The organism is Nibrella viscosa (assembly GCF_039541875.1).
Classification (GTDB): Bacteria; Bacteroidota; Bacteroidia; order Cytophagales; family Spirosomataceae; genus Nibrella; species Nibrella viscosa.
This window is the reverse complement of record NZ_BAABHB010000013.1, coordinates 128,054-211,802: the sequence shown is the minus strand read 5'-3', so window position 1 is coordinate 211,802 and position 83,749 is coordinate 128,054. Positions and strand designations below refer to the sequence as shown.

Genomic DNA, 83,749 nt, shown 5'->3' with positions numbered 1-83,749 from the left:
AAGCTTTTTTTGACATAGGGAAGGCAGCCTGTGGGGCTGCCCGGTTTGTCTTGCTCCGATAGAAGTATAACGATAGACATGGGCGTTTTCTTCCCTGAAAGTATGGAAAAATCAGTAGTTTTGGGGAGGCAGGCTCCAAAGCTGTTTCTTTGCACTTTTCTAAGTCTATACTTATGCCTTCATAGGAGGAAGCAAGCTTTTTGGGTCCTAATCAGATATAAATTTGTTTGACTAGCCAATAGTCTCTGAATAGATACGTAGTAGTCAAGCAGAGTATCCCTTATATACAGTTCAAATTATACTTCATCTTCTATTTTGACTGTACTTTATACTTAAAAAGACAGCTTTACTTTATAAGATGTCAAAATAGTATCAACATTAGCCATCATAGGCTAAGCAGCAGATAAATAGAATCCCTAGCTTTGTTCAACTTCTTTGAGATAAAATATGAATAAACTAGGCATTAACCTGTTTCTGTGGACAACAACCATGAACGAAGACCTGCTGGATACGCTGGCGTTTGTGAAACAGACAGGTTATGATTTTGTGGAAGTACCCATAGCCGACACTGATGTTTCTAAGTGGTCACGGATTGGTGAGCAACTTGATGCCCTGGGGCTGGACCGGGTAGCCTGTTCGATTTGCGGACCAGAGTTTAGTCTCATCAGCCCTGAACCGGCCGTGCGAAAGGCTGCGGTAGAGCGGCTGAAAAGCGTAATTGATTGCGCCCAGGCTCTGGGTGCCCGGTTGCTGACGGGCCCGTATCACTCCGGCTTTAAGACGTTCACAGGACAGCCGGCGACGCTGCAGGAATGGAACTGGTCGGTAGAAGGGATGCGGGAAGTGGCGGAGTATGCCCAGAGCCGGGATATTGTACTCAGTCTGGAATACCTGAATCGCTTTGAAAGTTACCTGATTACCTGCGCCGACGAACTGATTCGGTATGTGGAGGACGTGAATCATTCCCATTGCCGGCTGATGTACGATACCTTCCACGCTCATATTGAGGAGAAAAACTCTGCCGAAGCCTTACGGAAATGTGCGCCATACCTGACGCATGTGCAGATTTCGGAAAACGACCGCTCTACCCCCGGACAGGGCCAGGTTGATTTTGACGCCATATTCAGTGTATTAAACGACATCGATTATACCGGAACAATCAGCATTGAAGCCTTTGGCCTGACGCCTACGGATCTGGCATCGGCCGCTCATATTGTACGGAAGATGTTTAGCTCACCGGAGCAACTCGCCGTGGATGGCCTGGCCATGCTACAGGCGAAACTGACGGAGCCGTCGCCCCTGGCAGAGACCATTGCCCTGAATGGTCATGCCGGCAACGGCAAAGCGATATGAGGCTTTATACTGACTATTGACTCCCTTTACCCTTAAAGAAAATTTAGCTACCAACCCATTATGAAACCTGTCAACATTGCTATCGTCGGCCTGGGCTTCGGTGCCGAATTCATCCCCATCTACCAGCGCCATCCGAATGCCAACATGTACGCCATCTGTCAGCGTAACCCTGAAAAGCTGAACGCCATTGGTGACGCCTTTAACGTGGAGACACGCTACTCCAACTACGAGGAGTTGCTGGCCGACCCGAACGTGGATGCGGTGCATATTAACTCCCCGATTCACAACCATGCTGAGCAGAGCCTGAAAGCGATCCGGGCGGGTAAGCATGTGGCCTGTACGGTTCCGATGGCAACTACGGTGGAGGAGTGTAAGGAAATTGTACGCGCCTGCCGCGAAACCGGCAAGAAATACATGATGATGGAGACCGTGGTGTATGCCCGCGAGTTTCTGTTTGTAAAGGAATTGTATGAGAAAGGTGAACTGGGCAAAGTGCAGTTTCTGAAAGCCAGTCACCAGCAGGACATGGACGGCTGGCCGGATTACTGGCCCGGCTTGCCGCCGATGCACTACGCGACCCACTGCGTAGGGCCGGTAGCGGGTCTGCTGAAGCTGGAAGCCGAATACGTATCGTGCTTCGGCTCGGGCACCATCCGGGAAGAACTGATCCAGCACTATAACTCGCCGTTTGCGGTAGAGTCGGCACACATCAAGTTTAAGGAAAGCGATTTGTCGGCGTATGTGTACCGCTCACTGTTCGACACGGCGCGGCAGTACCGGGAGAGCTTTGAGGTGTACGGTTCGAAGAAGTCGTTTGAATGGCCGCTCATTGAAGGGGAAGACCCGGTAATCCACACGGCCAAGAAGCCGGAGCATGAGATTCCGGAGCGGGTGAAGGTACCGGATTACGCGCATTACCTGCCGAAAGAGATTCAGAATTTTACCACGCAGGGCGTTTACGACCTGGCCGAGAACTCGCACCTGTCTTTTGTGCAGGGCAGCGGCCACGGCGGCTCACACCCGCACCTGGCGCATGAATTTATTATGGCTATTATCGAAGATCGTGACCCGTTCCCTAATGTGTGGCAGTCGGCCAACTGGACCAGCGTGGGTATTCTGGCGCACGAGTCGGCAATGCAGGGTGGTAAGCTGATGAATGTGCCTGATTTCAAATCTATTTTCGAAACCGCAGCGATTTATGAATAACTGGAAAACCCTACTTTGTTTACTGAGCCTGACCGCGCTGCTGACCCAGTGTGCGCGTCAGGGGGGCTCTCAGCAGGCAAGCCTGTCCGGACGAACGGCCAAAGCAGACCAGCCCAGGCGTGTAGAGATTCTGTTTCTCGGCGACCGGGGGCATCACCGCCCTATCGACTTTATCCCGACTTTAATGGCTGGTTTGGGTAATAAAGGTATCAATTTTACCTATACCGAAAACCTGAACGACCTCAACGCCGAGAACCTCAGCAAGTACGATGGCCTGATGATTTTTGCCAACTGGGACAGCATCCCACCGGCTCCGGAGCGGGCGTTGCTCGACTTCGTGGCATCGGGTAAAGGGCTGATTCCGGTACACTGTGCGTCGTACTGTTTCCGCAACTCCGCCGAATACGTTAAGATGGTGGGCGGACAGTTCTGGCGGCACCGGATGGATACTATTCAGACAACGTTTACGCAGCCGAATCACCCGGCTGTCATGGGTTTGCAGCCATTTAAATCATACGATGAAACGTATCTGCACAGTAAGCTTCAGGCCGACAATAACGTGCTGGCCGTTCGGGAGATCAAAGCCGATCAGGCAAAAGATAAGCCGGGCGAGAAAACGGAGCCGTACACCTGGACACGTACCTACGGCAAAGGCCGGGTATTCTATACGGCCTACGGTCACGACGAACGTACCTGGGAAAAACCAGGTTTTCAGGAGTTGCTGGAGCGGGGAATACTCTGGGCCGTTGGCGACAAGGTAAAGAAGCTGCACGATGACCTGAAGCCGCAGCCGTTTGCGTATAAAGAAGCCAATCTGCCGAACTACGAGAAGCGCCCCGGTCCGCAACTGCAGCAACTGGCCCTCTCTCCCCAAGAGTCGATGAAGCATATTCAGGTGCCGGTGGATTTTACGCTGGACCTGTATGCCTCGGAACCGAACGTGATGCACCCCATTGCCATGACCTGGGACGAACGCGGCCGGTTATATATACTGATCACCAAAGATTACCCGAACGAGCGTAAAGAAAACGGCGGCAGCGATTATATCCTGTTGTGTGAGGATACAAACAAAGACGGCAAGGCCGACAAGTTTACCCGGTACGCCGAAGGGCTGAGTATCCCGACCGGCATGGTTGCCTACAACGGCGGTCTGATCGTGTCGCAGGCTCCGCATATGCTGTACCTGAAGGATACCAACGGCGACGAAAAGGCCGACGAAAAGAAGATTCTGTTTACGGGCTTCGGCACGTTTGATACTCACGCCGGTCCGTCGAACCTCCACTACGGCTTCGACAACTGGATCTGGGGCAGCGTGGGGTACTCCGGGTTCAAAGGGAAGATAGGTGCCGATTCGGTGAAGTTCAGCCAGGGTTTCTTCCGGTTTAAGCCGGACGGTTCGCAACTTGAATACGTAACCAGCACCTCCAACAACACCTGGGGTATGGCCTTCAATGAAATGGGCGATGTGTTCGGCTCAACGGCCAACAACTCGCACGGCTGGTATATGACCATTCCGCACCGCTACTACATTTCGACGCCTGGTTTCGACAACGGTAGCCGCAGCACTGATACGCACAAGGATATGAAGCCAATTACCACCAAAGTTCGTCAGGTCGATGTATTTGGTGGCTTTACGGCGGCAGCGGGTCACAACTTCTATACTGCCCGCGCCTTCCCGAAGGCGTACTGGAACAAAGTTGCTTTTGTGTGTGAGCCGACCGGCCATATTGTTCACCAGAACATCATGGAGAAGCAGGGTACCAACTACGAGGACAAGGACGGCTTTAACCTGCTGGCCGGTGCCGATGAGTGGGTATCGCCGGTATTTGCCGAGGTAGGCCCGGACGGTGCCGTCTGGATTGCCGACTGGTACAGCTTCATTATCCAGCATAACCCAACGCCAAAGGGCGCTCAGAACGGTTCGGGTAACGCATACCAGACGGACCTGCGCGATTATACCCACGGCCGTATCTACCGGGTAGGGTATAAACATGCGCCGGCGTACACGCCACTGTCATTGAGCAAAGATCGTCCGCAGGAGTTGGTGGCTGCGCTGAAGAACAATAACATGTTCTGGCGGCAGGCGGCTCAGCGGTTGCTGGTAGAACGTGGTCAGAAAGATGTGGTTCCGCAGTTGATTGCGCTGGTGAATGATCAGTCGCTGGACGAAATCGGCATTAACCCGGCGGCCATTCATGCGCTGTGGACGCTGGACGGTCTGGGTGTGCTGAAAGAGGGTGGACCAGCCTTGCAGGCAGCCATATCAGCGTTGAAGCATCCGTGTCCGGGCGTACGCAAAACAGCCGTGCAGGTGCTGCCACGCAATGAGGCTACCGTTGCCGCTATTCTGCAGGCAAACACCCTGACCGATCAGGAGCCGGTTGTTGTGCTGAACTCGCTGCTGGCCCTGTCGGAAATGCCTTTGACATCAGCCGCCGAAAAGGCGATTCTGGCCCGTTTTGAAAACGCAAAGGAAGTGACGGACCGCTGGATGCCCGAAGCCTTTGCGGTGGTGCTGAACAGCCACGGTGGCAAGCTGCGCCGGGAGTACCTGGCTCAGACGCTGAAAAAAGCTGGCGCATCGACGGGTAACAACATGGCGTCGCACGATCATTCGGCCATGCAGCACGGCGCCAACGGCGCAGCCACGGCGTCTGCGTCAACGGCGATTACGCCAAAAGGCGACAAGGCCGATCTGGTGATTACCAATGTACGGGTAGAACCGGCAAACCCTGCCCTGCGCGAAACGGTGCGGTTCATCTACGAGGTGCAGAACCAGGGTGGCGTCGCCGTTCCGGCGGGAACCATTATACCGCTGAACATCCGGATTCAGGGCGAGGGCCGCACGATCAACCTGACCAGTCAGGTATTCAACAAGGGCATTGCCCCTGGCGAAACGGTAACGATTGAGCAGGGCAACAACGGTCCCTGGATCGGCAACATCAGCTTCAACTCCGATCAGCCGGGCACCTACAACGTGGTTACGGTCATCGACCGCGACAATACCATTACCGAAACGAACGAGTCCAACAACAGCCGCATGGTGAAGGTAACCTACCAGGCTCCGCAGAACCTGACGGCTTATGCCCTGGAACGCGCCATTCGCAGCTACGTATCGACCATGCCGGTCGACTCAGCCATAGCCATGCTAAAGCTCTCGCAGAAGCTGGACAGAGCCTATAGCCAGGCGTTGGTGAAAGGGGTGATCGACGGCTGGGCTCCGCGCCGGCGGGCAACGGTACAGGATGCCGACAAAGGGTTCCTGGCCAGCCTGACCAACACGGTACCGGACGATACCCGCGAGCGCCTGAGCCGCGTGATGCAGGCCTGGGGCGTGCAGGCCACCGAAGCCGCTGACCCGAATACCGAGGTGGTCCGGATCAAAGCCGTACGCGAAGCCATGCAGTTTGACAGAAAAGAGTTTACGGTAACCGCCGGCAAAACGGTAGAGATCATCTTCGAGAACCCCGACGCCATGCAGCATAACATTGTTATCGGTAAGCCAAAGACGATGGAAATCATTGGGGCAGCCGCCGACAAGATGATTACGGCAAAAGACGGAGCCGAGAAGAACTACGTACCGTCGATTCCGCAGATCATTGCGGCTACTCCGCTGGTAAATCCGGACCAGTCCTACCGGCTGAAGTTTACGGCTCCCGTGCAGCCGGGCGACTACCCGTATGTGTGTACGTTCCCCGGCCACTGGCGCATCATGAACGGGGTTATGAAGGTCACAGCCTCGCCAACGGCAAATAACGCCACGGCTAAGTAAGTAGCTCCTAGTGGAGCAGACGTTCTGCAACTTCCGGGAGGGATAGTGTAACGCACCCATTTAAGGGATCGCTATCCCTCCTTTACCCCTTCTGCCTGCATCCTACATACATCCGAATGCCGATCATTCGAATGTTATCTCTTCAATCCGGCAAAATATCCATTTATCAGGAAATAATTTAACGTCTCACTTAATCTCTGACTGCCTATGAAGCATTAATGCGGAGTAAACAGAAAAGGCCAGCGATGCTGCAACATCACTGACCTTACGTATTCCCCTGGCCAAAATCATCCTTTTTTGAGGATGCAGGGAAGTTTTTGCCTTTCCTTTTCCCAGTCAAAACAAAAACGAAACCAATTTATGAAAAAAAATGGACTACCGACCCATAGTGCCTGGTTCCTGAGGAGAATGTCCTTTGTTCCACTGGCGCTGATGCTGGCGCTGTTCGTTTGTTCCTACACCGTAGGCGCACCACTGAGCGACCCGGCCGAAGTACCTGTTTCCGGTAAAGTAACCGACGAAAAAGGCGATGGCCTGCCCGGCGTAAACGTAGTGATCAAAGGCACCACCCGGGGCGTGTCGACGGATGCCCAGGGACAATTTAAGATTACTGTACCCGATCAGAATGCTGTGCTGGTCTTCAGCTTTGTCGGGTATCTCACGCAGGAGATGCCGGTGGGTAATGCCTCCAATCTGACCATTAAACTGCTCGCCGATAACCAGACGCTCGATGAAGTGGTCGTGGTTGGTTACGGTACGCAGTCGCGGGGAACGGTGACGGGAGCCGTTGGTACTATTCAGGCATCCGACCTGAACCGGACCCCATCGGTAACCACCTCGGGTGCACTCGTTGGAAAGATTCAGGGAATTACGGCCCGGCAGACCGACGCCCGGCCCGGCGGTATCACCAACATCCAGATCCGGAACATGGGAACGCCCCTGTTCATCATCGACGGCGTGCCGGCCGATGCGGGCCAGTTTAACCAATTGGGCCAGAATGACATTGAGAGCATTTCTATCCTGAAAGATGCTTCGGCCGCCATTTATGGTTTGCGGGCCGCCAACGGCGTTATTCTGGTGACCACCAAGAAAGGGAAAGCCGGTCAGAAAACAGCCATTAACCTGACGGGCTACTACGGCTTGCAGAATTTCACCCGCTACCCCAGACCGGCCAATGCCTACCAGCACGTGCGGGCGCTGGCCGAGTCGGACCAGAACCGGGGGATTCAGACCACCATCACACCCGACGAGTTAGCCAAATGGCAGGCCGGTACCGAGAAGGGCTTCCAGAGCTTCAACTATTACGATATGGTGATGCGCCCCAACGTACCGCAATCATTCCTGAACGCCAGCGTATCGGGCGGGGCGGAGAATATCAACTACTACGTGTCGGTCGGTCACCTCAACCAGGAAGCGCTGATCCGGGATTACAACTTTAACCGGACCAACTTCCAGGCTAACATCGATGCGGGTATTGCTAAAGGGCTGCGCGTGGGTACGCAGTTGAGCGGCCGGATCGAAGACCGCTTTCAGGTGGGGGTGCCGGGGCTGGACGATTACTTCAACCCATTCCTGAGTATCTTCTCCATGTGGCCGACCGAGCGGCCGTACGCCAACGATAACCCGGCGTACATCAACCAGACGCATAACGTAAACGTAAACCCGGCCACGTATAAAAAAGACATCACGGGTACCATCAGTGAAATCTGGCGGGCCGTGAAGGGCAACTTCTTCGCCCAGTACGATTTTGGCTTCGGGCTGGTGGCGAAAGGAACGTACTCCTACAACTTTACGAACTTCGATTTCGACGGGTTTGAGTATACATACGACGCCTACACCTACGACGCCAAAACTGACACCTACAACCTGGTACCGGGCGGTGGCAACCAGAACCCCTGGCGCGAACGCCGGAAGCGGAACATAGTCGACCGCTTTGCTCAGTTCCAACTGAGCTACAACAAGCAGATCGGCGACCATGGCCTCTCGGCGGTAGCGGCTTACGAGCGGTACGATACCGATAACAAATACATGGTGGTGCATACCGTGCCGCCCAACAACTACATCCCGCTCATGTACTTCGCCAATCAGGACATCCTGATCGACGAGTGGAACGTGCAGGCGCGGGCGGGCTACATCGGTCGGGTCAACTATAATTACAAGCAGAAGTACCTGCTGGAAGTGCTGGGCCGGTACGACGGATCGTTTCTGTTTGCGCCCGGTCGGCGGTACGGTTTCTTCCCCGGTGTATCGGTCGGCTGGCGGGTGCTGGAAGAGCCGTTCTTTAAAGACAAACTCGGTAATGTGCTCGACGACCTGAAACTGCGGGCCTCCTGGGGTAAAACCGGTAGCGACGTCATCAATGATGCGTTCATTGTGCCCCCGTTCAGCTACCTGTCCGGCTACAACTGGGCCAGCCGCACAGCCGTTTTCAACGGTAATCTGGTGACGGGTCTGCAACCACGCGGATTACCGATTACCACCCTGTCGTGGGTGAACAACATTTCCCGCAATATTGGTATCGACTTCTCTTTGTTCAACAGCCGGTTGTCGGGGCAGTTCGATGTATTCGAGCGCAAGCGCACCGGTCTGCCGGCGGCCCGCTACGACGTCTTGCTGCCGAGCGAGGTAGGTTACACGCTGCCCAACGAAAACCTGAACTCCGACGCCATCCGGGGCATGGAAGGGGTGCTGACCTACCGGGGTAAAGTACGGGACATTGAGTACTCGCTGGGGGTAAACGGAACCATCTCCCGGCTGCGGGATCTCAGCCAGTACAAACCCCGTTTCGGCAACTCCTGGGATGAATACCGGAACTCACGGGTCGACCGCTGGGCCAGCGTCAACTGGGGCTACCAGGTTATTGGCCGTTTCCAGTCGCAGGAAGAGATTGACAACTACAAAATCAACAACGATGGTCAGGGCAACCGCACCCAGCTTCCCGGCGACTTCATCTACAAAGACGTGAACGGCGACGGTATTATCAACAACCTCGATGAGCGACCGATCGGGTATGCCGAGGGCGCCAACCCGTACATGAGCTTTGGGATCAACGGTAGCCTGGGCTGGAAAGGGTTCAGCCTGCTGGTCGACTTCGCCGGGGCAAATTTCCAGTCGTTCCGGCGCGAGGTGGAGATGAAAATCCCATTCCAGAACAACGGTACATCTCCGCACTTTATGTTCGAAGACCGCTGGCACCGAACCGATCCGTTCAATCCGGATAGCCCATGGGTTGCGGGGAGGTATCCGGCCATCCGGAAAGACAACACCAGTCATGTGAACTTCAGCCGCCGAAGTGATTTCTGGACCACCAACGTCCGCTACATCCGTCTGCGCAACCTGGAACTGGGCTATTCGTTGCCGAAAACGCTGCTCAACCGCTTTGGCGTAAATGGTCTGCGCGTGTATGTAAACGGCACCAATCTTTTCTCGATCGACAATGTGGGTGCGCTGGAGATTGACCCCGAAATTTCGTCGAACGGGGCCCTGGTATATCCACAGCAACGGCTGTACAATGCCGGCTTTAGTTTAACCCTTTAACCGAGACCTCAACCATGAAACGAATCTATAAATACCTGCTCATCGCTGCTGCCTTGCTACCCGCATCCGCCTGTAAGGAAGAATGGCTCGAACGGCAACCACCCAATATCATCCTCGAAGAACAGGTCTGGAACGACTCACGCATGATCGTCAGCCTGCTGGCCAATTACTACGACCGGCTGCCGGCACACTCACAGATTGATGCAGGCTGGCAGGAGTTTGCCGCCTACGACGAAGCCATGTGGTCGGGCAACGACGACGCCCGGAACAACATTGTGTCGTACCCGTTTGAACGCTGGCGGCTGTGGGATTACAGCCTGATCCGCGACATTAACCTGGCGCTTGAAAATATCGAAAAATATGGCGTAAAGCTGACACCAGCCCAGAAAACGCAGTTTTCGGCGGAGCTGCGTTTTCTGCGGGCGTACCAGTATTTCGAACTGGTGAAGCGGATGGGAGGTGTACCGCTGGTGACCAAGCAGTTGATCTACGATTTCAGTGGTAACCCGTCTCCGTTGCAACTGCCGCGCAATAAGGAAGAGGAAGTTTACGACTTCATTGCCGCCGAACTGGATGCCATCAAGGACAATCTGGGCAATACCGGCAGCAACACCCGCGCCAACAAGTTTACGGCGCTGGCGCTGAAAAGCCGGGCCATGCTGTACGCGGGGTCAATTGCCAAATACAACAACCTGTTGGGTGCCCCCATTACCACCCCTGGTGGCGAAGTAGGCATCCCGGCAGCCCGGGCAAAGGACTACTATACCAAATCGCTGGAGGCTTCCAGAGAGATTATCAATACCGGCGGGTATTCGCTGTACAGGAGCAACCCAAACCTGGGTGAAAACTTTTACGAGGCCCTTACCAAGAAAGTGAACAACCCGGAAGTGATTCTGGCGAAGGATTTCCTGACGGCCAAAGACAAGCGGCACTCCTTTAGCTACGACAACATTGCCCGCAACGTTCGGGAAGACAACCTGAGTTCATCGAACGTAACGCCGGTGCTGAACCTGGTGGAAGCCTATGAATACCTGGATGGCTCCTCCGGCGAACTGAAGACCCGCACGGCCAACAACAGCGACTTTATCTACTACGATAAACTCAGCGACATCTTCAATAATAAAGATGCCCGGTTGTACGGCACCGTGATTTATCCCGGCACCAGTTTTAAAGGCGTAGAGGTTCAGATTCAGGCTGGCGTGATGGTTTGGAACGGAAACGCCTACCAAACGGTAGAATCCAATACTCTGGCTTCCAACTATACCGACGGCAAGTTGCTGACGGGCGCGTCGGGGCCGCAGCGGTCGCAGACTGAGGTATCCAACACGGGCTTCTACCTCCGCAAATACATTGATCCAGCCCCAATGTCGAGTACGCGGGGTATCCGGAGCGATATGTGGTGGGTGCGCTTCCGGCTGGGCGAAATCCTGCTGAATGCCGCCGAAGCCGCCTTTGAACTAGGTCAGACAGCCGACGCCCTGACATACGTCAACCGGGTGCGGGAGCGGGCCGGCTTCGCCCCGAACAGTCTAAAGGACCTAACCTTGGCTAAGCTTCAGAACGAGCGCCGGGTGGAGCTGGCCTTTGAAGACCACCGCGTCTGGGATCTGATGCGCTGGCGGCAGGCCCACGAGGTCTGGAACGGCAGTCCGAACAACACCAACGCCATGATGTACGCCCTGTATCCGTACCGGGTGGTGCGTCCCGGTGATTCACGCGATGGCAAGTACGTCTTCGTAAAGATGGTAGCGCCCCGGTTCCGGGCACCCCGGCAGTTTCAGCTAGGCAACTACTACTCATCCATTGATCAAAACGTAATCAATAACAACCCGAAAATTGTCCGTAACCCGTTCCACTGATCTGCCATGAAAACACTAGCCATACCTTCTTTTCTGCTGGCCCTGACGATGCTGCTGGCCGGCTGTGAGAAAGATAATTATGAGCCGCCCAAGTCGACACTGACCGGCCGGGTGGTGTACCAGAACCAACCAATCGGAGTGCGTTCCAACGGGGTGCAACTGGAACTGTGGCAGCGGGGTTATCAGCTCTTTACCAAAATTCCGGTGTACGTTGACCAGGACGGTTCTTTCTCGGCCTCGCTGTTCGACGGCGACTATCAGTTGGTCCGCCTGCGTGGTAATGGTCCCTGGGTGGACAATACCGACACGATCAAGGTACAGGTACGCGGTACCGCTACGGTAGAGGTGCCGGTACAACCCTATTATGTGGTAAAGAACGAAATGATCCAGAAGAGCGGTAACGCGGTTACGGCCACCGCCAAGATCGATCCGGTGGTGACCAGCCGGGCTATCGAGCGAGTTACGCTTTACCTGGGCTCGACCACCATCGTGGATGCCAACAACAATGCCGGCACCCACAACCTGACCGGCACCGCCCTGGCCGACCTGAGTAAGACCCTGAGCTTCAGCGTAACGGTTCCGGCCAGCCTGGCGAACAAGGAATATGCCTTTGCCCGGATCGGCGTAAAAACGGTGGGTGTGGCCGAGATGCTGTACTCGCCGGTGCAGAAGGTAGCGTTGAAGTAGGTTACCTCACCATTCCATTGGCTTGCGCCTACAGCGCAGATGGTAGAATCACAACGGCCTCAGCTATAAACCGCTGGCTTCTCCGGCGCAAAAACAAGCCTGAATCAGGCCGATCATTTTTGCGCCGGAGGAGCCAGCGGTTTATAGAAGAAGTCTTTACGTTCGCTTTAACTGCCTCGGATCGGTTTCAAATAATTATGCGAGCCATTTAGGCTTGCCCCTACAGGGCAGCCAGCAGCGCACAAATCGGCAGGTGCTATAAACCGCTGACCCCTCCGGGGTATCAAAAGATATTTAAGTACCCCGGAGGGGTCAGCGGTTTATAGTTATGTCACCGTTCGCGAATATACCACTGCCCTGTAGGGGCAAGCCTACTTTCGCACAATTATATTCTTAAAACCAATGAGAGGCAGCAAGCCTACAACCCAAAACCAACCATGAATCTCCGCACAGCAGATACACCATTGTTGCTCCGGAGGAGCCAGCGGTTTATAGCAAAGCCACCTACCTTCCTGTTTACTGCCTCGGAGAGGCAAGCCTCTTGTCATGTACTTGCCCTGCTCGTCCGCGATTGTATCGCGAGACGGGTGAGGTAAGCGTTTGTAACGCGATGGCAAACTCATCCAGAAGACCCTCCTAAAGTCAATAGCACCAGTCATGAAGCCCTTTCTCCCCTCCCTCCTCACCAGCGCCCTCCTGATCCATGCCGCCACCCAAGCCCAGCCTGCCACCACTCAACCAGTTAACCAATCAACTAATCAACCATCAACGGCCACCTACCCCATTCCCGCCCATGATCCCGTTATGATCCGGCAGGATGGGACCTATTACGTGTTTACCACGGGGCGGGGCATTACCGTATGGTCATCGACCGACAAGGTGAACTGGAAGCGGGAGAAGCCGGTATTTGAGGAGGCCCCGGCCTGGGCGGTGGCTGCCGTGCCGACGTTTAAGAACCATATCTGGGCACCGGATATATCGTACCACAACGGCCAGTACTACCTGTTCTACTCGGTGTCGGCGTTTGGTAAAAATACCTCCTGCATCGGACTGGCCACCAACAAAACGCTGAACGCCGATGCCCCGGCTTACCGCTGGGAAGACCACGGCCTGATTATCCAATCCGTTCCCGGCCGCGACGACTGGAACGCCATCGACCCTAACCTGCAATTTGATGAGCAGGGAAAGCCTTGGCTCAGCTTCGGCTCGTTCTGGAACGGCCTGAAACTGGTACGGCTCCGCGATGACCTGACCGGCGTTGCCCAACCGCAGGAATGGTACCACATTGCCGGACGCAAGCGCAGCGAAGGACCCAACGGACTGGCAAACGATGGAGCCATAGAAGCCCCGTTTATCTTCCGCAAAGGTAACCAGTACTACCTGTTTGCCTCCTTCGACCTCTGCTGCCGGGGTGCCAACAGCACCTACAAAATCGTGGTCGGCCGCGCCGACAAGATCACCGGCCCCTACCTAGACCGCGACGGAAAGAAAATGGTAGCCGGGGGTGGCACGCTGGTGCTGGAAGGCAACAAAGACTGGCATGGCGTTGGTCATAATGCTACCTACACCTTCGACGGCACCGATTACCTGGTCTACCACGGCTACGATGCCGCCGACGGGGGCAAATCCAAACTGCTTATCCGCAAGCTTAACTGGGATAGTGCCGGCTGGCCAATTGTAGATTTCGAATAACAGGTTAAGAAGTAGCAAAACGGCTCCCTGACAAGGAGCCGTTCGCTTTGAGAACTATGCCATTACAACACGTCACCTACGGCTTAATCAGCTTCCGGGTCTGACTCTGCTCCGGTGTGCTTACCCGCAGCAGCAGCATACCCGATGGCGAGTTACTGATGTCCAGTTGCTGAATGTGCTGCTGGTCCTGCACCTCCAGATTATGCTCTGACACCATTCTGCCTTTCAGATCAAGCAGTTGCAGACGCACCGGCTTCTGAGCAGCTCCGCTTATTTGCACCGATACAGTGTTCGTTACCGCCGGGTTGGGATATACCTCCACCTGTAACGGGGCCGGTATCTCAGCTGACACAGCTTCGGCTGCTGCTTCCCGAGCTCCTACCTTTGCGCCTTTGACTACCAGATTACCACCGACCAGGGTTTTCTCCTGTGTTCTAACCCCATCCCAGGTGCTGGCGAACCACAGCCCGCCGGCCTTGTTCCATACCGTAATACCGATAGCATCTGTTGTACCGGATTCGCCATTGTCGGTCATCGTTACCTGAAGCGTCGCGTTGCCGTCGACCGATACTACATTGGCAGGATCGGTGATGTCCTGAATATTGGCTTTACCCTCAAAGGTAGCCTTACCACCAGCTGCAGTTGGTTGGGTAGTCAGTGAGGTCATGGCATTCCCCTTGATCTGGTACACGTGCAGGATGCCGTCAGACTCCATCCGGCGGGTAATCACATTGATATTACCCTGTAGACTGGTGCCGTTCTTATTGTACTTAACGTTAAAGCCAAAGTTGCTGCGGGTACCGGCATCGCCGGCCATCAGACCCGCTGAACTGGTCAGGTTAATGAAGCCTCCACCCGTGATAAAGTCATTCTGGGGAGTAGCCACATTCACGACCACGTTATCTGCACTATTGTTGCGGGTATAATAGCCATCGACAATGATGCCAATGGTGTAGTTGCTGAATCCGGCATTGCTAATGGGCAGTGAAACAGTAGTCGTGGCCGTTCCCGTTTTCAGGTCACCAGGATTAACCAGGCCGACCGTTACGTTAGCGGTACCCAGTACAGCATTACCGGCATCGCGGTTTACAAAGGTAACCGTAGCCTTGCGGATGTCGCCGGAATTTGGGTCGCCGGTGGGATCAACAACGGTAATGTCCTGAATCGTGGCGCTTAAGGTAACTGTGGCCTGGGTGGCATTGAGGCTGCTGCCGGCTGCGTAGAATGTACCGGTATAGGTCGCCCGGGCATCTTCTTTGGTTACCAGGAGTGTATTAGTACCCGACGTGGAAGCCGCAAAAGGACACACACCGGCATAGGTAGCAATCACCTGATAACTAGTTGGTGCCTGATTGATAGCCAGGGTAGTACCGGCCACACCCGAACCGTCGGTCACCGCCGTAACCGACTGGGCACCGGCCGTAAAGCTGATGGTCTGCCCGCCTACGCCCGTTCCGCCTGCTTTCAGGGTAGCCGACAGGGTGATAACATCCGAATACTGCACCGACGGCGTGCTGGTCAGCATAAGGGTAGTGACCTGATTCACTACCGATACCTGCACAGTGCCTGCCGTTGTTTTTCCGTTGACATCGGTAGCCGTTACGCTGATGGGTTTGGTACCTAAATCGGCGCAGGAGAAGCTGCTCTTACTGAGCGAGATGGCCGGCGTACCGCAGTTATCCGTCGCCTTAACATCCGTGGCAGACAGCGTAGCGGTACCGGCGGTATTCAGCGTTAAAGTAACCGCCGTGGTTGTAATCACCGGAGCTTCGTTATCCGTCACCACAACCGTCTGACTCACGGGCAGGGCAGCCTTGCCGTTTGCATCGGTTACGTTCCAGGTGATGATGGTGGTACCAACCGGGAAGTCATCCGTCAACGCTTTGTTGTCACTACGAACACCCGAGGGGTTTCCTACCGAACAGTTGTCGGTAGCGGATGCAGTTACCGTAACGGCAGCTCCGCATTTACCGGGGTCATTGTTAACGCTCTTGTTGCCGTTGGTGCTGATTACCGGTGCCTGATTGTCATTTACCGTGACGGTGAAGGCTTTTTCTTCGGTACCGCAGGTGTTGGTAGCCGTGGCGGTTACCATATTAGAACCCACGGAGAAGAAGTAAGGCGATGTGATGCCGGTCTCCCCAAGTTTATAGGAAACAACAGGTGTGGGTGTTCCTGTAGCCATAGCGGCAAAAGAGACGGCGGCACCGCACTTGTCGGCCTCGTTGTTTACCGCAGCCAGGGTGGGCACCGTTAGACTGGGTTTAGTATTGACCGTAATCGTTGCCGAGCCGGTAAACGTTCCGCTACAGTTGGCGTCCGACACCCCAAGCAATGTATAGGTTCTGGTGGTGGTTGGGCTTACCTGAATCGTATACGGACTGGCATTTGCCTGCACCGTTACGGGTGTAGTTCCGTCGGTATACGTAACGGACCAGGGACCGGTACCGGTCAGGGCTACACTCAGGTTGGTGCTGCTGCCGGAGCAGATGGAAGTGCTTCCACTGAGCGTTGCTGTGGGAAGAGAGTTTACCACTACGGTTTGGGTAAAGCTTTCTTCGCAGGCCCCCTGCTTAATAGTAAGTTTGGCCGTGTAGTTCCCGGCTGCTGCGTACGTATGTGTAATTCCTCCTTTTGTCGTATAATCTACAGTGCCATCATTATTAACATCCCATGCATAGGTAGCATCCGCAGCTACATTGGTGGATGCGTCTGTAAAAGAAGAAGCGGCACCTAAACAAACTGGAGAAACTGCAAATGTTGGAACCGGAGTAGTACAGGCAGGGCCTGAATTATAGAGGTATTTGAAAATGTTGTTTCTTAAGTTTGTGGCATCTGGCTGGGGACTATGAAAATAAGAAAGCGTGATTCCACCAAACAAAACTCGTCCAGCGCCCCAAGTTTTTTCGGCTAATAGTATCTTACCGGAACTGCTGCTCTTTATTAATGTAGTCAAATCTGTTCCTTCTATAATGGCATGGGCGAAAAAATTACCAGTCCAGGTAGACCCTACAGGAACAAAAGGACCGTTAAATATGGGATGAGAGGATGCCACTTCAGCTTTAGGAGTTAGAAGACTATAATTATAAACCGGAAGATAATTATACAAAGTTGTTCCTCCAAAGCCAAAATTAATATCTCCACCCTCGTTTGGAGCAGCATTTAGGAAAAGTCTGCCTCCGTTCGCCACCCAATTTTCAATTACATTTCTATTTGCGATCAAAAAGTTATTCAATGCAATAGTATTTCCATCGCTGCCTTCTAAAAAGATAAATTTATTACTGGCTGTAAAAACCGTTGCCACATTTATAGCCGAGTAACTAAATCTCTGCCAATTTCCTGAACCAAAAACAGCATTCAATGAGGCATCGTTCGTAGCTTGTCCCCAAGGATTATTATTAACAACGTAGACCACGCCCTGTGCCAATATTTTGAAAGAAACACTTGATAATAATACCGCCATCAGTATTAGTATATACTTTTTCATAAATATTAATTTTGAAGACTAGAGATATAAAACTGTTACATTTTTAGCGTTAAAACCTGTGAATATCAAAATTGGGATACTTGCCACTTTGATTATTGGAATAGTGCATTGTTCAGAAGTAAAATTACCGCATTCATTCTGCAAGGCTTGTTTGGCCTTTACAGTCAGCTCTTTAGCCCCTTGGGGGTTAGCGGCTATGTGAAAAGCGTTTGTCCAGAATTCCTCTTCCCACGTAACTTTGACATCCTGTGAATTGGTATTGTTAACCTTTAAGAAAACAGTACTTATGTTTTCACATTTTGCTATTTTGTAGTAAATTTCCACCCCATCCACCGTAGAATGCAACGTCCATTCATCGGCTATATTTCCCCCCAATACAGTAAAGTTGAATGATGTAAGCAAGGTAACTAAAAAGAAGATTGTCGAAACGTGCATCGAATAAGCTGTTTTTTTGAACCTAACTTGCTTGCTCAAAGTAAAAAGTCGTCGTAAAATAATTGTAAGTTTAAAATTGAACTGATCCATAATTATACCGTTTAAAAATGTAAAAATTAAAAAAAGACAATAGTTTCCACCCACACCCGATAGTGTGCACCGTAAAGCAAAAAGTTCGAGCTAAATAATACCTGTATGGCTTAAACGTCTATATCGTTTATAGCTTTTCACAACACAAACTACTCATAATCATTTGCGTGCTATTTACTTACTTTCACAAAGGTACCCAAGTCCTATTTTTATTTCTATACCCCAAAAAGGGTATTTTTCAAAATGCGTATTTCTACGTATTCTACACTTTTGTCATATCATTTTTAAGCCTATTTTTAGCGGAATCGTTTTACAAGTATGTCTATAAAATAATCAGGCATATTTAGGGATCAATACCCTTTTTGTGGTATTTTTCAGCTAAGTCGTCGGGCACTACTTTAATGCCGTCTAAAAAGCCCTTAAACCGCTGAAAGATTATCTTCATAAAACAGGTCTTGTCCGCCGATACCCGTTTCAGGCAGTCAGCCCCTGCTGCGAGGCATTCTTGAGCAGGTAACCGGCTACGCCAATCGGCCGCAGGTCCGGCACAAACCGGGGGGTATTCTTATAGGAAACGACTGGAGAATTAGCAGTTATCCCGGTATCCCTGCCGGCCTTATTTGTGTCGGTAATCCATTGATGCCCAAGTTCGGCCGGTAGCGGTACATAACTAAAGTTAATGGGCTGGACGGTCAGTGGTAATCAGGCCGACAGGAGGCCCAGCATCAAAAGGTCAATTGAGGAACGGAACGGCAGGTACATACGGCTCAGACAGTATACTAAAGTAGCAGGACAGGTAAATTTGCTACTTGCAGTAATCAAAAGGAAGAACCGTGTCTGAGGCCGAAAATACCACTTTTGGGGTATTGTAATGCAGAACATAAGCAGGCATTTTTGTTTTGGAATTCTCCAAATACCTTTAAACCAGTATACGTATGAAAGTTCTCCATTGCCGCGAGGTTGGTTTTGACTGCCCCGGCGTCATCAAAGCCGAAAACGAACAGGAAGTGCTGCAACTGGCCGCTCAACACGCCCAGGATGCCCACCAGGTGCAGGTAACCCCCGAAATGGCCGACCAGATCCGGCCGTTAATCAAAGACGAGTAAGACCCTCTACTTTGTTCAACACGACACATGAAAGCAATTTACCTTTCGTTATGGCTGGTCCTGTCTGTCTTAGGCGGACAGGCTCAGACCGGATTGGCGTCCAATGCAGCGCCGGCAACCAGCATTACTAAACCCAACGCCCCCAACATGAAAATTCTCGTACACGTAACCCACGGCCCGGAAGATCCCACGCGGGCCGCCCTCGCTTTTCTGGTGGCCAAAGCCGCACTGGAAGAAGGCCATTCCGTTTCGTTGTTTCTGGCGGGGAACGCCGTTCTGCTGCTCCGGGACAAAGACATGGGCACAGTCGAAGGCGTAGGAACCGGCAAACTGAAAGAACACTACGAGGCCATTGTGAAAGGGGGCGGGCGATTTTATCTCTCCGGCATGTCGGCCAAAGCCCGAGGCATGACCGAGGACGATATAAAAGGCAAACCGGCCGAGTTTGCTATGCCCAAGGTGCTGGTGCAGCTCTCCGTTGACCACGACCGGATGTTTACGTATTAAGTGTACAACCGAAAGCAAACTATGGTGCAAATTACAAGCCTTATCGGGGATGTTGAGAGCGCCCGAAGTAACTTCTTATCCGAAATAGACATAATTGGTACCCAGATGGAGAGCTGGAAACAGGATACGTCATCCTGGAGCGTAACCGACGTTACGGAACATCTGGTATGGGCCGAGCAGGGCGGTATTCTGATGATGTGGAAGGCGTTTCAGGCTCAGCAGCAGGGGCAGTACTGGGAAGGTGAACGCCTGAACGATGGGCTTACTATCGAGGACATTGTGACCCGGACGTGGCGGCATGAAAACGGACGTCCTAAAGAAGAAGCTCCGGCTAGTGCGGCTCCCAGACTGGGTGGTCCGTTAGCGTACTGGAAAAGTGCTTTACTAGCCTGTCAGACGCAACTCAACGCTCTGGGTGAACAGCTCAGGCAGGTACCGGAGCACGAACTAGACCGCATCATCTACCCGCACGTTATTATGGGGCCGCTAAATGTGGTACAACGACTGGAATTTCTGCGGTTTCATCTCGACCACCACCGCGCACAAATTAAACGAATCAAAGAAAGTATCCTCCAAAAACAGAACTAATCAAATGAAACCTATCTTTTTCGCCCTTTGTCTGCTGGCAACTACGTATAACATAAAAGCCCAATCCTTCAAAGCCGCTGAGGTAGAAGCGGTAGATAAGCAATTTGATGAGGGATTTCTCAAAAAAGACATAAATGCCGTTTTCCGGAATGTAGCCAATAGTGCCGTCTTTTACGGGACTGACCCAACGGATGTATGGCCGGTAGCCGTTTTCCGGAAACGCGTTGAGAAAGACATAAATACCAATAAATACAACTTAACCACTGTCTCGCGAACAATTACCCCTGTAGCCGGCGGCAACGCGGCTGTGGTGATCAAGCAGGTCAACTGGCCGTACTTTACCAAAGTCCCTCTGCGGGAAGTAATCGTTTACGAAAAAGACAATGGCTGGAAGCTCAAATCGTTTTCAATAACCCTCCTGCTTCCCGACAATATCGTTCCTCAACTGAATCAACTGGTCAACTCGCCAACGGCTAAAAAATAGCGCAAACTCCTTTGTCATGAACCAGCACTCAAGACGCTCTTTCTTAAAGAAAGGCACGACGGCCTGTGCCGTTTCACCCCTGCTGACCACTACGCTGCCGTTAAACGTACAAGATACGGATTGCACCATGCAGGAAGTCAGCTTACTGTCCGACATGACGGATTTCCAGTATAAATCACTCTGGGGAAATCTGAAAGGCATCACCGAAAAAGAAGCTGACTGGAAACCTAACGCAGAATCAAATTCAATCCGCTGGGTAGTTGGCCATCTGTGCTGGTTTGAAGAGTGGATGTCAAAACGCATTGTACCCACCTGGCCGGCCACCAGTATCAGGTCCGGTACATTCGGGGTACCTACAGCCGCGTGTTTCACATCACCAGTAAAGCCGATTTTGACCCCTGGTAAGATGAAGGTAAGTACTGACGCCGTCTTTTACGGAACCGACCCAAATGTCGGGGCAATGCCAAAACCCTGACAGTATACATCCGGTTATTCTGATGAAATAACCAGGCTGATGAAACAAGTTTTGCCCTTCCTGAATTTATTCAGACAAGCGTTTACCAACCTGAGGAATAATGATCCAATACGCATGGCAGGGGCTACTGCCTTCTTCGCCTTTTTTGGCCTGCCCCCAATTGTGATCATCCTCAGTCAGGTTTTCAGTACGCTCCTGCAGGATCAGGAACAGCGGATTAGTGGACGGTTATTTAGCCAGTTAGCTGATATTTTCGGACGCCAGCCTGCCCGTCAGCTCAAAGATATTTCCCAACACCTCCAGCAGGACCGCGCCGATCCGCTGTTAACCACGCTGGGCATTTTTATTCTGCTGATTAGCTCCACGTCGATGTTTGCCATTATGAAGCGGTCGCTCAACCAACTCTGGAACGTAAAACCCAAAGACGACCGATCCTCCTTATATATCTTACGGGATCGTCTGCTATTTCTGGGGTTGGTAATCGGCTCCGGTATGTTGTTTATGGCTGCTATTGGCATTCACCAGGTGCTGAACCTGCTGAGTGCCCCGCCTACTGACAGCGATGCCGCTTTTCTGGATATAAGTCATTATGTGGTATCCGTAGCACTGCTGATGCTTTGGTTCGCCATGCTGTTCAAGACGCTGCCCGATGTTCGCATTCACTGGCCGGCCGTCTGGATGGGCTCCCTGGTAACGGCGGTGCTGTTTACCATCGGCGAACTCATCCTGGGCCAACTACTGACGTATGGTCAGCTTCGGCCCCTGTACGGCTCGGCCGGACGCATAATGCTGGTGCTGCTGTTTGTGTATTACTGCTCCCTGATTTATTATTTCGGAGCTGCCTTTACCCGACAATACGCCCGCTGGGCTAATGTGGAGATGACTCCCAAAACAACAGCGGTGGGCTATACGGTTACCGAGGACGAGGACCGGCAACCACAGGATTAGGCAGTTGTACGCTCCGCTGCTCAATACGACGTAAAACAGCCATTATCTTCGCCTTAATCTCCATCGGGTTAAATGGTTTGGTTACATAATCGTCGGCACCAAGTTCCAGGCACTTGATACGGGTATTGCTATCGTCCATCGCCGAAATTATTATGATGGGCAGATGTCGGAATAACGAACCCGCGCGAATATTCTGAATCAACTCCTGCCCGCCTACATAGGGCATCTGCAAATCGGTAAGGATCAGATCAACCGGCTGGCCCTGCTCCAGCCAGAGCATAGCTTCCAGGCCATTAATGTGGGTACTCACCTCAAAATCGTCCTGCAACGTGTAACGCAGCACTTTACGAATGAATGGGTCATCTTCGGCAATCAAAATTTTGTATCTGTTTTTCATATAATTTATTGTTTAAGTTACCGATAGTTGGCATAAATGTATTATAAGTTAAAGATTTTACTACCATTTCGGAAAGAAATTTTTTGTGTGTAGTTTTATAGCCGTCTTTCTCTCCCGTTCACCATGCAATTTTCTGTAAACTGGCAGGGTGTTTACCCCGCTTTACTCACTCCTTTTACTGCCGGCGACGCCGTGGATCTGACTTTGTTTGAAACCAACCTCCGGGCGCAGCTATCCGCCGGTGTCCACGGCCTTATTTTGAGCGGCTCGCTGGGTGAGACCAGTACCCTAACCCGCTCCGAGCGTCTGGAACTGCTGGACAAAGCCATAGCGGTTAGTGCCGGTCAGGTACCCGTGATCATGAACATTGCGGAAGCCTCAACGCGGGACGCCATAGCCGCGGCCCGCGATGCCGAAGCAGGTGGAGCCGACGGCCTGATGCTGTTGCCCCCTATGCGCTACTTCGCCGATTCGCGGGAGACCGTGGCGTTTTTCCGGGCCGTGGCCGAATCGACCCCGCTGCCGATCATGATCTACAATAACCCGGTCGACTATAAGATTCCGGTAACCATTGCCATGTTTGAGGAGCTGGCCACCCTGCCCAACATACAGGCGGTAAAAGAATCAACGCGGGATCTGACCAACCTCACCCGGATGCGCAACGCTTTTGGCGACCGGTATAAATTGCTGTGTGGAGTGGATACGCTGGCGCTGGAAGCCCTGCTGCTGGGTGCCGACGGCTGGGTAGCCGGTCTGGTGGACGCGTTCCCGCAGGAAACGGTTCACTTATACGAACTGGCGCTGGCCGGTAAACTGGACAAAGCCCGTGCCCTGTACCGCTGGTTCATGCCCCTGCTGGAGCTGGATATTCACCCCAAGCTGGTGCAGTATATCAAACTGGCGGCTACGGCTACCGGCATCGGCTCCGAATACGTGCGGGCACCCCGCCTGATGCTGGAAGGCGAAGAGCGCAGCCGCGTCGAAGCCATTATCCAGACTGCCATCGCCAGCCGCCCCGCTCTCCTCCGACCCGAAGACAGTCTCGCCTGATGAATGCCCCCCCATTCATCGTTCATCGTTTATCATTCATCATTCCTAAATGCCTGCTTACCACTTCTTTTGCATTGACGCCCACACCTGCGGCAACCCGGTACGCGTTGTCACCGGAGGCAGTATCCCGCACCTGAACGGGGCATCAATGAGCGAAAAGCGTCAGCACTTTCTGGCCGAATACGACTGGATTCGGAAAGGGCTGATGTTTGAACCCCGCGGCCATGATATGATGTCGGGCAGTATTCTGTACCCACCCACCGACCCGGCCAACGATGCCGGAGTGCTGTTTATCGAGACCTCCGGTTGCCTGCCCATGTGCGGCCACGGCACTATTGGCACCGTTACGGTCGCCATTGAGCAGAACCTGATTCGGCCCAAAACGCCGGGCGTACTGAACCTGGAAGTGCCCGCCGGCCTGGTTCGGGCCGAGTACCGACAGGAAGGCCGCAAAGTGACTTCAGTAAAGATTACCAATATCAAATCGTACCTGGCGGCCGAAGGACTGCATGTAACCTGCCCCGATTTGGGAGAACTAACGGTCGATGTGGCCTACGGTGGTAATTTTTACGCCATTGTAGATCCTCAGTCCAACTTTCCGGGCTTGCAGCACTATAAGGCAGAGCAGTTGATCGGCTGGAGCCGGGAGTTGCGGCTACGCTTAAATGAGAAATATACTTTTGTGCATCCCGAGAACCCAACCATCCGGGGTCTCAGCCACCTGCTCTGGACCGGCGAACCGCTGCAATCCACCTCCACCGCCCGCAACGCCGTGTTTTACGGCGACAAGGCCATCGACCGCTCGCCCTGTGGTACGGGTACATCGGCCCGGATGGCGCAGTGGTACGGGCAGGGACGGCTGAAGCCGGGGCAGGATTTCGTTCACGAAAGCATCATCGGCTCCATCTTCACCGGCCGCATCGAAGCCGAAACCGACCTCGACGGCAAGCCCGCCATCATCCCGAGCATTGAAGGCTGGGCCATGATTCATGGCTACAACCACCTTATTCTGGACGATGACGATCCGTATGTTCATGGTTTTCAAGTAATTTAATGGTTCATTGGTTAACCAGTAAACCAGCTAACTAATGAACCAATGAACCACTCAACCATTCAACTACTTTAACATGCACGTTGGCATCATCGGCGGGGGCATTATTGGCTTATGCTCGGCGTACTACCTGCGGCAAGCCGGCCACCGCGTTACCGTTTTTGATCAGAACCCGATTACCGACGGCTGCTCGTTCGGTAACGCCGGTATGATTGTGCCCAGCCACATTATTCCGCTGGCGCAGCCCGGCATGATTGCCAAAGGCATGCGGATGCTGCTGAAACCGACCAGCCCCTTCTACATCAAACCCCGCCTGAGCGCCGACCTGCTCCGCTGGGGCTGGCTGTTTTACCGCCATTCGACGCCGGAGCATGTCGAACGGGCTATTCCGGCCCTGCGCGACATCAGCCTGCTGAGCAAGCGACTGTATCAGGATATGGCGGCTTCGGGTGAGCTAGACTTTGGCTGGCAGGAGCGCGGACTGCTAATGCTCTACAAAACAGCCGGAGCCGAACACGACATGGCCGAAGAAGCTGAGGTAGCCAACCGGGCCGGCATTGACGCGCACGTCCTGAGTAGCCGACAGGTGCGGGATCTGGAACCGGATACGCGGGTGGACGTACGGGGAGCGGTGTTTTTTCCCGGCGACGCGCATTTAAACCCCGGTCAACTGGTTCGTTCGCTGGTTGGGTATCTGAAACAGCAGGGTGTTGCTATACTGGATGGACAGGCGGTTACCGGTTTCGGTACGTCAGCCGGTCGCGTTACCTCCCTGCGCACGGCGCAGGGCGACCATACCGTGGATGAGGTGGTGGTGGCTGGGGGAGCCTGGTCGCCGGTGATAACCCGGCAGCTTGGGGTATCGCTACCACTACAGGGCGGCAAGGGCTATAGCTTTGTGCTTAAGAACCGGACAAACAACGTGCGGGTGCCGGCCATCATGCTCGAAGCCCGCGCTACAGCCACGCCCATCGGCAACGATCTGCGGTTTGCCGGTACGCTGGAAGTAGCTGGGGTTGATCTGTCGGTCAACATGAACCGGGTGCGGGGCATTGTCCAGTCCATCAACCAGTACTACCCCGATCTTGAGGTCGACATGCCCAAACCCGAAACGGTCTGGCGGGGCCTGCGCCCCTGCTCCCCCGACGGCCTACCCTACATCGGCCGGCTGTCGCGGTACGAGAATGTAACACTGGCGACGGGCCACGGCATGATGGGTATCAGCTTAGGCCCGGCTACGGGCAAGCTGGTTGCGGAGACGCTGTCGGGGCAACCGATAAGCATGGCGGTAGACGTTTTTCGTCCGGAACGGTTTTCGTGAGGCCCTAAATGTGCAGAAGCCCGGTTCGCAAACCGGGCTTCTGGCTTTCATGACGTTGAGTAATGCGTAATTGATCTATATCTATTGCTACTGCCTGTAGCGAACTCCTGATTCCAAGCGGCTCTCGCCTGTTCATGAATATACTGAAATCATGCCAGTTCCACACCAATTCATAAAGCATTTAAAATCAGCCGGAATTCACCTTTTCGCACCATACATCCGTACCAAAACTGTGGAATTCTTCCCCAATATTGTATCAGTTTGAACACATTTTCGGCCCTGTACCGGCCATCGGGACAGGGCCGGTACAGGGGCCGGAATTACATTCCGGGGTACGGGGTTACCAGCACATAGTAGTTTGGGTCGACGGAGAGGGATTTAACGTCCGGGGTACGCAGGGTCTGCCAGGTGGTAGTAGGGCGGATGGCCTGGTACTCCTTTGCTTCGTTGAGGCAAATGCGGAGGGGCATGTTGAAACCGGCGACGCAGTTGGTCCAGCGGTACTGGAGGCCATTTTTTGTTTGCCGGTACTCCAGCGTAGGCAGGCGGGTGTCGCGCAGGTACTGGTCGAAGACTTTTTGCAAGTCGACGCCCGCCTGGCGGCTGATGTATTCTTCGATCTGCTTACCGTCGACGGTCTGGTGGTAGAAGGTTTTGTTCAGGCCCCGCAGGATCTGCCGCCACTTTTCGTCGTTGCCCACGATCTGCCGGATGGTGTGCAGCATATTGCCACCCTTGTAGTACATATCGCCCGAGCCGGAGAAGTTGACGTTGTAGACGCCGACAATCGGACGGTCGTTGCGAATCTGATTGCGACAGCCTATCACGTAGGTGGCACCGGCTGCTTTACCGTGGTAGTATTCGATGTACAGGTTTTCGGAATAGTTGGTAAAGCTTTCGTGAACCCACATATCGGCAACGTCCTTGTAGGTGATGTTGTTGGCGAACCACTCATGCCCCGATTCGTGAATGATGATAAAATCCCACAGCAAGCCCCAGCCGGTGCCGGACAGATCGCGGCCCAGATACCCATTGCGAAACTTGTTGCCGTAGGTCACCGAACTCTGGTGTTCCATGCCCAGGTAGGGCGTTTCCACCAGTTTATAGCTATCTTCGTAAAACGGGTACGGGCCGAACCAATATTCAAAGGCCTTCAGCATCGGCTTCACCTGCTGGAATTGCCGCCGGGCCTGGCCCTCATGTTCAGGCAGGGCGTAGAAGAAAAGATCCAGCCGGCCTTTTTCGCCTTGTAGTCTATCTGACCAATGTATGTACCGGCCAATGTTCAGGTTGACACCGTAGTTGTTGATGGGATTACTCACAAACCAATCGAAGGTGCGGGTACCGTCCTGGTTCTCCACCACCCGGCGCAGGCGGCCGTTGGAGACATCGGTGAGTTCTTTTGGAACGGTGACGCTGATGAGCATGCTGTCGGGTTCGTCGTACATATGGTCTTTGCAGGGCCACCACACGCTGGCACCCAGCCCCTGGCAGGAGGTGGCAATAAACCACTGGCCGGTGGTATCACGCGACCAGGTAACACCCCCGTCCCAGGGCGGTCGTTTGGCTACCTTCGGTTTACCGGCGTAATGCACCACCAGCGACTCTGTTCTGCCGGCCTGCTGTGGCTTCTTCAGCGAAACAAAATACGCATTTCCCTCCTGCCGGAACGTCAACGCCTGCCCATCCTGCTCTGCTTTTAGGATGCGTAACGGCCGCTGCAAATCTACCTGGAGTGTTTGATTTGGCTTCAGCACCTTGTACCGGATGGTGGTGCTGCCGCTGAGGGTACTGTCGGTGGGTTGAACCCGCACCTGCAGGTGATAATACGTCAGGTCCCACCAGGCCCGTTCGGGGGTGATGCTGCCCCGCAGCGTATCGTCGCGGGTAAACTGGTATTTCTGGGCAGATACGGTGAGCGCCGTCAGCAGGCAAGCCCAGATCAGCAGAATTTTCATCATAGGGTAGTAACGAAAAAAAGCAGAGATAATGCTTACGACTGTACTAAGTTCCAGATGGTCAGCAGATCGTCTTCCTGGCCGGTATTGCCGGGAAAGATCACGTATGGGAGGTTCGGAAAGCGGCTCTCTTCCTGCGCCAGCACCACCGGAATACTGGGTCGCACCTGCCCCAGCACATACGCCTTTTGCATGCCCAGGCCCTGTACGGCTATATCGCTGGAGGTGATACCGCCTTTAGCAATGATAGCGCGGGGGCGGATGGACAACCGCCGGACAATGGCCGATAGGGTACCGGAAATTCGTTGCGAGAGGGTCAGGTTGCCGGCCGCATCCGCGACGCTCACGCGTTGCCGGGAGGTCATCAGCAACGGATGACCTCCCTGTTTCATCACCGCTTCGCACTTGTCTACGGCTTCCTGCACCATCTGTCCGGCCTCTTCTTCATCCACCAGCAGCGTAGGCACATCCAGTTCAACTACTGCCACCGACTCCTGACGCAACAGGGCCTGTAGCTGCCGGGTGGTGTGACTCGTATGCGACCCGACTACCGTCAGCACGGAGCCGCTTTGCAGGTAGGGAGCCAACTCGGTGCGGCCCAGGAGGGGCTGGTCGGTAATGTCTCCGTAGACTTTTACCAGCGAAGCCGCCGTACGGAACACAAACCGCTTGCCGGTCTGCTCCACCGCCCGCAAGGCTTCTGCAAACAAACGCAGATGCCGGTAATCAGTGGCGTTGACCACCACTGGGGTGAAGTGATGCACCGTTTTGAGGATTTCAATCACGGCCGAACTATCGTTCTTGTCCAGCACCGCCAGTGGAATGCACACTACGCTTTCGGCCGGGATAGAACCCTGCGTTTTCTCGTCGATATAGCGGGTCAGGTCCGAATGGTGATAGCCGAATACCACATCACGGGCAAATTCGGTGTCGGCGACCGGCGTCAGGCTACCGTCTGCCTGGCGGATATAATGCCGGTTATCTATGGTGACCCGACCGGCCTCCGCCAGAAACGGGCAAAACACCAGCCCATCAATAGGCGGCAACCCGGCCGATTCCCAAACATGCCGGATGGCAGCCGGCTCCGCCGGAAAATGGCCCCGCAGGGAAGAATCGGACCGGCTCATCACGGCAAAGTTGCGGCCGGTAGCGCGGTGGGCAGCTACCGCCAGTTCCATGATCTCTCTGGTGGTGGCAACGGCGTCAGCCTCGGTAAGCGACCGGGAGTTGGTCTGAATGTACGCCACCCGGTCGTTTTCAAAGATATGACGCATAATCTCGGCCGACCAGCGCATGTACACCGTCAGGCCATGTACGGTCTGGATGCCGGTGGGGTCATCGTCCAGCACCAGAATCAGTTTTTCGTTCATAGGTATAGCTACAGGGGTTCCCGTCCGGCGCTCAGATAAACAGGTCGAGGATCAGGAGCAACACCAATCCGGTCAGACCGGCAACGGTGCCGGCCAGTGTCAGGGCTTTTAAGGTTTGAGAAACGGTGAGGTTACCAAAGCGGGAAACGACCCAGAAGCCGGAATCATTGGGCAGGGAAAAGCACATACCCCCGCAGCAGATGGCCAGTGCAACAATCAGCGGATTGGCCCCCATTGGTACCACCATCGGGGCCAGAATGGACGAAGCTGTTACCAGCGAGACCGTGGCCGAGCCCTGCGCAACCCGGATGAGGAGCGTGAGCACAAAACCCATTACCACCAGCGACAGGTTGAATCCCGTCAGCGACTGCACCAGGTAGTCACCGATGCCCGATGCGCTGATGATACTGCCGAACGAACCACCAGCTCCGGTTATCAGCAGAATCAGCCCGGCAGCCGAAGCGCCTTCCACAATGAGCTGATCGAACGTTTTGCGCAGGTAAGGGCGCATGGTGGTAAAGGCCACCAGCACCCCGGCCAGCATGGCTACGTTTTTATCGCCGATAAACCCCATTAGCCGCCGGCCCGACGAGCCCACCGGCAGAAACTGGCTGGTAATACTACCAATCAGGATCAGCAGGATCGGGAACAGCAGCACCAGCAGCGATACCTGACCCGACGGTACCCGACGCTCGACCACAACAGCCGCCGTGGGCGTCTCCGGCACGGGATCGGGCAGGTTCTCAATAATAATATGCCGGCCCAGGATGCGGCCCATGACCAGCCCACCAACCAGCGCAGCGGGTAGGGCAATGAGCATCCCCAGTCCCAGAAAAGCGCCGGCATCGAGCCCCATATTGCCCATCACAGCCAGCGGACCGGGTGTTGGAATGACCAGACAGTGCGTAGTCAGCAACCCGATCGACATAGCCGTGACGTAGGTCACCAGCGGAATGCGGGTATCGCGGGACAAATCGCGCAGCAGGGGCATGAAAATAACAAAAGCCGCGTCGAAAAAGACCGGGATGGAGGCAAAATACCCCGTCAGGTTGATGGCCAGGGGCGATTGCTTACGACCGACGGTCCGCAGCAGCATAGCGGCAATCTGCTCTGTAGCCTGACTTTCGGAAAGAATCCCCCCGAAGATAATACCCAGACCGATGACGATACCGATACCGCCCAGTGTCTGCCCAAAACCCGTTGCCAGTTGTTTGGTCACAGTATCGGGTGGCATGCCGCAGAGCAGGCCGGTAATCAGCGCCGTGCCGAGCAGGGCCAGGAACGGATTGATTTTAAACCGGATAATCGAGACCAGCAGCAGCAGGATCGACAGCACAAAAATGACCAGGAGGTAAGAACCAGTTACCATGTCAGGTTACGTTAGGGTTAGGAGAATAGCCTCAATACTACGCAAAAAGCAGACACGGTAGTAACTTTACCCACAGATTGCCGACCTGGACGAACGCGTCAGGTTACCCTTATAATGCTTTTCCATTACCGGCCGGCGGTAACCGGGCTGATTAATTCGGCTCCTCTCAGCCCCTCTACATAGGCCGTAATTTTTACTAAACCGGCAACTGCTCCGGTTTTTAACAGGATGGTGGCCGTACCCGCTTCGACGCTGATGGGATTCTGGCCGACGAGTTCGGCGTCGCCCTCCACCCGGAAAATAACGGAATGTGCGGCATCCGGAATCACCGTTCCCCGTTCATCAACAACCGACGCATAGACAAACACCACATCGTTGGCGCTGAGATCCCGGCCGCGCCGGTCTATAGTAAGCCGGAGGCCCTGCGGAGTGCCCGGTGTCTGAACGGTTGTTTCCACCGCAGCAGAACCGTTCAGGTAACCAACGGCTTTCAGCTCGCCGGCGGTAAAGCGGGGGAGCGAAAACGTAAACGGCGGGTGCGCCAGATGAGTAGAACAGTCGTTTTGATCGGGTTTCTGCCGGCCGAGAAATTTCTCGTTCAGGAACAGTTCAACCTCCTCGCAGTTGCTGTAGACAGTTATGTCTCTGGGAGACGTACGGGTCCAGTAATTAGCGATCAAAAGCATGGGTTTGCCGAAGCCCCGGCGGTCGGGCACGGGTCCGTACTGGCTCTGGTAGAAGTAGAACGCGAACTTGGGCAACCGGAAAATATCAGCGATACCAGAGGCTTCCAGGTCGGGCGCATACCCCCGGTTGTAGTCGAACATCAGCCAGTTGGCATCGCCCACAGCCCGGCCGCGCAAATTGTCGTTATGGGCCTCCTGAAAATTAAGCGCCTGTTGCAGCATGCGTTTTTCGCCGGCACCCCGCAGTTGCCTTGACGACCGTTCACCTTCCTTCAGGTTTTTAAACGCCATCTGGTTGAAGCCGGCGTTCTGGGCGTAGTATTCCCAGTCGCCGTATTCGGCAATCAGCAGGGGTTTGTTTTTGTCGTAGTTGTTCCAGTAGTGGGGCGGTTTGGCGTGCTGCCGGGCAGGAATGAACACATCATACACCGAATCCAGCCAGCCGCAGGTATACACATCGCCGAACGGTAGCTCTTCATGGACAGCCTGGTGCGCTTTTTCCATGTACTCCGGCGACATACCCGACTCGTTCAGCGAGGCTTCCCAGAGGATAATACAGGGGTGGTTACGGTCCCGGCGCACCATACCCCGAACATCGGCCAGGCTGTTTTGCTGAAAGGTACTGTCGCCGAAGAACTGCCAGCCCGGAATGGCGTCCATGACCAGGAGACCCAGTTCGTCGCAGGCATCCAGAAAAGCCGAGGCCGGCGGGTAGTGCGAACAGCGCACAAAATTGAAGCCGGCATTCTTAATCTGCCAGGCATCGCGGTAATTGGCATTGTCAGACAGCGCGTAGCCGACATACGGGTACTCCTGATGGCGGTTAGTACCCCGGATGTTCAGCTTTTCGCCGTTCAGGTAAAAGCCGTCGCCGGCAAACCGGAAGGTCCGGATGCCCACCGCCAGTTCCTCCCGGTCGGCAACGCGGCCACTTTGCAACACCTCGACCAGCAGCCGGTACCGGTACGGGTCGGCCGGCGACCACAGCCGGGGTCTCCTGACGCTGATCGTTTGGCTAAACCGGCTGTAGGCTCCCCGCCGTACCGAAACTTCTTTGGAAATAACCAGCCCAACCTGCCGTCCAGCGGAGTCTAACAGTGTTAAGCGCACTTTTGTCAACAAGTTCGTCGGGTGGTCGTTCTTTACCTCCGTCTGTACATGCACCATCGCCAACGCCGGGCTTACCCGCGAATAATAAACCAGCACTCCGCCGGCGGCTTTCCGTCCGGCCTGCACGGCATCCGGAATATGCAGCTTATCGTCAACAATCAGGTAAACATTTCGGTAGAGGCCGCTGTAGTAGTTGAAGTCTAAATCCCTGATAGGCTTGCCGGGCGGAATGGCCGGATTATCCTGGTTGTTGACCCTAACCAGCACACAGTTTTCGGCACCAGCTGTTGCGTACCGGCTGATATCTACCTCAAAGGGCAGGTAGCCGCCGATGTGCTTCAGCAGGTGCCTGCCGTTCAGGTATACATCGGCTTCGTGCATGGCCGCTTCAAAATGGATCGCCAGCCGTTTATTTTTGTCCGCGGCCGAAATGGTGAAGAACTTGCGGTAGAAACCTGTACCCTGCCATTGAGTCCCGGTAATAACCAGCGGTTCAGGCTGTGCCGTATGGGGCAGCGACACCAGCCGCCACGAATTGGCCGGCCCGGCATTCCGGCGAAAGAAATCGGCGGTAACGGTCGTATCAATGTCTTTGACAAACTCCCAGCCGACGTTAAAGTTCAGCGCCTGACTGATAACCGGTTTCGCCGGAACACTGCCGGCTACCGTCTGACTGACGCCATTCAGCAATACCAGCAACCGGAGTAAACAAGATATACGTATTATCATTAATGTGAGTAACCCAGTAAAGGCCTTCTGCTCTTAACTATATTGGTTTGGCTGATGTTGCCAGTACTTAGTGTGTATTACCCATGCCTGTTTTCCTGAGATCAGCGAAAACAGGCATCTACGCTACTATTCACCCCTAACCAGTGACAACGGTTCTGATCAGACAGGCAAAGCAATACACAAAATCAACCAGTACGTCGGTTCCGGCTTTGTTTTTTATAGGGTATCCCAACAGCGCCGGTTTTAATCGTTGAGTGCCTATATTAAAACGAAGCGAGACCGTAACTTTCCTGCTTATATTCGCTTAGAAGGATTTTTTATTCATATGGTAAAAAGTAGTAAGTTTAAGCACTTAACGGTATGTCTTTACTACGCCCAAAATTTCTTCTATTATACAATACGATTTAGTTTTCCCAGAATACCAACACCAACTATATATTTTTATGATAACGCAAAACTTAGCCGTAAAAAATGGAATCACCTTTTGCCGTTACAGAAACTACCATTATTGATTATTACGAGCAATGCCAGGTAGATTATGAAATTATCTGGCACCTGAATACCCACGGGTGTATGCATTATGGTTATTGGGATGCAACTACGCCTAACCTTCGATCGGCCCTGCTAAACATGAATACCAAAGTCGCCGAAATGGCAGGGATTCAAACCAGCGATAAGGTGCTGGATGCAGGCTGTGGTGTTGGGGGCTCTTCGGTCTTTTTGGCATCCCGGTTTGGTTGCCAGGTAGAAGGCATTACCCTCAGCCCTAAGCAGGTAGCCCATGCCCGCCAAAAAGCAATGGCACTCGGCGTTTCTGAAGCGGTTACTTTTTCAGTGGCCAACTACACCAATATGCCTTTTCCGGACTGTTCGTTTGATGTTGTCTGGGCGATAGAAAGTGTTTGCCACGCTGTCGAAAAAAAAGATTTTCTGAAAGAAGCGTACCGGGTACTGAAAAAAGGAGGACGTCTGATCGTTGCCGATTTCTTTAGCAATTATCCTGAAGCGGATGTCACCAAAAGTCAACTGCTGCACAAGTGGGCTCATTCCTGGGCTGTTCCTTCGTTTGAACCCCTTGTGCGCTTTACGCAAAAAGCTGTCGACAGCGGCTTTTCAAATACCCGGTCAGTTGATATTACAGCGCATATAGCCCCCTCTGCCAGGCGGCTATACTACTGTTTTGTGCCAGGCATTATCTGTGATGGAGCCTTACGAATTATTGGTAAACGGACAGCCCTGCATAAAGCCAATGTCTGGTCAACGTATTACCAATACAAAAGCCTAAAGGCAGGTTTATGGTCGTACCACATGCTGATTGCTAATAAATAAAGGCCGATCAATTACCCCAAAGCCTACAATTACGCCTAAAACAATCACTACAAGCCAAAACAAATAAGATGTTGCACAAAACGAAAGTAGCCGTACTCGGCGGGGGCATGGGTGCTATGTCGGCTGTATACGAACTCTTGAAGGCCGATCAATTTGCCGGTAATTACGACATTACTATTTACCAAATGGGTTGGCGCATTGGGGGCAAAGGGGCTAGTGGTCGCGAAAAAGTAAAGAATTCCGTTAACCCTTCCGAAAACAACCAACGCATCCTGGAACACGGTCTTCATGCCTGGTTTGGCTGGTACAGCAATGCCTTTAATCAGTTCAAAGATTGCTACACGCACCTCGACTGGGGTCCGGAGCACCGTTTTAACACCTGGGATAAAGCCTTTACTCCGGAAGACGATGTTGTTGTCATGGAAAACATTGGCAATAACTGGAAGGGAGTGCCAATAACGGTGCCCGCCATACCCGGCGAGCCTGGTGGCCATGAAGAACTTCTTACCCTTGCCGAATACCAGCAATTGCTGGCACAAAAACTGGAAGAGTTCTTTTTTCACCACCCAATCGGCCAAAAAAACGCAGACACATCTATCGACAAAAATACGCTAGAAACGTTCTGGGAAACCCTTAAAGATGGAGTAGACTGGCTGAAGGAAAAAACCCTCCACTTTACAGCCGGGGTGATTATCCGAACCATTAACCGGCTTATTCTTGAGAATAGCTCCAGCTTTTATCAACCGGATCACCCTGTAAAACCCCAAATCATCGCGCTTATCGACAGTTTCGCGAATTGGCTGTATACCAAATTTAGTGAAGCAATGGCCAACGACTGGGAAACAAAAAAATTCTTTACCCTGCTCGATGTCGGCCTGGCTGTTACAAAAGGGTTGATTAAAGACCATGTAGTGCATAAAGGCCTTAATTCAATTAATAACGTAGATTTCAAAGAATGGCTAAAACGTCATGGTGCTACAGATGTAACCCTTAACTCGTTCTGGGTGCGTACTGTCTATGACAGTTGCTTTGCGTATCGTAAGGGGATTAAGGAGTACCCCGATCTGGAAGCCGGCGTCGCCCTGCGTATCTGCTTTGGTATTGCGTTTGGCAGCAAAGGACATTGGCTGTGGAAAATGAATGCCGGTATGGGCGATACCATATTCTCTCCCTATTATACCGTACTGAAAAAACTAGGGGTACGGTTTGAGTTTTTTCATAAAGTAAAAGCGCTTACGTTATCGGCAGATAAAGGTTCAGTCTCGGAGATTATCCTGGAGCGGCAGGCTATTGTAAAGCCGGAGTATGAACCGGAAGGCTACCAGCCCACCTTTAATGTAGGTGGTGTAGACTGCTGGCCTGCTGCTCCGCTTTATGATCAACTGGTAGAAGGCGAAGCCATGCAACAGCTAGCCGCAGCGGGTAAAAATGTGTCGCTGGAGTCGTTCTGGTCTGAGTGGCCAGGTTGTGCGGATGAAAGCAAACGAAACGTAGTGCTGAAAAAAAGGGGGGAAGAAGGCACCGGCGATTTTGACCTCATTATCCTGAATATTCCTATTGCCGCGCACATACATATATGTCCCGAACTGATTCAGCAAAATCCACACTGGCTGGACAGTATTGTAAACGTAAATACCAATCAAACCTTCTCCACCCAACTCTGGCTTACCAAAACCTGCGAACAGCTGGGCTGGAAATTCAAGTCCAGCATAATGACTGCTTTCTGGGAACCGGTTGACACATTTGCTGATATGTCGCATCTGTTGCAAGCGGAAAACTGGAATCTCGAGACCGGTCCGAAGCAAATTACCTATTTGGTAGGTCCGTTTCCCGAACAGCCTGTGATTCCCCCTGCCGGTCAGCATACGTTTCCGGATTATATGAACGCTGTTGTGAAGGATGTCTCCCTAGACTACCTTGAAAAATACATAAAATGGATATTTCCCGGCTCGGAGCAGGGCGGTCAGTTTGCATGGACTGATCTACTGGATTTTGGGAAGGGAGTGGGTCCGGAACGTTTCAACGCGCAGTACTGGCGGGTCAACGTAGATCCGTGGGAACGCTACACCCTCTCTACGAAAGGAAGCTCTGCCTACCGGATGCGGGTCGATGAGTCAGGGTATAGCAATTTATTTTTTACCGGCGACTGGACAGACAACGGTGTCAATGCAGGCTGTATCGAAGCTTGTGTGGTTTCAGGGATTCGTTGTGCTACGGCCATCACCGGAACAGACATACCGGTCATTGGTGACAACGGATTGTTTCAAATGCAATAAAAGCCATTCTAAGCCTTTACACTATGGAGAATAATTCTGCAACTGCTACAAAACCGTCGGCCAAAAAGATAGCCGTACTGGGAGGAGGGCCTGCCGCCATGGCGGCAGTTTACTACATGCTGGCGGCCAATAATTGGGATAAGAGCAAGCTCGATATAACCGTATATCAGCTTGGCTGGCGGCTGGGAGGTAAATGCGCCAGCGGCCGCAACCTAAAGGCGCATGCCCGGGTAGAAGAGCATGGCATACACTTTTGGTTTGGTGCTTATCACAACTCTTTTCGCTGGATAGATGATTGTTATGCCCGCCTGCAGCAAACCGGATATAAACCTAAACCCTGGCATGAAGCGCTTATCCCCTGCCCTTCTTATATTGGCTATGAGAACCTGCAAATGAACCGCTGGGATGCCTGGAAAATAAGCCCTCATACCTGGAATATACCCCCCGAAAAAAACCTGGTACCCGATAGCCAGCACAAAGATTTTACATACTACCTGGCAGATTACGTTATTGCTGCCCTGAAGCTGATCATTCAAACCGTAGAAGAGGAGAAGAACAATCTGGTTAAAATACCGAAAACAGTGGCGCAACACCTGGTTGAGTGGCTGGAAGAAGATCATCAAAACAATACCGACAAGGTAGTTACGCGGCTGAAAAGTGTACATGACCAATTCACCCGGCTGGCAGAGATCAACACGTTTCAAAAGAACCATCCGTTAGTGACAGGCCTGCTGAACGAAACAGAAACACTCCTTTCCTTTATCGGCGACGTTTTTAGTTCCTATCTGGAAGAACACCAGATTCTGCGACGTATATTTGTTATCGTTGACCTCGGTCTTACGATACTAAACGGCCTGCTTACGGATAATGTGTTTCATCAGGGATTAGACTCCCTGAATGAGATCGACTTTATTCAGTGGCTGCGCAGCCACGGCGCTTCCGAAGTGACGTTGAGCAATACCCTGGTTACCTCCTACTATGATGGTGCCTTTGCATACCGGGACGGCGATAAGCGGTTTCCCAACTCTGAAGCCGGCACTACCCTGAAAGGCATTCTTGTTGCGTTGCTTACCAATGACAAAAGCATGTTCTTCAAATTCAGGGGAAGTATGGCTGAAGTTGTGTTTACGCCCTACTACCTGCTGCTAAAGGAGTTTGGGGTAAAGTTTAAATTCTTTCATAAGGTAAAAGAGCTGCACGTATCGGCCGATAAGAAGCGGATCGACCGCATCGACATTGAAAAGCAGGTAACCCTCAAGTCGGGCGATGACAAGTATGATCCACTGGTTGACGTAAAAGGCATAAAGTGCTGGCCTTCCGAACCTAAGTATGACCTCATCGTTGAAGGTGAAGAACTGGAGAAACGAAGCCAGGCCGAAAATGTCAACCTTGAATCTTTCTGGACGGCCTGGACTGGTAAGGAAACCGTTACCTTGCAGGATGGCAAAGACTTTGATGAAGTAATTTTTGGCATCTCTGTCGGCTCAATTCCGTACCTCTGTACCGAATTGATCGAAGCGAACGAGAACTGGCGCAGGATGGTAGGTGCCATTGAAACGGTGCCCACGCAGTCTTTACAACTATGGACCAACCGCAGCGCCAGTGACCTGGGCTGGGCTTTCCCCGACGTGAGCATCTATACAACCTACCATGAACCGCTGAGTACGTGCTGTATGAACCCCGACTTGGTAGCCCTGGAAGACTGGCCGGTGAATAACACACCGAAGAGTGTATTGTTCTTTACGGGTGTTTTCAGAGATGCCGCTCAGGTACCACCACCAGGTTTTTCAGTATTCCCGCAGTATATGTATTACCGGGTAGCCGGCCAATTCATCGAATTTCTGGTGAAACATATAGAGGTGCCTTTTCCACGGGTAAAACCCTCCAGAGGATTGAGTCAATGGTTTAACTGGTTTTTATTGCACGACAGCCGGCCACAGATGGGAATAAACCGCTTGTATTCGCAGTATATGAGAGCCAATATCGATCCGTCGGAGCGGTATGTGCTTTCGGTGACGGGCAGTTCGAAATACCGGTTAAAAACAGATGAAACAGGCTTTGAAAATTTGTACATTACAGGCGATTGGATTGCCACACCCCTAAATTCAGGTTGTTTTGAAGGAGCGATGATGGCGGGCATTGCCACCGCACGGGCTATTACCAAAGTCCCTTTAACCATCATTGGTGAATATGCCGTCAAAACACACGAGTCTGAATGAAATAAGACAGATAACTTGATGAAAGGCTGATAACTCCTCTTCGCGATGGTAACCTACCAGAATAAGAAACCAAAGTTCCGGGCAGAGAACACTGTCTTTTACGAAGCGATTGAGGACAGCACCCAGCAGAAAGTATTTGTGCAGGAAATAGAAGACAGCTACTACTCGCTGGACGAACTGGTAAGTTTAAAAAACGACTACGAAATCACGCACGATCTGCCGGTCACTGGTGTCCTGAAAAGTCTTGAACTAGTGAAAATGCAACACAGCATTGCCCTGGTAAAAGAGTATTTCAATGGTATCCCACTCTCCGAATTTATCACTGACCGGCGCTTGCCTATAACCGATTGCCTGACGATTGGTATAGAAATGGCTCGCGTCATAGAGCAGATTCATGCGCAGCAGATCATTCATAAAGGCATAAATCCCGCTAATTTTATTATCGATCCAGATACCCTTCAGCTTAGGTTATTTAATTTTAGTACAGCCACCCTGCTGCACAAAGAACAGGTCGAGATTAACAGGTTCGAACGGGTAAAAGGTTCGCTGTTCTACATCTCGCCGGAGCAAACCGGCCGTATGAACCGGAGCGTCGACTATCGGACCGACCTGTATTCGCTGGGAGTTACCCTGTACCACTTGTTTTGCGGGCAACTGCCGTTCCGGTACCAGCAGGTAACGGAACTGGTACACGCTCACCTGGCCAAGCAACCCGAAGAGCTCTGTATACTAAACCCCAATATACCGTATCCGCTGTCCGCTATTGTTATGAAGCTGCTGGCAAAAAATGCCGAAGACCGCTACCAAAGCGCCAAGAGCCTAAAAAGCGATCTGCAGCAATGCCTCCACCTATACCAGCAAACCGGAGCCATCACCGCCTTTGTTCCTGGTAAAGACGAGTTGTCTTCGACTTTTTCCATTTCAGAAAAGTTATATGGCCGCCGGCAGGAAATTCAGCAATTGAACGATATGTTGGATAAAGCCCGAAATGGGTCTGTCGAGCTGATGCTGATTGCCGGTTACTCGGGTGTAGGCAAAACCCGCCTGATCAACGAAATTCATAAACCGATCGCGAAAGAAAACGGCTATTTCACCTCGGGTAAATTTGACCAGTATAACCGTAATAATCCATATAGCGCCATCGCTAACGCCTTTGGTAGCCTGATCCGGCAGTTTCTTACCGAAAGTCCTGCTGAGTTTACCAACTGGCAGAAAACAGTTGCTGCCGCGCTGGATGGCGACGGCCAGGTCTTGATTGATGTCATACCGGAGCTGGAGCTATTGATCGGCAAACAACAATCTGCCTTAAAACTAGGCTTCAGCGAAACCCAGGACCGTTTTTTCAAACTATTTACACGGTTTATTCAGGCTATAGCTACGGAAGCCAATCCTCTGGTTGTTTTCATCGACGACTTACAGTGGGCTGATTCCGGGTCGCTGGAACTCTTGTACACGCTATTGACTGAACCTGAATTAAGGCATGTTCTGTTAATAGGTGCCTACCGGGATAATGAAGTAACGCCAATAACTCCATCCCATCCTTTAATGCTGATGCTGGAGCGGCTATCCGGAATACGTAAAGCGGTAATCACTCTCACCTTAAATGAATTAAATAAAGAAGAAGTAAACCAGCTGATTGCCGACTCACTGCACCGTGAGGCTGAAAGCACCTATGAGCTAACTGCCCAGGTAATGAAGAAAACAGGCGGAAATCCTTTTTTTATCAACCAGTTTTTGCTGAAGCTGGTGCAGGAAGATCTCATCTATTTTGATAGTACAATAGGCACCTGGCAATGGAATCTGGGTGGCATTAGCAGCATGAATATTACCGACAATGTAGTCGATCTGGTGGTAACAAAAATTCAAACGCTCTCTTCCGCTACGCAACATGTTCTAAAGCTGGCATCCTGTATAGGAAACAGGTTTGACCTGGACACTCTTTCTCTAATCAGTGAAAAAGAAAAATTCCGGGTAACTCGATTATTATGGGAGGCTATAAAAGAAGAGCTACTGACACCCGTAAACCAGCGTTCCCAGCATTTCAATGATCAGCTTTGGGTAGAGCTTGACGTAAAAGACTATTCCGGAAATGCAGTTTTCAAATTCAGCCATGACCGTATTCAGCAAGCTGCTTATTCCCTGATTGCCAACAACGAAAAAAAGATTACTCATTTACATATCGGCAGGCTACTGCGCAGGAACCTGGACCCCAAAAAATTAAATGATACAGTGTTCGATGTGGTTGTGCATTTCAATTCCGCTGCGGATCTGATTACAGACAGGGAAGAAAGAATAGCCGTTGCCCAGCTTAACTACATAGCCGCCGAACGGGCCAAGAACGCCAACTCATATCAGCCTGCCCTGCTTTATTACCGCACAGGTATGGCGTTTATTAGCCAGGCAGATGCCCCGGCACTGTATAGTGATTTCTTGATTGCCAGGTCTGAGTGTGAGTACTTTTGTGGTAACTATGCTGCAGCGGAAGAGACATTTGACGCAGCCTTCTCAAACGCCCATGACGATCTTGGGAAAGCGGAAATACTGGCGCGGAAAATGCAGCTTTACGAGAACACCAGCCGCCACACAGAAGCGATCAGAACAGCATTAAAAGGCTTGAACCTGCTGGGCATTCATCTGCCCGAAAAACCTGGTACTATAAGTATTACGGTTGAGTTACTAAAAGTAAAATATTTTTTACGTAACAAATCCATAGATGATTTAAAGGATGCTCCTAACCTGACTTCGCCTAAATTAATTCTGGCGATGAAGATTCTGATGAATCTATGGGGTCCGGCTTATTTACATAACCAAAACCTGCTGGCATTATCTATTCTCCGAATGGTAAATATCTCAGCCCGTTTTGGCAATTCACCACCATCGGCACTGGCGTACAGCTTTTATGGATTTGTTTGTTGTGCCCAGCTAAACGATATAAAAAATGGGTATGATTACGGAAAGCTCGGACTGTGGCTGAACGAAAAATTTGACGATAAAACGCTCCGCTCAAAAGTATACGTTATATATGGTGGTTGCATTGCACACTGGCATGACAACTTTAATGATACTCTTGATTATTTACGAAAAGCACACGAAGTAGGTATTGAAGCGAATGATTTAATCTATGCCGGGTACGCATTAAATTTTTTGACTAAAAATCAGTTTCTCGGAGGAGAAGACCTGGACACTGTATACGGTAGTATGAAACGTTGCCTTCATTTTGGCCGTCAGGTATATCATCTTACAACATTGCATCATTTGCTTGTAGAAGCGCGTCAGATTTGCGCGTTGATGGGCATACCCGAAGATCCGGCAGTGTTTATGGATTCCACTAACGTATCCACGCACATGGAGCAACTGATAGCGTTTGCGGAGAAAGATGGCGTACCATTGCCCCTCACGGCTCATTATATATACCAGGCCGAGCTTTGTTACCTGTTTGGTGAATATGAGCAGGCGCTGGCGTACTTTGAAAAAGGCGAAAAAAGCATTGCCTCTATGTTAGGCCTTGTTGAAGAAGCCCGGCTCAGTTTCTTTCTGTCCCTAACCCTGCTGGCACTATGCAGAGAAAACAAAATAACCCAGAAGGAAGCCCTGGGCAAAGTAAAAGCGCATCAGAAAAGAATGCGAAAATGGGCTGACAACGCCAAAGGAAATTTCAAAGCGAAATACCTCCTGGTCGCTGCCGAAGAAGCTGCTATCCGGAATCAATTTGCCAACGCTTCTCATCTTTTTAGAGAAGCTAAAGCAGCCGCCGAAACCAGCAATATTATACAGGATATCGCCCTGATAAATGAACAGGCCGGCACTTTTTATAAGCAGCAGGGCCTTGATGAAATCGGCAATAGCCTGCTCGGGGAAGCCATAATCAACTATATGCACTGGGGTGCTAAGGCCAAGGCAAATCAACTGAAAGCGAAGTATCCGCAAAAAGCTGTACTTACCCCTACTAGCTTGCCTTCTATTGCTGACGCATTCCCAATTACCTCTACATCATCCATCGACCTTCAAAGCATTTTTAAGGCAGCAACGGTCATATCAGGTGAGGTCGTTTTTGAAAAGCTGCTCGAAAAGCTGCTCAGGATTGTACTGGAAAATGCAGGTGCGGAAACGGGCATTATTATCCTCGAAAAAAACGGCAGCCTCGTTGCTGTAGCTGAAAGTTCCATAGAGCTGGAAACGGTTACGCATTTAGACGACATACCAGTAAACAGGATAGAAAACCTGCCGCAGTCTATTGTGCAATTTGTTTATCATACGTTAGAGACACTCATCGTCAGCAATGCGCATAACGATATGCGATTTGCAAAAGACCCGTACCTGAATGCAAAAAAACCAAAGTCTATATTATGCCAGCCTATTTTGCAGCATGGCAACGTTATTGCCATTATTTACCTGGAAAATAACTTAGCAGTTGATGTGTTTACACCAGCACGCTTTGAAGTATTGAAACTATTATCTGGTCAGATTGCCGTTTCGGTACAAAATGCGCTGTTGTATAAAAAAGAGTTAGAACTGAGTCGGGCCTATCAACGGTTTGTACCAGTCGATTTTTTGAGCGCTTTGGGCCATCAGAGTATTTTACAGGTAAAGCTCGGAGATAGTATCGACAAAGATATGACAGTAATGTTTTGTGATATCCGGTCCTTTACCAGCATCTCCGAAAGATTAACCCCCAAAGAAAGCTTTGACTTAATTAACGAGTATTTAGCGCTGGTTGGTCCGATCGTACGTAATAACAATGGATTCATCAATCATTATTTAGGTGATGGTTTTATTGCTTTATTTAAAGATAACCCGGTAGATGCCCTTCGTGCCACCATCGAGATTAACAATAAGCTGGCCATATACAATAGTGGCCGTATTAATACGAATAACTATCCATTAATTTTAGGCACCGGGCTGCATACAGGCCATATAAGTATGGGTATTATTGGTGATAATGAGCGCCACGACGCTAATGTTATTTCTGATGCAGTAAATATATCATCACGGCTGGAAGGTTTAACCAAACATTTTGGTGTTCGGACAATTCTAAGCGAAGAAACGTTATCACGAATACCGGATACGTATGAATTTCTCTTTCGTTTCCTGGGCAGAGTCAAAGTAAAGGGTAAAGAGAAAGTATTGGTAATTTATGAAATGGTGAATGCCGAAGAAGCCGAAATCCGAAAGAGAAAGCAGCAGAATCTGAACACGTATCAAAAAGGAATTAATGCTTACTATAGTAAAAATTTTGATGAGGCTATTCTGGCATTTAAGCAGGTGCTTTCCCAAAACCCTGATGATATACCAGCCAGGCTCTATTTACAACGAGCAGAAAGGTTAATAGCTATGCCGCTGCCCTCAGATTGGGATGGTATTGAGCAAATGCTGGAAAAATAAACAACTTTATATGCGTTGACTTTCTACTCGACATCGAAGCCGCTGGACTTTGGACCCAAAGGAGCTCTTCCGGAGTTCATTAAGCATGAACATATAGAAAGCATGCACCTTTTCTACAAATGTCAATATAGCAGCTAACGACCATTCACATTAACGGGTTCTGGCATCGTTTCCCGATTCTGATTATCCAGCCGCTTCAGATTTACGTTCTCGACGGGGCGAATCACCAGTGGCACCTTTTCTACTTTGACGGAGCTGCTGTCCAGACCAAACCAGCGGTCTTCAGACGTGGTAAAGCCTTTGATAAAGAAATACAGGTTCATGATAATCCGCTCCTTTAGTGGCAGGTCGTTTTCAAAGGAAAGGAACTTCTCCAGCACCACAAAGCGGAAATCGCCGATCACGTTCTGGCGGTGGAGCGACTCGTAGCGGCTGGTAATATCCACTTCCTTATTCTTTACCATGTCTTCGATTACCTTCCGGAAGAACAGATTGATGCGCTGCTCGACCCGAAACCCTAGCCGAAAAGTTATCTTATAACAGTCGTCGGGGGCGATAGTGTTGACCTTGTACTCCATCGTATACGGATCATCGGTAGTATCGACGTGAACGAACCAGTAAATATCCGCCCGCTTCGGCCGTTTCTGAAAGATGGAGTAGATGATTTTGGATTCAATCTCCGACTGCCGGGCCGCATTACTCATAAACACCAGGTGGGTGGCGTATTTGGGAATGCTGATGTCGCGGCTCAGTTCTTTGATAGCCTGTACATACTGATCGATGCGAACGTATTCCGTCAACCGCAGCTTGATGTGGAAGGCGTGCAGCCAGATATACATCACCGAGGCAATAGCGGCCCCGATCACCAGCGATACCCAACCGCCATGCGGGAACTTGCTCAGGTTGGCCACCAGAAAAGAGCCTTCAATGGCGAGGTAAACCGCCAGAAACAACACCACAGCCCAGCCGCTGTATTTCCTGGAATACAGGTAATACGCCATCAGCATGGTAGTCATAAGCATGGTCAGCGTAATGGCCAGCCCGTAAGCGGCCTCCATATTCGACGACTCCCGGAAGTACAGCACAATGCCGACGCAACCAGCCCAGAGCAGCAAATTCACGCTCGGGACAAACAACTGCCCTTTTTTGACGGTCGGATAACGCAGGCGCACCTTCGGCCAGAAATTGAGCCGGATGGCTTCGCTGATGAGCGTAAAGGAGCCGCTGATCAGGGCCTGGCTGGCAATTACCGTGGCCGCCGTAGCTATTGCCACGCCGATGATGACAAACCAATCGGGCATGATCGAGTAGAATGGCCGGCGGTCGCCCAGAGCCTCCCCGGCTATGGTGGTCAGCCAGGCACCCTGCCCAAAGTAGTTCAGCAGCAGGCAGGTCTTCACGAATACCCAGCTTACCCGGATGTTACCCCGGCCGCAGTGCCCCAGGTCGGAATAGAGGGCCTCGGCTCCGGTCGTACAGAGGAATACCGCCCCCAGCAGCCAGAAACCACCGGGATACTGCGTCAGCAGCCACCAGGCATAGTACGGATTGAGGGACGCCAGCACCGACGGCGCTACCACAATCTGCGAAATGCCCAGCACGGCCAGCATGGTAAACCAGATCAGCATGATCGGGCCAAAGGCCGTACCAACTACGCTGGTGCCAAAGGCCTGCACCAGAAATAGTACCGTCAGAATGGCGATGACGATAGGCACGGTGGGAATATTTGGGTACAGAATCCGTAGCCCTTCAATGGCCGACGAAACTGAGATGGGGGGCGTAATAATCCCGTCGGCCAGCAGGGCGCTGCCGCCGATGATAGCCGGCACCGTGAGCCAGCGGGCGTGCCGCCGGACCAGCGCAAATAAGGCAAAAATCCCACCCTCTCCCCGGTTGTCGGCCCGCAGGATAAGGATCACGTACTTGACGGTTGTCTGGAGGGTAAGGGTCCAGAAAATACAGGAGAGCGCTCCGCGTATAACTTCTTCCCGGATGAGTTGGGTCGGTCCGAGGATGGCCGTGAGTACGTACAGCGGTGAGGTACCAATGTCGCCGAAGATAATACCCATTGCAACTAGTAAACCTCCCGCCGTAACGCGGTCCATGTGCTGTTTATCTTGCATTTTTTTCAGGTTGTTGTATTCACGTTTGTGTATAGGATGCAGCCGTTTCAGGCCACCGGCAGGCGGAAATAAAAAGCGGCTCCGTCGGTAATGTCCGGCGCAATGCCGATTTCGCCCTGCATAGAGGTTATAAAATCTTTCGAGATGGCTAAGCCCAGTCCGGTACCGCTAACCGGGCCGGCAGTAGTTGCCTGGCTGTTGGTATCCCGGTAAAACCGGTCGAATACCCGGTCGCGAAGCTCGGGCCGTATACCGTTGCCGTAGTCCCGAACGCAAAACTCAACCGACCCCTGATTCTGCCGGGCCGTAATTTCAACCGGATTGTTCTCGGGGCTGTGCCGGACGGCATTCGACAAAAAATTGATCAGCACCCACGAGGCCTTGTCCGGATCAGCTTTTACCAGTGGGAGGCCGGCCGGTACCTGCACGTCAAAACGAACATTTTTTTGCTCGGCTGGCACCCGCACCGCCGACGTTGCCACCGCCACAATATCCGAAGCTGGTACAGGCTCGATCCGGAGCTGGATCTGCCCCGACTCGACCTGGGCCAGATTGAGTAGTTCACCCGTGATGTGCAGAAGCCGGTCGGCATCATCGCGCACCAGGTCTACCAGTTGCTGCTGCTCCTCATTGAGCGGACCAATGCGCCTGTCTTCCAGAAGTTTCAGGCTCAGTTTGATTCCGGAAATGGGGGTTTTCAGTTCGTGCGAGACGGTAGCAATAAAATTGGTTCGGGCCTGGTCGCGCTCCTGGTAAGGCGTTACATTGGACAGAACAATCACGTAACCCGCCGGTATTGGTGTTTCTTCGCCGGTACGGGTAAGGGTGACCAGATGCGTTTGTTTCCGAAAATAACTTTCCTTGCCTTGGTCGGGAATTTTAAGCAGCCGGCTGTCTTCATCCGGTGAGGTACTGGTCATCAGGTCGTGAATCAGCGTCCGGGCTACATCATTGACAGAGGCTATATCGGGCGCGTACGTGCCGACCAGATCGCCTTCGGTCATGCCCAGTAACCGGCAAGCTACCGGATTGGCAAACAGGACCCGTTTGCTCTCGTCGAGCCCGATAATACCGTCGGGCATAAGCTGGATCAGGGTATCGATCCGCTTTTTCTCGAACAGCAGCTTAGCCAGGCTGGAGTGCTCATATTCATTGAGTTTCTGCGCCATTGAGTTGAACGACCGGGCCAGTTCGCCAAACTCATCGTCGGACTGGAAGTGCAGGCGCTCTTCAAAATTACGGCTGGCAATCTGCCTGATACTTTGGGTCAGTTCCCGCAGGGGGTTGGCAATGTAGCCGGGAAAATACAGGATAAACGACAGCACCAGCAGAAAACACAATGTCCCTACGGCCGCCAGCCACCACAGTGCTTCACGGGCGGTTTGCCGGGCCGTATTGTTTTTCCGGAACATGGCCTGCCGGTTAATGTCGTCGAGTTGCAGCAGCGTATTGCGGATGCGGCTGCGGGTGAGCGAGTCCACCGCTCCGGCCTGCAGCCGGTCAAAATCGCGGCTGAGGGCCTCGATCAACTCCTGCTCCCCTTCTTCGGTAATGTTTTGTTCCTGCTTGCGCAGGCTTTGCGCAAAGGTGCTCAGCGCGGCCGGGTCGGCGTTTAGAGCGGCCAGCGCCTTCTGCATGATACTGGTGTATTGCAGCGAGAGGTAGTTATTCTCCAGGATCGCCCGGGAGTCGTTGGCGAGTTGATTCAGGTAAAAAGCCCCCAGACCCGTCAGCAGTAGGATAATGGAAAACAGAAACGTTAACCCGAGAAATAACTTGGTTTTAATGGTCATAGCAACGGCTGGCTATCGGGCATAAATCCCAAAACAGGCCAGCCGTTGTATTGTTGCCGAATATCGTGCCAAATCCGGTCTATTTTCGGTAAAGTCCTTGTAATGAACGCTTTCCTTACCCAGTTAAACCTTATCATTCGCCAGGAACGAGGCCTGACCCTGCCATTTTGGTAAGGGTTCTTTCCATTTTGGCAATCTCTGCGCTGGTCAGGAACGGCTTAGAAGCTTACGGCCAGGCTGGTGGTCAGTGCCGTGTTTGTCCGGCTGCGGCCGCCGGCGGTCTCAAATAGGGCATCCCGGCTGTTGTACACCTTGCCTTCAATCCGGAACAGGGCATTGGGGGTAATGGCGTAATCGTACCCCAGGGAATAGCCATAGGTACGAAATCCGCCGGGTGTTCCGGTTTCGCCCACCACCACCCCATGGCGGTCGTCGTAATATTCTATACGGCCATTGAGGTAGCTCCGGCCGGTAGTTTTCAGACGGGCAATTACGACCGGCGAATACCAGATGTAGGCCCCCGTTCCCTCGCGCTGGTTGGGGTGGCCGTTACGCACCGGCTTGCGGTCGGCTCCGATGTCGAAGCCCAGGATGAGGCCAAACCGGCCATCGGCGGGACTGACGATGGCGTAGAAATTATTGAAGAACCGGCCCTGGCGGAGCGAATCGGGACGGTCGGAGCCCAGAAAGCTGCTCCAGTTGAGGGTCAGTCTACCCGACGGGCGGAACTGCACCTGCGTGCTGACAGACGGGCCGCCATAGCCTGCCGGCCGCCGGATTCGCTGCCAGCCGTTGACCACCGAGCCCAGCAGGGTCCACCGGCCGTTGGCACTGTTGTAGGTCAGCTTAGCCCCGGTCAGAAAGTAGGGTGAATTTTCGGCCAGTATGCTGCGGGTCAGCGTCCAGCAGTCTTTGGAGATCGCGCTTTCAAAGCCAATATGGGAGGTCAGCACCCCCGCATCAACCCATAAATTATGCGTTTCAGACAGCCGGACGCCCGCGTTGGCTTCAAGGATATTACGCAACAGGTCCTGTTCGGCCGCGTAGTTGTACTGGGCATACGTACCAACCTGAACCGCCAGGTTGCTTCGGACGGCCCGATTCCCGTACGCCAGTTTCACAAAAGCCAGGTTGATGTTCACCTCACGATTCCGCTTGTGATTGTAGAGAAAGCCGGGCCGCTCCTGTGTAATTTTGGGGGTGGTGAAATCATGAACGTAGTACGTTTCAACGTAACCCGTCACGGTCAGTCCGGTATGGGCCTGATTTGTTGCCGTTGTATCGGATGGCTGGGCAGAAGCGGTGAAACAGCCAGCCAACAGGCCAGCCACCAATGATAGGAGCTTCATCGGTTTCCGGATATGGTATCGAGTGCCCTGTTCAGTTGTTGTGCAGCATTTGTCAGTCCACGCCATATTCTGCCATTTTCCGGTACAGGGTGGTTAGCCCGATGCCCAGCAGCCGGGCGGCCTCGGTCTTGTTGCCTCCGGTTTGCCGTAGTACCCGCTGAATATGCCGCTGCTCTACCGTTGCCAGATCCAGCGCCGAGTCGTTGACGGGCACCCGCTCCTGCTGCATATCGTAGGGCAGGTGCTCGACCAGGAGTTCCGGTCCGTCGGCCAGGATCACCGCCCGCTCAATCACATTCCTGAGTTCGCGGGTGTTACCTTTCCAGGATTGCTGTTTCAGTTTGCTGACGAATGCGGGGCTAAGCCGGATGTCGCGCTTACCAATCTTGGCGGCTTCGCGCCGGGCAAAGTGTTCGGCCAGGGCCGGAATATCCTCCGGCCGCTCGCGCAGGGCGGGAAGGGTAATGGTGAACACCGACAGGCGATAATACAGGTCCAGTCGGAACGTGCCTGCCTGCGTCTGCTGCTCCAGGTTGCGATTAGTAGCCGCTATGACACGTACATCCACCCGCGTCGGCTTCGTATCGCCAACGCGGATAAACTCGTGGTTTTCCAGCACCCGCAGCAGTTTGGCCTGTAGGTCCAGCGGCATCTCGCCGACTTCGTCCAGAAAGAGCGTTCCTTTGTGGGCCTCGGCGAAAAGACCCTTCTGATCGCGGGTAGCGCCGGTGAAGGCTCCCGCCCGGTGACCAAACAGTTCACTTTCCAGAATCTCTTTGCTGAGCGCCCCGCAGTTGATGGCCACAAAAGGCCCCAGCCTTCGGGAACCCACCCCATGAATGGCCTGGGCAAAGACCTCTTTGCCGGTGCCGGTCTCCCCCATCAGCAACACGGTGGTATCGGTCACAGCCACCTTGCGGGCCAGACCAATCGCCTGCTGAATGGCGTCAGATTCGCCAATAATGTTCTCGAAGCTATACCGCCGGCTCACCTGTGCTTCCAGGTTCTGAATCCGGAACTGCAACTGCGCCTTTTCTACCGCCCGGCTCACCAGCGGAATGATTTTATCGTTGTCGTCACCTTTTACGATGTAATTAAAGGCCCCATTTTTAATAGCCGCCACGCCGTCGGCAATGGTGCCGTAGGCCGTCAGAACGATCACCTCAACGGCGGAGTATCTTTCTTTGATGTATAGGGTCAGATCAATCCCGTTTTTATCCGGCAGTTTCACATCGCTGATAACCAGGTGTACCTCTTCGTCGCTTTCCAGCAGGCTGAGGCCACTACGGGCATCGGCCGCTTCCAGCACTTTATAGTCCTCCAGGCTCAGCATCCGGGCCAGCAGTTTCCGGAGCCGGTCTTCATCGTCGATCAATAAAATGGTAGCAGTCAAGAATGCTGTTTTTAAACGCCGAATATACACCAAAACGAACACCGCTGCCCCCCCCGGCTGCTCTTACGCATCTTTGTTGGCAACGGGCTCGTAACGCTTTATCCCATCGCGCACCGATAGCGTCTGAACCGCCAGCCCACCCGTTTGCCGGTCAACGGTCCATTCTTCCGAAACTACCACGACATTATTCTGGTCGATGTAGTCGACAAGCAGGGAGGTTCCCTGTAGTTTCAGCAGGGCAAAGCCGTTGTAGCCTACGGGCATTCCCCGGATACGTTCCCGCACCCTGCGGTCATAGAGCCGTAGTTGCCCCAGATTACCCCGATTGGGTTCGCTGATTTCGACGGGCATACCGCCATGCCCCACGCACCGGCCCCAGGCCCGGATACCATCCGGAAAACCAAACTGATCATAGAACAGCAGGCGGTGTTCGTGGCCCCAGAACCAGAGCACCGGCCGGGCGGCTTCGCCCATGATCTCCCGGAGTTGCCGGCCGATAACGGGGTGATCGTCGCGGAACGACGAAAAATACGGGTGATGGCTCAGCAGAATGATGCCACGCGTATCGGTGGGGTCGCCCAGGCGCACGACATTGCGGAGCCACGCCAGTTGCTCGTCGCGGAAACTACAATCGGGCTTAAAAATAACCTCAAGAAAGGGGCGATTGGTGGAGGTATAGCCGGTATCCAGTCCGATGATGCGCCAGTGTTCATTTTCCAGACAAAAGAAACCAGCCTGCTGGGTAGCCACCTCGTCTCCCTTGCGGATGCGCATCGCCGGCAGCAATTCGTTAAAATAGGCCTTGCCATTCGAATACATTTCGTGATTACCCGCCAGGGCCAGACTGCCGTGCCGGCCGTAATGCCAGGATGCGTTGGCGTCGGTAAAATTGTCGGCTACCTCGCGGGGCGTACCCACAAAATACACATCGCCGAGGTGAATGGTGTAATCAGGGTCGTAGGTCGACACCACATAGGCCACCTGATCCGACTCGACGGTATCCGTCGCCCAGTCAGATAGCAGGGCGATAGCCACCGTGTCCTGTCCGGTGATCAGCGGGTAAATGCCGTTGTCGCCGTTGGCGGGATAAAACTGGTATGGAGCCTTACGGCCGAAGCGGCTTTTGAGGTAATGGTAGAAAAAGCCAAACAGGTTTGTCCAGAAAAACGCCCGGAGCACGTTGGTGGTCGACGCATCATACTGCTTTCTTTTTTCGTATAAGGCTACCTGGGTTTTCAGGTGATTTTCGGCTTTGGAATGGCCTAAATCGATATACTGTTTGGGGTCTCGTTTGTCGGGGTGTTGCGGGTCCATTCGGCTGGAATTACGGAAGGTGGTTACGTTTCCTTTTCGCTTAAAAATAAACGATTGGCCGCTTCAAACACTACCCACCGGCCCAATAAATATGCGTTACTCGTCCGCCATTGCCTCGCGAGACGGGCGAGGTGCGCATTTGTAATGCGCTAAAAAGACAACCCATACATCAAACGTGTGACAGACCGCTACGGTGAGCCGGCGCTGCTGCTCACGCGATACAATGGCGGACGAGCAGCGGCCAAAAAATAAAGCCAGACGACCTAAGTCATCTGGCTTCTTGTGGTCGTTCAATAAACGGTTAATTCCTAAAAACTATCAGATACTTTTCACAGTATCCCCGGTTATGAACGACTTACATATATATAACTCGCCCCGACACCGGATTGTTTGACAGATAGTACAAATTTTGTCAATTGTTAAAAATCGCCAATCCGACAAACAGCGTACGGTGCTATCTGGTGGCGCAGTTTTCACGCCCCCTTCGCCACCCGTTTGCTGCTGTCAGAATCCCAGGTTAGCCAGGTGACTGCCGCCGTGACCAGGGCCAGACTGACGACCACTTTGGTCACCACCCTTTGGGATTATGCTCCTACTCGGCTCTTCAGCCCTTCACAGCGAATAAACATAACCGTGCCGACGCGCGTTTTCACCTGCCGTTGACGAGCAGATTATCACCCTCCCGGCGGTTGGTGACGTAACTAAACTCCTTCCAGCAGGTTGATATCCCTATAGATTAGTATAGCCTACGAAGCCGTTATTTCTCCTTGCTCCAGGTAGGTTTTTACGTTCAGCACATCCTCCTTTACCAAATCCCGAAACATTGGATTCAGCAACCGGGACAGTTCTTTACCGGGTACGCCCAACGGAGCTTTGTAGGTGATCGCCACGTGTAACTGCGTCCCGTCGGGGTGATAAAACATCTCCACTTTTCCGGCATTCTCGATAACCGCGCCCGGCAGCGAACGCCAGCCCAGCAGCCGGCCCCGTTCTTCCTTGACAATTTCGGCTTTCCAGGTCAGGTGCCCTACCCCACCCGGTCCGGTTGCCTTCCACTCCGATGTTTTTTTATCCAGTTCCCTTACATACTCGATATGGCTCATAAACAAGGGCAGGTTCTCCAGCTTACGCCAGAAGTCGTATACTTCCATAGGGCTGCGACTGACCACCAGGTCGACGTGAATATTAATGTTGTCGCTGACCTCCAACGCCTGCCGTTTCTCAACGGCGCTGTGCAGGGGACAGTAGCCGGTTACGCCCCGAAACAGCAGGTATCCACCAATGAGCGCTTTGGGGAGGCTCACATCTCGTTTGGCAAAGGAGTTGAGCAGTAGCCACGAGCCGCCAACGGCCGAGAAAATACGTTCTTTAGGACCAACGTTCATGCGCTGGTTGAGCAGGATTGGGTTATAGGCATCTTTCATAGATATGCTTACTTGTGCGGATAGATATAACCACCGATAACCCGATGTGTTTGCAGCCGCTACACCAATACAGAACAGATAGCTACCGTTGCGTTGAATCTGCCTGACCAAAGTTAATACCAAGCCTAAAAAACTCTACTAAACTTTAAAAAAATATCAAATAAGTTTATACATTTGCTTAATAGTAAACTTATTTATTTGACCGATAAATTCCCAACGCCATGACGTTACGGTTAGAGGCCAGGAGCACGATGACAATGCCGACAATCAATCAGGCCCGGCTCTTCGGAACCGTCTTACTGAATCTGGTTGCGTATCTGTTAGTTGCCCAACCCGATACAACGGTTACTGTACGGCACAACCTGATGCATTACGCTGAAGCTGGTGGCCTTGCCTCAGGCTCTCCTCAAACGCCGTTCTGGCTGAGAGCCAATCAATACGGCATTGTGCCCCTCAGTAGTCCGGCCGGTATGGTGCGGGTCGGCAGCACCGGGCATGTCACCTGGCCTGCCGGCCGGCTGAAACCCAGTGTGCGCTATGGTATCGAGGCCATAGGGCTCCAGACCCGAACGGCTGCCGTCATTATACCGGAAGCCTTTGTCAGCGCCGGTTTGGGTAAATTCCACCTGTATGCCGGTCGGAAACGCGAAGTGATCGGCCTGGGCGATTCTACGCTATCGTCAGGCTTCTACTCCTGGTCGCAAAATGCCCGGCCAATGCCGAAAGTTCAATTCGGCACCAACGGCTTTGTGGCCATCCCATTCACCAGGGGGATAGTCGCCGTTAATGCCCTGTATGCCCACGGCTGGTTTCCCGGCACCGACTCTATGCAACAGTCCTACCTGCACCAGAAAACGCTGTACGGCCGGATCGGAAAACCGGGCTGGCGGGTAAAACTGTACGGGGGCCTGGTGCATAATGTACAATGGGGTGGCTACTCCCGCTTTTTGGGGAAGGGCCTTTCCCGCAACGGCCGTTTACCATCTTCCCTAAAAGATTACCCGTACGTTATTATTGCCAAAGAACCCAGCCAGTTGGAGACAGACAATTACTCCCGGCACGACCGCATCAACCGGTTTGGGAATCATGTCGGCTCGATGGATATAGGCGTTGAAATAAGCCTGCCTACGTGGACTGCGCTGACTTATTACCAACACCCCTTTGACGATAAATCGGGGCTGGCGCTGTACAACCTGCCCGACGGCCTGTATGGTCTTTCGCTCAAACGCCGGCAGCCGGCACCGGCAGCATTTTTCAGCCTTAATCACCTCCTGGTCGAGTACCTGACCACGCTCAGCCAGAGCGGCAGCACGGTCGATATTGGAGATTCGCATTACGAAGGGCTGGATGACTATTTCAACAACTTTCAGTACCTGGATGGCTGGACCAGCGGCCGGCGGGCTTTGGGAACCCCCTTTCTGACGCCCCGACGCGAGGTAAGGCAGGACCTTCAGGCGTTGCCGGGTCGGGCCTGGGCAATTAGCAACAACCGGGTTCAGTTGCTTCATGCCGGCTTTGCAGGCACGTTCAGGTCACGGGCCGCAGTAGAGGTTTTGGTATCGCTCAGCCGTAACTACGGGCTGTTCCGGGTTCCGTTTCCGGCAGTTGTCGGGCAGTTTTCGGGCGTCGCCAGAATAACGGTGCCGGTTTCCTGGCTGTCTGGTGCGCAGCTTGGAGCCGCCATAGCGGTAGATCAGGGGCAACTGCTGCCCAATAACCTAGGGGGTTGGCTTAGCCTACGCAAAACATGGAGCCGGAAATAGCCAGCTCATATCACCGAAAATAATAGTGCCACTGTAAACAAATAATAAAATGGGAAAACGATTTATCGTTCTGGATGGCTTCAGAGGAGCCTTTGCGTTAATTGTTGCGCTGTATCATTTTAAACCCGGACCGGGCCTCGTTGGCAAAACGCTCCTGATTGCCAATGGCTGGTTTTTTGTGGACTTCTTTTTTGTCCTGAGCGGCTTTGTGATTTTCTACAACTACAGCAAAATGAGCCGGTCTGAGGAACAACTCTCGTTTTTGTACAAGCGCTTTTTACGGCTATACCCTCTGCATTTTGGTATTTTACTAGCCTTCCTTGTCTTCGAAATTCTGAAATATTTCCTCTATAGTTCGGGACACTTTAGCAATCCACCGTTTCAGGACGAAAATTTTGTATCGTTCCTGGCTAACATATTTCTGGTTCAGTCGTATGGACTGTCGATACCTGCCCTCGAGCACTTGTCCTGGAACACACCGAGCTGGTCAATCAGTGCCGAGTTCTTCAGCTATATTGTGTTCTGCTTCACCATTCCAATTATCAACCGCTTGAAAGTCTCGGGCCAGTTACTCACGTTCCTGGTGTTCTCGTTAGCCTCGCTGGTGTTCCTTATCATCGCGAATGACGGCAGCACCAGCTTAAAAATAGGGGCTCATTTTGGTATTTTTCGCTGCTCGTACAGCTTTTTCCTGGGTTGTTTCGCCTGTATCCTCTTCAACGAAGTGTCCTGGTACCAGCCTTCAACACCAACCCGGAACATGGTTATCTTATTTACAATAGCCGAAATAAGTATCCTGTGTTTGTCGATACTGATGGTCTGCTATTTACCCTATAACTATAGTTATATAGCTCCGGTGGCTTTCTTCTTCTGCATCTTTATCTTTTCGTTTGAACTGGGCTGGTTATCGGGTGTACTCAACAACCCCTTTACTCAGAAGCTGGGCACCCTGTCGTACTCCATTTACATGGTTAATGCCCTGATAACCGTCTTTTTTGAGATTCTCCTGCTACGCGTGGTGAAAATCAAATCGCCGTTGCTGTACGATCTGATGATTATCCCGTACCTGACGGTAATCTACCTGGTTTCACTGGTTACGTATCAGTATCTGGAAGTGAAGGGGAAAGTCGTTTTGCAGAACTGGATTGAAAAGACAAAAAAAAGATTGGTCACCTCAACAGTGACCAACAACAGGTAACATTCCAGAATACTAATTACACTTTTGCGAACTCCCGGTGGTAGGCAGCTTTATAAAGCTCCTCCTCCGGGAGACTCTTAAAATAATCATAGGTGATTTTAAGGCCTTCGGCCCGCGACATCCTGGGCTCCCAATCCAGTAACGCTTTGGCCCGGCTGATGTCGGGCTGCCGCTGTTTGGGGTCATCCTGAGGCAGGGGCTTGTAAATGACCTGTTGCGTAGTGCCTGTTAGCTTGATGATCTCCTCGGCAAATTCTTTGATGGTGATCTCCGAGGGGTTGCCGATGTTGACCGGGTAGGGGTAGTCGCTCAGCAGCAGCCGGTATATGCCCTCCACCAGATCATCGACGTAACAGAATGAACGCGTCTGACTGCCGTCGCCGAAGATCGTCAGGTCTTCACCCCGTAAGGCCTGCCCGATAAAGGCCGGCAGCACCCGGCCGTCGTTCAGCCGCATCCGGGGGCCGTAGGTATTGAAGATCCGTACGATGCGCGTCTCCAGCCCGTGAAAGGTGTGGTAAGCCATCGTCATCGCTTCCTGAAAGCGCTTGGCTTCGTCGTACACGCCCCGCGGTCCCACGGGGTTTACGTTGCCCCAGTAGTCTTCGTTCTGGGGGTGAACATTCGGGTCACCGTACACCTCCGAGGTGGAGGCAATCAGTACCCGTGCCCCTTTTACCCTGGCTAAGCCCAGGCAATTGTGGATACCCAGCGAGCCTACCTTCAAGGTCTGAATGGGTATCTTCAAATAGTCGATGGGACTGGCCGGTGAGGCAAAATGCAGGATAGAGTGCAGCTCGCCTGGTACGTGAATGAACTTGGATACATCGTGGTGATAAAACTCAAAATTTGGCAAGTGGAACAGGTGTTCGATGTTGCGGATGTCGCCGGTGATAAGGTTATCCATCGCAATGACATGGTAGCCTTCTTTGATAAAGCGGTCGCAGAGGTGGGAGCCCAGAAAGCCGGCTCCGCCGGTAATCAGAATTCGTTTCACGGTGGTAGAGATAATTGGTTAATTGATAAAATGTCTTCTGGAGAATGCGATATGGCACAGTACCACAACGGGCTCCACCATGTAGCGAAACCACATCCGGTGGGGCTCAGCAATCAAACGGAAAAGCCACTCAAACCCTCGTTTAGCCGCCCACCGGGGGGGCGTAATTACTTTCCCGGCGATGTAATCAATGGTAGCGCCAACACACCAGATCACCTGGCAATGTACCAGCGCCTTGTTGCGGAGTATCCAGCTTTCCTGACGTGGCATTCCCAACCCCAGCAGGATTACGTGCGGTTTCACCTGCTCCGCAATAGCCAGATATTCGTCGTCCGGGCGAAAGCCATCTATTCCGACTAATTCCACGCCGGGGACCAGCGCTTTTATTTTTTCAATTCCGGTTCGTTGCGATTCATCGACCCCGCCAATCCAGAGCACCCGGTACTTTTGTTGCCGGCAATGGACAAAGAAGTCGTAATAAAAATCCAGAAACGTTATCCGGTCCTTATTAGAAACGGGATACCCCAGCCCTCTGGCCAGCCAGGTAATCGGCATTCCATCAATGTAGTTGATATCGGCCTGTCGGTAAAACTGGGCCATGGTTTTATCACGGACAGCTACATAAAGGCCGTGCAGGTTCGTGTACCCGATGGTTCCCACGGCGGCTTTGCGTTCGACAAAGTCATCGATCCGCTCAAAAAGTGCGGCCGGGCTGATCGCATCTATTGTATAGTCCAGAAGCCTGATTCGGGTTGAATCAGTATACGTTTTCTCCATACATTTTCTGCTTTAGTGGTTTGGTGGAAAATGCAGTTATAATCTTTTCGTACTTTTTCATGACAATACTGACGTCATATTCTTTGGCTCGTTCCTGAAGCATCGTTTTGGGCAGAGGATTGTCCAGCGCATATTTGATGGCATCGGCCAGGGCCGGCACGTTGCTGACCGGCACTAAATAGCCGTATTTGCCGTCGGCTAAAATTTCGGACGGGCCGCTTTTACAATCCGTAGAGACAATGGTTGTACCGGCCGCCAGGGCCTCAACCAGAATATTGCCGAACCCTTCCCATTTGGACGACAGCACAAACACATCCGCTTTGTTAATCCAAGCCGTTGGTTTGCTCTGAAACCCAACCAGCCGCACGAAATCGGCCAGTTTGTAGCTGTCGATTTTGCGCTGCAGTTCGTAGCGCAGCGGTCCTTCACCAATGATCAGCAAACGCACTGGCCTCAACTGATTGAGCTGGTAAACTGCATCGATAAGCAGACCAAAATCTTTCTGTTCAGTCAGTCGGCCAACGCCAACAATAACGGGATGCTCTTTATTAGCTAGCCAGGGATCATCTACCGGCTCGTTTGCCTCGGTGAGCAGTTTGGCCGAGAAGGCCGGATTATAGATTACCGAGATCGTTGAGCGGGGAATCAGGGCCACTTTGCTCAAGTCATCGGCAACACCCTTAGACACGGCAATAATAGCGTCGGCAAAGCGGTACAAAATCGGTATCAAACCAAAGCTGAGCTTATAGGCCGACAGGGGAGATTTGTTGAATTCTTCGACCGTGTTGCTGCGTTCGGAGATAATAATTCGGGTTTCCACCCTCGCCAAAGCCCTGGACAGAAGTGCGATGTTATTCAGGTGGGGGACCGCCGTAAACAACACATCCGGTTTCTCCTTTTTCAGGTAACTGGTCAGAAAGCGAATCAGCGAAAGCCGGTTGTCAGATTCTAAGCTGACCATGCGGATACCTTCGTTCAGGATGTCCCGGTAATGGCCTCCCTGCCGGCAAAGCACCACGGTTACATCATACCCATTGGCGTACAGGTAATTGGCGACATTGACCATCATCCGTTGCACTCCACCCTGATTGAGGTTTAAATAGAGCAGTGTAATTTTCATACAGTATATCAGCTTGCAGATTTATAAAGTGCAGGACGTATTTTCGCCAGGCCATTGTCAATGGAAATAGCCAGAAAAATAACCCAGTAAATGTTATTGTGCTTCAGCAGAAAGGTCTCAGTCAGGCTGAACAAAATGGTAAAGCCAACGAGGATAATACCCCAATAGTTGTACTCCGTTGGGTCTTGCCGGATGGAGCGGTAATTCAGTTTCCAGGCTTTGTGTAGTATACCCAGAAATAGAAACAGGCCAACTAAACCGAGTTGTAACATCACATCGATAAAGCCGTTATGCGCCTGCTGCGGATTCCACTCGGTTCGTAACCATAAGCTGTTTTCCAGTACATTGGGCACCCAGAAAGCACTGTAGCCATAGCCAAGCAGCGGAGCTTTACTGATATACTCAAAAGCCAGTAGCCATAGTGGTATTCTGCCGGTGAATGAGGTGTCTCTGCCGATAGCCGAGAAGAGCAATTCTACGTAATAAAAACCGATGGGAAGCAGGACCACAATAACCGCAAACGAAAGAATAGTAATAGCCAGTCTTTTCTGGTTGAATTTTGCCGTTGTCCAGCGCAGTAACCGGTACAAACAGTATAAGATAAACAGAATAACCAGGGAAGTGGCCGAGTCGGACTGTACCACTAAAAGCACCATTCCGAGAAGCACAACATACGGCAACCAGTTGCGGGTGCGGATACTCCGTAAATAAAAATAGGTCGATACGCAGCAAATGCTGCTAATACGGCCTAAGCCATTTTTGTGAAAGTAAACACCACGCCAGGAACCTTCGTGTACCCCCTGGGCAATGCCATACGCTGGCATGAATAGTATAGCGAGTAAGGACGAGACAAGGATGAGTATGGCCAGGTGGTAAAACATGACCAGCAACTGACCTTTGTTAAATCGCAGGGCCAGATAAAATGAATAAATCAGGCACATAATAAAGGACAAGACACGCCGGGCCGTTACATCAGGCACCTGAGACCAGAACATTGAAAGCGTAGTAAGTGTCGCTAACACCAGAATTAGTTTGTTTCTCTTCAATATCAGGGTAAGCCGAGGCAAAACCTTCGTGATTAATACAGCAAAAACGCCATAGCTTGCGTACCAAAGCATTTGAACCAGACCACCGGCGCTACTCTTCACATCAGGGTTTGATTCATCCGTCAGGTGAGACAAAATTGCCCCACTCAGTATATACAGTAAAACTATGTTGATACAGTACTCCAGCCGACTTACTCGTTTGGCGGGTAGCGTGTTGCTTTTTAGGTTGTACTGAAAACCGTTGGCAGCGTTGTAAACAGCATTACCAGGTAGGGGGGCTATACTTTGCATAACGTCAGCTTTTAATAACCAGATTAATACGGGTGAACATGACCGTAACTGTGCTTCTGAATCCTAGTAAATTATAGCGCAGTTCAAATGCCAGTAAGACAATAGCTGCAACGCTATTCTTCACCAGAATGTAGAGAATCAGGTTGGGAATAGGCACAAACGAAAGACCCAGGTAAATAATCGTTAGTAAACCGATTAATGCCCCTAACCGACGGTAATCAGGTTGAGGCATTTTCATGTAGATTCTCCCAAGAAAGAAGCTCAACAGGTAAATCACCACATACGAAATGAGGGTTGCATAAGCAGCGCCCATCAGTTGAAATTTTTCCAGCAGAACCACATTGATCAGAATATTTATGACAGAGCCGGCTAAATAGATCAGCGCCAGGCTCTTTGTCTTCTCTTTAAACTGAAAGGCATTGTTATAATGGTACACAGTTACTCCGTAGAAGATTGTCCCGATAATAATGTAAGGCATTATATCCAGGGCGGTTTTCCGGTATGCTTCACCTAAGACGATGGTGACAAGTTCCCGTGCGTTAATGACCAGGAAGAACGCCAGGACAATGGACGCCAGCGTTAGTATATTTATATTTTGTTGTAATTTATGCTGTAGGTCACCCGCTGCCTTTTGTTCATAGCTTTTAATTAGCTTCGGGTAATTAGCCAGATTTATGATCAGAAAGGGAATCCAGATTACCTGTTTAAACAAATCATAGCTCGTGGCGTATAGGGAGGCTTTTTCAACGCTTAAGTATTGCGCAATCAGGATTCGGTCGATAACATTATTGACATAGCTGGAGGCCAGCATGATTGCCAGCGGCAAGCCAAACATCAACAGGTTTCGTAAACTCTCTTTTCCGGCGTAAGCTGTACTCGCTGTTAGATAGTTACTTCTGAAGACTGCTAAGGGAAGTAACATGGATAAAATATAGGCTATGCAAATAGCTTCTGACGTTCTGAACGTGTAGACCAGAGAAATCGACAGGACAAAAAACAGGACAGCCCGAAAAGCCTCGGTTTTCGCATATACTTTAGAGGCTAATGACGATCGGTGTAATTCCAGGTTTATATCGTACACCGAAAACACCGCCAGGCATCCAAACCCGTACACGTATATTTTTGTATTCACGGCCGGGTTTGTAAAAAGAAAACCCACCAACAGTACCAACGAAAGCAGCAAAACAGCTACGGTCAGAAACATGATGGTTTTGATAAACGGCTCACGTCCGGAATCAGTATAGCGGTTAAAATAGCGGAGCAGTACCACCCGAATCCATTGAAAAAGCAGGGCGTTGCTAAGCATAACGCTGGCAAACAGCACATTGTATTCTCCCAACACCGCCGGCTCAAGCAGGTAGCTAAAAACCGACAGACAAACAAAATTTACGCCCGACGGGAGAAACTTGGCCAGGGAATAAAACAGCGTATCTTTTTTCACTCCGGTAGGGTTTATCTGAATGTATGGCAGGAAACACCATGTTTACCCGCCATACATCGTAGTAGGATAACGTATGTTAAACTTCCAGCGCTTTCTCTTCGGTGGTCCTGCTCTTCACCCCAATCGCGTAGTACGTAAAATCCATTTCAGACATCTGCTCGCTTTCGTAGATATTCCGGCCGTCGAAAATCACTTTGTTTTTCAGCAGCTTGGCCAGTACCTCAAAGTTAGGCGAACGGAACTCCGGCCACTCCGTAATCAGCAGCAGGGCGTCGGCGTCGATGCAGGCTTCGTAGGCGTCTCTGGCGTATTTGATGGTATCGCCAACGTGGTGTTTGGCCTCCGTCATGGCAACCGGATCATAGGCAATCACCTCGGCACCTTCTTTCAGTAACGCATCAATAATCACCAGTGATGGGGCTTCCCGCATATCGTCGGTATTGGGCTTGAACGACAGGCCCCACATCGCAAACTTTTTGCCGGCCAAGTCACCGAAGTGGCTTTTTATTTTGTTGTAGATGACCTCCTTCTGGGAGTAGTTTACTTCTTCAACGGCCTGTAGTACGCGCATGGGGTAACCGTTTTCTTCGGCGGTTTTAATCAGCGCTTTCACGTCTTTCGGGAAGCAGGAGCCGCCGTAGCCGATGCCGGGGTAGATGAACTTCTGCCCGATGCGCGTGTCCGACCCGATGCCTTTGCGAACCAGGTTGACATTGGCACCCATGATTTCGCACAGGTTGGCAATGTCGTTCATGAAGCTGATTTTGGTGGCCAGCATGGCATTGGCCGCGTACTTGGTCATTTCGGCCGACGGAATGTCCATGAAAATAATGGGGTGCCCGTTGAGCAGGAACGGCTTATACAACCGGCGCATGATCTCTTCGGCCCGCTCCGACTCCACACCGACCACAATGCGATCAGGCTTCAGGAAGTCATCAATGGCGGCTCCCTCCTTCAGGAACTCCGGGTTGGAGGCCACGTCGTACGGCACATACGTTCCGCGCTCATTCAGGGCGTTTTTGATAGCCTGGTCCACTTTCCGGGCAGTACCCACCGGTACGGTGCTCTTGGTGACCACCACCAGGTAGTCTTCCATGTAGCGGCCTACTTCGGTGGCTACGGCCAGCACGTATTTCAGGTCGGCGCTGCCATCTTCGCCCGGCGGAGTACCTACGGCAATAAACACCGCTTCGCAGTCTTTCAGGCTATCTTGTAACGAGGTTGAAAACTGCAGCCGGCCTTTCTCTACATTGCGTCTGACCATCTCTTCCAGACCCGGCTCATAAATCGGCATGATGCCGTTGTTCAATCCCTCAATTTTGGCGGTATTGATGTCGATACAAGTTACATCGATACCTACTTCGGCAAAACAAGTCCCAGTCACCAGGCCAACATAGCCGGTTCCGACAATAGCGATTTTCATGATGTAAATGTTTAAATTGTGTACATGTTGGATTAGATATATGGAAGGAGTTAAAACGCCTTTTTATCGCCCTGAATCATTTTCTGTACGGTCCACCAACAGATTTTCAGGTCCATAAGTAACGATCGCCGGCGGATGTAAAAATGGTCGAACCGTACCCGGTGTGCCATATCCATCCACTCGCGGGTTTCGCCCCGGCAGCCTCGCACCTGGGCCAGGCCCGTAATGCCCGGCTTCACGCCATACCGGTCCCGGTACCCTGCCAGGGAGTCCCAATACTGGGCATCTAACTGGATCGGATGCGGGCGCGGCCCCACAATGCTCATATCGCCCATCAACACGTTCAGAAACTGCGGCATCTCGTCCAGATTCGTGCGCCGGAGAAAACTACCGGTAGCGGTTATACGCGAGTCGTTTTTCACGGCCTGCTTAAAGGTCGCGTTCCGGTCGTAGGTCATGGTCCGGAATTTAAAGCACCGGAAAATACGGCCGTTTCGTCCGGTCCGCAGTTGCACGAACAGGATCGGCCCGGCAGAATCGAACCGGATGGCCAGCCCGATCAGCGGGATAAGCCACGACAGGATAAATAGAGCTACCAGGCTGGCCATGACTACATCAAACAGGCGTTTGCTCCAGTCGCTCTTTTGCTCCAGCAGCAACTGGTCGCTTTCTTCGACATAAGTTGAGGTACGTACGGTGGAGGGTAGGCTAAGCATGGGATGTTTTCGTTTGGGGTACGTTATTTTTTATTCTCGTAGTAGCTGTTGCCGTAGCTCCCGTAGCTGTAGTAGTATGATTCTCCTTCACCAACAGCGTTCAGAATGACGTTTAGCCGCTGGAACCGTTGTTCCCGGAACAGGGTGTCGATCATCTTCAGTGAATTTTTGGGTGTGTGGTCGTGCCGGACCATGAACAGTGTCGTGTCGGCAAAGGGCGCAATAAGCTGCGCGTCGGTGACCAGCCCAATCGGGGGTGAGTCGACAATGATGTAGTCAAACCGTTCCCGTAGTTCCAAGAGCATTCGTTCGAGCTGAGGACTATTGAGCAATTCGGCCGGGTTCGGCGGGATCGGTCCGCAGGTAATAATCGAATAGTTTGGAAAACCGGGAATTTCCTGGAGCACTTCGTCCAGCGTGGCTTCCTGAATCAGGTAGTTGGAGATACCCATGTAATTCGGCATCTTCAGAGCCGCGTGGAGTTTGGGCTTCCGCAAGTCCATTTCCAGAATGACCGTAGGCCGATCCACCAGCGCCAGACTGGCGCCCAGGTTCAGCGACAGGAACGACTTGCCCTCCCCGCTGATACTCGACGTAAACAACACCACCTGACTGCCACCCGGCGTCGAGCGCAGGAACTGCAGGTTGGTCCGCAGCGTCCGGATCTGCTCGGCAATCACCGACCGTTTGTTGGATACCATCACCAACTGCTCCGGGTTACGGCTTTGCATAATCTCGCCCAGAATAGGCACCTGCGAGACACTCTCTATATCGGACCGGCGGCCCACCCGGTCGTTCAGCGCGTCGCGCATGGCAATAGCTCCCACCGGCAGCATCAGACCAAGCAGGCCAAACAGGAGGAAAACCAGTTTACGCACGGGCCGGATGGGCTCTTCGTCGGTGCTGGCAGCATCGATGGTGCGGCTATCCGCCACCGCCGAAGCATACGAGAGAGCCGTTTCTTCCCGCTTTTGCAGCAGGTACGTATACAAATTATTCTTAATGGCCTGCTGCCGGGTAATGTTCAGCAGCGTCCGCTCTTTGCTGGGAACGGTTCGGATCATCCCCTCCAGGCGCTGGTTGGTAGCCAGCAATTGCTGTTGCGTGCCGGTCAGCATCTTCTTCAGCGTTTGTACGTTTTCGGTGACGCTGGTGCGGGTGGCCTTGATCTGGCTGTCGAGGGACTGCAGCAGGGGGTTCACCTCTGAGGTGGTCCGCGCCAGGTGATCCCGCTGCAGTTCCAGATCGGTAAGTTTGCTGATCAGGCCCAGCAATACCGGGTCGTTCAGGCCGAGTGTCGCCGGCGCAACACCCCGATCGCCGGTCTTCTTATCCAGGTACTGCTCAACGTCTCCCAGGGCATTTAGTTGAATAGTGACCTGGTTCATTTGCGCGTCATTCTGCTGCACCGTCTGCAGGAAAGCCTGCGCCTGAGTACTCAGGTCGGTAATGCCCTGCGAGGCTTTGTAGTGCTCCACATCTTTCTCGACCGTAGAGAGCTCGCCAGAGATCAGCTGAAGCCGCTCTTCGATAAATTTGAGGGTATTGGCTGCTACCAGGTTTTTATCTTCCAGGGCGGCCCGGTTGTACTCGCCGATCAGGTTGTTCAGAATGGCTTCTCCTTTGGCGGGCACGGCATCTTCCAGGGTAAGCATCAGCACGGTCGACGCCTTCCCAGTCGCTTCCACTTTCAGGTTTTCCATGTATTTCCGGATGGTACGTGCCCGGGGCGACACCCGTACCACCATATCCGGCGTGGTATCGCTGAACGCCCTGCGCGGCTGAATACGGAGCATACCAAACGGCGTGTTCACGCTTTTGTTAAGCGGGTAAGGCTGCCCGTTGATCACAATAGAGCGACTGCCAATAAAGGCTATATCCAGGTCATGATCGTAAAGCGATGAGTGGGGCTGCTCAGGAATGATCCGGATCGGCGTATCCTCGTACACTTCACGGTTACCAAACATGGTGATCTGGAAGTAGCTCACATTCAGGCCGAGCTGATCCACAACCTTGCCAAGCAGCGTGTTTGATCTCAACACTTCAATTTCGTTTTCGACGACTTTGCTGGGCGCAAATATCTCCAGTTCCTTCAGGATGTTCTGGTCATTCATGCCCTTTTTCTCATCTTTCACCAGCAGACTGGCCTGAACTTTATACACCGGCTGCTGATACAACAGAAAGACATACGCACCGGCCGTTGCCAAAATCAATGAAAGCACAAACCACTTCCAATACTTCAGGTAACGCACCAGCACTGCCTTTAAACTAGGCGTACTTTCCACCTCCTCCATCTGGTACGGAGTATACGTATAATGGTTGGTCGACATAATTGTAGGTAGACAGAGATTATAGTATTCTGATTAGTAAAAGCGCAGGATAATTGAGATAAAGGATAACGCACTCAACACCGACGGCACCAGCTGCGACATCCGGTCGGCGGTTGCCACCCGGGCTTTTCCCGGCTCCACATACACCACATCATTCGGGTGCAGGTAGTAATACGGCGACCGGAAAAGATCCCGCCTGGTCATGTCGATATGCACAAATTCTTTCTTGCCGTTCTCCTCCCGAATCACCAGAACATTGTCCCGGCGACCATATATCGTTACATCGCCGGCCAGTCCCAGGGCTTCGGGCAGGGTGATCTGCTCGTTGGGAATATTCAGCAGCGACGGCCGGGCTACTTCGCCCAGTACCGACACTTTGAAATTCTGGTTCCGCACATTTACGGTGGGCTCTTTCAGGTACACCTTCAACTGCTCCCGGATGCGCTCTCTGGCTTCTACAGAGGTTAAATCCCGGACCGCAATCTTACCAATCAGCGGCAGCTCAATGTTACCGTCTTTGTCGACCAGGTAACCCGTAGTGCTGGGCAGAGACGATGGAGAAGCAACCGCCTGCGAGCGGTTATCTATAGAGGCAAAGGCCACATAGGGGTTAAAGTAAGTGGTAGCCTCTGCGTTCAGGCTGTTCACCTGAATAGACAGGATATCGCCCGGCTGGATTTTAGGCGCATACCGGGGCGTCAGCGTCAGCGTATCTTCCTCAGCGGGTTGGGCCTGGAAGTACGCCATCTTTTTTGACGATACACAGCCAATCAGCAGGCAGATCGAGAATAAACAGAAAACCAGGCGGCTACATAGCGGTAATAGTCTGGACGTTTGGCAGAGAGATGATTGTTCCATTGATGCTTCCGTTAGCAGGTTTATAATAAGTAGAGAGTAGGGTAAATAAGTAAGACTATATGACTTATTTGTTTACCGTTGACATAAAATTAGTCAATCATTTGTTTACTTACAATAGTTATCAGTAACAAAATATTTGTTCTATGAAAAATTCCTTGTATATTTTAAATTCATATAAGCAAAGTACAATTAAATTCAAAAAATGTACTAAATCATATGAAATAGAAGGCATATAACTGATTAGTTGGCGGCTTTTTTGAACCAAAATCAGTTACTTACGTTACTCTAATAATCGAATCACCTGCATATGACTGTTGGGCAAACCCTACAACTGCTATCTCCGCTACAACAGGCGCTGAAAGCCTGTAATGCCGGGGCCGTGCTGACCCTGACGCACGAGGGTGACCAGGCCGGCCGATTGGTGCTGGAAGTAACTGCTGATACGGAAATTGATCTGGAGCCGTTGTTTACGGTACAACATACCGGTTACCAAGTAGCGAACCTGCTTATTCTGAAGAAGCCGGATGGAGTGAAGGCGTTTATTGCCCTATGGCTGGTCTGAACTACAGGGTTGCCCGTTTTTACCGAAGTTTAAGCACAACAACCGAGCGATTGTAAGCGCCAAAACAGCCAATACCACCCACTATATTGGTGGTGATGAGCACAGGTTCGGCAAAGGGGTTGCCGTCGGTAGCATCCTGCCGCTGTACCGATTCGTGGTACGCGTAATAGTTGGGATCGAGGTGCAGCAGCGATACCGCCACCGAAGCCGTTCGGTATAAGCGGCCGAAGGTCTGCGACGGGGCCGTGGTGGCCTTGCCGCCATCCAGATAACCCCGACCTGAGTCCAGCAGGTTTCCATCCTGATCCTGGTCGGAGATAAGTAACTTTCCGTTGAACTCCCCCTCAAAAGACAAGGGCTGCACCGCCGACACGCCGGGCGTCTGCGCACTTACCGAACTGAATAGCCCTGAGGGCCGGTAGTAATTTTTCTGACCGGCTGGATCCTGCCACCGCAGACGCATAAAATACCGCTTCCCCTGGCTCGGCCAACTGGTTGTCAGCGAATCGAACTGAATACCGGCAAGCGGTACCGGCCGTGGTACGGCACAAGTGCCGACGGCTTTCTTACCGTCGGGTGTTGTTACGGTCAGGGTGTATGTTTTTCCGGCTTCGATGGGGAACTGACTCGCCCTGACACTGTAGTATTTATTCTTTAAATCATAGGTGAATGTCACTGTGCGCGATCCTTCGGCCAGCCGTACGGTGGCGTTGGTCACCTCCGTCGATTTACTGTCGGCGCTCAGAATCGGCCGGGTTACGGTTACTTTAGCGGTCAATATGGTATCCTGGGGGGCAATAAAGCAAACCACCGTCAGTTTGGCAGGCTGGCTGATCAGTGCAACCGGCCTTACCTCCTGCTCTAACCGGTTACAACTTAACAGGCCTAAAACCAGCAAGCTCAGTAGTGTTGTCTTCATAGGTACAGCGTCTACAGGCGGAATTTATAACTCACCGACGGCAACAGCGAAAATACCGAATACTTATATAATACGGTCTGGGGCGATTGTCCTGGCCCCCTTTCTTTGGTTCCGAGGGCGTAGAAAAACGGATTTCGCTGATTGTAGAGATTATAGATACTAAACTCCCAGGTACGTTCATACTGCCTGCGGTACTTCCGGAACTGGAGGCTAAGGTCCATCCGGTGATAAGCCTCCGCCCGAAAACTGTTTTTCTGGCTGTAATCGATCACGGGCGACCCGCCATCAAACGGGGGAATGGTCAGTTTGCCGGCACCGGCCGCAGCAGTACCTTCGTGGAGGTAGGCAATGTACCGGCCCACCGGCACCGTCAGGGCGTTACCGGTGCCGTATACCCAGGTAACCGATAAAACAATCCGGGGTGTAAGGGTATAGGTACCTACCAGTGAAACATCGTGCCGGCGGTCGTATTTCGGATAAAAGGGCTGCCCTTCGTTCAGTTCGGCAAATTGCCACTGCGTCCGGGAGAGTGTGTACCCTAACCAGCCGGCCAGCCGGCCCACTTTTTTCTGGAGCAGCACTTCGGCCCCGTACGACCAGCCTTTCCCGGCGGTAACATTGTTTTCCCAACCACCCGGATTACCCGATTCGAGAGTGTTTAGCCGGAGAAAACTGGCTCCCTCGCGGTAGCTGATGATCTGATCCATCGTTTTGTAATACCCTTCTACCGTGAGCGTCCAGTCCTGCTCAGGAAAATCCTTGGCTATGCCCAGGGCTGCCTGCCAGGATTGCTGGGGTTTGATCCGGTTGGTGGTTGGCACCCACAGATCCGTCGGGAACCCGGTGCCGGTGTTGGACAGCAGATGCACGTACTGGTTCATCACGGCAAAGGATGCTTTTACGGACAGATCCGGCAGGAGCAGACAGGCCGCCGACAAGCGGGGTTCGGGACGGAGGTAATGCCGGTTTCCGTAGAGAAAATGGCTGAGTCGCAGGCCGGTATTCAACCGCCAGCGGCCTTCCGGACGCCAGGCGTCTTCCAGGTAGATCCCCGACTCGAGCACATCAGTCGATATCACCTGATTTTTTGCAATGGTAACACCCCCGTCTTTCACCACAATGGCATCGGGGGTAAACCGGTGGAACGTTGTTTTCAGCCCGAACCGGAGGGTATGCCGGGGCGAAGGATAAAAATCAAAATCCTGCTTCAGGCTAATGTCGCGAATGGCCGAGTTATAGCTTAAACTATACACCGACAGGGGTGCATCACTGGCCGGGTTCCGGTCCCGCTGCTCAATTATGAACCGGTAATTACTGAACACCAGTGAGGTATTGGCAAACAACCGCTCCGAAAACAGGTGGTTCCAGCGCAGGGTAGCCGTGGCGTTTCCCCAGTTGAGCCCGGCATCAATAGGCCGGTTTCCGTTCGTGGGAGACTGGCTCCGGAACTGGTCGTGTCCTAGATACCCGCTGACGTATACCTTATCGCGTTGCCCAAACTGGTAGTTCAGCTTGGCGTTTATATCGTAGAAATAGTAGTTTGGGATTAGCCCCTCGGTCCGGAATGCCTTTGACAATGGCTGCGCCAGGGCATCCAGATACGTACGCCGGACTGCTACCAGAAACGATGATTTATTTTTCTGTAGCGGTCCCTCCACGGTTACGTTCGACGCTACCACGCCTATGCCCCCCTCCAGGTGCAGTTGCTGCTTGTCGCCTTCTTTCATATTCATCTCGATCACCGACGACAACCGCCCGCCGTAGCGTGCCGGAAAGCCGCCTTTGATCAGTTCTACGTTTTTCAGGGCGTTGCCATTGAACACCGAAAAGAAGCCAAACAAATGCTGGGCATTATACACCAGCGCATCGTCGAGGATCAGCAGATTCTGATCGGGTCCTCCCCCGCGAACGTATAAACCGGTACTTCCTTCCGACCCTTTCTGCACACCGGGCATGAGCTGAATAACCTTGATAACATCCTTCTCGCCCATCAGGGCCGGCAAATTCCGGATCTGGTCGATAGGTACCCCGATCTGACTCATCTGCGCATCGTCGCTCACCCGGTTTTTGTCGCGGGAGGCCGTTACAACCACTTCGGTCAGCTCCTTACTGTTAGGAATAAGGGTTACATTGAGCGCAACGTTCCGGTGCAGCGCCACCAGATACGTAACGGACTGGTAACCCACAAAAGAAAACGTAACCGTAACGCTGTCTCGGGCGGGTATGGTCAGCGAAAAAAAACCGTAAGTATTAGTGGTTGTACCCAGGGTAGTACCCGGCACATACACACTGACGCCAACCAGTGCCTCCTGACTCCCACGCTCAGCAACGTAGCCATTGAGAGTAACCTGAGTCTGTGCCGTTAAACAATAAGGTAAACCGAAAAATAAAAGTACGACAATAACGCAACGCATTGAAAATCTGTTAACAATAGCAGCTTATACATTCCAGGTTGACCAGAGCGAAACACTCCGGCCCAATACACGACAAGTATCCATTCCTGCCTGCCCGAATCCTCAGGCCGCAGCTTTGCTGCTGAAGGCCGCCTTGCACCGGCCGCTGGCCACCTGTTCTGCGCGCCGGCAAATTCCTTTAACCACTTTTGCCGTAGCGGGCCATCCATACGATCGCACCAGATAGGTATTCACTCCATACTCTTCCACCAGCCTGATCAGGCACGCACTTTGGTATTGACTGTATACGGTAAGCGGAATATGGCGGGTAAGCGGATGTCGCTTCAGCAACGATACAATATCCAGAGCCGGCTGGTAACCCATATCCAGGTCGAGCAGAATATGGGAGAACAACCTGTTTTCGCTCATCTGGCTCAGGTACTGTTCTACATAGAAGTCAAACATCGTGGTCAGCCCTTCAACCAGTAACTGTTCTTTTGCGAAACTTCGTCTGATCTGTAGCAGATCCTCCGGATTACTGGTAATGACAAGTAAGCAGGTAGAAATTTCCATATATAACGACATTAGGTTGGAAAAGATGTAAATACATAGAATAAATACACCGCGAATTACTTACCTAAATGTATACCACAAGCAATATGAGGTAACTCCTGCTTAAAAATTTTAATCAACATTTAACATCAACCGAAATAGAACCCTCTCCTGATAATCAGCGCTTTACTCAAAAAAACCATCAATCTGAAGCCCAGGCGGGCAGCCCTTTTCGCGCTTTCAGACCCCTGATATCTTCTGAGTATTACCAACTATTAGAAAAACTCTAAGGTCGTTTATCCAACTTAATCTATAAACTATCCAAGACCGGATCCGGTAAAAGCGAAAATAACGGTGGGGGTGCCAGACAAACCAGCAGGAGGGGAACTACCTCAGTAGGGTTCTCCGGATTGGGAGCCGGCTTAATCAACGGGTAATTGGCTACAATATAGTCCTCACGGTTCCTCTCTATAAGAGTATGACGACTACCGTAGGTAAACGTCTGCCGGGTACTGTCGTTTATCCAGCAATCATTTCCCAACTGACTAGTTACTAATCGGGTTGAATCTGTGTAGACCATAAGGCGCATCAGATAGCGCCCGGCATTGGCGGTGCTCGTTTGTTCCATACCTCAGTTTGTTTCGCAATCAATTAAGCCGATCAGACAGGTCAAATTAACCATTTTGTTTACTAATATCAAAATAAGTAAATAAATTTTTTCATCTATTCGTTAATATTTCAGTAGAATACATCAAATTAGGAGCATACTTCGAAGTTTTCCCTGCGTTCTTCCCCAACCATACTCACTATATTGTTAACTAACCTAAATTTCTTAAGCCTCACTAGCCGCATCAACAAAAAAAAAGTTTCCGTTTTTATTAAACGGTTAACAGTTAATTGAAAATTAATACTATATTAGCGTCTGTATTGCCAAATACCGTTCCACTTATAAACATTTCAGGTCATGAAAACCATCATTCTGTTACTGCTACTGGTTGTTTCTGCAACTACGTATGCCCAGGAGACTGCCCCTCCGGCAAAGGGAGACAATGCGATTTTGGTCAGGACCAGCCTGACCGATGAAGATGCGTATGAAATGATCCGTGTCCGGCTTCAGGAGCTCGGCTACCCATTTCAGGAGAACAAGGCTGCGCTTACGATCACTACCGGCAATGTTCCGGTAGATAATAAACCGTCTTACCAGGTAGCTACCGTCATTACCGTATCGCAGGGAACCATCACCCTGTCGGGTAAACTTACTACGCTGTTTGAGGGCACACCGGCAACATTTCCGATCCAGTATACCAAAGCGAACTCCAGCATGTACCGGTACGGTTTCAGAGCGCTGGAGGACCTGGGCAAATCGCTGGAAAACAGCCTGGCTGGTGGCCTGATGGCTTACAGCAAATATTGATGTACGCTCTACCAAAAGCAAAAAGGCAGCCATTGGCTGCCTTTTTGCTTTTAGACGTATCTGAACCAGGTCTAGATTTTCACTGCCTGCCGGGCCAGCAGCTTCCAGTCGTTTTTCTGCTTCACAAAAACGAGCAGCACACCCAGTTTGGTCTGCCCCGGCGTGCCGTTGTTTTTCGTTTCGGCCGTTAATTTGTGCCGCACCCAGGCCGTTTTGTCGACGATAGTCATGGTCTGATCGCTCAACTCGATGGTCACAAAATCTGATGATCCGTTGAGCAGCGCCTTGACAAAGGCATCCTGATTTTCGATCAGGCCGTTAGAGTGACCATAGCTCAGTTCGCGGGCGGTAATGGCCTCCAGCGTCGCCTTGTCGGGATCGATCATGGCTTTGCGGAGTCGTTCAACCGCCTGCGCTATAGCCTGCTCGTCTTTGGGGTTGGTAAACGTAAAGCTGGTCAGCAGCAGCGCACCGGCTACCAGCAGGGTTTGAAAAACAGATCGAATGTGTACCATGTTCGGTTAATGGTTAGGACCCGCAAAATAGCACATAAATCAATAAGCTGCTATCTACGACTTCACCGCCAGGGGCTTTAAGCCCGTTAAATCGGCAATATTCACCGCCTGACCCGACTCTACACTCTTGCGGGCGGCAATACCAACCAGAATGGCCATGGCTCCGTCGCGGCTGCCCGCCGACTGCCGATAGGTATCTTCGGCGGCCGGGTTGCGGAAAATCTTGTCGCGCAGCCGGGCATCGCCCCCGCCATGCCCTTCGGCCTGCGGTACCCGGATGTACTCTACCTTGCCGAAATTGTGCGAGACCATGATTTCGTCGTACGGCTCCAGGGTCATTGCCCCGGATTCTTTGATCCAGGCTTCAATGCGGCCGTTGGTGCCGTTAAACGCAATGCGGTAGCCTTCGTAGGGCGAATAGGTCGTGAGCGAGTAGCTGACCTGCACCCCGTTGGCGTAGCGGATGGTGGCCGCCATTTTGTCGTAAATGTTCACATCCTCCTTGAACACGCAGCCGTCACGGAGGTAGCCGTCATATTTTTCATTATCTACATACAGGGCGGTCAGGCGCTTGTCTTTGTTGATGTCCCAGTAAAACTTGCATGCCGACTTATGGGGGCACGGCCGGCAGTTGGTCGAGCGGAACTTGCCATTTTTGCCGTAATGCTCCAGGGCGGCATTGGCGTATACCGTCTCCGGCTCCGACTCCAGCCACCAGTTAAGCAGGTCGAAGTGGTGACTGGCCTTATGCACGAACAACGAGCCGCTGTTCTCTTTCAGCCGGTGCCAGCGCCGGAAGTAATCGGCCCCGTGGCGGACATCCAGGTACCAGTGAAAATCGACCGAGGTGATCTTACCCACCACCTCCTGCCGCAGCAGTTCGTACAGTTTCTGGCGGTGGGGGGAGTAGCGGTAATTGAAGGTCACCGTTACTTTTTTGCCCGTGCGCTTCTCGGCGTCCAGAATAGCCCTGCACTTGGTTTCGTCGGTGGTCATGGGCTTCTCCGTAATAATGTCGGCTCCCATTTCCATGCCCTTGATGATAAAATCATGGTGGGTACCGTCTACGGTGGTGACGATGAGCATATCAGGTTTGGTCTGCCGCATCATCTCCTCAAAATTGGTGAAGGTCGGGCAGTTGACGCCCAGCATCTTCCTGGCCGTTTCCATCCGGCCCTGGTTGACATCGCACAGTCCGACGAACTCGACAATATCACCAAATTCTTTCACCACCGGCACACCCCACATACTGGTGCCCCGGTGGCCTGTGCCAACCATCGCTACTTTGCGTTTCGCCAGGGGCCGACCCAGGGCGTCAAGTCCACTAAGCGCGGCCAGTCCGGCAGCCGCCAGCGTTGATTGCTGAATAAATGTTCTTCTGGAGAGGGAGAGTTCGTTTGTCATGGGGTTGGGGTTTCAGGTTCCAAGTTTCAGGTTCCAAGTTTCAGGTTTCAGGCTTCAGCGGGGCCGCCCGGCGGTTCCAGGTTTCAGCGAGGCCACCCGGTTCCAGGTTAGATGTGGCGAAGCCAACTTGAAACTTGGAACGTGAAACCTGGAACATTCTACTCAGCGCCTGCACCATCACCGGCGCACCAATGTACAGTGGCGTGCGCTGGTGGAGGCTGTGCGGGTCAATGTCGAGAACAGGCTGGGTACCGTCGGTGGCAATGCAGCCGGCCTGTTCGGCGAGAAAGGCGAGCGGAAAGCCTTCGTACAGCAACCGCAGTTTGCCCTGCGGACTTTTCACCGTGGGCGGGTACAGATAGATACCCCCTTTCAGCAGGTTCCGGTGAAAATCGCCCACCAGCGAGCCGATGTACCGGGCGGTGTACTGCTTTCGGCGACAATCGGTCAGATAGGCTTTGACCGACTCGTCGTACAGCTCCCAATTCCCATCGTTGCAGGAATAGATGCTGCCGTCTTTCGGGCTGGTAATATCGGGGTGCGAGAGAATGAACTCACCCAGGGAGTTATCGTAGGTAAAGCCGTTGACCCCGCAACCGGTGGAATACACCAGCATGGTGGAGGAGCCGTACAGGATATACCCGGCCGCTACCTGCTTCCGGCCGCTTTGCAGACAATCGACCATTGTCGGCAGCGTCCCTACCGGTGTTACCCGGCGGTAGATGGAGAAGATGGTGCCGATGGATACGTTAACATCGATGTTGGAGGAACCATCGAGCGGATCGATGGCCACGATGTATTTGCCGTTTTGATTGCCGGTGTAGATAATATCCTCCTCTTCTTCGGAGATGATGGCGCAGGCTTCTCCCCCGTTTTTCAAGGCCCGTTTAAAGCGGATATTGGCAATCACATCCAGTTTCTGCTGGCTTTCGCCCTGCACGTTCTGGCTGCCCATACCGCCGGTGAGGTCGATGAGGCCGGCCCGGTTTACCTCCCGGTGAATGATCTTGCCGGCCAGGGCAATATCGCGCAGCAACTGCGACAGCTCACCCGTGGCAAACGGAAACGAGCTTTGCTTGTGCATAATGTACCGGTCGAGCGTAACGCCGACGGGCAAAGCCAACGAAGGAATAGAGGCAGATTCCATGTATTTAGCCATTAAACGGTTACCATTGACGGGGCACCGGCATGTACCTGGGTACCGAAGCCAAAATACGTTTTAGCGTTGCCGTAGCAGATGTTTTGCACAATCTGTCCGATCCACGTCATATCGTCGGGCAGTTCGCCGTTTTCCATGTCGTTGCCGAACAGGTTACAGAGAATACGGCGGAAGTACTCATGACGCGGGTACGACAAAAAACTGCGCGAGTCGGTGAGCATACCCACAAACCGACTGATCAGGCCCATAGTAGACAAAGCATTCATCTGCCGTTCCATACCATCCTTTTGGTCGAGAAACCACCAGCCGGAGCCAAACTGTACCTTGCCCGCCACTGATCCGTCGTTGAAGTTGCCGATCATGGTCGCCATCAGCTCATTGTCGGCCGGGTTCAGGTTGTACAGAATGGTTTTGGCCAGTTTATCGTTGGTGTCCAGTCGGTTGAGAAAGGTAGCCAGCGCCCGTCCCTGTGCGAAATCGCCGATGCTGTCCCAGCCGGTATCGGGACCAAGCCGTTGCAACATGCGGGAATTGTTGTTGCGCAGGGCACCCAGGTGGAACTGCTGCGTCCAGCCTTTCTCCCAATCCATTTCGGCCAGATACACCAGCATCGCCGACTTAAATGTCAGCACCTCCATACCCTCCAGCGGCCGGCCTGAACGTATCTTACTGAAAATAGCCTGAATCTCGCTATCGCGATACTCCTCCGCATAGATTTGCTCCAGCCCGTGATCCGACAGCTTACAGCCCATTACTGCAAAAAAATCGTGGCGGTTGCGGAGCGCGGTCAGAAAATCGTTCAGCGTACTGATCGCAATACCCGATGCTGCTTCAAGTCGGGCCACGTAGGTATTAAACGCCGTACTGTCTTCCACCGCCATCGCTTTATCGGGCCGGAAGGTGGGGAGAACATTGATCCCGAACCCGTCTTCGGCAATTTTCAGGTGGTGTTCCAGCGTGTCCACGGGATCGTCGGTGGTGCAAACCGTCTCGACATTCATCCGGCGGAGCAGGTTCCGCACCGAGTAGTCACTCGTCTGCAGTTTCTCGCTGCATTCGTCGTAGATGCGCCGGGCGGAATTGCCGTTCAGGATGTTCGTTACGCCGAAGTAGCGTTGCAACTCCAGGTGCGTCCAGTGGTAGAGCGGATTACGCACGGTATAGGGGACAGTCTGCGCCCATTTTTCAAACCTGGCGTAATCCGACTGGTTGCCGGTGCAGTAGCTTTCATCGACGCCATTGGTGCGCATGGCCCGCCATTTGTAATGATCGCCGTAGAGCCACACCTGCGTCAGGTTGTCAAACTGCTTGTCATCGGCAATCTGATCGGGCGGCAGGTGGCAGTGGTAGTCGATAATCGGCATTGCCTTCGCAAACTCATGGTACAGCACCCGTGCCGTCTCGGTTTGCAGCAGAAAGTCTTCGTTCAGGAATTTTTTCATCGGAAAAAGTTTGAGGTTTGTAGTTTGAGCCGGGCGGCCGTCAGCCCGCCAAAGCGGTGCCGTTTGAGGTTAGAAGAGTGCGTCAGCCAACTTCAAACCTTAAACGTCAAACGTCAAACTAAAGAGACACCCCCCGTTTCCAGGGGATAAAATCGTCTTGTCCGTGGCGAACGGCGCTAACTTCCTGTTCGCCACTGGCCACTTGTATGATGTAATCGAGAATGCGTTCGCCCGCCTGTTGGATGGTTTCGTCACCGTCGATGATGGTGCCGGTGTTAATGTCGATGATGTCGGGCATCCGGCGGGCCAGGGCGGTGTTGCTGGACAGTTTGACAACGGGGGCAATGGGATTACCGGTCGGCGTACCCAGGCCCGTGGTAAACAGCACAAGGGTAGCACCGGAGCCCACCTCAGCCGTGGTCGATTCCACATCGTTGCCCGGGGTGCAGAGCAGATTCAGACCGGGCTTTGTCACGGGCTCCGGATAATCCAGCACGGCCACCACGGGCGACGTACCGCCTTTTTTAGCCGCTCCCGCCGATTTCATGGCGTCGGTGATCAGCCCGTCACGGATATTTCCGGGTGACGGATTCATGTCAAACCCGGAACCCACCGCCTGCGCTCGTCGACTGTAAGCCTGCATCAGACCCGTAAATCGGGTCGCCGTTTCGGTATTGACGCAGCGGTCGCACAGTTCCTGCTCTACCCCGCATAGTTCCGGAAACTCCGCCAGAATAACCGTGCCGCCGAGGGCCACCAGCAGGTCTGAGGTGTAGCCCACGGCCGGGTTGGCCGAGATTCCGGAGAACCCATCGGAGCCCCCGCATTCCAGCCCCAGCGTCAGCTTACGCAGCGGAGCCGGCCGGCGCACGTTCGTGTTGGCCAGCATCAGCCCGGCGAAGGTTTGCCGCAGCGCCTGGCTGATCAGCGATTCTTCTGTCCCTATTTTCTGTTGTTCCAGCACAACCAATGGTTTGGCAAACTGCGGGTCCCGCTTCTGAATCTCTTCCTGTAAAATAGCCACCTGCGCGTTCTGGCAGCCCAGACTCAGTACCGTAGCACCCGCCACGTTGGGGTGCATAATGTATCCGGCCAGCAGCCCGCACAGCGCCTGCGCATCCTGCCGGGTCCCTCCGCAGCCGCCATCGTGGGCCAGAAACTTCACGCCGTCGACGTTCGGAAACAAGCGGGGTTTTACCTCTTCGGCGAGGGCACTTTGCAGGTCGGCCTGTAAGATTTCCTCCACGGTTTTGCCGGCCTGCATCATCCCGATCAGCTCCTGCGTCTGGCGCTGGTAGGTATGCCGGCGGTTGTAGCCCAGGTCATTCACCAGCGCTTCTTCCAGCACCTGAATATTGCGGTTTTCGCAGAACACCAGCGGTATCACCAGCCAGTAGTTAGCTGTGCCAACGGTACCGTCGGCGCGGTGATAGCCCATAAAGGTTCGCTCCTGCCAGCGATCTACCGCCGGAGCCGGCCAGCTTACCTGTTTAGCGGCTTGCGCGTAGGTATTGGTAGCGTGTTGCACATTAAAGGTCGTCAGTAAGCCCCCGGCGGGTATCCGGCCTTTGGCTTTGCCTACCAGTACTCCGTACATGGTAATGCCATCGCCCGGCTCAAACGCTTGGGTAGCCAGCTTATGTTTCGCCGGAATGGCTTCCGCAATCAGGTACTCAAATCCCGCCCACTGCACGGTCTGGCCCGGCTGCAGATCCGCCAGGGCGACCAATACGTTGTCGTTCGGGTGTATTTTAAGGATGTTCGTTTTCATTTGTCTACAAAGACCGGCTTATTCAATACAGTGGCTACGGTGGCATACACGCCTTTGTCGAGCATTTGCCGCAGGTAGTCCCGCACAGCCTCCCCGAAGCCCGGCAGCGGGGTTAGGTCGTGTCCCCACAAAGATTTGTTATGCAGCACCGTTTGGGTCAGGTCGTCGGGCGACAGCCGCGCCCACAAATCGGCAAAGTACCCGGCTTTTTCGTCCTGAATCAGGTATTCGTGACCCTCGCGTTCACCGTACCAGCCCTCGTCCCGGTAGCTGCTGCCCTTCATAAACAGCAGGTAAGCCGCAAAGCCCAGCGCTATGTACTGCGGCACCACGCCATACTGCCGGTAATAGTGCAGCAAGGTGGGTATGTTCCGCATCTGCATTTTCATGGTGTATTGCATGGAAATAGACAGCCAACGGTGTTCGATATACGGGTTACGAAAACGATCCTGCACCTCCAGCCCGAACCGCTGCGCCACCTTTTCGTCGACCGGATACGGAATACCCGGCACCAGTTCGGCCAGCATCAGATGGCTCAGGAAAGCGGCTACGCATTCATCCTCCATCGCTTCGCGCACGGTGTCGAAGCCAGACAGGAGCGCCAGGGCACAGCTTAAAGTATGCGTCCCGTTCAGCAGACGAAGTTTCAGCTCCCGAAACAGATCGATATTCGGGCGGATAAACACTCCTTTATCGGCCTGGTGAAACGACAGTACCGATTGTACCCGCTCGTCGCCTTCAATGGCCCAGAGCCGGTAGGCTTCGGCAATCGTCAGCAGTTCATCTTCGTAGCCAAGCTGGTTGGTCAGCGCGTGGCGGGTAGCGGCATCAGGACGGCCGGGCACGATCCGGTCAACCAGCGAGTTGCAGAAGACGTTGGCGGTCTCGAGCCAGTCGATAAACTCGCTGTCCAGTTCGTTGCGGTGGGCCAGTTCCAGCAAGATAGCCTCCAGCACCCGCCCATTGTTGGGAATCAGCTCGGTCGGAACAATCACCATGCCTTTGTCTTTGGCTCCCTCGAAGGCCCGGTAACGGGCGTAGAGAAACGCCAGGAGTTTGCCCGGAAACGACACCGGCGGTTGGCTCCGGATGTTGTCCTGCACCAGTTGAAGCCCCACTTCCGTCACATTGGAGATAACCACCTCCATGAGCGGATTTGCCGCGCAGGCCAGAATCTCTTCCCATTGACTTTTTGCCGACAGCACCCTACTGATAGCCGCACAAACGGCATTTTCTTCCACAATCCGGCGCTCCTCGACCCCCCGGATGCAAAGGGTATACAAGCCGTCCTGCCGGTCAAAGGCCGTGGCATCACCGGCATCAGTCGATTTAACGACCACGATACGGCCATTGAACAGGCCCTGCCGGTTGGCTTTATCGATAAAATAATCGGGCAGACCCCGTAGCAGCACACCGGTGCCAAACTGTAAGACCCGCTCCGGCAGGTTCATCAGCCGCTCCAGGGCGATCGTCTCCTGCTGAGACAGTGCCTGATGGCGCAAGAAGTTGAATGATAGCTGAATCATAAATGTATTAGTCCCGGTCTATGGTTTTCACTTTTTTGAGATGGATTGCCGATTAGGATTTACCAGACCGCCATTTGGTTTACCTAAGCTTACGAGGTATTCGGCGAGAAATAAAATGCAGCCGCCAGTTTATTTGCGCAATCGTTGTCGGGAACGTTGCCAAAATTTTCTTTTTCCTATGAGTCTCTGCCTGCCAGTATATTTTATGGTAACTTGACTCCTTATAGAGAACATCGCAACAACTCGTTCAGCAAGTCAAAAATTGTACATTAACAAGAAAAGCCTGTGGAAGCCGTTACGATAAAAGATATTGCCCGGGCGCTCAATCTCTCCACCTCAACGGTGTCGCGGGCGTTGCGGGGGAGCTACGAAATTAATCCGGAAACCAAACGGTTGGTGATGGAATACGCCGAGCGCATGAACTACCGGCCTAATCCGATTGCGCTGAGCCTGAAGGAAAACCGTAGCCGGGCTATCGGCGTGATTGTCCCACAAATTGCCAACCATTTTTTTTCGCAGGCCATCAACGGTATCGAAGCCATTGCGTATAACCGGGGGTACCACGTTATCATTTTTCAAAGCCATGAATCATATGAACGAGAGGTCGTGACCGTGCAGCAGTCGGTCTCCCGGAAGGTAGACGGGCTGCTGATCTCACTATCGAGCCAGACCTCAGATGTATCCCACCTGAAAGAATTACAGGACAAAGGCTTCCCGCTGGTCTTGTTCGACCGGGTATCTGATCAACTGGATACGCCCAGGATCATAGCCGATAACTACCAGGGCGCATTTGAAGCGACGGAGCATTTGCTCCAGACCGGTCGACGGCGCATTGCCCACCTGACTATTCCGCCCTGGATGTCAATTACGCAGGAACGGCTGGCCGGCTACAAAGATGCATTAGCCAGTTACGATGTTCCGTTCGACGAAGATCTGGTGCGGTATTGCGGCTTCGGCGAGGACGTGGTAGGGCCGATGGTAGATGAGTTGCTGGCCGTGACTCCAGCTCCCGATGCATTCTTCACCGCCAGCGACCGCCTGGCTCTCGGCTGCCTGGCCGCGCTGCGGAAACGGCAGGTAGCTATCCCGGAGACGGTTTCGCTGATCGGCTTTACCAACCTGAACGTGGCCGATCTGCTGTCGCCCTCCATGAGCACGGTCATTCAGCCCGCCGTAGAGATCGGTCAGTTGGCCGCCGAGCGCCTGATCGAACTTATCGAACGTAAACAGAAAGCCGCGCCGGCGGGTACGGTTAAGATACCGGCCCGGCTGGTGGTGCGGGAGTCGTCGATCCGGGAACCTCCGGAATAACCAGTTTTTCTGTTCGTCCGAAAGACCGTTCAAAAACTAATATATTGTAAATTACTGATTTATTGCTTGTTTGCGTAAAACCTAAGGCCCTTAAATCAGTATGCGTACGCACATTCTGGCGATCGACGACGAGCCGGATTTCGAGTCGCTCATCCGACTGCATTTCCGGCGCAAAATTCAATGTGGCAACTACTCTTTCCACTTTATCCGCAACGGACTGGAGGCTTTATCGCTGATTCAATCCGGCGAAACCTTCGACGTCGTTTTGCTGGACATCAGCCTGCCGGATATCGATGGGGTAACCCTGCTCCAGCGAATCTCGGAATTGATGCCGATGAGCCGCACCATTATGGTGACCGCTTACGGGGAGATGTCGAAGATCCGAACGGCTATGAACCACGGGGCATTCGATTTCATCGGCAAGCCGTTCGACCTAAAGGACCTTGAACTCACTATTGAAAAAACCGCCGAACACGTCCGGCTACTGCGCGAGTCGAAGCAACTCAAAACGCTCGATGAGATGAAAAGCCATTTCTTCGACAACATCACCCACGAATTCCGCACGCCACTTACCCTGATCCTGGCTCCGGTTGAAAAGCTGCTTCGCAACCCGGACTATTCCGGAGACCTGCGCCGGCACCTGCATCTCATCCAGCGGAACGGCCGGCAATTGCTGCGTACGATCAATCAACTGCTCGAACTCACCAGACTGGAGGCCGGCCATCTGGCTGTTGTACCCCAGGCCGGCTACCCGGGGGCCTTTATCGACCAACTGGTTCAGGCGTTTATCCCGCTGGCGGAGGAACACAACCTGAAACTGGCCTTTCATAACGACGTATCCGAAGGGTATTATTTCGATGCGGAGAAACTTGAGCATATCGTTAATAACCTGATTGCCAACGCACTGAAGTTTACATCTTCGGCGGCAGTCGCGGGTGATGAACCGCCCAAA

General features: G+C 52.5%; 56 protein-coding genes and 2 pseudogenes (1 of these 58 only partly in view). 26 read left to right on the top strand and 32 right to left on the bottom strand.

What is annotated here, in order from left to right:
* The first annotated feature begins 447 nt into the window (after nucleotides 1–447).
* The 7 genes from ABD931_RS23970 (at nucleotide 448) to ABD931_RS23940 (ending at nucleotide 14,106) form a co-directional block, all read left to right on the top strand.
* Entirely contained in the window at nucleotides 448–1,353 is a 906-nt protein-coding gene (locus tag ABD931_RS23970) for a sugar phosphate isomerase/epimerase family protein (protein ID WP_345270551.1), read from the top strand.
* A 60-nt stretch (nucleotides 1,354–1,413) separates the two neighbouring features.
* Nucleotides 1,414–2,559: a Gfo/Idh/MocA family oxidoreductase gene (locus ABD931_RS23965; protein ID WP_345270550.1), complete on the top strand. Its 1,146-nt coding sequence runs from the start codon at nucleotides 1,414–1,416 to the stop codon at nucleotides 2,557–2,559.
* Nucleotides 2,552–6,331 carry a PVC-type heme-binding CxxCH protein gene (locus ABD931_RS23960; protein WP_345270549.1) on the top strand — a complete coding sequence of 1,260 codons (3,780 nt, stop codon included), beginning with the start codon at nucleotides 2,552–2,554 and terminating at the stop codon, nucleotides 6,329–6,331. Before ABD931_RS23965 ends, ABD931_RS23960 begins: the two co-directional genes overlap by 8 nt.
* 432 nt (nucleotides 6,332–6,763) lie before the next feature.
* The gene (locus ABD931_RS23955) at nucleotides 6,764–9,868 is read left to right on the top strand and encodes a SusC/RagA family TonB-linked outer membrane protein (RefSeq protein ID WP_345270556.1); all 3,105 of its coding nucleotides are present in this window, start codon (nucleotides 6,764–6,766) and stop codon (nucleotides 9,866–9,868) included.
* 14 nt (nucleotides 9,869–9,882) lie between these two features.
* Nucleotides 9,883–11,727: a RagB/SusD family nutrient uptake outer membrane protein gene (locus tag ABD931_RS23950; RefSeq protein WP_345270548.1), complete on the top strand. Its 1,845-nt coding sequence runs from the start codon at nucleotides 9,883–9,885 to the stop codon at nucleotides 11,725–11,727.
* Nucleotides 11,728–11,733: 6 nt separating this feature from the next.
* Nucleotides 11,734–12,414 (top strand): DUF3823 domain-containing protein, encoded by a 681-nt coding sequence (locus ABD931_RS23945; RefSeq protein ID WP_345270547.1) that lies wholly within the window; start codon nucleotides 11,734–11,736, stop codon nucleotides 12,412–12,414.
* 657 nt (nucleotides 12,415–13,071) lie between these two features.
* Nucleotides 13,072–14,106 carry an arabinan endo-1,5-alpha-L-arabinosidase gene (locus tag ABD931_RS23940; RefSeq protein ID WP_345270546.1) on the top strand — a complete coding sequence of 345 codons (1,035 nt, stop codon included), beginning with the start codon at nucleotides 13,072–13,074 and terminating at the stop codon, nucleotides 14,104–14,106.
* Nucleotides 14,107–14,182: 76 nt separating this feature from the next.
* On the opposite strand, the gene ABD931_RS23935 is transcribed toward ABD931_RS23940, so the two are convergent.
* The 3 genes and pseudogenes from ABD931_RS23935 to ABD931_RS23930 form a co-directional block, all read right to left on the bottom strand.
* Nucleotides 14,183–16,642 (bottom strand): T9SS type A sorting domain-containing protein, encoded by a 2,460-nt coding sequence (locus tag ABD931_RS23935; RefSeq protein ID WP_345270545.1) that lies wholly within the window; start codon nucleotides 16,640–16,642, stop codon nucleotides 14,183–14,185.
* 27 nt (nucleotides 16,643–16,669) lie between these two features.
* Nucleotides 16,670–17,569 (bottom strand): annotated as a pseudogene (locus ABD931_RS29305) (PKD domain-containing protein); the annotation flags it as partial.
* Between the two features lie 42 nt (nucleotides 17,570–17,611).
* Nucleotides 17,612–18,118, bottom strand: coding sequence for a hypothetical protein (locus ABD931_RS23930; RefSeq protein WP_345270544.1), 507 nt, complete (start codon nucleotides 18,116–18,118; stop codon nucleotides 17,612–17,614).
* 935 nt (nucleotides 18,119–19,053) lie between these two features.
* Here ABD931_RS23930 and ABD931_RS23925 point away from each other — a divergent pair.
* The 6 genes and pseudogenes from ABD931_RS23925 (at nucleotide 19,054) to ABD931_RS23905 (ending at nucleotide 22,226) form a co-directional block, all read left to right on the top strand.
* Nucleotides 19,054–19,224 carry a DUF1059 domain-containing protein gene (locus tag ABD931_RS23925; protein WP_345270543.1) on the top strand — a complete coding sequence of 57 codons (171 nt, stop codon included), beginning with the start codon at nucleotides 19,054–19,056 and terminating at the stop codon, nucleotides 19,222–19,224.
* Nucleotides 19,225–19,251: 27 nt separating this feature from the next.
* Nucleotides 19,252–19,731, top strand: coding sequence for a DsrE family protein (locus tag ABD931_RS23920; protein WP_345270542.1), 480 nt, complete (start codon nucleotides 19,252–19,254; stop codon nucleotides 19,729–19,731).
* 21 nt (nucleotides 19,732–19,752) lie between these two features.
* On the top strand, nucleotides 19,753–20,319 hold the full coding sequence (locus ABD931_RS23915) for a DinB family protein (protein WP_345270541.1): 567 nt from the start codon (nucleotides 19,753–19,755) through the stop codon (nucleotides 20,317–20,319).
* A 4-nt stretch (nucleotides 20,320–20,323) separates the two neighbouring features.
* Nucleotides 20,324–20,803, top strand: coding sequence for a Cif family virulence factor (locus ABD931_RS23910; RefSeq protein ID WP_345270540.1), 480 nt, complete (start codon nucleotides 20,324–20,326; stop codon nucleotides 20,801–20,803).
* Nucleotides 20,804–20,819: 16 nt separating this feature from the next.
* Nucleotides 20,820–21,050 (top strand): annotated as a pseudogene (locus ABD931_RS29300) (twin-arginine translocation signal domain-containing protein); the annotation flags it as partial.
* 267 nt (nucleotides 21,051–21,317) lie between these two features.
* Nucleotides 21,318–22,226 (top strand): YihY/virulence factor BrkB family protein, encoded by a 909-nt coding sequence (locus ABD931_RS23905; RefSeq protein ID WP_345270539.1) that lies wholly within the window; start codon nucleotides 21,318–21,320, stop codon nucleotides 22,224–22,226.
* Here ABD931_RS23905 and ABD931_RS23900 read toward each other — a convergent pair.
* Complete coding sequence (locus ABD931_RS23900; RefSeq protein ID WP_345270538.1) at nucleotides 22,192–22,623, bottom strand: response regulator transcription factor; 432 nt, start codon at nucleotides 22,621–22,623, stop codon at nucleotides 22,192–22,194. The genes ABD931_RS23905 and ABD931_RS23900 overlap by 35 nt on opposite strands.
* A 123-nt stretch (nucleotides 22,624–22,746) precedes the next feature.
* On the opposite strand from ABD931_RS23900, the gene ABD931_RS23895 reads away from it, so the two are divergent.
* The 3 genes from ABD931_RS23895 (at nucleotide 22,747) to ABD931_RS23885 (ending at nucleotide 26,045) form a co-directional block, all read left to right on the top strand.
* Nucleotides 22,747–23,673, top strand: coding sequence for a dihydrodipicolinate synthase family protein (locus ABD931_RS23895; RefSeq protein WP_345270537.1), 927 nt, complete (start codon nucleotides 22,747–22,749; stop codon nucleotides 23,671–23,673).
* 49 nt (nucleotides 23,674–23,722) lie between these two features.
* Complete coding sequence (locus ABD931_RS23890) at nucleotides 23,723–24,727, top strand: 4-hydroxyproline epimerase (protein WP_345270536.1); 1,005 nt, start codon at nucleotides 23,723–23,725, stop codon at nucleotides 24,725–24,727.
* Between the two features lie 73 nt (nucleotides 24,728–24,800).
* On the top strand, nucleotides 24,801–26,045 hold the full coding sequence (locus ABD931_RS23885; RefSeq protein ID WP_345270535.1) for an NAD(P)/FAD-dependent oxidoreductase: 1,245 nt from the start codon (nucleotides 24,801–24,803) through the stop codon (nucleotides 26,043–26,045).
* Nucleotides 26,046–26,365: 320 nt separating this feature from the next.
* On the opposite strand, the gene ABD931_RS23880 is transcribed toward ABD931_RS23885, so the two are convergent.
* The 4 genes from ABD931_RS23880 to ABD931_RS23865 form a co-directional block, all read right to left on the bottom strand.
* Nucleotides 26,366–28,006, bottom strand: coding sequence for a M1 family metallopeptidase (locus ABD931_RS23880; protein WP_370469349.1), 1,641 nt, complete (start codon nucleotides 28,004–28,006; stop codon nucleotides 26,366–26,368).
* Nucleotides 28,007–28,038: 32 nt separating this feature from the next.
* Nucleotides 28,039–29,373 (bottom strand): four-carbon acid sugar kinase family protein, encoded by a 1,335-nt coding sequence (locus ABD931_RS23875; RefSeq protein WP_345270534.1) that lies wholly within the window; start codon nucleotides 29,371–29,373, stop codon nucleotides 28,039–28,041.
* A gap of 31 nt (nucleotides 29,374–29,404) precedes the next feature.
* Nucleotides 29,405–30,742, bottom strand: a complete 1,338-nt coding sequence (locus tag ABD931_RS23870) for a GntP family permease (protein WP_345270533.1) — start codon at nucleotides 30,740–30,742, stop codon at nucleotides 29,405–29,407.
* Between the two features lie 125 nt (nucleotides 30,743–30,867).
* Entirely contained in the window at nucleotides 30,868–33,267 is a 2,400-nt protein-coding gene (locus ABD931_RS23865; RefSeq protein ID WP_345270532.1) for a glycoside hydrolase family 2 protein, read from the bottom strand.
* A gap of 471 nt (nucleotides 33,268–33,738) precedes the next feature.
* Here ABD931_RS23865 and ABD931_RS23860 point away from each other — a divergent pair, with 471 nt between their 5' ends.
* The 4 genes from ABD931_RS23860 to ABD931_RS23845 all read left to right on the top strand — a co-directional run bounded on the left by ABD931_RS23860 (nucleotide 33,739) and on the right by ABD931_RS23845 (nucleotide 44,473).
* Complete coding sequence (locus ABD931_RS23860; protein ID WP_345270531.1) at nucleotides 33,739–34,596, top strand: methyltransferase domain-containing protein; 858 nt, start codon at nucleotides 33,739–33,741, stop codon at nucleotides 34,594–34,596.
* Between the two features lie 68 nt (nucleotides 34,597–34,664).
* Nucleotides 34,665–36,872 carry an FAD-dependent oxidoreductase gene (locus tag ABD931_RS23855; protein WP_345270530.1) on the top strand — a complete coding sequence of 736 codons (2,208 nt, stop codon included), beginning with the start codon at nucleotides 34,665–34,667 and terminating at the stop codon, nucleotides 36,870–36,872.
* A 23-nt stretch (nucleotides 36,873–36,895) separates the two neighbouring features.
* Nucleotides 36,896–39,091, top strand: coding sequence for an NAD(P)-binding protein (locus ABD931_RS23850; protein WP_345270529.1), 2,196 nt, complete (start codon nucleotides 36,896–36,898; stop codon nucleotides 39,089–39,091).
* 45 nt (nucleotides 39,092–39,136) lie between these two features.
* Entirely contained in the window at nucleotides 39,137–44,473 is a 5,337-nt protein-coding gene (locus ABD931_RS23845; protein ID WP_345270528.1) for an AAA family ATPase, read from the top strand.
* 134 nt (nucleotides 44,474–44,607) lie between these two features.
* Here the strand turns inward: ABD931_RS23845 and ABD931_RS23840 are convergent, their stop codons facing one another.
* From ABD931_RS23840 to ABD931_RS23815, 6 genes are all read right to left on the bottom strand, one after another.
* The gene (locus ABD931_RS23840) at nucleotides 44,608–46,596 is read right to left on the bottom strand and encodes a KUP/HAK/KT family potassium transporter (RefSeq protein WP_345270527.1); all 1,989 of its coding nucleotides are present in this window, start codon (nucleotides 46,594–46,596) and stop codon (nucleotides 44,608–44,610) included.
* A 47-nt stretch (nucleotides 46,597–46,643) separates the two neighbouring features.
* On the bottom strand, nucleotides 46,644–48,389 hold the full coding sequence (locus ABD931_RS23835) for a sensor histidine kinase (protein WP_345270526.1): 1,746 nt from the start codon (nucleotides 48,387–48,389) through the stop codon (nucleotides 46,644–46,646).
* A gap of 218 nt (nucleotides 48,390–48,607) precedes the next feature.
* The gene (locus ABD931_RS23830) at nucleotides 48,608–49,738 is read right to left on the bottom strand and encodes a porin (protein ID WP_345270525.1); all 1,131 of its coding nucleotides are present in this window, start codon (nucleotides 49,736–49,738) and stop codon (nucleotides 48,608–48,610) included.
* A gap of 52 nt (nucleotides 49,739–49,790) precedes the next feature.
* Nucleotides 49,791–51,131 (bottom strand): sigma-54-dependent transcriptional regulator, encoded by a 1,341-nt coding sequence (locus ABD931_RS23825; protein WP_345270524.1) that lies wholly within the window; start codon nucleotides 51,129–51,131, stop codon nucleotides 49,791–49,793.
* A gap of 63 nt (nucleotides 51,132–51,194) precedes the next feature.
* Nucleotides 51,195–52,445: a metallophosphoesterase family protein gene (locus ABD931_RS23820; protein ID WP_345270523.1), complete on the bottom strand. Its 1,251-nt coding sequence runs from the start codon at nucleotides 52,443–52,445 to the stop codon at nucleotides 51,195–51,197.
* Between the two features lie 746 nt (nucleotides 52,446–53,191).
* On the bottom strand, nucleotides 53,192–53,869 hold the full coding sequence (locus ABD931_RS23815; protein WP_345270522.1) for an SRPBCC family protein: 678 nt from the start codon (nucleotides 53,867–53,869) through the stop codon (nucleotides 53,192–53,194).
* Between the two features lie 221 nt (nucleotides 53,870–54,090).
* Between ABD931_RS23815 and ABD931_RS23810 the strand changes: the two genes are divergently transcribed.
* Both ABD931_RS23810 and ABD931_RS23805 read left to right on the top strand, forming a co-directional pair.
* Entirely contained in the window at nucleotides 54,091–55,632 is a 1,542-nt protein-coding gene (locus tag ABD931_RS23810) for a capsule assembly Wzi family protein (protein WP_345270521.1), read from the top strand.
* 49 nt (nucleotides 55,633–55,681) lie between these two features.
* Nucleotides 55,682–56,830, top strand: coding sequence for an acyltransferase family protein (locus tag ABD931_RS23805; RefSeq protein ID WP_345270520.1), 1,149 nt, complete (start codon nucleotides 55,682–55,684; stop codon nucleotides 56,828–56,830).
* A gap of 16 nt (nucleotides 56,831–56,846) precedes the next feature.
* Here the strand turns inward: ABD931_RS23805 and ABD931_RS23800 are convergent, their stop codons facing one another.
* The 9 genes from ABD931_RS23800 to ABD931_RS23760 form a co-directional block, all read right to left on the bottom strand.
* The gene (locus ABD931_RS23800) at nucleotides 56,847–57,827 is read right to left on the bottom strand and encodes a UDP-glucuronic acid decarboxylase family protein (RefSeq protein ID WP_345270519.1); all 981 of its coding nucleotides are present in this window, start codon (nucleotides 57,825–57,827) and stop codon (nucleotides 56,847–56,849) included.
* A gap of 18 nt (nucleotides 57,828–57,845) precedes the next feature.
* Nucleotides 57,846–58,604 carry a WecB/TagA/CpsF family glycosyltransferase gene (locus ABD931_RS23795; protein ID WP_345270518.1) on the bottom strand — a complete coding sequence of 253 codons (759 nt, stop codon included), beginning with the start codon at nucleotides 58,602–58,604 and terminating at the stop codon, nucleotides 57,846–57,848.
* Entirely contained in the window at nucleotides 58,585–59,724 is a 1,140-nt protein-coding gene (locus ABD931_RS23790) for a glycosyltransferase (protein ID WP_345270517.1), read from the bottom strand. The genes ABD931_RS23795 and ABD931_RS23790 overlap by 20 nt, the downstream gene beginning before the upstream one ends.
* 8 nt (nucleotides 59,725–59,732) lie before the next feature.
* Nucleotides 59,733–60,719 carry an O-antigen ligase family protein gene (locus ABD931_RS23785; protein WP_345270516.1) on the bottom strand — a complete coding sequence of 329 codons (987 nt, stop codon included), beginning with the start codon at nucleotides 60,717–60,719 and terminating at the stop codon, nucleotides 59,733–59,735.
* Between the two features lie 346 nt (nucleotides 60,720–61,065).
* The gene (locus ABD931_RS23780) at nucleotides 61,066–62,502 is read right to left on the bottom strand and encodes a lipopolysaccharide biosynthesis protein (RefSeq protein ID WP_345270515.1); all 1,437 of its coding nucleotides are present in this window, start codon (nucleotides 62,500–62,502) and stop codon (nucleotides 61,066–61,068) included.
* A gap of 76 nt (nucleotides 62,503–62,578) precedes the next feature.
* Nucleotides 62,579–63,925 carry a UDP-glucose dehydrogenase family protein gene (locus tag ABD931_RS23775; RefSeq protein WP_345270514.1) on the bottom strand — a complete coding sequence of 449 codons (1,347 nt, stop codon included), beginning with the start codon at nucleotides 63,923–63,925 and terminating at the stop codon, nucleotides 62,579–62,581.
* Between the two features lie 50 nt (nucleotides 63,926–63,975).
* Entirely contained in the window at nucleotides 63,976–64,641 is a 666-nt protein-coding gene (locus tag ABD931_RS23770) for a sugar transferase (protein WP_345270513.1), read from the bottom strand.
* A gap of 23 nt (nucleotides 64,642–64,664) precedes the next feature.
* Nucleotides 64,665–66,971 (bottom strand): GumC family protein, encoded by a 2,307-nt coding sequence (locus ABD931_RS23765; RefSeq protein ID WP_345270512.1) that lies wholly within the window; start codon nucleotides 66,969–66,971, stop codon nucleotides 64,665–64,667.
* Nucleotides 66,972–67,004: 33 nt separating this feature from the next.
* The gene (locus ABD931_RS23760) at nucleotides 67,005–67,829 is read right to left on the bottom strand and encodes a polysaccharide biosynthesis/export family protein (protein WP_345270511.1); all 825 of its coding nucleotides are present in this window, start codon (nucleotides 67,827–67,829) and stop codon (nucleotides 67,005–67,007) included.
* 307 nt (nucleotides 67,830–68,136) lie between these two features.
* Between ABD931_RS23760 and ABD931_RS23755 the strand changes: the two genes are divergently transcribed.
* Nucleotides 68,137–68,391 (top strand): hypothetical protein, encoded by a 255-nt coding sequence (locus ABD931_RS23755; protein WP_345270510.1) that lies wholly within the window; start codon nucleotides 68,137–68,139, stop codon nucleotides 68,389–68,391.
* A 19-nt stretch (nucleotides 68,392–68,410) separates the two neighbouring features.
* On the opposite strand, the gene ABD931_RS23750 is transcribed toward ABD931_RS23755, so the two are convergent.
* From ABD931_RS23750 to ABD931_RS23740, 3 genes are all read right to left on the bottom strand, one after another.
* A complete protein-coding gene (locus tag ABD931_RS23750) occupies nucleotides 68,411–69,310 on the bottom strand; it encodes a DUF4249 domain-containing protein (RefSeq protein ID WP_345270509.1) in 900 nt (299 codons plus the stop codon).
* Nucleotides 69,311–69,321: 11 nt separating this feature from the next.
* Nucleotides 69,322–71,724: a TonB-dependent receptor gene (locus tag ABD931_RS23745; protein ID WP_345270508.1), complete on the bottom strand. Its 2,403-nt coding sequence runs from the start codon at nucleotides 71,722–71,724 to the stop codon at nucleotides 69,322–69,324.
* A 102-nt stretch (nucleotides 71,725–71,826) separates the two neighbouring features.
* Nucleotides 71,827–72,276 (bottom strand): response regulator, encoded by a 450-nt coding sequence (locus ABD931_RS23740; protein ID WP_345270507.1) that lies wholly within the window; start codon nucleotides 72,274–72,276, stop codon nucleotides 71,827–71,829.
* A 943-nt stretch (nucleotides 72,277–73,219) separates the two neighbouring features.
* Between ABD931_RS23740 and ABD931_RS23735 the strand changes: the two genes are divergently transcribed.
* Nucleotides 73,220–73,669: a hypothetical protein gene (locus ABD931_RS23735; RefSeq protein WP_345270506.1), complete on the top strand. Its 450-nt coding sequence runs from the start codon at nucleotides 73,220–73,222 to the stop codon at nucleotides 73,667–73,669.
* Between the two features lie 71 nt (nucleotides 73,670–73,740).
* Here ABD931_RS23735 and ABD931_RS23730 read toward each other — a convergent pair whose 3' ends face one another.
* From ABD931_RS23730 to ABD931_RS23705, 6 genes are all read right to left on the bottom strand, one after another.
* Nucleotides 73,741–74,184, bottom strand: coding sequence for a nuclear transport factor 2 family protein (locus ABD931_RS23730; protein ID WP_345270505.1), 444 nt, complete (start codon nucleotides 74,182–74,184; stop codon nucleotides 73,741–73,743).
* A gap of 54 nt (nucleotides 74,185–74,238) precedes the next feature.
* Nucleotides 74,239–75,588 carry a Gfo/Idh/MocA family protein gene (locus tag ABD931_RS23725; protein ID WP_345270504.1) on the bottom strand — a complete coding sequence of 450 codons (1,350 nt, stop codon included), beginning with the start codon at nucleotides 75,586–75,588 and terminating at the stop codon, nucleotides 74,239–74,241.
* Between the two features lie 40 nt (nucleotides 75,589–75,628).
* The gene (gene fbp, locus ABD931_RS23720; protein WP_345270503.1) at nucleotides 75,629–76,735 is read right to left on the bottom strand and encodes a class 1 fructose-bisphosphatase; all 1,107 of its coding nucleotides are present in this window, start codon (nucleotides 76,733–76,735) and stop codon (nucleotides 75,629–75,631) included.
* An 11-nt stretch (nucleotides 76,736–76,746) separates the two neighbouring features.
* Nucleotides 76,747–78,189: a glucuronate isomerase gene (uxaC, locus tag ABD931_RS23715; RefSeq protein WP_345270502.1), complete on the bottom strand. Its 1,443-nt coding sequence runs from the start codon at nucleotides 78,187–78,189 to the stop codon at nucleotides 76,747–76,749.
* 118 nt (nucleotides 78,190–78,307) lie between these two features.
* Entirely contained in the window at nucleotides 78,308–79,960 is a 1,653-nt protein-coding gene (locus ABD931_RS23710; protein ID WP_345270501.1) for a UxaA family hydrolase, read from the bottom strand.
* Entirely contained in the window at nucleotides 79,957–81,486 is a 1,530-nt protein-coding gene (locus tag ABD931_RS23705; protein ID WP_345270500.1) for a tagaturonate reductase, read from the bottom strand. Before ABD931_RS23705 ends, ABD931_RS23710 begins: the two co-directional genes overlap by 4 nt.
* A gap of 285 nt (nucleotides 81,487–81,771) precedes the next feature.
* On the opposite strand from ABD931_RS23705, the gene ABD931_RS23700 reads away from it, so the two are divergent.
* A complete protein-coding gene (locus ABD931_RS23700; protein ID WP_345270499.1) occupies nucleotides 81,772–82,797 on the top strand; it encodes a LacI family DNA-binding transcriptional regulator in 1,026 nt (341 codons plus the stop codon).
* A 100-nt stretch (nucleotides 82,798–82,897) separates the two neighbouring features.
* A protein-coding gene (locus ABD931_RS23695) for a response regulator (RefSeq protein WP_345270498.1) crosses the window boundary here: on the top strand, nucleotides 82,898–83,749 show its 5' end (the start). It continues 1,299 nt past the right edge of the window; the window shows 852 of its 2,151 coding nt (coding positions 1–852); it begins with the start codon at nucleotides 82,898–82,900; its stop codon lies beyond the right edge, outside the window.

Bases quoted from the DNA above. Each gene is read 5' to 3' on its own strand.
- ABD931_RS23970 (WP_345270551.1), top strand. From the start codon at position 448: ATGAATAAACTAGGCATTAACCTGTTTCTGTGGACAACAACCATGAAC.
- ABD931_RS23965 (WP_345270550.1), top strand. From the start codon at position 1,414: ATGAAACCTGTCAACATTGCTATCGTCGGCCTGGGCTTCGGTGCCGAA.
- ABD931_RS23960 (WP_345270549.1), top strand. From the start codon at position 2,552: ATGAATAACTGGAAAACCCTACTTTGTTTACTGAGCCTGACCGCGCTG.
- ABD931_RS23955 (WP_345270556.1), top strand. From the start codon at position 6,764: ATGCTGGCGCTGTTCGTTTGTTCCTACACCGTAGGCGCACCACTGAGC.
- ABD931_RS23950 (WP_345270548.1), top strand. From the start codon at position 9,883: ATGAAACGAATCTATAAATACCTGCTCATCGCTGCTGCCTTGCTACCC.
- ABD931_RS23945 (WP_345270547.1), top strand. From the start codon at position 11,734: ATGAAAACACTAGCCATACCTTCTTTTCTGCTGGCCCTGACGATGCTG.
- ABD931_RS23940 (WP_345270546.1), top strand. From the start codon at position 13,072: ATGAAGCCCTTTCTCCCCTCCCTCCTCACCAGCGCCCTCCTGATCCAT.
- ABD931_RS23930 (WP_345270544.1), bottom strand. From the start codon at position 18,118: ATGGATCAGTTCAATTTTAAACTTACAATTATTTTACGACGACTTTTT.
- ABD931_RS23925 (WP_345270543.1), top strand. From the start codon at position 19,054: ATGAAAGTTCTCCATTGCCGCGAGGTTGGTTTTGACTGCCCCGGCGTC.
- ABD931_RS23920 (WP_345270542.1), top strand. From the start codon at position 19,252: ATGAAAGCAATTTACCTTTCGTTATGGCTGGTCCTGTCTGTCTTAGGC.
- ABD931_RS23915 (WP_345270541.1), top strand. From the start codon at position 19,753: ATGGTGCAAATTACAAGCCTTATCGGGGATGTTGAGAGCGCCCGAAGT.
- ABD931_RS23910 (WP_345270540.1), top strand. From the start codon at position 20,324: ATGAAACCTATCTTTTTCGCCCTTTGTCTGCTGGCAACTACGTATAAC.
- ABD931_RS23905 (WP_345270539.1), top strand. From the start codon at position 21,318: ATGAAACAAGTTTTGCCCTTCCTGAATTTATTCAGACAAGCGTTTACC.
- ABD931_RS23900 (WP_345270538.1), bottom strand. From the start codon at position 22,623: ATGAAAAACAGATACAAAATTTTGATTGCCGAAGATGACCCATTCATT.
- ABD931_RS23895 (WP_345270537.1), top strand. From the start codon at position 22,747: ATGCAATTTTCTGTAAACTGGCAGGGTGTTTACCCCGCTTTACTCACT.
- ABD931_RS23890 (WP_345270536.1), top strand. From the start codon at position 23,723: ATGCCTGCTTACCACTTCTTTTGCATTGACGCCCACACCTGCGGCAAC.
- ABD931_RS23885 (WP_345270535.1), top strand. From the start codon at position 24,801: ATGCACGTTGGCATCATCGGCGGGGGCATTATTGGCTTATGCTCGGCG.
- ABD931_RS23880 (WP_370469349.1), bottom strand. From the start codon at position 28,006: ATGATGAAAATTCTGCTGATCTGGGCTTGCCTGCTGACGGCGCTCACC.
- ABD931_RS23875 (WP_345270534.1), bottom strand. From the start codon at position 29,373: ATGAACGAAAAACTGATTCTGGTGCTGGACGATGACCCCACCGGCATC.
- ABD931_RS23870 (WP_345270533.1), bottom strand. From the start codon at position 30,742: ATGGTAACTGGTTCTTACCTCCTGGTCATTTTTGTGCTGTCGATCCTG.
- ABD931_RS23865 (WP_345270532.1), bottom strand. From the start codon at position 33,267: ATGATAATACGTATATCTTGTTTACTCCGGTTGCTGGTATTGCTGAAT.
- ABD931_RS23860 (WP_345270531.1), top strand. From the start codon at position 33,739: ATGGAATCACCTTTTGCCGTTACAGAAACTACCATTATTGATTATTAC.
- ABD931_RS23855 (WP_345270530.1), top strand. From the start codon at position 34,665: ATGTTGCACAAAACGAAAGTAGCCGTACTCGGCGGGGGCATGGGTGCT.
- ABD931_RS23850 (WP_345270529.1), top strand. From the start codon at position 36,896: ATGGAGAATAATTCTGCAACTGCTACAAAACCGTCGGCCAAAAAGATA.
- ABD931_RS23845 (WP_345270528.1), top strand. From the start codon at position 39,137: ATGGTAACCTACCAGAATAAGAAACCAAAGTTCCGGGCAGAGAACACT.
- ABD931_RS23840 (WP_345270527.1), bottom strand. From the start codon at position 46,596: ATGCAAGATAAACAGCACATGGACCGCGTTACGGCGGGAGGTTTACTA.
- ABD931_RS23835 (WP_345270526.1), bottom strand. From the start codon at position 48,389: ATGACCATTAAAACCAAGTTATTTCTCGGGTTAACGTTTCTGTTTTCC.
- ABD931_RS23830 (WP_345270525.1), bottom strand. From the start codon at position 49,738: ATGAAGCTCCTATCATTGGTGGCTGGCCTGTTGGCTGGCTGTTTCACC.
- ABD931_RS23820 (WP_345270523.1), bottom strand. From the start codon at position 52,445: ATGGACCCGCAACACCCCGACAAACGAGACCCCAAACAGTATATCGAT.
- ABD931_RS23815 (WP_345270522.1), bottom strand. From the start codon at position 53,869: ATGAAAGATGCCTATAACCCAATCCTGCTCAACCAGCGCATGAACGTT.
- ABD931_RS23810 (WP_345270521.1), top strand. From the start codon at position 54,091: ATGACGTTACGGTTAGAGGCCAGGAGCACGATGACAATGCCGACAATC.
- ABD931_RS23805 (WP_345270520.1), top strand. From the start codon at position 55,682: ATGGGAAAACGATTTATCGTTCTGGATGGCTTCAGAGGAGCCTTTGCG.
- ABD931_RS23795 (WP_345270518.1), bottom strand. From the start codon at position 58,604: ATGGAGAAAACGTATACTGATTCAACCCGAATCAGGCTTCTGGACTAT.
- ABD931_RS23790 (WP_345270517.1), bottom strand. From the start codon at position 59,724: ATGAAAATTACACTGCTCTATTTAAACCTCAATCAGGGTGGAGTGCAA.
- ABD931_RS23785 (WP_345270516.1), bottom strand. From the start codon at position 60,719: ATGTTCTGGTCTCAGGTGCCTGATGTAACGGCCCGGCGTGTCTTGTCC.
- ABD931_RS23775 (WP_345270514.1), bottom strand. From the start codon at position 63,925: ATGAAAATCGCTATTGTCGGAACCGGCTATGTTGGCCTGGTGACTGGG.
- ABD931_RS23770 (WP_345270513.1), bottom strand. From the start codon at position 64,641: ATGCTTAGCCTACCCTCCACCGTACGTACCTCAACTTATGTCGAAGAA.
- ABD931_RS23765 (WP_345270512.1), bottom strand. From the start codon at position 66,971: ATGTCGACCAACCATTATACGTATACTCCGTACCAGATGGAGGAGGTG.
- ABD931_RS23760 (WP_345270511.1), bottom strand. From the start codon at position 67,829: ATGGAACAATCATCTCTCTGCCAAACGTCCAGACTATTACCGCTATGT.
- ABD931_RS23755 (WP_345270510.1), top strand. From the start codon at position 68,137: ATGACTGTTGGGCAAACCCTACAACTGCTATCTCCGCTACAACAGGCG.
- ABD931_RS23750 (WP_345270509.1), bottom strand. From the start codon at position 69,310: ATGAAGACAACACTACTGAGCTTGCTGGTTTTAGGCCTGTTAAGTTGT.
- ABD931_RS23745 (WP_345270508.1), bottom strand. From the start codon at position 71,724: ATGCGTTGCGTTATTGTCGTACTTTTATTTTTCGGTTTACCTTATTGT.
- ABD931_RS23740 (WP_345270507.1), bottom strand. From the start codon at position 72,276: ATGGAAATTTCTACCTGCTTACTTGTCATTACCAGTAATCCGGAGGAT.
- ABD931_RS23735 (WP_345270506.1), top strand. From the start codon at position 73,220: ATGAAAACCATCATTCTGTTACTGCTACTGGTTGTTTCTGCAACTACG.
- ABD931_RS23730 (WP_345270505.1), bottom strand. From the start codon at position 74,184: ATGGTACACATTCGATCTGTTTTTCAAACCCTGCTGGTAGCCGGTGCG.
- ABD931_RS23725 (WP_345270504.1), bottom strand. From the start codon at position 75,588: ATGACAAACGAACTCTCCCTCTCCAGAAGAACATTTATTCAGCAATCA.
- fbp (WP_345270503.1), bottom strand. From the start codon at position 76,735: ATGGAATCTGCCTCTATTCCTTCGTTGGCTTTGCCCGTCGGCGTTACG.
- uxaC (WP_345270502.1), bottom strand. From the start codon at position 78,189: ATGAAAAAATTCCTGAACGAAGACTTTCTGCTGCAAACCGAGACGGCA.
- ABD931_RS23710 (WP_345270501.1), bottom strand. From the start codon at position 79,960: ATGAAAACGAACATCCTTAAAATACACCCGAACGACAACGTATTGGTC.
- ABD931_RS23705 (WP_345270500.1), bottom strand. From the start codon at position 81,486: ATGATTCAGCTATCATTCAACTTCTTGCGCCATCAGGCACTGTCTCAG.